Annotated in this window: 101 protein-coding genes and 1 tRNA gene (1 of these 102 cut by a window edge); 35 read left to right on the top strand and 67 right to left on the bottom strand. The window is 72.5% G+C overall.

Annotation, left to right across the window (positions count from 1 at the left end):
* The first annotated feature begins 230 nt into the window (after positions 1–230).
* On the top strand, positions 231–878 hold the full coding sequence (locus FB455_RS25895; RefSeq protein ID WP_013286518.1) for a GNAT family N-acetyltransferase: 648 nt from the start codon (positions 231–233) through the stop codon (positions 876–878).
* A 69-nt stretch (positions 879–947) separates the two neighbouring features.
* Here FB455_RS25895 and FB455_RS25900 read toward each other — a convergent pair whose 3' ends face one another.
* Positions 948–6,722 carry a WD40 domain-containing protein gene (locus FB455_RS25900; protein ID WP_145755126.1) on the bottom strand — a complete coding sequence of 1,925 codons (5,775 nt, stop codon included), beginning with the start codon at positions 6,720–6,722 and terminating at the stop codon, positions 948–950.
* Positions 6,723–6,828: 106 nt separating this feature from the next.
* Between FB455_RS25900 and FB455_RS25905 the strand changes: the two genes are divergently transcribed.
* Both FB455_RS25905 and FB455_RS25910 read left to right on the top strand, forming a co-directional pair.
* Positions 6,829–8,061 (top strand): SLC13 family permease, encoded by a 1,233-nt coding sequence (locus FB455_RS25905; RefSeq protein WP_071094865.1) that lies wholly within the window; start codon positions 6,829–6,831, stop codon positions 8,059–8,061.
* Between the two features lie 76 nt (positions 8,062–8,137).
* On the top strand, positions 8,138–9,037 hold the full coding sequence (locus tag FB455_RS25910) for a GNAT family N-acetyltransferase (RefSeq protein WP_030272493.1): 900 nt from the start codon (positions 8,138–8,140) through the stop codon (positions 9,035–9,037).
* 17 nt (positions 9,038–9,054) lie between these two features.
* Here FB455_RS25910 and sigJ read toward each other — a convergent pair whose 3' ends face one another.
* Positions 9,055–9,915, bottom strand: a complete 861-nt coding sequence (gene sigJ / locus FB455_RS25915; RefSeq protein WP_030272495.1) for an RNA polymerase sigma factor SigJ — start codon at positions 9,913–9,915, stop codon at positions 9,055–9,057.
* Positions 9,916–10,053: 138 nt separating this feature from the next.
* Here sigJ and FB455_RS25920 point away from each other — a divergent pair, with 138 nt between their 5' ends.
* Complete coding sequence (locus FB455_RS25920) at positions 10,054–10,830, top strand: SDR family oxidoreductase (protein ID WP_145755127.1); 777 nt, start codon at positions 10,054–10,056, stop codon at positions 10,828–10,830.
* A 16-nt stretch (positions 10,831–10,846) separates the two neighbouring features.
* On the opposite strand, the gene FB455_RS25925 is transcribed toward FB455_RS25920, so the two are convergent.
* The 9 genes from FB455_RS25925 to FB455_RS25965 all read right to left on the bottom strand — a co-directional run bounded on the left by FB455_RS25925 (position 10,847) and on the right by FB455_RS25965 (position 17,721).
* Complete coding sequence (locus FB455_RS25925) at positions 10,847–11,230, bottom strand: hypothetical protein (RefSeq protein WP_013286524.1); 384 nt, start codon at positions 11,228–11,230, stop codon at positions 10,847–10,849.
* Entirely contained in the window at positions 11,230–11,673 is a 444-nt protein-coding gene (locus FB455_RS25930; RefSeq protein WP_013286525.1) for a hypothetical protein, read from the bottom strand. Before FB455_RS25930 ends, FB455_RS25925 begins: the two co-directional genes overlap by 1 nt.
* On the bottom strand, positions 11,657–12,700 hold the full coding sequence (locus FB455_RS25935; protein ID WP_030272498.1) for a hypothetical protein: 1,044 nt from the start codon (positions 12,698–12,700) through the stop codon (positions 11,657–11,659). Before FB455_RS25935 ends, FB455_RS25930 begins: the two co-directional genes overlap by 17 nt.
* A 127-nt stretch (positions 12,701–12,827) precedes the next feature.
* The gene (locus FB455_RS25940; RefSeq protein ID WP_013286527.1) at positions 12,828–13,229 is read right to left on the bottom strand and encodes a VOC family protein; all 402 of its coding nucleotides are present in this window, start codon (positions 13,227–13,229) and stop codon (positions 12,828–12,830) included.
* Between the two features lie 24 nt (positions 13,230–13,253).
* A complete protein-coding gene (locus FB455_RS25945; protein WP_013286528.1) occupies positions 13,254–14,156 on the bottom strand; it encodes an inositol monophosphatase family protein in 903 nt (300 codons plus the stop codon).
* Positions 14,157–14,171: 15 nt separating this feature from the next.
* Complete coding sequence (locus FB455_RS25950) at positions 14,172–14,825, bottom strand: sulfurtransferase TusA family protein (RefSeq protein WP_013286529.1); 654 nt, start codon at positions 14,823–14,825, stop codon at positions 14,172–14,174.
* Positions 14,822–15,823, bottom strand: coding sequence for a hypothetical protein (locus tag FB455_RS25955; protein WP_013286530.1), 1,002 nt, complete (start codon positions 15,821–15,823; stop codon positions 14,822–14,824). Before FB455_RS25955 ends, FB455_RS25950 begins: the two co-directional genes overlap by 4 nt.
* A 55-nt stretch (positions 15,824–15,878) precedes the next feature.
* Complete coding sequence (locus FB455_RS25960; protein WP_114920498.1) at positions 15,879–16,655, bottom strand: methyltransferase domain-containing protein; 777 nt, start codon at positions 16,653–16,655, stop codon at positions 15,879–15,881.
* Positions 16,656–16,767: 112 nt separating this feature from the next.
* Complete coding sequence (locus tag FB455_RS25965) at positions 16,768–17,721, bottom strand: TolB family protein (RefSeq protein WP_230649811.1); 954 nt, start codon at positions 17,719–17,721, stop codon at positions 16,768–16,770.
* Positions 17,722–17,869: 148 nt separating this feature from the next.
* On the opposite strand from FB455_RS25965, the gene FB455_RS25970 reads away from it, so the two are divergent.
* From FB455_RS25970 to FB455_RS34390, 5 genes are all read left to right on the top strand, one after another.
* Positions 17,870–18,463 carry an HD domain-containing protein gene (locus FB455_RS25970; RefSeq protein WP_013286533.1) on the top strand — a complete coding sequence of 198 codons (594 nt, stop codon included), beginning with the start codon at positions 17,870–17,872 and terminating at the stop codon, positions 18,461–18,463.
* 82 nt (positions 18,464–18,545) lie between these two features.
* Positions 18,546–19,187 carry a dihydrofolate reductase family protein gene (locus FB455_RS25975; RefSeq protein WP_071094850.1) on the top strand — a complete coding sequence of 214 codons (642 nt, stop codon included), beginning with the start codon at positions 18,546–18,548 and terminating at the stop codon, positions 19,185–19,187.
* Between the two features lie 31 nt (positions 19,188–19,218).
* Positions 19,219–19,698, top strand: coding sequence for a DUF2975 domain-containing protein (locus FB455_RS25980; RefSeq protein WP_013476640.1), 480 nt, complete (start codon positions 19,219–19,221; stop codon positions 19,696–19,698).
* A complete protein-coding gene (locus tag FB455_RS25985; protein ID WP_013286536.1) occupies positions 19,698–19,916 on the top strand; it encodes a helix-turn-helix domain-containing protein in 219 nt (72 codons plus the stop codon). The genes FB455_RS25980 and FB455_RS25985 overlap by 1 nt, the downstream gene beginning before the upstream one ends.
* Positions 19,913–20,077: a hypothetical protein gene (locus FB455_RS34390; protein ID WP_162881534.1), complete on the top strand. Its 165-nt coding sequence runs from the start codon at positions 19,913–19,915 to the stop codon at positions 20,075–20,077. Before FB455_RS25985 ends, FB455_RS34390 begins: the two co-directional genes overlap by 4 nt.
* Before the next feature lie 32 nt (positions 20,078–20,109).
* On the opposite strand, the gene FB455_RS25990 is transcribed toward FB455_RS34390, so the two are convergent.
* The 4 genes from FB455_RS25990 to FB455_RS26005 all read right to left on the bottom strand — a co-directional run bounded on the left by FB455_RS25990 (position 20,110) and on the right by FB455_RS26005 (position 22,930).
* On the bottom strand, positions 20,110–21,309 hold the full coding sequence (locus tag FB455_RS25990; protein WP_013286538.1) for an RtcB family protein: 1,200 nt from the start codon (positions 21,307–21,309) through the stop codon (positions 20,110–20,112).
* Positions 21,310–21,339: 30 nt separating this feature from the next.
* Positions 21,340–21,412: transfer RNA gene (locus FB455_RS25995), tRNA-Glu, on the bottom strand.
* 374 nt (positions 21,413–21,786) lie between these two features.
* Positions 21,787–22,461, bottom strand: coding sequence for an HAD family hydrolase (locus tag FB455_RS26000; RefSeq protein ID WP_145755128.1), 675 nt, complete (start codon positions 22,459–22,461; stop codon positions 21,787–21,789).
* Positions 22,462–22,537: 76 nt separating this feature from the next.
* Complete coding sequence (locus tag FB455_RS26005) at positions 22,538–22,930, bottom strand: hypothetical protein (RefSeq protein ID WP_145755129.1); 393 nt, start codon at positions 22,928–22,930, stop codon at positions 22,538–22,540.
* A gap of 147 nt (positions 22,931–23,077) precedes the next feature.
* On the opposite strand from FB455_RS26005, the gene FB455_RS26010 reads away from it, so the two are divergent.
* Complete coding sequence (locus tag FB455_RS26010) at positions 23,078–23,851, top strand: alpha/beta hydrolase (RefSeq protein ID WP_145755130.1); 774 nt, start codon at positions 23,078–23,080, stop codon at positions 23,849–23,851.
* 24 nt (positions 23,852–23,875) lie between these two features.
* Here the strand turns inward: FB455_RS26010 and FB455_RS26015 are convergent, their stop codons facing one another.
* Together FB455_RS26015 and FB455_RS26020 are read right to left on the bottom strand one after the other, a co-directional pair.
* Positions 23,876–24,382 carry a DinB family protein gene (locus FB455_RS26015; RefSeq protein ID WP_013286542.1) on the bottom strand — a complete coding sequence of 169 codons (507 nt, stop codon included), beginning with the start codon at positions 24,380–24,382 and terminating at the stop codon, positions 23,876–23,878.
* A gap of 44 nt (positions 24,383–24,426) precedes the next feature.
* On the bottom strand, positions 24,427–25,086 hold the full coding sequence (locus FB455_RS26020; protein WP_486481576.1) for a M15 family metallopeptidase: 660 nt from the start codon (positions 25,084–25,086) through the stop codon (positions 24,427–24,429).
* Positions 25,087–25,097: 11 nt separating this feature from the next.
* On the opposite strand from FB455_RS26020, the gene FB455_RS26025 reads away from it, so the two are divergent.
* On the top strand, positions 25,098–26,741 hold the full coding sequence (locus FB455_RS26025) for a recombinase family protein (protein WP_145755131.1): 1,644 nt from the start codon (positions 25,098–25,100) through the stop codon (positions 26,739–26,741).
* 487 nt (positions 26,742–27,228) lie between these two features.
* Here the strand turns inward: FB455_RS26025 and FB455_RS26030 are convergent, their stop codons facing one another.
* Entirely contained in the window at positions 27,229–28,101 is an 873-nt protein-coding gene (locus tag FB455_RS26030) for a hypothetical protein (RefSeq protein WP_145755132.1), read from the bottom strand.
* Between the two features lie 1,754 nt (positions 28,102–29,855).
* On the opposite strand from FB455_RS26030, the gene FB455_RS26035 reads away from it, so the two are divergent.
* The 4 genes from FB455_RS26035 (at position 29,856) to FB455_RS26050 (ending at position 32,997) form a co-directional block, all read left to right on the top strand.
* The gene (locus tag FB455_RS26035) at positions 29,856–30,071 is read left to right on the top strand and encodes a hypothetical protein (protein WP_145755133.1); all 216 of its coding nucleotides are present in this window, start codon (positions 29,856–29,858) and stop codon (positions 30,069–30,071) included.
* A 699-nt stretch (positions 30,072–30,770) separates the two neighbouring features.
* Positions 30,771–31,340: a hypothetical protein gene (locus FB455_RS26040; RefSeq protein WP_145755134.1), complete on the top strand. Its 570-nt coding sequence runs from the start codon at positions 30,771–30,773 to the stop codon at positions 31,338–31,340.
* On the top strand, positions 31,337–31,570 hold the full coding sequence (locus tag FB455_RS26045) for a hypothetical protein (RefSeq protein ID WP_145755135.1): 234 nt from the start codon (positions 31,337–31,339) through the stop codon (positions 31,568–31,570). Before FB455_RS26040 ends, FB455_RS26045 begins: the two co-directional genes overlap by 4 nt.
* A 437-nt stretch (positions 31,571–32,007) precedes the next feature.
* Positions 32,008–32,997 carry a phage major capsid protein gene (locus tag FB455_RS26050; RefSeq protein WP_145755136.1) on the top strand — a complete coding sequence of 330 codons (990 nt, stop codon included), beginning with the start codon at positions 32,008–32,010 and terminating at the stop codon, positions 32,995–32,997.
* A 175-nt stretch (positions 32,998–33,172) separates the two neighbouring features.
* Here FB455_RS26050 and FB455_RS26055 read toward each other — a convergent pair whose 3' ends face one another.
* Positions 33,173–33,403 carry a hypothetical protein gene (locus FB455_RS26055; RefSeq protein WP_145755137.1) on the bottom strand — a complete coding sequence of 77 codons (231 nt, stop codon included), beginning with the start codon at positions 33,401–33,403 and terminating at the stop codon, positions 33,173–33,175.
* 367 nt (positions 33,404–33,770) lie between these two features.
* Between FB455_RS26055 and FB455_RS26065 the strand changes: the two genes are divergently transcribed.
* Entirely contained in the window at positions 33,771–33,998 is a 228-nt protein-coding gene (locus FB455_RS26065; protein WP_145755138.1) for a GntR family transcriptional regulator, read from the top strand.
* Positions 33,999–34,307: 309 nt separating this feature from the next.
* Here FB455_RS26065 and FB455_RS26070 read toward each other — a convergent pair whose 3' ends face one another.
* The 3 genes from FB455_RS26070 to FB455_RS26080 form a co-directional block, all read right to left on the bottom strand.
* Positions 34,308–34,943 carry an endonuclease VII domain-containing protein gene (locus tag FB455_RS26070; protein WP_145755139.1) on the bottom strand — a complete coding sequence of 212 codons (636 nt, stop codon included), beginning with the start codon at positions 34,941–34,943 and terminating at the stop codon, positions 34,308–34,310.
* 579 nt (positions 34,944–35,522) lie between these two features.
* Entirely contained in the window at positions 35,523–35,729 is a 207-nt protein-coding gene (locus tag FB455_RS26075; protein ID WP_486481574.1) for a hypothetical protein, read from the bottom strand.
* Positions 35,730–35,777: 48 nt separating this feature from the next.
* Entirely contained in the window at positions 35,778–36,743 is a 966-nt protein-coding gene (locus tag FB455_RS26080; RefSeq protein WP_013286544.1) for an acetylxylan esterase, read from the bottom strand.
* A gap of 199 nt (positions 36,744–36,942) precedes the next feature.
* Here FB455_RS26080 and FB455_RS26085 point away from each other — a divergent pair, with 199 nt between their 5' ends.
* Positions 36,943–37,968: a LacI family DNA-binding transcriptional regulator gene (locus tag FB455_RS26085; RefSeq protein WP_013286545.1), complete on the top strand. Its 1,026-nt coding sequence runs from the start codon at positions 36,943–36,945 to the stop codon at positions 37,966–37,968.
* Positions 37,969–37,983: 15 nt separating this feature from the next.
* Here the strand turns inward: FB455_RS26085 and FB455_RS26090 are convergent, their stop codons facing one another.
* From FB455_RS26090 to FB455_RS26125, 8 genes are all read right to left on the bottom strand, one after another.
* Positions 37,984–39,264, bottom strand: a complete 1,281-nt coding sequence (locus tag FB455_RS26090; RefSeq protein ID WP_013286546.1) for a D-alanyl-D-alanine carboxypeptidase family protein — start codon at positions 39,262–39,264, stop codon at positions 37,984–37,986.
* 100 nt (positions 39,265–39,364) lie between these two features.
* Positions 39,365–40,087 (bottom strand): polysaccharide deacetylase family protein, encoded by a 723-nt coding sequence (locus tag FB455_RS26095; RefSeq protein WP_013286547.1) that lies wholly within the window; start codon positions 40,085–40,087, stop codon positions 39,365–39,367.
* The gene (locus FB455_RS26100) at positions 40,084–41,247 is read right to left on the bottom strand and encodes an MGDG synthase family glycosyltransferase (RefSeq protein ID WP_013286548.1); all 1,164 of its coding nucleotides are present in this window, start codon (positions 41,245–41,247) and stop codon (positions 40,084–40,086) included. Before FB455_RS26100 ends, FB455_RS26095 begins: the two co-directional genes overlap by 4 nt.
* Before the next feature lie 62 nt (positions 41,248–41,309).
* The gene (locus FB455_RS26105) at positions 41,310–42,596 is read right to left on the bottom strand and encodes a D-alanyl-D-alanine carboxypeptidase family protein (protein WP_030272512.1); all 1,287 of its coding nucleotides are present in this window, start codon (positions 42,594–42,596) and stop codon (positions 41,310–41,312) included.
* 101 nt (positions 42,597–42,697) lie between these two features.
* Positions 42,698–43,114 (bottom strand): protein-tyrosine phosphatase family protein, encoded by a 417-nt coding sequence (locus tag FB455_RS26110; RefSeq protein ID WP_030272514.1) that lies wholly within the window; start codon positions 43,112–43,114, stop codon positions 42,698–42,700.
* Positions 43,115–43,212: 98 nt separating this feature from the next.
* Positions 43,213–43,833: a hypothetical protein gene (locus FB455_RS26115; RefSeq protein ID WP_013286551.1), complete on the bottom strand. Its 621-nt coding sequence runs from the start codon at positions 43,831–43,833 to the stop codon at positions 43,213–43,215.
* Positions 43,834–43,846: 13 nt separating this feature from the next.
* Positions 43,847–45,631 (bottom strand): DUF4012 domain-containing protein, encoded by a 1,785-nt coding sequence (locus tag FB455_RS26120; RefSeq protein ID WP_013286552.1) that lies wholly within the window; start codon positions 45,629–45,631, stop codon positions 43,847–43,849.
* A gap of 102 nt (positions 45,632–45,733) precedes the next feature.
* The gene (locus tag FB455_RS26125) at positions 45,734–46,975 is read right to left on the bottom strand and encodes a glycosyltransferase family 4 protein (RefSeq protein WP_013286553.1); all 1,242 of its coding nucleotides are present in this window, start codon (positions 46,973–46,975) and stop codon (positions 45,734–45,736) included.
* A 144-nt stretch (positions 46,976–47,119) separates the two neighbouring features.
* Here FB455_RS26125 and FB455_RS26130 point away from each other — a divergent pair, with 144 nt between their 5' ends.
* A complete protein-coding gene (locus FB455_RS26130; protein ID WP_013286554.1) occupies positions 47,120–47,674 on the top strand; it encodes an arsenate reductase/protein-tyrosine-phosphatase family protein in 555 nt (184 codons plus the stop codon).
* On the opposite strand, the gene FB455_RS26135 is transcribed toward FB455_RS26130, so the two are convergent.
* A complete protein-coding gene (locus FB455_RS26135) occupies positions 47,655–49,103 on the bottom strand; it encodes a tyrosine-protein kinase domain-containing protein (protein ID WP_013286555.1) in 1,449 nt (482 codons plus the stop codon). The two genes, FB455_RS26130 and FB455_RS26135, sit on opposite strands and share 20 nt — an antisense overlap.
* Positions 49,104–49,288: 185 nt before the next feature.
* Between FB455_RS26135 and FB455_RS26140 the strand changes: the two genes are divergently transcribed.
* Both FB455_RS26140 and nhaA read left to right on the top strand, forming a co-directional pair.
* Complete coding sequence (locus FB455_RS26140) at positions 49,289–51,136, top strand: nucleoside-diphosphate sugar epimerase/dehydratase (RefSeq protein ID WP_013286556.1); 1,848 nt, start codon at positions 49,289–49,291, stop codon at positions 51,134–51,136.
* 161 nt (positions 51,137–51,297) lie between these two features.
* On the top strand, positions 51,298–52,599 hold the full coding sequence (nhaA, locus tag FB455_RS26145; protein WP_030272521.1) for a Na+/H+ antiporter NhaA: 1,302 nt from the start codon (positions 51,298–51,300) through the stop codon (positions 52,597–52,599).
* A 60-nt stretch (positions 52,600–52,659) separates the two neighbouring features.
* Here the strand turns inward: nhaA and FB455_RS26150 are convergent, their stop codons facing one another.
* The 8 genes from FB455_RS26150 to FB455_RS26185 all read right to left on the bottom strand — a co-directional run bounded on the left by FB455_RS26150 (position 52,660) and on the right by FB455_RS26185 (position 59,710).
* Positions 52,660–52,863 (bottom strand): hypothetical protein, encoded by a 204-nt coding sequence (locus FB455_RS26150; RefSeq protein WP_013286558.1) that lies wholly within the window; start codon positions 52,861–52,863, stop codon positions 52,660–52,662.
* A 132-nt stretch (positions 52,864–52,995) separates the two neighbouring features.
* Complete coding sequence (locus FB455_RS26155; protein ID WP_013286559.1) at positions 52,996–53,583, bottom strand: TMEM165/GDT1 family protein; 588 nt, start codon at positions 53,581–53,583, stop codon at positions 52,996–52,998.
* Positions 53,584–53,810: 227 nt separating this feature from the next.
* Complete coding sequence (egtD, locus tag FB455_RS26160) at positions 53,811–54,776, bottom strand: L-histidine N(alpha)-methyltransferase (RefSeq protein WP_013286560.1); 966 nt, start codon at positions 54,774–54,776, stop codon at positions 53,811–53,813.
* Positions 54,773–55,555 carry an ergothioneine biosynthesis protein EgtC gene (egtC, locus tag FB455_RS26165; RefSeq protein WP_145755140.1) on the bottom strand — a complete coding sequence of 261 codons (783 nt, stop codon included), beginning with the start codon at positions 55,553–55,555 and terminating at the stop codon, positions 54,773–54,775. Before egtC ends, egtD begins: the two co-directional genes overlap by 4 nt.
* A 9-nt stretch (positions 55,556–55,564) precedes the next feature.
* On the bottom strand, positions 55,565–56,872 hold the full coding sequence (egtB, locus tag FB455_RS26170) for an ergothioneine biosynthesis protein EgtB (RefSeq protein ID WP_013286562.1): 1,308 nt from the start codon (positions 56,870–56,872) through the stop codon (positions 55,565–55,567).
* Positions 56,869–58,104, bottom strand: a complete 1,236-nt coding sequence (gene egtA / locus FB455_RS26175; protein ID WP_013286563.1) for an ergothioneine biosynthesis glutamate--cysteine ligase EgtA — start codon at positions 58,102–58,104, stop codon at positions 56,869–56,871. The genes egtB and egtA overlap by 4 nt, the downstream gene beginning before the upstream one ends.
* Positions 58,105–58,260: 156 nt before the next feature.
* Positions 58,261–59,055: a hypothetical protein gene (locus tag FB455_RS26180; RefSeq protein WP_145755141.1), complete on the bottom strand. Its 795-nt coding sequence runs from the start codon at positions 59,053–59,055 to the stop codon at positions 58,261–58,263.
* Between the two features lie 19 nt (positions 59,056–59,074).
* Positions 59,075–59,710 carry an RNA polymerase sigma factor gene (locus tag FB455_RS26185; RefSeq protein ID WP_013286565.1) on the bottom strand — a complete coding sequence of 212 codons (636 nt, stop codon included), beginning with the start codon at positions 59,708–59,710 and terminating at the stop codon, positions 59,075–59,077.
* A gap of 501 nt (positions 59,711–60,211) precedes the next feature.
* On the opposite strand from FB455_RS26185, the gene FB455_RS26190 reads away from it, so the two are divergent.
* Positions 60,212–61,600, top strand: coding sequence for a serine/threonine-protein kinase (locus FB455_RS26190; RefSeq protein ID WP_013286566.1), 1,389 nt, complete (start codon positions 60,212–60,214; stop codon positions 61,598–61,600).
* A gap of 243 nt (positions 61,601–61,843) precedes the next feature.
* On the opposite strand, the gene FB455_RS26195 is transcribed toward FB455_RS26190, so the two are convergent.
* Positions 61,844–62,539 carry a DUF305 domain-containing protein gene (locus FB455_RS26195; protein ID WP_013286567.1) on the bottom strand — a complete coding sequence of 232 codons (696 nt, stop codon included), beginning with the start codon at positions 62,537–62,539 and terminating at the stop codon, positions 61,844–61,846.
* 138 nt (positions 62,540–62,677) lie between these two features.
* On the opposite strand from FB455_RS26195, the gene FB455_RS26200 reads away from it, so the two are divergent.
* Together FB455_RS26200 and FB455_RS26205 are read left to right on the top strand one after the other, a co-directional pair.
* Positions 62,678–64,129: an LVIVD repeat-containing protein gene (locus FB455_RS26200; RefSeq protein ID WP_013286568.1), complete on the top strand. Its 1,452-nt coding sequence runs from the start codon at positions 62,678–62,680 to the stop codon at positions 64,127–64,129.
* 79 nt (positions 64,130–64,208) lie between these two features.
* Positions 64,209–64,829, top strand: coding sequence for an HD domain-containing protein (locus FB455_RS26205; RefSeq protein WP_013286569.1), 621 nt, complete (start codon positions 64,209–64,211; stop codon positions 64,827–64,829).
* Between the two features lie 24 nt (positions 64,830–64,853).
* Here the strand turns inward: FB455_RS26205 and FB455_RS26210 are convergent, their stop codons facing one another.
* Positions 64,854–65,849, bottom strand: a complete 996-nt coding sequence (locus tag FB455_RS26210; protein WP_145755142.1) for a carcinine hydrolase/isopenicillin-N N-acyltransferase family protein — start codon at positions 65,847–65,849, stop codon at positions 64,854–64,856.
* Positions 65,850–65,897: 48 nt separating this feature from the next.
* Positions 65,898–66,371 (bottom strand): DUF1203 domain-containing protein, encoded by a 474-nt coding sequence (locus FB455_RS26215; RefSeq protein WP_013286571.1) that lies wholly within the window; start codon positions 66,369–66,371, stop codon positions 65,898–65,900.
* Between the two features lie 122 nt (positions 66,372–66,493).
* Between FB455_RS26215 and FB455_RS26220 the strand changes: the two genes are divergently transcribed.
* A complete protein-coding gene (locus FB455_RS26220; RefSeq protein ID WP_145755144.1) occupies positions 66,494–67,369 on the top strand; it encodes a transglutaminase domain-containing protein in 876 nt (291 codons plus the stop codon).
* Positions 67,370–67,375: 6 nt separating this feature from the next.
* Here the strand turns inward: FB455_RS26220 and FB455_RS26225 are convergent, their stop codons facing one another.
* From FB455_RS26225 to FB455_RS26245, 5 genes are all read right to left on the bottom strand, one after another.
* On the bottom strand, positions 67,376–68,986 hold the full coding sequence (locus FB455_RS26225) for an asparagine synthetase B family protein (protein ID WP_030272527.1): 1,611 nt from the start codon (positions 68,984–68,986) through the stop codon (positions 67,376–67,378).
* A 4-nt stretch (positions 68,987–68,990) separates the two neighbouring features.
* Positions 68,991–69,950: a hypothetical protein gene (locus FB455_RS26230; RefSeq protein WP_145755145.1), complete on the bottom strand. Its 960-nt coding sequence runs from the start codon at positions 69,948–69,950 to the stop codon at positions 68,991–68,993.
* 102 nt (positions 69,951–70,052) lie between these two features.
* Entirely contained in the window at positions 70,053–70,847 is a 795-nt protein-coding gene (locus FB455_RS26235) for an isocitrate lyase/PEP mutase family protein (protein WP_145755146.1), read from the bottom strand.
* Complete coding sequence (locus FB455_RS26240; protein ID WP_486481575.1) at positions 70,844–71,848, bottom strand: cytochrome P450; 1,005 nt, start codon at positions 71,846–71,848, stop codon at positions 70,844–70,846. The genes FB455_RS26235 and FB455_RS26240 overlap by 4 nt, the downstream gene beginning before the upstream one ends.
* Before the next feature lie 105 nt (positions 71,849–71,953).
* Positions 71,954–72,697, bottom strand: coding sequence for an ArsR/SmtB family transcription factor (locus FB455_RS26245; RefSeq protein ID WP_013476607.1), 744 nt, complete (start codon positions 72,695–72,697; stop codon positions 71,954–71,956).
* Between the two features lie 125 nt (positions 72,698–72,822).
* On the opposite strand from FB455_RS26245, the gene FB455_RS26250 reads away from it, so the two are divergent.
* Entirely contained in the window at positions 72,823–75,018 is a 2,196-nt protein-coding gene (locus FB455_RS26250) for a glycoside hydrolase family 43 protein (RefSeq protein ID WP_030272533.1), read from the top strand.
* A 37-nt stretch (positions 75,019–75,055) separates the two neighbouring features.
* Here FB455_RS26250 and FB455_RS26255 read toward each other — a convergent pair whose 3' ends face one another.
* Genes FB455_RS26255 through FB455_RS26265 form a run of 3 tightly spaced genes read right to left on the bottom strand, consistent with a single transcriptional unit; the run spans position 75,056 to position 77,381 of the window.
* A complete protein-coding gene (locus tag FB455_RS26255; RefSeq protein ID WP_030272535.1) occupies positions 75,056–75,589 on the bottom strand; it encodes a 2'-5' RNA ligase family protein in 534 nt (177 codons plus the stop codon).
* A gap of 44 nt (positions 75,590–75,633) precedes the next feature.
* On the bottom strand, positions 75,634–76,239 hold the full coding sequence (locus FB455_RS26260) for a response regulator transcription factor (protein WP_013286580.1): 606 nt from the start codon (positions 76,237–76,239) through the stop codon (positions 75,634–75,636).
* Positions 76,236–77,381, bottom strand: a complete 1,146-nt coding sequence (locus tag FB455_RS26265; protein WP_030272538.1) for a sensor histidine kinase — start codon at positions 77,379–77,381, stop codon at positions 76,236–76,238. The genes FB455_RS26260 and FB455_RS26265 overlap by 4 nt, the downstream gene beginning before the upstream one ends.
* A 132-nt stretch (positions 77,382–77,513) precedes the next feature.
* On the opposite strand from FB455_RS26265, the gene FB455_RS26270 reads away from it, so the two are divergent.
* Both FB455_RS26270 and FB455_RS26275 read left to right on the top strand, forming a co-directional pair.
* Complete coding sequence (locus FB455_RS26270; protein ID WP_030272540.1) at positions 77,514–78,341, top strand: hypothetical protein; 828 nt, start codon at positions 77,514–77,516, stop codon at positions 78,339–78,341.
* Between the two features lie 118 nt (positions 78,342–78,459).
* The gene (locus tag FB455_RS26275; protein ID WP_013476604.1) at positions 78,460–80,217 is read left to right on the top strand and encodes a DEAD/DEAH box helicase; all 1,758 of its coding nucleotides are present in this window, start codon (positions 78,460–78,462) and stop codon (positions 80,215–80,217) included.
* A gap of 102 nt (positions 80,218–80,319) precedes the next feature.
* Here the strand turns inward: FB455_RS26275 and lon are convergent, their stop codons facing one another.
* The gene (lon, locus tag FB455_RS26280) at positions 80,320–82,656 is read right to left on the bottom strand and encodes an endopeptidase La (protein WP_030272542.1); all 2,337 of its coding nucleotides are present in this window, start codon (positions 82,654–82,656) and stop codon (positions 80,320–80,322) included.
* 234 nt (positions 82,657–82,890) lie between these two features.
* Between lon and FB455_RS26285 the strand changes: the two genes are divergently transcribed.
* Positions 82,891–83,238 carry a histone-like nucleoid-structuring protein Lsr2 gene (locus tag FB455_RS26285; RefSeq protein ID WP_013286585.1) on the top strand — a complete coding sequence of 116 codons (348 nt, stop codon included), beginning with the start codon at positions 82,891–82,893 and terminating at the stop codon, positions 83,236–83,238.
* A gap of 206 nt (positions 83,239–83,444) precedes the next feature.
* Here the strand turns inward: FB455_RS26285 and FB455_RS26290 are convergent, their stop codons facing one another.
* On the bottom strand, positions 83,445–84,707 hold the full coding sequence (locus tag FB455_RS26290) for a hypothetical protein (protein ID WP_036311104.1): 1,263 nt from the start codon (positions 84,705–84,707) through the stop codon (positions 83,445–83,447).
* Positions 84,708–85,021: 314 nt separating this feature from the next.
* A complete protein-coding gene (locus tag FB455_RS26295) occupies positions 85,022–85,888 on the bottom strand; it encodes a PDDEXK family nuclease (protein WP_013476601.1) in 867 nt (288 codons plus the stop codon).
* Between the two features lie 106 nt (positions 85,889–85,994).
* Here FB455_RS26295 and FB455_RS26300 point away from each other — a divergent pair, with 106 nt between their 5' ends.
* Together FB455_RS26300 and FB455_RS26305 are read left to right on the top strand one after the other, a co-directional pair.
* A complete protein-coding gene (locus FB455_RS26300) occupies positions 85,995–87,086 on the top strand; it encodes a DICT sensory domain-containing protein (RefSeq protein WP_013286588.1) in 1,092 nt (363 codons plus the stop codon).
* Between the two features lie 31 nt (positions 87,087–87,117).
* Entirely contained in the window at positions 87,118–87,840 is a 723-nt protein-coding gene (locus FB455_RS26305) for a helical backbone metal receptor (RefSeq protein ID WP_145755147.1), read from the top strand.
* Positions 87,841–87,864: 24 nt separating this feature from the next.
* Here the strand turns inward: FB455_RS26305 and FB455_RS26310 are convergent, their stop codons facing one another.
* Positions 87,865–88,563 carry a CBS domain-containing protein gene (locus tag FB455_RS26310; RefSeq protein ID WP_013286590.1) on the bottom strand — a complete coding sequence of 233 codons (699 nt, stop codon included), beginning with the start codon at positions 88,561–88,563 and terminating at the stop codon, positions 87,865–87,867.
* Positions 88,564–88,781: 218 nt separating this feature from the next.
* Here FB455_RS26310 and FB455_RS26315 point away from each other — a divergent pair, with 218 nt between their 5' ends.
* Together FB455_RS26315 and FB455_RS26320 are read left to right on the top strand one after the other, a co-directional pair.
* Complete coding sequence (locus tag FB455_RS26315; RefSeq protein WP_030272549.1) at positions 88,782–89,363, top strand: DoxX family membrane protein; 582 nt, start codon at positions 88,782–88,784, stop codon at positions 89,361–89,363.
* A gap of 152 nt (positions 89,364–89,515) precedes the next feature.
* Positions 89,516–89,884 (top strand): FKBP-type peptidyl-prolyl cis-trans isomerase, encoded by a 369-nt coding sequence (locus FB455_RS26320; protein WP_013286592.1) that lies wholly within the window; start codon positions 89,516–89,518, stop codon positions 89,882–89,884.
* 87 nt (positions 89,885–89,971) lie between these two features.
* On the opposite strand, the gene FB455_RS26325 is transcribed toward FB455_RS26320, so the two are convergent.
* Positions 89,972–90,370 carry an STAS domain-containing protein gene (locus FB455_RS26325; RefSeq protein ID WP_145755148.1) on the bottom strand — a complete coding sequence of 133 codons (399 nt, stop codon included), beginning with the start codon at positions 90,368–90,370 and terminating at the stop codon, positions 89,972–89,974.
* A gap of 185 nt (positions 90,371–90,555) precedes the next feature.
* On the opposite strand from FB455_RS26325, the gene FB455_RS26330 reads away from it, so the two are divergent.
* Positions 90,556–91,575 carry an SMP-30/gluconolactonase/LRE family protein gene (locus tag FB455_RS26330; RefSeq protein WP_145755149.1) on the top strand — a complete coding sequence of 340 codons (1,020 nt, stop codon included), beginning with the start codon at positions 90,556–90,558 and terminating at the stop codon, positions 91,573–91,575.
* A 59-nt stretch (positions 91,576–91,634) separates the two neighbouring features.
* On the opposite strand, the gene FB455_RS26335 is transcribed toward FB455_RS26330, so the two are convergent.
* The 4 genes from FB455_RS26335 to pdhA all read right to left on the bottom strand — a co-directional run bounded on the left by FB455_RS26335 (position 91,635) and on the right by pdhA (position 97,204).
* Positions 91,635–92,906 carry a L,D-transpeptidase gene (locus FB455_RS26335; RefSeq protein ID WP_030272561.1) on the bottom strand — a complete coding sequence of 424 codons (1,272 nt, stop codon included), beginning with the start codon at positions 92,904–92,906 and terminating at the stop codon, positions 91,635–91,637.
* Positions 92,907–93,435: 529 nt separating this feature from the next.
* Positions 93,436–94,947, bottom strand: coding sequence for a 2-oxo acid dehydrogenase subunit E2 (locus tag FB455_RS26340; RefSeq protein ID WP_145755169.1), 1,512 nt, complete (start codon positions 94,945–94,947; stop codon positions 93,436–93,438).
* Between the two features lie 53 nt (positions 94,948–95,000).
* Positions 95,001–96,005, bottom strand: coding sequence for an alpha-ketoacid dehydrogenase subunit beta (locus FB455_RS26345; RefSeq protein ID WP_013476595.1), 1,005 nt, complete (start codon positions 96,003–96,005; stop codon positions 95,001–95,003).
* Positions 96,005–97,204, bottom strand: a complete 1,200-nt coding sequence (gene pdhA, locus FB455_RS26350) for a pyruvate dehydrogenase (acetyl-transferring) E1 component subunit alpha (RefSeq protein WP_186466437.1) — start codon at positions 97,202–97,204, stop codon at positions 96,005–96,007. Before pdhA ends, FB455_RS26345 begins: the two co-directional genes overlap by 1 nt.
* Before the next feature lie 72 nt (positions 97,205–97,276).
* On the opposite strand from pdhA, the gene FB455_RS26355 reads away from it, so the two are divergent.
* Positions 97,277–97,783 (top strand): Lrp/AsnC family transcriptional regulator, encoded by a 507-nt coding sequence (locus tag FB455_RS26355; protein WP_013286599.1) that lies wholly within the window; start codon positions 97,277–97,279, stop codon positions 97,781–97,783.
* 5 nt (positions 97,784–97,788) lie between these two features.
* Here FB455_RS26355 and FB455_RS26360 read toward each other — a convergent pair whose 3' ends face one another.
* From FB455_RS26360 to FB455_RS26395, 8 genes are all read right to left on the bottom strand, one after another.
* Positions 97,789–98,769 (bottom strand): non-homologous end-joining DNA ligase LigD, encoded by a 981-nt coding sequence (locus FB455_RS26360; protein ID WP_145755151.1) that lies wholly within the window; start codon positions 98,767–98,769, stop codon positions 97,789–97,791.
* A gap of 34 nt (positions 98,770–98,803) precedes the next feature.
* Positions 98,804–100,933: a hypothetical protein gene (locus FB455_RS26365; protein ID WP_145755152.1), complete on the bottom strand. Its 2,130-nt coding sequence runs from the start codon at positions 100,931–100,933 to the stop codon at positions 98,804–98,806.
* A gap of 9 nt (positions 100,934–100,942) precedes the next feature.
* Positions 100,943–102,055, bottom strand: a complete 1,113-nt coding sequence (locus FB455_RS26370) for a VWA domain-containing protein (RefSeq protein ID WP_145755153.1) — start codon at positions 102,053–102,055, stop codon at positions 100,943–100,945.
* Positions 102,052–104,406, bottom strand: coding sequence for a DUF5682 family protein (locus tag FB455_RS26375; RefSeq protein ID WP_145755154.1), 2,355 nt, complete (start codon positions 104,404–104,406; stop codon positions 102,052–102,054). The genes FB455_RS26370 and FB455_RS26375 overlap by 4 nt, the downstream gene beginning before the upstream one ends.
* Positions 104,403–105,506, bottom strand: coding sequence for an ATP-binding protein (locus tag FB455_RS26380; RefSeq protein ID WP_145755155.1), 1,104 nt, complete (start codon positions 105,504–105,506; stop codon positions 104,403–104,405). The genes FB455_RS26375 and FB455_RS26380 overlap by 4 nt, the downstream gene beginning before the upstream one ends.
* On the bottom strand, positions 105,503–109,186 hold the full coding sequence (locus FB455_RS26385) for a DUF4132 domain-containing protein (RefSeq protein ID WP_145755156.1): 3,684 nt from the start codon (positions 109,184–109,186) through the stop codon (positions 105,503–105,505). The genes FB455_RS26380 and FB455_RS26385 overlap by 4 nt, the downstream gene beginning before the upstream one ends.
* A 75-nt stretch (positions 109,187–109,261) precedes the next feature.
* Positions 109,262–111,559: an ABC transporter permease gene (locus FB455_RS26390; RefSeq protein WP_145755157.1), complete on the bottom strand. Its 2,298-nt coding sequence runs from the start codon at positions 111,557–111,559 to the stop codon at positions 109,262–109,264.
* Positions 111,556–112,230 carry an ABC transporter ATP-binding protein gene (locus FB455_RS26395; protein WP_145755158.1) on the bottom strand — a complete coding sequence of 225 codons (675 nt, stop codon included), beginning with the start codon at positions 112,228–112,230 and terminating at the stop codon, positions 111,556–111,558. The genes FB455_RS26390 and FB455_RS26395 overlap by 4 nt, the downstream gene beginning before the upstream one ends.
* 187 nt (positions 112,231–112,417) lie before the next feature.
* Between FB455_RS26395 and FB455_RS26400 the strand changes: the two genes are divergently transcribed.
* Positions 112,418–112,639 carry the 5' portion of a sensor histidine kinase gene (locus FB455_RS26400; protein ID WP_145755159.1) on the top strand. It continues 1,041 nt past the right edge of the window, so only the first 222 of its 1,263 coding nucleotides appear in the window; its start codon is at positions 112,418–112,420; its stop codon lies beyond the right edge, outside the window.

The following is a 112,639-nucleotide window of genomic DNA, read 5'->3' on the forward strand; positions in this document are numbered from 1 at the left end:
AAATCACCCGCTGCCTCAAGCGCTACATCGCCCGACAGCTCTACCGCACCATCACCACCCACCACCAAACCCCTTGACAACCCCACTCACAGATCAGCGAGGGCTGCCGGCCCGGGGCTGCCCGCCCTGAGGGTCGCGGACGGCGTTGCGTTTCTCTGGGCGGTCTGGGATACCGTGAGGTCCGTTTCGCTCCCGCGAGACCAGGTCATCGCTCTACTGGAAGCGCGATCATGGATGAGTCGACCGGCGCGCTGACGTCGATGAGCGGGTTCACGCCGGAACCGATCCCCACCGCCCGGCTGGTCCTGCTGCCGCTGGGCGTCGAGCATGCCGAGGAGATGGCAGCCGTCCTCGCCGACCCGGCGCTGCACACCTTCATCGGCGGCGAACCCGCCACCCCGGCGGCGTTGCGGGCCCGCTACGAACGGCTTGTCGCCGGCTCGCCCGACCCGGCCGAGTCGTGGTGCAACTGGGTCATCCGGCTCCGGGACGGCGGCCGGCTGACCGGCTTCGTCCAGGCCACAGTCACCGAGGCACACGGGACGGTGACGGACGCCGCCACGGCGGGCGCGCGGGCGGTAGGACACCGGCACCTCGACGAGGCGACACCGGCCACCGCGGGACCGGTCGCGGAGATCGCCTGGGTGGTGGGAACACGGTGGCAGGGGCGCGGGATCGCCACCGAGGCCGCCCGTGGCATGGTCGGCTGGATGGGGCGGCGCGGTGTGCGTACCCTCGTGGCCCACATCCATCCCGACCACCGCGCGTCGGCCGCGGTGGCCACGGCCTGCGGCCTGGCCCCGACCGACGTGTGGCAAGACGGCGAGGTCCGCTGGACCGGACCTGCCGCCCTGTCTCCCCCGCCTGCCCGGAGTTGACCAAGGAGTTCGTGTCGGAGACGACGTCCGAGCCGGACACGAACTCCTTGATCACCGGGGCCGGGGGGGTCAGAAGGGGGCGTCTACTGAGAGGCGGCGGACCTGGGTCAGGTAGGGGTCCAGCTCGCCCACCTCGAAGCGGCACGTGCCGATGACGTGCCAGAACTGGCCGCCCGGGTCGCCGTCCAGCTTGTACCGGCCGTCCGGGCTGACCGCCGCCCACCCGTCCGGCAGGCCGATGAGCGTGGTCCGCAACTGGGCGTGCTCGGGGTCGGCCACGTCCCACAGCCGTACCGTGCCGTCGTCACCGGCGCTGGCGAGCAGGCTGCTGTCCGGGCTGAAGTGCACCGACCAGACGCGCCGGGTGTGCGCCGCAAGGGTGCCGTGCAGCCGGCCGGTGACCGGATCCCACAGCCGGATCACCAGGTCGTCGCCGGCGGTGGCGAGCAGGTTGCCGTCCGGGCTGAACGCGCAGGACCAGAGCCGGCCGTCGTGCTCGGTGAGCACCAGGCGCCGCTCGCCGGTGACCGCGTCCCAGACCACCGCCGTGCCGTCGTTACCGGCGCTGGCGAGCAGCGTGCCCTCGCTGTTGAAGCCGACCGAGTAGACCCGGTCGGTGTGGTGTTCGAGCGTGAGCCGGCAGGTGGCGGTGGCGGCGTCCCAGAGCCGTACCGCCTGGTCGTCGCAGCCGGTGGCGATGGTCTCGCCGTCGGGGCTGAACGCGACGGTGCGCACGCGCCCCCGGTGCGGGGTGAGCGTGGCGAAGTGCCGGCCGGTACGGCGGTACCACAGGCGTACCGTGTCGTCGTCGTTGGCGGTGGCGAGTGCGTCGCCGTCGGGGCTGAACGCGACCGCCCAGACGTGGTCGGTGTCCACGTTGAGTTCGCGCTCGTCGGCACCCGTGTCGGTGTTCCACAGGTGCACGCCGCCGTCGCCGCTGGGCGTGGCCACCAGCGGTTCATCCGGGCAGAACACCACGGACAGCAGCCGGTCGGCCGGGCTGGCGAGCTGCCGCACCAGGCGGCCGGTGCGCGGCTCCCAGAGCCGGATCACGCCGTCGTTGCCGCAGGCGGCGAGCACCTCGCCGTCGTCGCGGAAGGACAGCGCGGTGACCTTGCGGCCGTGCCCGCGCAGCGTGTGCTGGAGCTGCCCGCTGCGGACGTCCCACAGCCGGGTGGTGCCGTCGTTGCTGCTGGTCGCCACCTGGTTCTGGTCCGGCCGCCAGACCACCGGCCACACCGAGCCGCGGTGCCGGGTCAGCTCGTGCCGCACCTGCCCGTCGTCAGTGTCCCAGAGCTGGATCGCGCCGTCGCTGGCGGCGGTGGCGAGCAGGCTGCCGTCGCCGTTGAACCGGACGCTGTAGATCGCGCCGCGCTGCCGGCCGAGCACCCGCACCGGCCGGCCCGTCTCGGTCTCCCACAGCCGCAGCGCGCCGTGCGTGTCGCCGGTGGCCATCAGCGTGCCGTCGGGGTGGATGTCGAGGGCGTACACGTCGGCCTCGTGGCCGCGCGGCGCGCGCAGCAGCTCGCCGTCGGTGGCCCGGCGGATCCAGATGCGGCCATGCTGCCCGACGGCGGCCAGCAGCCGGCCGTCCGGTGAGTGCACGACACGGTAGACCACCTCGGGCTCCTGCACCTCGAACGCCAGCTTGCCGGTGGGGATGTCCCAGCCGCGGACCGTGCCGGCGCTGTCGGCCACCACCACGCGCCGCCCGTCCGGGCTGAACGAGGTGCCCCAGATCGGCGCGGAGTGGCCGGGCCACTCGTGACGCAGCCGGGCGCCACGGGTGTCGTAGAGCCGCACCACGCCGGCCGCGTCGCCGACCACCAGGCGGCCGCGGCGGCCGTCGGTGAGCATCGGCCACACCCAGCCGGTGAAGACGTCCTCGATGACGTGCCGCACGTCGCCGTGGTCGGCGTCCCACAGCCGTACGGTGAGGTCGGCCGAGCCGGTGACGAGCTGGTGGGACGCGGCGTCGTAGCGGACCGCGTACACCCGGGACCGGTGTCCCTGGAGCGTGCGCACCGGCAGCCCGGTGGCGGTGTCGCAGAGCAGCACACCGCCGTCGTCGCTGCCGACGGCGAGCACCGCGCCGTCCGGGCTGTACGCCACCGGCACCGGCAGCCGGCCCACCTCGAAGCCGTAGCCGACGCCCACGGCGGGCGGGGCCAGGCCCGGCGCGACCGGACGGCCCGGCGCGACGACGGCGCCGCGCAGTTCCGGGGCGCGCAGCAGCGCCGGGTCGGCGCTGACATCGATCAGCGCGGTGCGGTGCCAGCTGCTGCCGGCCACGCGCGCACCCCGCAGGTCGGTACGGAACAGGCGGGCCCCGGCCATCTCCGCGTCGCGCAGGTCGGCCCCGGCGAGGCGGGCCTGGTCCAGGCGGGCGCCGCGCAGCCGGGCGTGTTCCAGCCGCGCCTCGGTCAGGTTCGTGGCGACCAGCCGCGCGTCGGTCAGGTCGGCCCCGGTCAGGTCGGCCCCGGCGAGCTCGCGGTGCGACAGGTCCTCGCCGCGCAGCACCGCGCCGCGCAGATCGGCCCGGTCGGGCAGGCGCAGCCGGGCGGACAGCCGCAGCGCGTTGGCGCGCAGCGTCTCGCCCGCCGACTCGTCACCGAGCACCCGGGCGGTCCACGCGGTGCAGCGGGCCGGGTCGGCGAGGTCGCCGAGGAACTCCACCGCGAGCGCGGACAGCGACCGGACCGCCAGCGCGCCCGGCTCCTCGCCCCTGTTGATCTGCTCGGCCACCCCCTCGGCCACGAGCCACTCCATCACCGAGGTGTGGATGAACCCGAACAACCCGTCGTCGGTACGGACCAGCAGGCTGCCCGCGCCGACCGCGTGCGCAGCCTGCGGGCCGGACAGCCGCGAGTCGGCCCGCCCGGCGAGCTGACCGGTGGACTCGGCCAGCTCGGCCAGGCGCAGGTATGCCTCGCCGCTCTCCCAGAGCTGGAACGCCAGCCGGCTGACCGCCTGCCACAGCTCGGGCCGGCGCAGGCTGACCGGTGCGCCCGGGATGCCCTGGGTGCGGCGCTCCTCGAAGTCCAGCCAGGACTCCAGGATCTCCCGGTACAGCGCGGCGGCGCTGAACGTGCCGCCCGCCCCGGCCACGGCGGCGAGCCGCCCCTCGTCCAGGTTGGCGATGAAGCCGAGCATGCGCGGGTTGCGGGAGAGCCCGAGCAGGTCCTTCACGCCGGCGAGCAGGTCCATCCGCTCGCGGGCGGCCCGCTCGTCGCCGCCGTACCGGTTGCGCAGGAACGCCTCGATCTGCCCGGGGGTGAAGTCCTCCACCGCGAGCACGCGCCGGTGCGGCAGCAGGCCGACCCGCTCGCCGAGCGCGGTCAGCACCTGCGAGTTGGTCTTGAAGTGCTGGGTACGGCTGCTCACCACGATCTTCGCGTTGCCCTCGGCGGCCTGGAGCAGCGTCTCCAGGTGGTCGGCCGCCCGGTCGTACGTCACCCGGGCGACCAGCTCGTCGAACCCGTCGAACAGCAGCACGATGCGACCCTGGCGCAGCATGTAGCGGAACGCCTTGAGGTCGATCACCTGCTCGCCGTGGTTGGCCAGATGCGCGGCGACCAGGCCGTCCACGGAGTGCGCCTTGTCCAGCGCCCGCAGCTCCACCAGGATCGGGATCAGGTCGGGCGCGGCCGTGGGCAGCCGCCGGGCCACCTCCCGCAACGCGAACGTCTTGCCCCGGCCGAAGTCGCCGAGCACCAGCACGAACCGGCCGTCCGGCGCGGAGACGGTCTCCAGCAGCTCGTCCACCACGTCGTCGCGGACGCGCTGGTCGGCGCCGACGAGGTGGCGGTAGCGCTGCGGCACGTACTGCCCGGGCGGGTAGAGCCGGTCCGCCTGAAGCCGGGCGGTCTGCGCGGCGACGTACTCGCGCAGGTCGAGCAGGCCCTGGAACTCGGTCAGGTGCAGCACGCGTACGCCCCGCCGCTGTGCCTCCTCGGCGAGCCCGCGCGGCACGCGGTCGCCGTCGTAGACCAGCTCGGAGGCGATGTCCGGGTCGGTGGCGTGCACCCGCCGGGCGAAGACGTCCACGTCGGCGGCGGTGGGGGTGCCCACGTGCGCGCCGACGCGTTGCTGACGGACCACCCCGTCGGAGCGGTAGCTGATGTAGAGGTGCGGCGGGTCGGTGCCGACGCGGCGCACCACCACCCGGTCGTAGCGGGCCTCGCAGACCTCGGCGAGCCGGTCCAGCAGCCGCTGCACCGGTGCGACCGGCGCGGCGGCCACCGCGGCGCCCTGGGTGGCCCCCTCGACGGCGACCGGACGGCGCGGGTCGGGTACCTGGGCCGGGCCGGACGCGCCGAAGGTGGCCTCGGCGTGCGGCCAGGACACGGCGGTCACCGCGCCGCCGGCCAGCCGGTCGTCGCGGCCGAGCACCCAGCGGGTCATCCCGTCCGCGCCCAGCCGCAGCACCTGCGCCCGGCCGTCGCGGGGCGCGGCGGCCAGCGGCACCACCGGGTCCACCCGGGCCGACGGCGCGGCGTCGGAGAGCAGCAGGTCGAGCATCGGGCCGACCAGCCGGTTGACCGAGCCCCGGTCGCGCAGCGACACCGGGTCCGGCGGCACCTCGTCGGCGTACGGGCTGCGCGCCCCCGGCGCGTGCGCCATCGCGCCCAGCCGCAGCCAGCCGGACTGCTGGTAGTGGCGCAGCCGCTGGGCGAACCAGCTGGACTGCGCCTCGCCGAGGAAGCCGTACCGGTCCTCCTCGCGGTGGGTGATGGCGATGGTGGAGTTCAGCCCGGCCACCACCACCCGCAGGTCGGGCACCGGGAACAGCGTCCAGGGCTGCTCGCTGTCGAAGATCCGGTCGTCGAGGCCCTGGTAGAGGTCGTCGAACAGGCGCGCGTAGTGCCGCCACTTCGGCCAGTACGGCGGCTGCGGGTCGACGTCGTCGGCCTCACAGGTGGCGAAGTACGCGCGGCAGGCGGCCATCGTCACGTCGCGCGGGCCGGGCACCACGACGAGCCGGTGCGGCTCCAGCCCGAGCAGCACCCGCAGGCCGGTGAGGAAGCTCAGCGCGTCGGAGAACTCGCGCGGGCTGCCCGACTCGGTGAGGTTGCCGGCGACGACGAGCAGGTCCGGCCGGGGCACGCCGTCGTTCATCAGCAGCGTGAGGTCGCCCATCAGGTGTTCCTGCACCTCGCCCGGGGTGACCGGCGCGCCGGGGGTGATCACGCCCCGGCCGAAGCGCGGCCCGGCGACCTGGAGCACGGTGACGGTGTCCCGGGCGGTCGGTGGCGCCGCCGCGGCGGGCGGGAACGGCGGCGGGTTGATCGGGGTACGCCGGGCGCGGCGGGGCGCGGGCGCTCCGGCGGCCGGTGCGGCGAGCACCCCGTGCGGGTCGGCCGGGTGGTGCGGGAACGCCGGCTGCCGCATCGGCTTGGCCCGGCCGTCGAGCGCCTCCCGGATGCGGTCGAGCACCCGGTTGCGGGCCTGCGCCGGGTCGTCCACGCCGACCAGGTCCACATAGGTGATGGTGGCGAGCAGGCCGTCGATCGGGCAGTCCTCGACGCGTACCGTGACGAGCTTGTTGCCGGTGCCGTCCGGGTCGGCGCGCAGCGCGGCCTGCCACTCCAGCTTGCCGTACGTGGAGTGCAGGTAGCGTTCGGACAGCACCGCCACCACCACCTCGGCCTCGCGGACGCCACGGTCCATGAAGTCGATGAAGTTGGTGCCTGCCACGAAGTCCCACGCCTGCAGCAGCGTGCGGTAGCCGGCCGCCTCGAACTCCCACGCCAGCCACGTGGCCCAGCGTTCGTCGGCGGGCGAGTAGCTGATGAAGAAATCGATGGGGCGGTCGGACCGGGTGGGGTGCGCGCCTACAACCACATGGTCATTATGGCCACCGACGGTCAACAGATCGACACCCTCGGCAGCTCGGATCGTCCCGCGTCGGCTCCTGCGCCCGCGCCGGCATGTGCGAGGATCATCCCTCGTGGAGACCCCCGGCGATCCGCCGAACGCCGTGCCTGACCGTTCCCGCTGGGGCCGCCTGCACGTGCTGGACTGGATCGCGATCGGGCTGGCCGTGCTCGGCGCGGTGTTCGTGCTCACCGGGCTGCTCCCCCGCGCCGACGCCGAGGCGACGATGCGGCGGATCATCCCCATCCTGATCTTCCTCGGCACGGTGGTGGTGCTGGCCGAGCTGACCGCCGTGGCCGGGGTGTTCGACGCGCTCGCGACCCGGGTGGCGGTGACCGCGCGGGGCAGTTTCCGGGCCCTGTTCTGGCTGTGCGTCGGCTTCGCCTCGGTGACCACGATCGCGCTCAACCTGGACACCACGGCGGTGCTGCTCACGCCGGTGATGATCGCGCTGGCCCGGGCGCTGAACGTGCCGCCGACGCCGCTGGCCATGACCACCGTGTGGCTGGCGAACACGGCGAGCCTGCTGCTGCCGGTGTCCAACCTGACGAACATCCTGGCCAGCGACCGGGTCGACCTGGACCCGGTGCCGTGGGCGGCCCGGATGTGGTGGCCGCAACTGGTCGCCGTCGCGGTGACCGCGCTGCTGCTGTGGTGGTGGTACTGGCGGCCGGCGCGCGCCGGGGCCGACCCGTTCGTCCCGCCGCCGCCGTACGTGCCGCCGGACCGGGTGCTCTACCGCACCGCGCTGGCGGCCTGCCTGCTGTTCGTCGCCGGGATCCTGGCCGGGGTGGAGATCGGCATCGCCTCCGGGGCGGCCGCCGCGATCCTGGTCGCCGGCTTCGCGGTCCGGGCCCGGCACCGGCTGCGTCCGGCGCTGGTGCCGTGGCGGCTGCTGGTGTTCGTGACCGGGCTGTTCCTCGTGGTGCAGACCATCGGCCGGCACGGCCTGGACACGGTGATGGGCACGCTCATCGGCACCGACCCGGGCGCGGAGGGGGCGCTGCGGGCGGGCGCGGTCGGCGCGCTGTTCAGCAACGCGGTGAACAACCTGCCCGCGTACCTGGCCGGCGAGGCGGTGATCGCGGCCGACCGGCACACCCAGTTGCTGGCGCTGCTGATCGGCACGAACGTGGGTCCGCTGGCCACGCCGTGGGCGTCGCTGGCGACACTGATCTGGTACGAGCGCTGCCGGGCCGCCGGGGTCGCCGTGCCGCTGGGCCGGTTCGTGGCCACCAGTGCCGCGCTCGCCGTGCTCGCCACGGCCGCCACCGTGACGGCGCTTCTTGTCGGTCCCGGCGCCTAGCATCGCGGCATCGCCCACCTTCGCCGGGGCGAAAAACCGGTACGGCCCGATCCCGGGCGGTGGCTACCGTGCCCGCATGACCGCCGCACCCACGCTGCACTTCTGCACCGACCCGGGCGAGTTCCTCGCCGCCGCCGGGGCGTACCTGGCCGCCGACCCGGTGGTCGGCACGGTCGTCGCCACCGTCGCGCAGCGGATGGCGGCCCGCCGCGCCGAGGGCGTCGCGCTGCCCGAGGACGACTGGTGGCTGGTGGTGCGGGACGCCTCCGGGGCGGTGGTGGGCGCCGCGATGCGTACCGCGCCGTTCCCGCCGCGACCGCCGTTCCTGCTGCCGATGCCGCAAGAGGCCGCGGTGGCGCTGGCCCGGGCGTGGCAGAGGCGCGGCGAGCGGATCCGCGCGGTGAACGGCGCGCTGCCCGCCGCGCGCGCCTGCGCCGACGAGGTGGCCCGCCTGAACGGCGGCCGGGTCGCTGTGGCCCAGCACACCCGGCTGCACGTGCTCGACCAACTGGCACCACCGGCTCCGGTGCCCGGCGCGCTGCGGGCCGCCGGGCCGGACGAGGTCGACTTGGTCGCCACCTGGTTCGGCGCGTTCACGGCCGACGCCGACGAGCAGGCGGGCCGCCCGCCCGGCACCAGCGCACACGAGACGCCCGACCGCGCCGAGTTGCTGCGCCGCATCCGGGACGGGCGGGTCTGGTTCTGGACCGACGAGTCGGGGGCTCCGGTGCACCTGACCGCCGCGAATCCGCCGTCGTTCGGCGTGGCCCGCGTCGGACCGGTCTACACGCCACCCGGGCAGCGCGGACGCGGCTGGGCCGGCAACGCGGTCGCCGAGGTGTGCCGGCTGCTCACCGCCGAGGGCGCGCGGGTGTGCCTGTTCACCGACCAGGCCAACCCGGTGTCGAACCGGCTCTACGCCCGGCTCGGATTCCGGCCGGTGGTCGACATGGCCAATCTGGTTCTGGTCGACTGACGGTCCGCGACTCCGGGTCAGCCGGCGAGGCCGAGCGCGGCCAGCCGGCGCGGGTCGGCGATCACGTCCACGGCGGCGATCCGTCCGCCGGTGACGGTGAACGCCATCACCGACAGCCGGCGGTCGCCGGCGGTCACCAGCACCCCGGCGGCGCCGTTGACGAGCACCGGCCGGGCGTGCGGGAACAGCCGGCCGAACGTGGTGGCCTGCGCCGCCACGGTCGTCGCGCCGGTGAGCACGACCGTGTGGCGGGCGCGGGCGGTCCCGGCGTCGGAGCGCAGCACCACGTCCGGGTGCAGCACCGCGATCAGCGCGTCGAGGTCACCGTCGCGGGCGGCGGCGAGGAAGGCGTCGACCACCGCCCGCTGCCGGGTCAGGTCGGGATCGGGCGTGGGCGCCTGTCCGCGTACCCGGCGGCGGGCCCGGCTGGCGAGCTGCCGGGCCGCCGCCGGTGAGCGGTCGACGAGCGGGCCGATCTCGTCGAACGGCACGCCGAACATGTCGTGCAGCACGAACGCGAGCCGCTCGGCCGGGGTCAGCGTGTCCAGCACCACGAGCAGCGCCAGCCCCACCGAGTCGGCGAGCACCGCGGCGTGCGCCGGATCGTCGGCGCCGGTGTCCACCACCGGGTCGGGCAGGCGTACGTCCAGCGGGTCCTCCCGGCGGGCGGCGCGGGACCGCAGCGTGTTGAGGCTGACCCGGGCGACCACAGTGGTGAGCCAGGCGTCGAGGTTCTCCACGGTGTCCGCGTCGGTGCGGGACAGCCGCAGCCAGGTCTCCTGCACCGCGTCCTCGGCGTCGGTGAGCGACCCGAGCAGCCGGTACGCCACCGCGCGCAGCCGTGGCCGCTCCCGCTCGAACCGCTCCGCCAGGTCCATCACCTGAGCCTCCCCTCCCGCACATCGACTCGACCCGCGCCGGGTCACCGATGTGACCACAGGTGACAGCCGTCACACCTGTCACGTCGGCAGGCCGGCGCGGGTCGAGGTGGCAGCACCGACAACGGGAGGACGACGATGAACGCACCCATTCTGGTCACCGGCGGCACCGGCACGATCGGCCGGCACGTCGTGCCGCTGCTGCGCGCCGCCGGGCACCCGGTGCGCGTGCTCAGCCGGCGCGGCGGGCGGCCCGGTGACGGTGTCACCCACGTGGCCGCCGACCTGCTCAGCGGCGCGGACCTCGGCCCCGCCCTGAGCGGGGTGTCCACTGTGCTGCACCTGGCCGGCGGCGCGAAGGGCGACGACCGTGCCACCGCCCACCTGGCCCGCGCCGCGCACCGGGCCGCTGTGGCCCACCTGGTGCACATCTCGGTGACCGGCGCCGACCGGGTGCCGCTGGCCTGGATCCGGTCCAAGCTCGACGCCGAGCGCGCGGTGACGGACTCCGGCGTGCCCTGGACCGTGCTGCGCGCCGCGCAGGTGCACGACCTGGTGTTCACCATGCTGACGGCGATGACGAGACTGCCGGTGGTGCCGGTGCCGGGCGGCCTGCGGTTGCAGCCGGTCGACGCGGCCGAGGTGGCGGCCCGGCTGGCCGAACTCACGCTCGGCGCACCGGCCGGGCTGGTGCCGGACCTGGCCGGGCCGGACACGTACGGCATCGGCGAGATGCTGACCGACTACCTGACCGCCGCCGGGAAGCGCCGGGCACGCCTGCCGGTATACATCCCCGGGCGGGCCGGCCGGGCGTACCGGGAAGGCGCGAACCTCGCCCGGCCGGGCGCCGCGAGAGGTGTGCGGACCTGGACCGATTTCCTGGCTGACCGAGTGCCGTCGCGGCCGGTCGCCTGAGCCGCCGGAGCGCCGCTCAGCGAAGGGTCAACCAGGCCGCCCCGGTGGCGGCGAGGATCACCGCGCCGAGCCCGGCCAGGCTCCAGCCGCCACGGTCGATGCGCCGGCGCACGGCCTGCCGGTCCGGGCGGAAGTCGTCGAACGGGCTCGACCGGAACCAGAAGCGGGCGTACAGCACCATCACCGCTCCGAACACCAGAGCGAAGCCTCCGGTCAGCGCCGCGCTGCCGAGCACCCACCCGTCGGTGAGCACGCCACGGATTCCCACCCGCCCGGCGACGACGGTTCGGACGACCTGCACGATCCCGTTGACCACGCCGAGCGCGACACCGACACGTCCGGCGACGAGCCAGATGCCGGCCTCGCGCCGACCGCCTGCCGCGTTCTCCGTCCGCGCCATCACAGGCCCCGTGGCTCGATGGGGAAGCGGCCGAGACGCAGGCGGCTTCGATCCTGCCTCACCTCGCTCCACCGCTCGTCGTGGCTCAGCAGCGGCAGCAGCTCGCGCAGCATGTTCACGGTGGCGACCATCAGCTTCTCGTCGCGGTAGATCTGGCTCAGCAGCGGCTTGACGACGCTTCGGCGGAAGGTCCCGGCGAACCACGCGACGACCACCGTGGCACCTGCCGCGACGCCCGCCCCGGTCCACCAGTCGGACGCCGACACGGCCGCGACCAGGCCCACGAGGACCAGTACGGCCAGGACGACCGCCCGCAGTGCCTCGTACCAGCGCAGCCGCTCCCGCGCCGCGTCCACCCGGGTCAGCAGGTGCTCCGCGCCACCGAGGAGCCGCTCGAACTCCGGGCCGGACAGGTCACCGCCCCGCTCAGGATCCCAGCCCACAGAACTCTCCCACGGTCGTCCGGAGGCTCCGCTGCACCGCGGCGAACTTCATGTCGTCGAACATCGCCTGTTTCTCACCGACTCCAGGGATGAAGCGGTAGTCCTGCCGGCGGCCGGCGACCGGCAGCACAGCCAGCCGGGGGCGATTGCGGTGGCCGAAGGCACGGATGAGAGTGACCAACTGTCGCTGAAAGTCCGATGTGGGCTCACCGTCGGCGCCCGGCAGGTAGTACTCCTCGACCTGGCCCAGTTGGTCGGTCCAGTAGAGGTCGGCCTTGGTGACCGCCAGGACGAACCAGAGGTCCTTGGCGGCCGGATTGTCGACCCAGCAGGGCAGCAGGTTCTGGCAGAACCGGGAGAAGTGCTCGAGTTCGACGTTCCGGTTCTGCGCCCAGAGCTGCTCGGACGGCGACGGGATCGCCGCCTCGACCTCGCGGGCGATCTGCTCGGCCCGGTCCCGCCGCTCCTCCTCGGTGGGCGTCGCGTCGAGGGATGCCTGCCACTGCTCCCAGAGCCGGGCCTCGACCTGCCGACGGAGTTCGTCCTCACGCCGTTGCCGCCGCTCCTCGAGGACGTTGACCTCGCGGGGATCCCACGGCTCGTCGTACCCGGCGGCGGCGACGTAGATGACGCCCGTCGGGTGGTTCGGCGGCTTGAGCATGGCGTCCCACTTGTCCACCTCGCCGGAGGAGTAGTCGCCGCCCGCGGTCTGGCCGGGGCTCACCACCAGCGTCACATGGGCCTGGCGCCGGCCGGACGCGAGCGCGAGGCGGTGCGGCACATGGTCCTCGTCCCGCCGCCGGATGTAGCCGTTGTCGCCGAGCAACGCCTGGTACAGCGCGCTTTTCCCGACCCCGCGCTGGCCCGCCACCAACACCGGGATGATGTCACTCGTGGGTCGTCGCGTGGTCTCGGCGATCGACACCCGCCCGCCACCCGAGTGGCCGGCGCCGGAGTTGTCGACAGCGGACACGACCCGCGACCAACGGTCCCGCACGTCCGTCCAGTACTCGTCCGGCTCACCCATGGCGCGGCCCGATCGGCCGGCCGGTTTCCGTCTGATGTGGACTGCTCAGCGAGAACACGCGAGGAGCCTAGCCACGGCGGCGTGGCATCGAATCGTATGAACAGGCGGCAACATCCGGCACGTACGGTCAGGCGCCCGTGACGGGGTGGAACTGCTCGCACATGACCTCGTAGCCGTCCGGGTCGAGCCCGTAGAAGATCCGCGCCCATCCCACGTCCTCCGGCTCCAGCGTCACCGGCAGCCCTTCGTCGCGCCACAGCGCGTACGTGGCGTCCAGGTCGGCGGTGGGCACGGTGAGGACGACACCGAGCCCCGGCGGCCCGGCCTTGACCTCGCGTTCCCGCTCCGCGTTGTGGTGCCCGTGGCGGTGCAGGTCGGACAGGATCAGCCAGGTGTGGCCGAACGTGAGGTAACGCAGGTTCGTCTGGTCGGTCTGCGGGATCTCCTTGAAGCCGAGTCGCAGGTAGAGCCGGTGGGAGCGGTCCAGGTCGCGGACCCGGAGCCCGATCTTGAGCTGTCTGGCGGCCATCCCGCCGAGGCTAGCCGACCCGGCTCACCAGCCGACCGAGCCGAGACCGACCGGGGTGAGGCGGCGGACCTGCGGCTCGATCCACTGTGCCGCGGTGACCAGTTTGACCAGCCGGTCGATGGTCTCCGGCGGCCCGGCCACGAAGCTGCGCCGGTCGGCGGGGCAGCCGTACCGGTCGTCGAAAGTGCCGCCGTCGAGCGCCCGGACCGCCATGCCGGCCTCGACGGCGAGCAGCATCCCGGCCGGCAGGTCGACCGCCTCGGGACGGTAGCCGACGATGCCGTCGATGTCGCCCCGGGCCAGCATCACCCAGGACAGCAACGGCGCCCACAGTTGCAGCACCCGGCGCGCGCTGGTGTCCAGCACCACCTTCAACGCCCGGGCGGTGCTGTCGTCGCGGCGTACCTCGTGCCCCTGGGTCCAGGCCAGCACCGGCGCGGACGGCACCGGGCGCTGCGCGGCCCGCAGCGGCCGCGCGGCCGGGCCGGACGCGTGCACGAACGCGCCCCGGCCGCGCACCGCCGACCAGGTACGGCCCGCGACCGGGTCGTGCACCACGCCGAGCACCGGCGAGCCGTTGTCGCACAGGGCGATCCCGACCACGTACGCGGGCAGCCCGATCGCCACGTTGTTGGTGCCGTCCAGCGGGTCGACGAGCCACGCCCACGCGGTGTCCGGGGCGTACTCGCCGCCCTCCTCGGCGATCACGCCGTGCTCCGGCCAGCGGGCCCGGATCCGGTCGACGATCAGCCGCTCGGCGGCCAGGTCGAGGTCGGTCACCAGGTCACCGGTGTCGTTCTTGGCCCGGGCGTGCACCTCCCCCCGGGTGCCCCGGCGCAGCAGGCGGCCCGCCGCCTGCGCTGCCTCCACCGCGAACCGGTGCGCGTCGCGCAGGTCGGGCCCGCCTCTGCTCGGCTCCACGTCCATGGCTCCTCCAGCCAGTCAGCCCCGTGCCACCAGTCGCGCGATCTCCCGCGCCATCCGCGCGGTCTCCGCCGCGTCGCAGCGGTCCCGGCGTACCCGGTGGCTGCGCCCGTCCACCGCGCCGAGGCTCAGGTCGCACGCGCCGGGAGTGGTCCGGCCGAGCGCCACTGTCACCGCCGGCTCACCGGCGTCGACCTCCGAGGTGTGGAAGCCGCCGGCGCGCAGCGCGTACGAGTCGCCTGCCGAGTGCGTCTCCACCGTCGCGGTCATCGCGGTGACCAGCCGGTCGGTGGCGGCCATCTCGTCCACCTCGCCGAGGCTGTGCACCTCGTAGATCCGCCAGGCCGGGTCGGCCGGCGCGTCGTCGACCTCGATCAGCTCGTTGCGGACGGTCCCGTGCAGCACGTGGCTGAGCAGGTCCCAGCTGTGCGAGTGCATGGTGGAGGTGGTCGGGCGCACCGGCGGCGGGTCGGCCGGCCAGGCGTGCACGCAGATGCCGTCCGGGCCGTCGCGTTCCACGGGCAGGCAGGTGAAGCCGAGCGGGTGCCGGACCGCGCGCAGCGGCCGCCGCCCGTCGGCGACGTCGCCGAGCACGTCCAGCACCCAGCCGCGCAGCATCTCCGGCCGGGTGCCCCGGTCGATCTCCCGTTCGAGGTCGGCGTAACTGGTCATGAGTAGGGGTTCCTCGCCTGGACGGCCTTGCCGATGATGCCGGCGACCTCACGGTCGCCGAAGGACCGGGGCAGCGTCAGGCCGAGGGCGGTGAACAACCGCCGTACCTGCTCGACCGACGGCTCGTCGTCGAGCTTGACCTGGGCCGCCGCCTCGATCGGCACGCGCCGGCTCTGCCGGCGGCTGTAGTCCAGCTCGATGTTGAAACGGTTGTAGTAGACCTCGCCGCGGTCGATGCGCAGCGCGGGCGTCTGCGGGTTCTCCTGCGTGATGACGACGCAGGAGGAGGAGAGGTCGTAGCGGAACGTGGTCATCTGCGCGGAGAGCCGGACGTCGATGGTGAGCAGGCCGGAGCGTTGCAGGTGCCAGCAGGCGGCCAGCACGGTCGCGTACGACTCCTTGCGGGTGCGGTCGACGGTCCACGGCTCGCCGGGCGCGTCCGGGTCGAGGCTGCGCCGGAACCGCGCGTACCGCTCGCAGACCTCCTCGTCGGTCGGGTCGATGATCTCGATCGCGACGGTGAGCGTGGCGTTGCGCCGCCGGGCGTGTTCCAGGCAGTCCGGCAGCGTGACCGCGCGCAGGTAGGTGCCGGTGCCGCCCTTGAAGCTCCACTGGTCGGTGTGCCGCCGCGCCTCGGCGAGCGCCTGCCCGACCTCGCTGCCGTGCAGCACGCGCACCATGGAGACGCTGTCGATGGCCTCGCGGGCCCGGTTCAGCGCGCCCTCCGGCCCGGTGATCTCCTGCATCTGCGGCACCAGGTCGGTCAGCCGGTCCCGGGTGTCCGAGATGACCTGGCGGACCTCCCGCTCGGTGGTGCGCCGGCGCAGCCGGTCCCGCAGCATCGCCTGCGCGAGCAGGCCCAGGACCAGCAGGATCGCGCTGTTGACGACCTCCTGGTCGACCGCGTTGGTGAGGCCGAGCACGGACACCGTGAGGGCCAGGACGAGGCCGATGAACGCGTCGAGATTGGTCACGACCCAGGCGAGCAGGCGCGTCATGACATCCCCCGGTCGACGACGGAACCTCCATGATAGCCCGCTGTCAATGTCGCCATCACGCCCTGTTCTGCGGTGGTGGCGGTGCGCCGTGCCGGCGGGCGGCGCAGATCAGCGAACCGCCGAGCCCCGGTGCGGCGCGGGCCAGCCGCCGCGAGGCCACCCACCGGCCGCCCGGCAGCCGCCAGCCGACCTCGTTGGACCGCAGCGCCACCGGCGTGAACCCGGCCCGGCGCAGCGTCCGGCGCAGCAGCGAGGCGGTGAACGGGCGGATGTGCAGCCACAGGTACGGGTGCAGCGGATCGACCTGACGTGGCGCCCGCCCGGCGAGGAACGCCAGCCGGTCCTGCACCGGCGCCAGGTTCGGCGTGGTGAGCACCAGCAGGCCGTCGGGCGCCAGCACCCGGTGGCACTCCCGCAGCAGCGCCAGCGGGTCGTACACGTGCTCGATCAGCTCGCCGGCGAGCAGCCCGGCGAAGCTGCCCGCCCGGAACGGCAGCCCGCGGGTGGCGTCCAGGCAGACCGGCAGCGCCCGCCCGCGGGCCGCGGCGCGGGCCGTGCGCAGCGCCGTCTCGGCCGTGTCGGCGAGCACCACCGGGCCGGGCAGCGCGGCCGGGTCGAGCATGCCGCGCGGTCCGCAGCCCAGTTCCAGCACCGGCCCGCGTCGGGTCACCCCCTCGGCCATCAGCCGGGCCGCGACCGCGCGGCGCACCCGGTGGTACGGGTCGTCGACGTACCCGTCGACCTCGGCGCCGTCGTGGTAGCGGCGGTGGTTGGCGTGCCTGCCGTGCGCCTGCGCGCGGTGCGACGACGTCCCGGTCGGCGGCTCGGCCATCACCCCTCCACAGCGGACGCCGGCCCCTTCGGCGGCGTCCGCACCAAGCCTCGCACCGGTTACGCCCGGCGGCGCGCACATCCGGCCCACCGGATGTGCGCGCGGCGCTACGTCAGATCGCCCGCGCCCAGTCCAGCCGGGTGCTGTCGTCGTACTCGTCGCCGGGGATCCACCACTGCTCGCCGAAGCCACTGGTGGACACGATGATGTTGCCGCCGTCCGGGTACTCGTTCTCCGGCGGGATCGACAGCGCGGCGCAGTAGCGGCCGTCCGGGGAGAACACCGGCGACAGGTAGAACCGGGGCTCGTCGGTGAGCTTCTTCAGCCCGGTGCCGCCGATGCGCACCGACGCCAGCGACTGGTTGTAGACCTCCCGGTCCAGGTGCCAGCGGTTGGTGCAGAAGACGACGCGCCCGGAGTCGGGCATGAAGACCGGCGAGATGAACATCTCGCCCGCCACCGGCGTGTAGATCGGCCGCACCGTGCCGGTCGCGAGTTCCAGCACCCGCAGTTGCCAGCCCTGCGAACGGCTGCGCCACCGTACGACGATCATCGAGCCGTCCCGGGACCAGTCCGGGTCCCTCATGGAGTGCCCCTCGACCAGCACGCGGGTGGCGCCGGTGACCACGTCCACAGCGATCAGCCGGTCGTTGCCCTGCCCGGTGACCAGCGCGATCTCGGTGCCGTCCGGCGACCACGTCGGCGCGCCGTAGCGGACACCGAACGGGTCGGCGAGCAGTGTGCGCTTCTGGCCGGTGACCCGGTCGTACACGGCCACGTACGGCTCCAGCGTGCCGTCGCCCGAGCGGGCCGTGTTTACCCAGGCCACGTACCGGCCGTCCGGCGAGGCCTTCGCGTGGTCCCCGTTCGGCAGCAACTCCCGCGGCGTGGTGCGGCCCGGGTCGACCTGGAGCACACCCCAGCCGACGCTGACCAGCCACGACCCGTTCACCACGTCGGCGGCGGACGCGGGCGCGGCGGACGCGGCGTGGGGCCCGACGGCCAGCCCGGTCGCGGCGGCGACTCCGGTCAGCGCGGCGGTACGCAGCAGGGCACGACGATTCATTGCGGTCATTCGACAACCCCCGTGTGAGACGTGGCCCCCACACTCGCGAGTGGATCGACGCACCGGAATCGGACGAGTGGCCGCTTCACGCTCGGCTGCTCGTCCATCACCAGAGGTGAGCCCGTGGCGGCCCGGTACGCTCGCCCCGATGACCTCCGACGCGCTGCGCCGCGCCCTCACCGAACCGGGCGACCCGCCGCTGCTCCCGCTTCCCGGCGTGGCGGTCGAGCTGCTGGACGCCCTCGCCGCCCCGCCGCGCCTCGGCGCGCACCTGCGGCTGGTGCACGACGTCGCCTGGCACCTGACCGCCGCGTTCGCCGACCGGTTCGGCGCGGTGCCGTTCGACAGGCAGGCGGTGCTGTTCGGCGCCGCAGTGCACGACCTCGGCAAGGTCGAGCACCCCGGCGAGCTGACCGGCCCCGGGTCGGCGCACGAGGAGGCGGGCTACCAGCTGCTGTTGCGCTTCGGCGTACCGGAGGAGCGGGCCCGTTTCGCCGTCACCCACGCCGCCTGGCACTCCCCCGGCGTGCAGCTGGAGGACCTGCTGGTCAGCCTCGCCGACAAGGTGTGGAAGGGCCGCCGGGTCACCGACCTGGAGCAGCTCGTGGTCGACCGGCTCGCCGCCATCACCGGCCAGGAGCGCTGGCAGACGTTCCTGGACCTCGACGACGTCCTCGCCGAGCTGGCCGCCGGCGCGGACCGGCGGCTGGCGTTCCAGGCGGAACATCCGGTGTACGGCTGACGCCGGACCGACGGCGCCGATGAGTCCGGCATCGGCCGCCGGTCTGCCCTGGGTCGGTGTTCTCCGATCTCCGGGAGGAAGCATGAGCACCAAGGAAACGCGGGGCCGGGTGCGGGCGTTCGTCACCGTGTCCCTGGACGGGTACGTCACCGGTCCGGACGACCACGCGGGCCAGGGGCTGGGCGTCGGCGGCGAGCGGCTGCACCACTGGGTGATGGGCGGGCCGTGGACGTACGACACGCCGCGCGAACCCGGCACCGGCATGACCGGCGAGGACCGCGCGTACTTCGACGAGCTGCTGGCGGGCGTCGGCGCCGCGCTGTGCGGCCGGGGGATGTACGACAGCGCCGGCGCCTGGGGCGGCAGCAACCCGTTCGAGGCTCCACTGGTCGTGCTCACCCACCGCACCGCCGACCAGCCCGACCCGGACGCCGGTTTCCTCATGGTCGACGGGTTCGACGCGGCGCTGGCGGCGGCCCGGCGTACGGCCGGTGACGGCGCGGTGGTCATCGGCGGGGGCGCCGACGTGATCCGGCAGGCGCTCGCGGCCGGCGTGGTCGACGAGCTGGGCCTGTCCACCGCGCCGGTGATCCTCGGTCGCGGGAAGCGGCTCTTCGAGGGCTTCGACCGGGACGTCGACCTGGAGATCCGCGCCGTGCACCACTCGCGCCACGCGGTGCACGTCAGGTACGCCGTTGGCCGTCGCGCGAGTGATACCGATTGACTTTCGATAGGTTCCGCGCGATAGTCGATGCATGTTGACGGCGCAACGCGCGGTGACACCACTCCGCGCCTTCCTGGTCCTGCTGTTCGCGATCCTGGTGCTGTTCCAGACCATGTCGCTGCCCGGGCAGTTCGCGCACATGGCGCGCGAGAACCCGGACATGGCGTACCTGCGGTGGCCCGCCACCGCGGTGACGATCTTCTGGGTGTTGTGCGTGCAGGTGGTGATCGTCTGCACCTGGCACCTGCTCACCCTGGTCAAGAACGACCGCATCTTCACCGAGGCGTCCCTGGGCTGGGTCGACGGGATCGTCTGGGCGGTCGCCGCCGCCTGGGTGGTGCTCGTCGGTGTGTTCCTCTACGTCGGCTTCAACGCCGACGACCCGGGGTTGCCGCTGCTGCTGTTCCTGCTGGTCACCGGCGTCAGCGTGCTGGGGCTGCTGATGGTCGTCCTGCGCGCGCTGCTGCGCCAGGCCACCACGCTGCGCACCGACATGGAAGCGGTGATCTGATGCCGATCGTCGTGCGCATCGACGTCGAACTGGCCAAGCGCAAGATGAGCGTCGGCGAGTTCGCCGAGCGCGTCGGGCTCACCCCGGCCAACGTCGCCGTACTCAAGAACGGCCGCGCCAAGGCCGTCCGTTTCAGCACCCTGGAGGCCATGTGCCGGGTGCTCGACTGCCAGCCCGGCGACCTGCTCGAATGGGTCGCCGACGAGGAGGACCGATGAGACACCTGGCCGTCGTCGTCGCCCTGCTCGCCGTCGTGCTCGGCGTCACCGGCTTCGTGTACGGCGAGGCCGACGACTCCCCCGGCCTCCAGTTCCTGTCCGCACTGCTCGTCATCGGCGCGGTCGCCATCGGCGTACGCGTCGCCCGGCGTACCCGGTAGGGCCGGCGCCCCCTCGACGCCGGCCCTGCCGGTCAACCCTTCACGCAGACGACCTGCTTGAGGTGGGCGACCACCTCGACCAGGTCCTCCTGCTGGGCCATCACCTCGGTGATGTCCTTGTACGCGCCGGGGATCTCGTCGACCACACCGGCGTCCTTGCGGCACTCCACCCCGGCGGTCTGCGCGGCCAGGTCCGCGGTGCTGTACGTCCGCTTCGCCTGCCCCCGCGACATCCGCCGCCCGGCGCCGTGCGACGCCGAGCAGTACGCGTCGAGGTTCCCCTTCCCGCGCACGATGTACGAGCCGGTGCCCATCGAGCCCGGGATGATGCCCAGGTCACCCCGGCCGGCCCGGATCGCGCCCTTGCGGGTCACCAGCACGTCCACCCCGTCGTAGCTCTCCTCCGCCACGTAGTTGTGGTGGCAGGAGATCGGCTCGTCGTAGCCGGCGTGCGGGAACGCCTCCCGGACCACCTGGCAGAGCAGGGCGAGCATGACCGCCCGGTTACGCCGGGCGTACTCCTGCGCCCACCACAGGTCCCGCCGGTACGCCTCCATCTCGGGCGTGCCGGCGAGGAACACCGCGAGGTCCCGGTCCGGCAGGTCGGTGTTGTGCGGCAGGCCGCGCGCCACCGCCATGTGCCGCTCGGCCAGCTCCTTGCCGATGTTGCGGGAACCGGAGTGCAGCATCAGCCAGACCCGGCCGTCGTCCGCGCCACCCTGCTCCAGGCAGACCTCGATGAAGTGGTTGCCGCCGCCGAGCGTCCCGAGCTGCCGCTGCGCCCGCGTCTGGAGCTGCGCCACCTTCCGGTCCAGCGTCCCGAACCGCCGCCAGAACTCGTCCCAGCCCGCCTGCTCCAGCCCCCGGACCCGGCGCGGATCGACGGCGTCGTCACGCATCGCGAAGCCGACCGGGATCGCCGCCTCGATCGCCGACCGCAGCGGCGCGAGGTCGTCGGGCAGGTCGGCGGCGGTCAGCGAGGTCCGCACCGCCGACATGCCGCAGCCGATGTCCACGCCGACCGCGGCCGGCGACACGGCCTGCCGCATCGCGATCACCGAGCCGACAGTGGCGCCCTTGCCGAAGTGCACGTCCGGCATCACCGCGACGCCCTGCACCCACGGCAGCGCGCCGATGTTGCGCAGCTGCCGGGCCGCCTGCGCCTCGATCGCGTACGGGTCGGTCCAGACCCGGACCGGTGCCCGGGTACCGGCCAGCGGGGTGAAACCCATCGTCGTCTCCTTGCTCATGTCCGTCTGACGTAGGCCGTACGGGACTCGAACCCGTAGCCTCCCGGGTGAGAACCGGGTGAGCTGCCAATTGCTCCAACGGCCCTCCGGCGGCGTGACGCCGTCGGCGGATTCACCCCGGACACGGAGAACCGCCCGGCTCCGGTCTGGGGCGGGCGGTTCGCGCGGATCGTCGCGCCGGCGCTAGACGCGCCACCACCCTGGTTGCCACTGCCGTCGCCGGCCCGTGCCCGATTCGGGCAGCAGGACACCGGCGCGCGGCGCTTGCCGCTCGGCGCGGGTGCGGTTCTGCTGCGACACGGTGGACTCCCCTGGTGGACCAGAACGTTGCCGCTCACGGTACGGCCGCCGCGCACCGGCGGCAACGTGAATTTGCGAGTGAAGCCCTCGCATGAAGGAGGTCTCTGCCGAGAGATCAACTTCACGAGGGGCTTCACGTGAGTGCCAGCGGCAGACCCGTCAGGACGGGACCTGGGCAAGCCTGAGCACGTATTCGAATCCGCGTTTCTGCGCGGGCGAATCCACCATTGGCAGGATCAGCGCTGGTATGCCGGCGGAAACCGATCCGCCGTCGCCAGCGGGATGATCACCGACCATCAGGGTCTGGCCCGGTGCCGTATGGAGGGCTGCGAGGGCGGCGCCCCAGATCCGAGGGTCCGGTTTGACGAAGCCGACCTCGTAGGACAGTACGAACGCATCGACATAGCCGTCGAGTCCGTGCCGCACAAAGCACTTGCGGATGTCCCAGCCGACGTTGCTGACGACGCCGATGCGAACACCGCTGTCACGCAATGCGGACAGCGTGGCGACGGTGTCGGCGTACGGCTCGATTGCTTCGGCGTGTGTTTCGTGCATGACCGATGCCAGCGCCTGGTCAACCCCAGGAATCTGTTCCAGCACGGTGAGGATCGCCCGATCCCAGACTCGCGGATCCAGATCTCGGGCGCTGTGGGCCGGATCCGTGGCCGTCCCCCGCAACAGTGCCGCGAAGTCGCCAGCAATACGGTGCGCCTCGCCAGCAGCCAATGCCCGGTCGATCGATGCCGCCGCGTTGCCCACCCAACGCTCCGAGTCTCTGGCGAACAGAGTCCAGGCGAAGTCGAACAGTACTGTCGTCACGCGCCTGGCGGTCATCGCATCACCCTAGATCGACACGACGCGTCCGGGAGCGGCGGTCGACCTGGATCGGGCAGGGCTGGGGTGCCCGGTCTCAGCCGGCCTGCGCCACCGGGTGGCGCCGCATCTCCTCCATGAACGGGTAGCGCGCGGTCAGCTCGGCGAGCGTGATGCCGGCCCGCCACGCGGCCGCCACCTGCGCGACCTGGAGCAGGTCGGTGGCGTCGCCCCGGGCCTGGACGTCGCCGTCCACCCGCAGGTCGATCATGAAGTAGCGGGCCTGAGAGCCGAGGCTGACGCAGACCACGCCCCGGGCGGAGGTCATCTCGGCGCAGGTGAACCGGCTGCGCCCCTGCTCGGGCGCGGTCACCTCGCCCACGTCGAGCTGGTGCGCGGCGGCGGTCGCCACGAGCGCGGGGGCGAGACCGCCGGGCTCGACCAGGTCCGGGTAGAGGCGCACACCCAGTGCGGCCGACACGTCGCTCATGACTGACTCCCACTTCCTCGTGACAGAGACCAGCAGCGCGCAGGTTACGAGTGTGTTTCCGGCACGCACGGCCATCTTTTCCCGTGTGACGGTCCCGGGGCAATAGGAACGCCCTCATCGAACCCCTCCGAGGTACGCTGCCGCCTCATGGCGCTGATCCGGTGTGACTTCTTCTCCGAGGCGTTGGGCATGGGCACGTCGATGACGGTGCTGCTGCCCGATCGCGGCGCGGCCGGGATCGGCGTGCCGGGCGCCGCCGCCGACGGCGACCCGCCGGTGCTCTACCTGCTGCACGGCCTGACCGACGACGACACGGTGTGGACCCGGCGCACCTCGATCGAGCGGTACGTGGCGCCGCTCGGGCTGGCCGTGGTGATGCCGCAGGTGCAGCGGAGCTTCTACTGCGACGAGGCGCACGGCAACCGGTACTGGACGTTCCTCAGCGAGGAGCTGCCCGAGGTGTGCCGGTCGTTCTTCCGGCTGTCCACGCGGCGGGAGGACACGTTCGTCGCGGGCCTGTCGATGGGCGGCTACGGGGCGATGAAGTGGGCGCTGCGCCACCCGGAGCGGTTCGCGGCGGCGGCCAGCCTGTCCGGCGCGCTGGACGTGACGCGCCGCCGCCACCATGCGACCCGTCCGGTCGACCCGGCGGTGTGGCGCACCGTCTGGGGTGACGGCCCGGTGCCCGCCGACGACGACACGGTGGGGCTGCTGGAGCGCTCCGGCGACGACCGGCCGGCGCTCTACGTCGCCTGCGGCACCGAGGACTTCCTGTACGAGGACAGCATGCGGTTCCTCGACGTGGCCCGGAAGCGCGACCTGCCGGTCACCGTCGACTTCGGCCCGGGTGACCACGACTGGGCGTACTGGGACGCGCGGATCTCCGACGTGCTGGCCTGGCTGCCGCTGCGCACGCGCTGACCGGTGCGCGGGCGCTGAGCGGGCTCAGACGCCCACGGTGCCGTCGACCGCCTCGCGGATCAGGTCGGCGTGCCCGTTGTGGCGGGCGTACTCGTGCAGCATGTGCAGCATGACCAGGCGCAGCGAGACGTCCTCGCCCCAGCGTGCCTGGTGGCCGGTGACGTCGAGCGACTCGGCCTCCCGCTCGATGCGCCGGGCGTGCTCGATCTCCCGCTGCCACGCCTCGAACGCCTCCGCCGCATCGGCGTCGCGGGCGTCGTACGCCTGCTGGAAGTCGCCGCTGTCCGACCACACCAGCGGTACGTCCTCGGCGGCGATGACCCGGCGGAACCAGGTGCGCTCCACCTCCGCCATGTGGCGGACCAGGCCGAGCAGGGACAGCGTGGACGGCGGCGACGCCTGCCGGCGCAACTGCTCGTCGGTCAGCCCCTCGCACTTGAGGGCCAGCGTGGCCCGGTGGAAGTCGAGGAAGGCGCGCAACGACTCCCGTTCGTCCGCGAGCAGCGGCGGGCCGATCCGTTCGGTCTCCATGAGCGTCGAGCCTAGCCGCAATCGATCATGGTGGAACGACCGCGTCACCGCAGTGACGAACCGGCCACCGGGAAGTCGAACCAGGTGTCCGGGTACGGCTCGTCCACGTACCGGTAGTGCCACCACTCCAGCGGATAGTTCTCGAAGCCCTGCTCGGACATCAGCCGGCGCAGCAGGTCCCTGTTGTTCCGGGCGGTGTCGCTGATCCGCGCGTCGGCGGTGTGGGCGCGCGGGTCGAAGCAGTCGAACCCGGTGCCCATGTCGATCGAGTCGTCGGCGAAGCGGCGCCCGGCCGGGTCGGTGCAGGGCACGAGCGGCTGGCCGGGCGTGTACGCGGCCTGCGGGGGCCCGGAGACCGGAACCAGGGTCAGGTCGACCGTGCTGCCCCGGCTGTGCGCGGTGGGCGCGCCGATGTAGCCGTCGGCGAACAGCCGGTCCTTGGCTACGCCGGGATAGAACTCCCCCTTCATCCGCTGCTCGCCGGGGAGTTTCGCCCAGGCGACGAAGTCGTCAGCGGCGCGCTGCGGGCGGTAGCAGTCGTACACCTTGAGGCTGTGCCCGCCGGCGAGCGCGGCGGTCTGCACCCGGTGCAGCGCCTGCGCCGCCGGGCGGGTGAGCAGGCAGCGCGGCTCGGCGTACCCGTCGACGGGACGGCCGACGAAGTTGTGCGGGCCCGCGTACCGACGGGACTCACAGAGGCGTATCCTCCCTGCTCATGAGGGTTTTGGAAGCGCTGAGACTGAGCCGACAGCGGGAAGAGTCCACCTCGTTCCCGAGGCAGAGAGAAGACATCAAAAAAATCCTTCCCGATTACTCCGGTCAGATTGTTTATACGGCAGAAGACATGGACGTCTCAGCCGGTACGGTCGATCCCTTCTCTCGTCCGGGGTTGGGACCGTATCTGAATGATCCGGAGAAGATTAGTTCTTATGACGCTATCGCATGGGCGAAACTAGACCGCGCTATCCGAAACATGATGGACCTTAACCGACTGGCTACGTTTGCAGTCGAGAATAAGAAGGTTCTCATCTTTGCTTCCGGTCCGGGCGGTTCCCTTGCGCTTGACTTCCGCAAGCGTGATCCCATTACAAACCTCATCCTGCAATTCCTCGCGTTTGCTGCGGAACTAGAATGGATTGCCATTTCAGAGCGCAATAAAAGCGCATCTGATTATCTCCGGAGTGTTGGTCGCTATAAGGGTGGCCCTATTCCGTTCGGCTACATGAAGGTACGGAATCCTGACGGAGAAGGGTTCATCCTGGCTCATGATCCCGTTAGTTCAGAAGTCATAAAAGAGGCTGTCAGAAGAGTTATCGATGGTGAGACTTCCGAGGCAATCTGTCGGGACTTCACGTCCCGAGGAATCCTGACACCTAAGCAGCATTCCTCCATGCGTGCGGGTAAGCCTGTTCAGAAAATCGGCAGCAACGGTAAGCCGATCACCTGGGGAGCGTCAGCCCTCACGAATGACATTCTGCGGAGCAGGAATCTTCTCGGCGAGACTGAATACTTTGCCAAGGATGAAGATGGCAAGCAGATCAAAGACGAGAACGGTAAGCGGGTTAGAAGAGTCGTACGTGACAGCAAGGGTTTGCCGGTACTCAGGGGCGAACCGCTGATTACCTATGAAGATTTCGACCGCCTACAGGCTGCCCTAGACCGTAGGGGTTTGGCTACGGCACCTAGAAGGCATGACGCTAATCCTCTGCTAGGTGTTGCCAAGTGCATCAAATGCGGAGCGAACTTCTATCGCAGGGAATGGAAAGACGATACGGGTAAAGTCTCTGCCTATTACTACTGCGCAACCAAAACCGGCAAAGACAAGTGCACTCCCGGTATCAACTCTGAGCTTCTAGAGCAGAGAATCTTGCAGGGAGTCGTTTCTACCTTCGGTCACCTAGAGGTGATGGAAAAGCGTTATGTCCCTGGGGAGGATTACAGCCAAGAGCTAGCACAGGTTGACAGGGCTATTGCTGGTGTTCGTCGGGAAAGGGATCTCGGGTTTTACGAAGGTGACGACCAGGGCTATGAGGATCGGCTAGGCAATCTGATTAGCAGGAGAAAGGAACTTCTTACCAAGCCGTCTAAGCCTGCCGGGTGGAACTATGTTCCTACCGGAAAGAGCTACAAAGAACTTTTCACTAATGCTTCTCTCCAAGAAAGAAGGGCACTTCTTATCAAGGCAGAAGTAATCGCATATGCCGGTAAGCCGAAAGATGAGGCAGAAAAATATCAGATGCTTTCTAGCGTCAAGCTTATGCGTCCTGCTTCTCAGGGGATTACCGACATTGCAGGGCCGCTAGCCCTTCACATGTTCTTTGATGAGGAAATTGAAGAGAGGATCAGAGGCAGGAAATAACTACCCGAATAATCGGAGAATGCCCCGGCAATGTCCGGGGCTTTTCCTTGTCCTCATCCTCTGATTCTTCCTAGCCTTCTAATTCCGGGATGAATTACCCGTCAACTCTTAGGAGGAATTATGAAAGAATTAGATACGACGAGTCGGCTAGTAGAGCCATTCGATAACCGCTATCGGAAGTGCTCCGATTGTGGGCTAACCCTTCACGTCTATCAGTACCCCTATGCGGACAGCAGCAGAACCGAACGGGATTACTCCTGCTGTCTCTCATGCCGCTATGAGCGTGCACTAGGGAGCATGCCCCGTACGCCAGGACCAGGCGATAGACGCAAGATCAACACGTAGGGTACTGGCCGGCAAAACTCTGTGTAGTGGATCTTGGAACAGGAATCAGCGCATGGGAGAAGGCATGCACAGGGCATGCCCTTAAACGGCCCTGTAAGCCTCTCTGACAGCCCCACAACCCTTCCGGGTAGTCCTGTATCCCCTAGACACTCTCCGACTCTCCTAGGCTGTCTCTGGCTACCTCAATCACACAGAGGGGGTCAAGCCCTGGTGCCAGAGAACCAACCAACCTCGGGGCTAGGTCGGCAGCGCCAGGAGCAGGGTCACCAATCTTCCGAACATGAACGGGAGATTCAAACTGCATCATCGTTGCCGGATATCCGTAGCAGTGCTCGTGAAGTTCCGAATAAAGCTTCTGCTCATAGCCAGAGGCATTGGCTACGTAGCCCGGAATCACATGATCCCTGTGCATCATCAGATGCGAGTATTCGGCATCAGAAAACCTAGGGTTCTTCAGAATTGCCGCTAGGGTCTTCTGCCCTTCCGAAAGATACTGCCTTCCCCGCTTGATGTCGTCTAGCGGGATTCCATCACGGTAGACCTGTAGCAAAACGTTTAGCTCTGATGCCTTTTTCTGCATCCGGTTATCGGCTAACGCTCGCAGGATCATCGGGCTTACGTTCGGCCATGCTTCGAGCTGTTCTCTGACATACGACAGATGACTATCGGTTCTCTCTCTGAGAGCATCAACCTCTTTCTTAACGGCTGACTTAATCCGGCGGTTTAAGAAGTCAAGCGCTCGATAGTGATAGGTGAAGTCTGGATACCGGCTGACGTAACTTTCCCTGTCGCCGGACTTCTCGGCTTCCTTCTCGTGATGTGCAATCAGATCATCGGCATTCCAATAGAGAGGGTTCCTCTCCACATGGGTTAAGAGGTCTTCTCTAACAATCCAAGTAATCGAGTCCCTGTCTTCATCAGATAACTCATACTTCCGAATCTCTAACTCTGCCTGTCGGCTAATGAAATCCCCGATGGGTTCACCGGAAACGATCGTGTCATAAGTAAACTGCATTACTCTCTCCAATGATCTCGTCTAATAGGTGTAGCGGCATACACAGGTAGCAAAGCGGGGAATCCTCATGGAACAGGAAAGCTCCGAAGCTTTCCCTGCATCCTTCACACGTCCTGTATTCCTGGCCGACTCCGCATGGAGTCGTATCCCTGGTTTCTTCTTCACTCATCTTTTCTCTCCTAGATTTTCTGCATAGAAAAAGCCGGAAACCCTCTGAGGATTCCGGCTGATGTTGGGTTGTATGACGGGAGGCTTTTCCCGCCTCCCACGTATGAAGTAATAACTTGCCTAGAGCCCTAGGCCATGACTGTGACTAGCGTCACATCCTTACGGCATCTCCTGTTCGGTCCCTTCACCTAATAGAAGGCGGGTTACCTTCTGGGAAGCTAGGACATCCCTACAGACCAGACCCCATGTGTCCTACTTCTGAGTTTGTACGGTCCCTTGTAATAGTGGAGCTTCGTTCTACTCCGCTCCACCTAGAAAGACGCCTCTTTCCAAAAATTAGAGGCGTCTAGTTCAATCCTCCTTAAAAACAGTCGGATTGAATAGAGAATTAAGATCATAAGTTAATTCTTAGATGGTTTTACTAGAAGATGGTTTTACTAGAAGTGTCTTCTCAGGAAGACACGCTAAGAATTACTGATTCTTTCTTACGAAAGTTCTTAGGGATAATGCTCCCTGCGGTCGCAGGATTCTAGTTCTGAAATTCAAGTGCCGATAAAGGCAGGGCTTGCCCTGCCCTGGTATTCCGTCTGTCGTTTCACTCTGCCGGAATCCCTTCCCTTTCTTCTGCCGATACCTGCACAGCTTTGGCTGTGCCTAAGAGTGTGTTTCGGCCTTAACGATCGTTCATATTCTTAGTGCCGTATAGGCATATGTCCTGAGTTCCGAAAACTACGGTCCCTTGTATATGCGGACCGACAAACAGCTAACAAGGAAACCCACCATGATTGTTTACGCTATCGAACTAATCCCAGGACACGCCGAGATCGGCGTTACAGACAACCTCGCAAGTGTGGTTGATCGTGTCCGTAACGAAGTCTCTTCTACTCGTCCTAGACGCATCTATACCGATGACTTACCGGAAGCTCAGGCTTCCGAGGCTTTACGCCGATTAGAAGCCGTAGCACAGGAGCATGGTTATCGCGCTACTTCCGGCCCGTCCGCCGGGCCTAATCGCTGGTGCGTTGACATGATTGCCCTTCACACCTTCTACCGTCGGCTAGTTCCATGCCAGATGTTCGGAGCTAACCCGTGGGACAGCTACGGCAACAGGCTTCCCGGGGTACCCCAAAAGGAATGGGTTCCCTCCGTCCTCTGATCTGTTGGAGGCTAGTAATACAGATGTGAACGAGGTTAATCGTTCCACTCCTAGGGTATTTTCTCGTAACACAACGGGGGTTGGTTTTCTTTTCCTTTCACCAACCCCCCTTTAAGTTTCCGCCGATAAGCCCGGCGGTTTGTGGGGCTATGTAGATAGTTCCTCTCATGGGGATTGGGTCGGAGCGGCAGCCCGGCCCTTTCTCATCCCCTCCCTTTCCCCGCGAACCACTGTGGTTCGTCCCTACGGGACAACAGCTCTGCTGTTGCGGTCCACCTAATCCCTAATCCCTAAAAGGGGGTTTGAAATGCACGACAGAATCGGTCCGTACCAGACTCCCGAGAGGGGAACCGATAATTACCTCAGACGTCTATATGTTCTAAAGGGCAATGGCGGAAGGGTTGCTATCGGTACGTGTGGGGTTGATGAGATGACTGACATTCTCAAGTCAACCTATAGAGACAACGGGTTACACGAGAGTGATTACTTCCTCTCGACTCCCGTAACCAACTCCCCTTCATACCTTGAAGAACTGCGCAGTTACTGCGCAGAGCATGGCGAGGAAATCTCGCCGAACGTTTATGAAGCTGACTTTTTACAGGTCACGCTGTTTGCTAACTCTCTTATTCCTGGGGGTTGGCTATGAGCGCTCCAAAGGTTCCTCTCCCCGGGCCTGTTCCTAGTCCTGAGCAGATCCAGCAAAACCGCCTCCTGTAGTTCAGGGCAACGCCAGTAAAGATGTGTTGCGTTCCAACGCATCCGGTGACTACGTAGAGGGGAATGCTCGAATCTGCCCCGCCTAGCGGCAAACCCTCCCCCTGGTGCTGACGCACAACCAGACCACACACCAACCACCACGCCTAGCACGTACGGCTAGCGTGCCTCAGAGCGTTTCTAACGGCCGTAGCGCTCTGCTCCCTGGTCCTGGTCTACCTCGCAGCCCTGAGGCTGTCTGAGGCTATCCGCAGAAGATCACAGATAAACACAAAGACTAATTATGTAGAGCTAATGAGTTACGCATATAGTGGCGAATTCATTAGACAATAAACAAGACACGTCTGATGATCTCTCGTTTATATGTCTCATTGCATGAGCGTTCAGCACAAAGAATGTTCATCCTTTATTGCGTGGCTGAGTATGTGCGTGTGTATTTCTTCGGAGTTATTCCTATGCCTGCATGTGTATGGGTATAGGGGGGCAACCCCCTAGCGCTTTCTTCCCGAGCGGTGGAGGGGCTGGAATTCCTTTTGCGTACGGCCTAGAGATAACGGGCCGTGCGGTGCAATTCATGTCCTAAAAGCCTCTTTTCAGGCTAACCAATCCGGCAATATCAGGAGGTGAAGTAATGGTGTCTCGGATCGCAGATCCTTTAGGGCAAAGCCCGCTAGACGCCCATAAGATCACGTCTAATGTGATTGCCGATTATTCAGGACTGGATTTTGATGCTGTCTTCTTTCAGCTAAAGCCGATTCTAGAAGAGTCTCAGGACGTAATGGATTCGATCGGCAATCCGGTAGGCATGGCTAGAAAGATTTGCCATATGATCTGCGATGAGCAGAGAGCAGAGCTGTTGCACTCCCAGGATCAGTATTTCTATCGGAAGTCTGAGGTTGCAGGGTTACTTGATTCCGTCTTCTCGGGACCGCTGGATGAGTCCGATATCCCGTATGACTACGAATCACTTCTAAGAGGCTCTGACGCTATGGATATGGCAGCCGATATCAAGGCTGCCTTTAGACAGCTACCTCTGCGCTATCGCGCGGCAATCTATAAGCAGTATGCGCTAGGCGAGAAGCCTGCTAATGCATCTTACGAGCGGAGGATTGTTGACAAGGCTGTTACTGCTCTGGTCAACACCATGAACGGAACGCCATACGTTCCGACACGTAAGCCCTACAGAAAGAAGAACTCATGAGGACTATCTACTTTCGTTGTGCCGATACGGCTAAGCCGTTAGCGGCGTTGCAGGTAGACGACAAGACTTTTAATGATGAGACTATCGATATCTTTACCGGACCAATGGCTAACGCAAAGGTTCATGGACGCCTAGAAGGCGTAACTCGCGTGCAAGTGGCAGAAGCGAGCGATGACTTTTGCAAGTTTGATGATCTGGACTGGATCGACCTACCAAGTTCTTACCTGTAAGCAATTCCACTCTCTAATCGCTAATTACTGTGCGTTCCAGCCGGCCGCACTCTAAGTAATGGCGATAAATCAAGCTTCCCTCTAATGCAGAGGGGTCGGCAACACAGTTGCCTCTAGGTCTTATGACCGTTAGGGAGTCCTGGCGACTCCCATTTACCGCAATCTTCAATTGCCTTTCAGGCGAACGAACGTTCGCGGTTTTACGCCCATAGGCAGACGGGTCTTTTGGATCAGTCAACCCATCCTGTTTAAGGCAAACCAAAGTTCTTCGGCTAATAGCTACCCCGGAGGTAGTCAGATGCATATGCCGCAATAGCTCTGCTATTGCCCTAAGGGCTAACGGAGTTAGCGGCTAACGAAGATATCCCAGGTGGATTGGTGCGCTATGCGCATACGAAAGGCAACGCCTTTCTAGCGATCTTCGATCGTATCGCCGCATGGCGTTTTTTCATTCAACCAATTCACACAGAAAGTTTACTATTATGCCAAGTTACAATGATATTCTTAGCCGTTCAGATAACGGCGCAATTGAAGTACCGGAGCAGGTTGCCGCACAGGTAATTTCTGCCGCTAATGGTGAGTCTGTTGTTCTACAGCTTGCCCGTAAGGTTCGTATGCCGAGCCGGAGCTACCGTCAGCCAGTTCTTAGCGTTCTACCAGATGCATATTGGGTCAACGGGGATACTGGAATGAAGCAGACTACTAAGGCGCAGTGGTCAGACGCCGTAATCACGGCAGAACCTCTCGCCGCTCTTGTGGTTGTACCTGATGACTTCATTCAGGATTCAACCGTTCCGATTTGGTCGGAGCTACAGCCGCTTATGTCTCAGGCTATGGGTCGCGCTATCGACCAGGCAGCACTATGGGGCGTAAACAAGCCTGCATCTTGGAGCCAGTCTGTTTACCAGCAGGCAGCGGCAGCGGGCAACTATGTTGAGCTAGGACAGGGTGGCACTGGCAAGACTGATATTGAGTATGACATCGCTCAGATGGGTCTACAGCTAGCTAACGACGGTTTCCAGCTACGCCAGGTCGCAACTGAGCCTGGGTTCCGTTGGAAGCTTGCTTCTCAGCGAACTTCTGCCGGTGAGCCTGTCTACACGAATCTTGCTGGTTCTACTGGTCTTGAGTTCGTAGAGAGCACTAACGGCGCATGGAATCCAGAGGTAAAGGCGATTGGTGGGGATTGGAGCAACGCGATTGTTGGTATCCGTACCGACATGACCTTCACTCTTCACACCGATGCGGTTATTACCGATGATGACGGTAAGGTTGTCTTCAATGCGATGCAGCAAGACTCGACTGTTGGTCGTTTCGTAATGCGTGTTGGTTTTGTCGTAGCCAACCCTGCTACGCACAACAGCACTGTTGCTTCCGCTCGCTCTCCGTTCTCTCTTCTAGTAGACAACGATTCAGTTGGTAGCTAAGCCGTAGGCTTCTAAGAACCTTCGGTTCGCTAAACCTCTCTCCTGAGGTTTCGTTAGCAAAACACCCATATAAAAAAGACCCTCTCTCTAAAGTTCCAAGGAAAAAGCTTCGTGCCTAATCCAAGGTTCTCTAGGGAGAGGGTTCTTTTTTTTGTGCTTTTATCCAGCTATCGGGTTACCCCCATATCTCCACCGGCTTACCGATATCAGCAGAAAGTCTCTCTAGCCAGATGTCTAGATGATCCTCGGTGGTTTTGATGATCTGGCTTCCGTCAATCCGAACCAGAAGAACGAATTCAGGCGTCAGAAGCACGTACCCGATTGCTACGCCGTGAGCGTGAAGAACGAGGGTTGTCGGCCCTGTGCCGACTAGAACGGTGTCTAGCTTCTCTAGATCCATCTTCATCAGGGCTGCTCCCCTCCCCCGTTCCGGCGGAACGCATGGCTAGCTCTCCACTCCGCAGCAGGCGTGAGTAGAGGGGTTGTGCGGATGATCTGTGTCGGCTCATCGAAGATCCGTCGTCCAGCCGTTGCACCGCCTCTGTGCGGGTAGTAGGTAGCCGGGCCTGCCTCGGGCACCTCTTGGTGCTGTTGACGGCGCAGAAGCCCTCTCAGCCGGTTTAGAAGCCCTCTCAGCTTCACTAGCCCTCACCCCTCCGTGTGGTCCCTGCCCTGACAGACGCCACCCTAGTAGCAGTGTTGACAGAGTGAGCAGTGTTGACACAAGAGACATTGCGGACAGTGCCGGATATAGGGAGTGATCTAATTTCCGTATGGAGGGATACGTACCGGCTTACCGCCGGATCATTAATTCAATCCGCTCAAGTGTTGAGTCCGGTCAGTTGAAAACCGGTGACAAGCTTCCTTCACTGCCTGAAATCGCGGATCAGTTCGACTGTTCTGTAGGGACAGCTCGCCGTGCACTAGAGCGTTTGATGGTTTCCGGTGAGGTAGAAGGTAGGCAGGGTGTCGGCTACTTCATTACAGGCAAGAAGCCATAACGACAGAGGCACGAAAAAAGCCGGGGGTAGGTAATCCCTACACCCCGGTCTGTTCTCTCGTTACAGAGGCTCTGAAAGCCCTCTAAATAGCTCCTAGGCAGACGCCTACTCTTCTTCATCCTCTGGCACACAGAGAATCGTGATTGTGTCTGTCGCCTTATCCAGCAGTACAGGGAAACCATCGATCTCCGATCGGATGAAGTCTGATGATGGACGATTACCGTTCCTCATCATCCATACGCTTTCCTTCTCTGCCTGCAACTTCGGCCATCTCTTCATAGTCTTACCTTCTTTCTATGCCGCAAACCCTTAGGGTTTTAATCCTTTCAGGCTGCTAGGGCATGGGTTTCTGTTGGTTGAATACTTCTCTAGGTATGCGATTGCAGACCTGAGGATTTCCAGGGAGTCCTGCAAAGCTCCAATTCCCGTATTGCATGCATGGCAGAGAATTCCTCTCACCGCTCCTGTTTCGTGACAGTGGTCTACGTGCCAGTTGACCCCCGTAGGTGTATTGGTGTTGCAGATTGCACAGGTACCCCCTTGTGCGGCAAGCATGGCTTCAAACTCAGCCTTACTAATGCCGTACTTTCGCTGATAGTTCTGATCGGTCTTACAGCTAAGACATACGTTGCCGGTACCGGATGCTCTACTACTGTTGAGACTCATGCAGGACACGGGAACGATGTGGTCAGAGTAGAAGCACCAGTCATAACCAGCCGGAATGTCTGCTGGTCGAACCTTCCGAACCCTCTTAACTCGTTCTCCGCTAGCTAGCTTCTCATCTGATTGCCTGACAGCATCCCTGTGGCACGGTTTACATCTGGAACCTAATCCGTCCCCGGTATCTCGGTTTCTTGCAAAGTTCTCTACCTTCTCTAAGTGCTCCCTATAACCACACCACTTGTAACCCTCTGGCACAACCAGATCCTTTGGCTTTCTTGCCATACCTTTCCTCTCCTGTATTTGGGCACAAGAAAAGGGCCACCCATTCGGGCAGCCCTTCTCGGCTTGATTGCTGTTCGATTAGAAGACTTCTGCCGACTCTCTCGGCTCAATCCATGACATGACAGGCTCACCGGCAATGTCAGTCACGGTTAGCTCTACCAGGCTTGTTCCGTCCGGAGTCTCTTCTACAATCTCTTCTGAGGTGAGCTGAGCGAACGGGAAAGAGCAGCCGCAAGGGAAGCTGATTTCCTCATAGCTCCTAACAAGCCTGCCGTTTATCTCGGCGTATTGGGTTGTGATTTGGTAGCCGGTAACGGCCTGGTCATGCTGGTTGCAGAAGATCACGTCATGCCCTTCCGGGCCGTGCCTCCCCAGGCACCAGGCAGCAACCGTACTGAGGTAGCTCTCAGACAGCGCTCATGCGCTATAACCGTTGTCCTGTAAGGGTTTCAGGGCTACAGGGCTTGTGGAGCAGCCCTGCTAATGGTGTGTGGCACACAGTATGAGCAGTTCCTGATCTTCATAAGTCATGGGGATCTATCTTCCCTGCTCAGGATGCTTGTCGTCAGACTGTCAGTTTCACTTGCACGCGCCCGCGTACCGGATGTCGGTCCGGACGGTGGGGTCGACGGTGGTGAGGTCCACGACGTCCGCCGGGGCCCGGGGGCCGGTCGGGGTGGGTGAGGGCGGCGCGGACGGCGACGGGGACGGCGCGGGCCGCTGGCAGGCGGCGAGCAGCGCGGCCGCGACGGCCAGGACCGCCGTCGCGCGCATGCCGGTGCCCATCCGCCGTGTCTACCAGCCCGGGCGGGCCGGCATCGGCGGAACCGGTGGTCAGCCGCCCAGCACGGTACGCAGGAAGTCGACGGCGGCGGCGTCGTCGTCGATGCCGCCCGCCTCGTGGCCGTTGAACCGCCACACCGTCAGATCCTTGTCGCCCCGGTAGTCGTGGTAGGCGGCGTAGACGGTGGACGGCGGCGTGATCTCGTCCATCAGCGCGACGGAGAACCGGGCCGGCACTGTGGCGCGGCGGGCGAACGCGACGGCGTCGACGTAGCCGAGCGTGCGCAGCGCCTGCTCCTCGCGGTCGCGGTGCACGGCGAGGTAGTCGCGGATCTCCCGGTACGGCGTGGCGTCGGTGATCGTGATCGCGCGTGGGATGTCGCAGAGGAACGGCACGTGCGCGACAGCCGCGCGGACCCGCGGGGCCAGCGCGGCGGCGGCGAGCGCGGCGGCGCCGCCCTGACTGTGACCGAGTACGGCGAGCCGGTCCGGGTCGACAGCGGGCAGCTCGCACGCGGCGTCCACGGCGCGGACCGCGTCGGTGAGGAAGCGCCGGTAGTAGTACTTGTTCGGGTCCTCGATGCCCCGGGTGGCCATGCCCGGCGCCTGCGGTCCGGCGGCGGCGACGTCGGGTGTGTCGCCCCGGCTCCACCCCGAGCCCTGGCCGCGCGTGTCCATCTGGAGGTGCGCGAAGCCGGCCGCGGACCAGAGCAGGTTCTCCAGCGCGTGGCCGCGCCCGCCGCCGTACCCGACGTACTGCACGATCGTGGGCAGCGGCTCCGTCGCGCCGCGCGGCACCCGCAGCCAGGCGCGGATCGGCTGTCCGGCGAAGCCGGGGAAGGTGACGTCGAAGACGTCGACAGCGGTCAGCGGCGTGGGCAGCGGCGTCGCCGTCACGGGGTCGCCGCAGGAGCGCGCCTGTGCCAGAGTGTCAGCCCAGAAGGCGTCGAAGTCCGGAGGCTCGTGCAGGTCGCTGCGGTAGGTGCGGAGTTCGGCCTCGGTCAGGTCGGTGAACACGCCTCGGTTTTCCTCGTCGTTCGTCGGGGGTGGACGGCGAGCCGTCGGAAGATGACGGGCGCATTTCCGGAACGTTTCCGCAACTCGTGCGAACGCTAGGGCCGGTCCGGCCTGTCGTCAAGCCCTCGGCGTACGGCAAGATGTGCGTGGGGCGGGACGGTCTACCGGTCGGTTCCGGCAGCCGGCGAAGGGAACACGGGTGAGCGCGGACGACGAGCGCAGGGTGACCATCACCGCGATCGCACGGGAGGCCGGCGTCTCGGTCCCGACCGTGTCGCGCGTGCTCAACGGGCGGTCCGACGTCGCGCCGGACACCCGGGAACGGGTCGAGGAGCTGCTGCGCCACCACGGCTACCGCCGCCGCGGCAGCCGTACCGTGCGCCGGGCGGACCTGGTCGACCTGGTCTTCAACGACCTGGACAGCCCGTGGGCGGTGGAGATCATCCGCGGCGTGGAGGACGTCAGCCACGCCGCCGGGGTGGGCACCGTCGTCTCGGCGATCCACCGCGAGTCCAGCTCCACCCGGCAGTGGCTGCACAACCTGCGCGCCCGCGCGTCCGACGGCGTGATCGTGGTGACCTCGCACCTGAGCCCGGCCGTGCAGGCCCAGTTGCGGCGCCTCAACGTGCCGGTGGTGGTGGTCGACCCGGCGGCCGGCGTGGCCGCCACGGACGTGCCGGCGATCGGCGCCACCAACTGGACCGGCGGCCTGGCCGCCACCGAGCACCTGCTCAAGCTCGGCCACCGCCGGATCGGTTTCGTGGCCGGCCCGCCGCACCTGCTGTGCAGCCGGGCCCGGCTGGACGGCTACCGGGCCGCGCTGGCCGCCGCCGGAGTCGCCGCCGACGACCGGCTGGTGCAGCCCGGCGACTTCTACCACGCCTCCGGGTTCACCGCCGGTGGCGCGCTGCTCGACCTGGACGACCCGCCGACGGCCATCTTCGCCGCCAGCGACCAGATGGCCTTCGGCGTGTACGAGGCGGTGCGCCGCCGCGGGCTGCGGGTCTGCGACGACGTGAGCGTGGTGGGCTTCGACGACCTGCCCGAGGCGCGGTGGGCCTCACCGCCGCTGACCACGGTGCGCCAGCCGCTGGTGGAGATGGGCCGGCTCGCCGCGCGTACGGTGCTGCGGCTGGCCCAGGGCGAGGAGATCGACTCGCCCCGGGTCGAGCTGGCCACCGAACTCGTGGTGCGGGACAGCACAGCGGGGCCCGCCTACCGCTGATCCGGGCCGCTCCTTTCAGTCCTGTTCCGGAATTTCCGGCTCCCGTAGAGCCGACCCGGCCGACAAGGCGACGGCGGCGGCGTTACGGCGACGCCGGGCCAGCAGCAGCGCTCCCCCGGCCGTCAGCACCGCGCCCACCGCCACAGTCACGCCCGTACCGGGACGCGGCCCGGGTGCCGCCCCGCCGCCCCGCAGACCGGCCTGCCCGGCCAGCGCCGAGGCCGCCCCGCCCGCCGGTGGCGCCGGCCGGTCCAGCTCCCCCGGCTCGACCAGCCGTCCCACCGCGGCGTCGCGGGGCTGCGCGAACCCCCAGTCCAGCAGCGCCGCGCCCTGCTGCCAGCCCCGCTGCGTGGTCACCTCGGCGCCGAGCAGCGTGACCACGAGACGCCGCCCGCCGCGCTCGGCCGCGCCGACGTACGTGTGCCGGGCCAGGTCGGTGAAGCCGGTCTTGCCGCCGAGCGCGCCCGGATAGTGGTCCAGCAGCATGTTGTCGTTGGAGATCGCGAACCCCTTCGCCCGCTGCGCCGGCTGGGCCGGGATCTGCGCGATCCGGGTGGCGGCGTACCTGCGGAACGCCGGGTCGGCGAAGCACGCCCGCGCGATCAGCGCCAGGTCGTACGCGCTGGTGAACTGCCCCGGTCCGTCCAGCCCGGACGGGGTGACCGCGTGCGTCTGCCGGGCGCCCAGGCGGTGCGCCTCCTCGTTCATCGCCCGCACCCCGCCGGCCAGCCCGTCCGGGCCGCCGCCGAGGCGGGCGAGCGCGTTGGCCGCCTCGTTGCCGGAACGCAGCAGCAGGCCGAGCCAGATCGTCTCGATCTGGTAGCGCCCGCCCTCCACCAGCCCGACCGCCGAGCTGCCCGGTTCGACAGCCAGGTCCCCGGCGGTCACCGTCACCTCCCGGTGCGGGTCCAGCCGGGGCAGCATGGTGGCGGCCAGCAGCAGCTTCTGCACGCTCGCCGGTACGCCGTACTCGTGCGGGCCGCAGCCGCCGAGCACCGCGCCGCTGTCCAGGTCGGCGACCACCCAGGAGGTGGCTGTCACCGCAGGCGGCGCGCTCGACGCGGGCGGGACGACCAGGCCGGCGGTGTCGAGCGCGGCGCCGCCGACGGCCCGCGCGGCCGGGTCGGGCGCCGGCGGCGGCTGCGGCGGCCGGGTCGACGGGGCCGGCACGTTCGGGCAGGGCGGCGCGGCGGGCAGCCGGCGTACGGGCGAGCGGACGGCGGCCACGGCCGGTGTCGCCGGCACCGGCAGCAGCAGGGCGGCGGCCAGCGCCACGAAGGGTCCCCAGGTCCTCATGACCCGGACGCTAGCCACGCCGACCCGAACGGGTCACCGGCTCCGGGATTCGCGTTCCGGCGCCGCGGGCGCGCGGTAGGCTCCGCCGCCCGCTCGCGGATCAGCGCGCGCGGAGCCCGTGGCCGGCGAGCGGGCCGACGTGCCATCCGCGCCGGCGACACTCGGCCAGCACGCGCGGAAGCGCGGCGAGACCGGCCCGCCAGGCGCCCGGTGCGGCGGTACGGGAGGAGTCGTGCAGCAGGATCGTGCCGCCCCCGTCCAGCCCGGCCAGGACGGTGCGTGCGACGGTGCCGGCGGTGGCCGTGGCGGTCCAGTCCCGGCCCCAGCAGCTCCACAGCACCGGCCGCAGGCGCAGCCGCCGGGCGGCCACGAGCGCGGCGGTGGTGAGCACGCCGTACGGCGGTCGCAGGAACCGGGGCGGACGACCGGTCACGTCGGTGACCAGGTCGTACGCGCGGGTCAGATCGCGAACCGTGCGAGCCGGGCCGCGCAGCAGCAGGTTGTCGTGCGTCCAGCCGTGCACGGCCATCTCGTGGCCGTCGCCGACCACCCGGCGACCCAGCGCCGGGTGGCGCCGCAGCATCGCGCCGAGCACGAAGAACGTGGCGCGGACCCGGTGCGCCGCCAGCACGTCCAGGACGTGGCCGGTGGACTCCGGGTCCGGGCCGTCGTCGAAGGTCAGCGCGACCCGGTCGGGCGCCCCGAGCCCGTGCAGGCCGGGCAGCAGCAGCCGCCGTACGGCGGGCAGGGCCGTCACCACCGGCGCCGCCTGCACCGCCGGCAGCGCGAGCGCGGCGGCCCGGGCGAGGGTGGCGGCTCTCATCGCAGCCCGCCGGTGGACTGGAGCAGCGCGGCGAGGACGGCGACCGCGTCGCCGACCGGGTCCAGCAGGGGGCGACGTGTACCGGCCGGGCCCGCGGGCGGTGCCCGGCGTGCCGCCTCGGCGACCAGGCCGGCCGGGTCCTGGGACACGTCGTCGCGGGACGGGGCCACCGGTCCGGTCCCGATCACCGCCGCGAGCACCGGCCCGAGTTGCTGCGGTGTGGCAGCCCACCGGCTCAGGCCGGCGCGGGCCAGGATCGCGGCGTTCGCGCGTCCGTGCCCGGCGATGGGCCGGTACGTGACCACCGGCAGCCCGGCCGCCAGCGCCTCCTGGCAGGTCAGCCCACCGGCGTTCTCCACCATGACGTCGACGGCGCGCATCAGCGCCGGCATGTCGTCGACCCAGCCCAGCACGTGCCGGCCGGCGCCGCGCAGCCGGTGGCGCAGCGCCGCGTTGTGCCCGCACACCACGACCGGCCGGACGCCCGCGGCGGCGACCTCGGCCACCGTGGCCGCCACCTCGCCGGTGCCCCAGGAGCCCGCGACGACGAGCGCGAGCACACCCTCGGCCGGGAGACCGAACCGCTGCCGGGCCCGCCGCCGGTCCTCCGGGCCGGTGCGGGTGAAGGCGCGGGACACCAGCGGCTGCACCGCGGTGACGTCGGCGGCGGAGGCCTGGTGCGTCTCGGCGTGGCGGACCGCGCAGTACACGTCGACGCCCGGCGCGAGCCAGGTCGGGTGCACCACGAAATCGGTCACATAGGTGATCACCGGAACACGGAGCCGCCCGCGGCGCCGCAGCGGGCCGAGGAGCTGGTTGGCGAACGGATACGTGGTGACCACGGCCCGCGTGTCGGGCGGGATGCAGCGGCGCAGGTGACGTCGGAACGGCCGCAGCAGTGCGCGGATCGCGCGTACGGCGGTCTGCGAGCTGCCGGTCAGCCGGAACAGCGCGTGGTAGCCCCAGGGAAGCCGGTGCAGCACGCCCCGGTACGTCTCGCGTACCGCCCGGTGGACCGGGTGGGGCAGCAGGTGCAGGAGGTTCAGCCGGTCCACCGCGAAGCCCCGCGCACGCAGCCGGTGCGCCAGCTCGTCGGCAGCCCGGTCGTGTCCGGCGCCGATGTCCGCCGAGACCACCACGATCCGGCCCGGGTGCTCCATGCCGGGCGCATACCCACGGAACCGGTGTCCACGCGACCCCGCCCGGGGCGCCGGTGACCGGGTCAGGCGCGGCGGCGTCCGCGGCGGCGGGATCGGCCGCGGCGGGCGGCGAGCACCGCCGCCACCCCGCCGACGGTGAGGGCCAGCAGACCGGCGACCGGCACGATCACCCGCCAGTCCCCGTCGCCGATGCGGTGCAGCGCCGTCCCGGCCGGTCCCCGCCACGGCGGGGAGGCGGTACGTCTCGGTTCGGCGGCCGCCGCCTGCCGGGGCTCCGCCGCCTCGGCGTCCCGCTCACCCGGCTCGACCAGCCGGCCGACCGAGGCGTCCCGGGGCAGCCGGAAGGCCCAGTCGAGCAGCTGGGCGCCCTGCTGCCAGCCGCGTACCGGGCGGGCCTCGGCGCCGAGCAGCGTCACCACGAGGCGGCGTCCGTCCCGCTGCGCGGCGCCGACGTAGCTGTGCCGGGCCAGCTCGGTGAAGCCGGTCTTGCCGCCGAGCGCGCCGGGATAGCGGTAGATGAGCTGGTTCTCGTTCTGGATCTGGAACCCGCCCTTCTTCAGCGCGGGCTGGGCCGGGATCTGCGTGCGCTCGGTGAGCGCGTACCGGCGGAACGCGGCGTCGGCGAAGCAGGCCCGCGCGATGAGCGCCAGGTCGTACGCGCTGGTGAACTGGCCGGGACCGTCCAGGCCGGACGGCGTGACCGCGTGCGTCTGCCCGGCGCCGAGCCGGCGGGCCTGCTCGTTCATCTCGGCTACGCCTGCCTGCGCGCTGCCGGCGCCGAGGCGGGCCAGCATGTTCGCGGCGTCGTTGCCGGACTGGAGCAGCAGGCCCAGCCACAGCGTCTCCACGCTGTAGCGGCCGCCGACGAGCAGGCCGACGGCCGAGCTGCCCGGCTCGATGTCCAGGTCGGCGCGGGTGGCGACGGCGACGTGCTTCGGGTCCAGCCGGCTCAGCATGGTGGCTGCCAGCAGCAGTTTCTGGGTGCTGGCCGGGGTGCCGGGGACGTGTGCGCCGCACGCGCCGAGGACCTCGCCGGTGTCCAGGTCCGCCACGAGCCAGGTGGTGGCGGTGACCGCCGGGGGCGCGGGGCTGCCCGGTGGCACGACCAGCCCGGCGCCGGCCAGCGCCTCGCCGCCCACCGCCGCCTGTTCGGGCGTCGTGGCCGGCGGTGCCGGGCGGGGCGGCCGGCTGACCTTCGGGGCGGGCAGGCGCGGGCAGGGCACGGGAGCGGCGCCAGGGGCGGCTACCGGGGCGGCGGGTGTGGTGGCCGGGGCGGCGGCGGCCGGGGCGGCCGTCCCGGCGGCGAGCAGGGTGACGGCGGTGGCGGCGGCCAGGGCCCGGGCTCTCATGAGAAGGCACCCTACCGAGCCCGATGATCAGGTCGGGACGGCTCACCGGTGTCGTGACGCCGCGCCGACCGGACGCTCCCGGTGGGTGACCGGCCGGGATGTCAGCGCACGCCGCGCAGCCACCACCGCTGCCACGGCGTCTCCACCGCGCGCCGGTGGTAGTGGGAGCGGACCCAGGCCACTGCCCGCGCGGGCGGCAGCCCGTCCAGCACGGCGAGCGCGGCGAGTGCGGTGCCGGTGCGCCCGACGCCGCCGTGACAGGCCACCTCGACCCGCTCCCCCGCGTATGCGCGCCGCCACGCCTCCCGCAGCGCGTCGAGGGCGTCGGCGCGGTCGGCCGGGATCCAGAAGTCGGGCCAGCGGACCCGCCGGACCGGCCATTCCGGCTCGGGACCGGGCGCCAGCAGCAGGGCGAAGTCGGCGGGCGAACCGGACTCGGCGACCCGGCGTCCGCGCACGGTGGCGCCCCCGGGCAGCGTGAGCAGGCCGGCCTGGTCGGTCCACGGTGTCGCGTCCATGGCTCATTGTGTCGTGTCGGCCGGACACGTGAGTGCCCGCCGGACCGGGTCCGGCGGGCACTCACGATCGAGCCGGGTCGTCCCCGGCGCGCCTCGGATCAGCCGAGGCGACGGCGGCGCCAGGCCATGGAGGCCAGGAGCAGCACCGCACCGGCGGCGGCGAGGCCACCACCGAGCTTCAGCGGCGTGCCGATGCTGTCACCGGTGACCGGCAGTCCACCCTTGTGCGGCGGCCGGGTCGGCCGCGGCGGCAGGACGGTGCCGGTGGCGCTGGCGATCCGTCCGGACGTCAGACCGGTGGCGGTGAACGTGTACCGGCCCGGCCGGGTCGGCCGGTAGGTGACGGTGAAGTTGCCGCTGGCGTCGGCCGTCACGGTGAACGTGGTCGGCGCCGGCTGCGGCTGGGCACGGTTGGGCGTGTAGGCGACAGGCGCCATCGCCACCGTGCTGCCGTCGCTGCGCCGCGCGGTCCCCTCGGCCGGGGCGGCCGCGGGCAGGCCCGAGATCGCCACGTCGATCCGCACCGACTCGTTCGGCGCGAAGTTCGAACCCCGCAGGGTGAACGTCTCGCCGAGCCGGATGGTGGTCGGTGAGACGGTCAGCGACGCGACCTCGGGCGGGTAGACCGGGGGCTGCGGCTGCGCCGCCCCGGCCGCGGTCGGCACGGCCGCTACGGCCAGGCCCACCGTGAGCGCCATGATGATGCGGGATAGCCGCATGATGGTTTCCCTCCTACTGTTCACAGCTTGGTGCGTTGACTACTTGGGTGGTCCATGGGGTGACGGTGGGCGTGTGCACCAGCTCGGCCGTCCCGGCGCCGGTCTTGCCGGTGAGCACCGTGACGTCGAGCGTCCGGGTCTGCCCCGGGCGCGTCTCCACGTTCGCCACCGCAACCTGGCGGCGGCCGTGGGTGCCACTGCCCATCGCGGTGTCCCGCCCGTCCAGCCGGCCGGTGAGCACGGCGCCGCCGGTGGGCGTGTGGACGGAGACGAAGGTGCGTGCGGTGTACTTGTCGCCGGCCAGAGCAAGCCCGGTGACCGACTTGCTCAGGCCCGACTTCGGGGCGGTGGAGTGCACCGTGACCCGCAGCCGCAGCTCACGGCGCCCGTCCGGGTGGCATTCGCCGACCGTCACGGTGGCCGAGAACCTGAGGTAGTAGCCGAGCTTCGCGCCGCTGCCGTCGTTGAGGAACACGCCGACGGTCGGCACGGAGTCCTTCTCCGGGAGCTGACCGGCCAGTCGGCTGCCGGCCAGTGCGCGTTGCTCCTCAGATCGGACACTCCAGAACAATATCCGACGTTCATTGATTGAACGGGTAAAAACGGTCAAAAGTGCGCGCGGGTCGACCGTCTTGGTGAACAGGGTGTCGAAGACGCCCGAGGCGGCCTTGGTGAAGTACTCGTCCTGGTCCTTCGTGTCCAGGTCCCGGTACGAGTCACTGAGGAGCGTCCGTACGGCGGTGGCGGCGCCCAGCGACGGCCCGTCCGGCACGTTCACCGGACCCACGACGCCGAGCAGGTACGACAGGACCACCGGGTCGACCGCCAGGACCCCGTCCACAGTGGTGCCGGTCCGGCGGCGCACCATGTCCCGGTAGAGCGCGGCGGCGGCCGGGAAGTCCGGGTTGAGGTTCACGTCCGCCGGATAGATGCCCGGCAGCTCGCCCCAGAGCCGCTTCGCCTCCGCGTCGACCTTGAGTGGCGGGTCGAAGAAGCGCAGGTCCGACGAGCTGCCCTGCTTCACGAGGCGGATCCGCCCACCCTCGGCGCGCAGGACGGCGTACGCGCCGAACATGCCACCGGTGGCGCGCAGCTCGGCCGGGTTCTGCGAGACCAGCAGATAACTGCGCGGTCCGTCCGCGCCGAGCAGCGGCGGCAGCAGCCGGGCGCCGCGGTCAGCCGCCGAGGTCAGCTCGCCGAGCTGGTCCAGCTCGGCGCGCAGCGCGGTGACCGCGTCGCGTACCTGCGTCACGAGGTCACCGGTGGGCACCTGCCGCAGCCGGTCGGCGGTCCGGCGTACCGCCTGGTCGGCGGCGGAGACCTCGGCCGAGACGGCGCGCAGGCGGGCCAGATCCAGCTTGCCCTGCTTCGGTACCAGCGAGGCGAGGTCGACGCGCAGCAGCGTGGGGAACGCCAGCCGGGCCAGATCGTCCACCGCCACCGAGATCTGCCGCACCGCGGCGAGGTTGTCCCCCGCGTACGGCGTCTGCTGGCCGACCCACCACACCGGATCCCCGGTCTCGCCGCGCGCGGCGGCGGCCTGCTCCTGCAATGCGGCGAGCGTGCGCTGGGCCCGGGCCACGTCGCCGTCGAGCACCTGGGCGCTGAGTTCCCGGGCCAGCCCGGCGGCGTTCACCAGGTGAGCGCGGGCCTGCCAGCCCCGGAACGCGACCCAGCCACCGGCGCTGAGCAGCACCGACACGACGACCAGCCCGGTCAGCAGGATCCGGCGGACCCGGGTGCGCCGGCGCCGACGCGAGCGGCGCCGCCGGACGGGCGTGGCACCAGGTCCGCTCACGGATTCCCCCTATGCGTCGGTCGAATCAGACACAATTCGCGATCGAGTGCTTTTTAGCATGAAAAAGTGCCTGTTCGAGGTGTTATTCGACACTCTGACGATTTAACTGCTGTGTGCGAACTTTGTTCGGTTCGACGGTCGCTCGGCCGCCTCGTGCAGCAGCGCCTCGATCCGGTCCACACCGGCGCGCATCGACATGTCCCGCAGGTACGCGTCACGTCCCCGCCTGCCCATGTCGAGCCGGGCGGCCGGCGGGATGGCGGCGGCCAGCCAGAAGCGGTCGGCCAGCGCCGCCCAGTCCTCCGGCGGGCAGGACAGGCCGGCGCGGGCCCGCTCCACCACCTCCGCCGTCTCCCCCGCCGCGGAGGCGACCACCGGCGCGGCGCAGGAGAGCGCGGCCTGGAGCTTGCCGGGCACCCGGCCACGCAGCTCCGGCAGGTCGCGCTGGGCCACGAGCTGGTAGTCGGCGGCGGCGTAGAGCTGCGGCATGTCCACCGCGGACCGTCGCTCCAGGAACCGGACGTTGTCCGCGCCGAGGTCGGCGGCGAGCCCTCGCACCCGCCGCTCCTGCGGACCCGAACCCACGAGCACCAGATCCATCCGGTCGCCGAGCGCCGCCGCCGCGCGGACCGCCGTCTCCAGATCCTGGCGCGCGCCGATCGTCCCGGCGTGCATCACCACGCAGCGGTCGTCCCGGCGGACCAGCCGCCGCACGGCCGGACCGGCCTGGGTGGGCCGGAAGATCCGCTCGTCGGTCCAGTTCGGCGCGGCGCGCACCCGGCCCGGGTCGGCCCCGCCGGCGCGGACCAGATCCGCCATGAACGGCGAACCGACACCCACCACCGCCGACTCCCGGTAGAGGCGGCGGGTGGCTGCCTCCAGCCGCGCCGGCCACCCGCTGTCCTGCGCCGAGCGCCCGTCCCGCTCCGTCCACACGTCCTGCACGTGCAGCACGGTCGGCGTACGGCCGAGCAGCCGCAGCAGCCCGGTGGCCGCGAAGGTGACCGCCGGATGGCCGTAGACGTAGAGCACGTCGACGTCGCGCAGCAGGCCCCGGCCGGCGAGCGCGGCGCTGCCGGCGAAGGAGAGCCAGGTCGCGGCGCGGGCACGGGCGGAACCGTCGCCCGCGGCGTACCGGGGCACCCGGCGCACGGTCAGCCGCTCGCTGTGCGTCTGGTGCCGCCAGCGCTGCCGCCAGCCGGGATAGACGTGGCCGCCCGGGTAGTCCGGGAAGCCGGTGAGCACCCGTACCTCGTGGCCCCGGGCCACCAGCTCCTCGGCCAGGCTGCCCGGGACGAACGCCGGCTCCGGCGGGAAGTGGTAGGTGAGGATGCCGACCCTCATGACCGCGCTCCCGGCGCGGCTTTCCGGACGGCCGGGCACCGCAGCGCGTACCATTCCCGCATCCCCTCTGCGTCCGGCCGCGACCGCCGGAAGAACGCCGTCGCGGCACCCTCCGTCGCGACCGTGCCGACGAGAGGGGTGCAGATGGTCGACGAGGTGCTCTTCGTCTGCCACGCGAACATGTGCCGGTCACCGATGGCGGAGTTCATCGCCCGCCGGATGCTGGCCGGCCTGCCGCTGGCGGTGGCCAGCGCGGGGACCGACGCGATCGACGGTGCTGCCATGCACCCGTACGCGGTCGAGGTGACCGCGGCCACCGGCGCGGACCCGGCGGCCTTCCGCACCCGCCGGCTGCGCGCCGAGCACCTGACCGGGGCGGCGCTGGTGCTGACCGCGACCCGCCGGCAACGCTCGGCCTGCACCTCGCTGGCGCCGGCCGCGCTGACCCGGACGTTCACGCTGCGGCAGTTCGCCCGGCTGGCGGCCGAGGCCCGCCCCGCCGAGGCGGAGGCGGGCACGCCGTTGCGGGCAGCGGTGTCGGCCGCGGTCCGCGCCCGGGGGCGGCTGCAACCCGCCGCCCCCGACGCGGAGGACCTGCGCGACCCGATCGGCGGTTCGCCCGCCGACTTCCGGCGCTGTGCCGAGGAGATCGAGCGGTCGATCCGGCCCGTGCTCGCACTCATCGCGACAGCCGGGTGAGTTCCTGCGTCCGGTCGCCCACGGCCTTCGCGCCCCGCCGGGTGCCGGCCCGGTCGGCCGGTACGGAGGGCGCCGCTGGCGGCACGACCACCTTGTACGCCTCGTACTGGTAGGCGTCCGACTTGGCCACCTTGGCCATGTTCAGCACGCAGCCGAGCAGGCGCACCGAGACCGAGCTGAGCGCGTGCGCCGCCGCCGCGACCTGGCTGCGGGAGGTACGCCCCTGCTGGGTGACCAGGAGCGCGCCGTCGGCCTGCACGGCCACCACCACGCCGTCGGTGACCGCCAGCAGCGGCGCGGTGTCGATGACCACGATGTCCGCCGAGTCCCGCAGCGCGACCAGCAGGTCCGCCATGGACTTGGAGCCGAGCAGCTCGCTCGGGTTGGGCGGGGTGGCGCCGCTGGGCAGCACCAGCAGGGACTTCTCCCCCCAGCGCTGCACCACGTCACCGACCTGGACGTCGCCGACCAGCACGTCGGTGAGGCCGACGCCGCCGTCGAGCCCGAGGTAGTCGGCGACCTTGGGGCGGCGCAGGTCGGCGTCGATCAGCAGCACCCGCCAGCCCGCCTCGGCCAGCGCGATGGCGGTGTTGCAGGCCATCGTGGTCTTGCCCTCGCCCTGCAACGCGCTGGTGACCGCGATAACCCGGGCCGGCTCGTGCACGTCCACGAAGCGCAGGTTGGTACGCAGCTTGCGGACCGCCTCGGCCCGGGCGGAGGTGGCCGCGTCGCCGACGATCAGCGGCGCCGACCGCGCGCCGGTCTCGTACGGGATCTCGCCGAGCAGCGGACTGCCGGTCACCCGTTGCAGCCCGGCGCCGTCGCGCATCCGGACGTCGGCCACCCCGCGCAGCACTGCGAGGCCGACGCCGAGCAGCAGGCCGAGCAGACCGCCCAGGACCAGGTTGCGGGTGGGCTGCGGCGAGACCGGGTTGGAGGTGACGCGGGGACCGCTGACCACCTCGATCTTGATCGGCGGGGCCTTGCCGTCCGGCGGCGTCTCGACCTTGCGGACCAGATCGGTGAACTTCGTCGCGAGCGTCTCGGTGGTCTTCAACGCCCGGGTCTGGTCGGTGTCGGTGATCGTCGCCTGGAGCAGGACCGTGCCGGCCGTGGCGGTGGTGTGGATCCGGCTGCGCACCTGGTCGGCGGTGAGGCCGAGCGGCGCGTCGGCGACCACGCTCTGCGCCAGCCGGTCGCTGGTGAGCAGGTCACCGTAGGACTTCACCCGCTGCTGGAGGAAGAGGCTGCCCTGGTAGGCGTCGGTGACCCCCTGGCTGGGCGTGGTGACGAAGAACGTCACCGAGGCCTCGTACCGAGGCGCCGTCCGGACCGTCACCAGCGCGGCGGTGCCCAGACCGAGCATCACCGTCACCAGCACGATCCACCAGTGGCGTCGGACCAGGCGCAGGTAGCCGAGAACGTCCATCACGCTCCCCCTCGCGACACGCCGGTCTGCCGATGAAACTGCACGAAAGCCCCCTAAAAACACCAGTCGCCGTGCCAGGATCGAATCGCCTATTCACGACGTTACGTGACTGGACGACAGTAAACGACCGAACAGGCACAGACGGTCTAATCCTTTCAATACGGATAGGACGTAGAGGGCAGCCCATGGATCGTGACGCGATCACAGCCGTTCGACCCGCCGGCCGGATCACCCACCGCGCCGCCACCCTTTCCCTGTTAACGCTGGACACGGCCGCGTGGTGCGGAGGTTTTCTCGGCGCCGCCTGGACGCGGTACGAATTCGACCTCACCGCCGCCGCCAGCGCCCGTACGCTCGGCATGGCGCTGGCCTGCGCCGCGCTGTACGCCGTGCTCACGCTGCTGCGGTCCCGGCTCTACGGCCGGTATCCGATCGGCAGCGCCGGCGACGCGCAGGGCCTGGCCACCACCGTCGCGCTCGTCGCGGCCGTCGGTTTCGTCGCCCTGCTGCCGTGGACGCAGCACCCGGTGCCGGCCAGCACGCCGCTGATCGGCGGCTCGGTCGCACTCGTGGTGATGGCGACCGCCCGGGGAGTCTGGCGGGCCCACGCCGACCGCCGGCCGCCCGCCGCACGACACGCCGAGCGCTGCCTGATCTACGGGGTGGACGCGGCGAGCGAGCGGCTCGTCCGGGTGCTGCTGCACGACCCGGACAGCAGCTACCGGCCGGTGGGCCTGCTCGACGACGCGCCCGACAGCCGCGGACTGCGGCTGGAGCGGCTGCGCGTGCTCGGCGGCCGGGAACAGATCGCCGCCGCCGTCCGTGCCACCCGGGCGAGCACAGTCATCTTCTCGATGAGCGGCTCGGATCCGCAGCTGCTGCGCGACGTCCGGACCCGCACGCTGGAGGCCGGCGCGGCGTTCAAGGTCCTGCCGCCGGTACGCGAGGTCCTCGACCGCCCGGTGGCCGCCACCGACGTACGCGACCTCCAGCTCACCGACCTGCTGGGCCGCGCGCACCGGGTGGCCGAGCTGAGCGTGGAGCGCGGCGGGCTGGCCGGGCGCCGGGTGCTCGTCACCGGCGCCGGCGGCTCGATCGGCTCGGAACTGTGCCGGCAGATCGCCCGCTGCGAGCCGGACGAGCTGATGATGCTCGACCGGGACGAGTCCGCGCTGCACGCCTTGCAGATGTCCCTGCACGGGCGCGCGCTGCTGGACGGGCCGGAGCTGATCCTCGCCGACATCCGCGACGCCGAGGGCATCGCCCGGGTGATCGCCGACCGGCAGCCCGACGTGGTGTTCCACGCCGCGGCGCTCAAGCACCTCACGCTGCTCCAGCGCCATCCCGGCGAGGCGATCAAGACCAACATCCTGGGTACGCTGAACGTGCTGGAGGCGTGCCGGGACGTCGCCGAGTTCGTGAACATCTCCACCGACAAGGCGGCCAACCCGGCGAGCGTCCTCGGCTACTCCAAGCGGATCACCGAACGGCTCACCGCCTACCACGCGCAGCGGCTCAACGGTCGATACCTGAGCGTCCGGTTCGGCAACGTGCTCAGCAGCCGCGGCTCGGTGCTCACCGCGTTCCAGGCGCAGATCCGGGCCGGGGTGCCGATCACCGTCACCCACCCCGATGTGACCCGCTACTTCATGACCGTGCAGGAGGCGGTGCACCTGGTGCTCCAGGCCGCGACGATCGGCCGGGGCGGCGAGGCGCTGGTGCTCGACATGGGCGAGCCGGTCCGGATCGCCGACGTGGCGCGCCGGCTGGCCGCCGAGGCGGACCGCCCGACGGAGATCGTCTTCACCGGCCTGCGACCGGGCGAGAAGCTGCACGAGCACCTGTTCGGCGCCGACGAGGTGGACAGCCGGCCGCTGCACCCACTCATCTCCCACGTCCCCGTGCCCGAACTGGACCCGGACGAGGTGCGCGGGCTCGACCCGTACGCCGACCCGGACGAGCTGATCAAGCGGATGGCCGCGTTCTGCGACCCGGTCGGGGCGTCCCTGCCGGCCCTGCCCGGACAGCGCTGACCCGCCGGCCGACGGGACGCCCCACCCAGGTGGTGAGACGGGCGTCCCATCGGCCGACTCGGCTCGCCGCCGGTGGCGGCGCCCGTTAGGGTTGGTCCAGGTGTGCCGGGAAGCCTGGTCGGCGATGGTTCCGCCGACCCCAGCTTCCGAACGGACGCCGCATGCCCCAGCACACCCCGCACCGCTCCCGCCTGCTGTCCCGCCGCTCCTGGCCGGAGGCCCGCTTCCTGGCCGACGTGCTGCGCACCGAGACCGTCGGCGGCGGCCTGCTGCTGCTCGGCGCGGTGCTCGCCCTGATCTGGGCCAACTCGCCGTGGCGCGCCGCGTACGCCGGACTGAGCCACTGGGTGCCCTGGCCCGGCGGCGCCGGCCTGCACCTCGACCTCGACCTGCGCACCTGGGCCGCCGACGGGCTGCTGGCGATCTTCTTCTTCGTGGTCGGCCTGGAACTCAAGCGCGAGTTCGTCGCCGGTGACCTGCGCGACCCCCGCCGGGCCGCGTTGCCGGTGGTCGCCGCGCTCGGCGGCATGATCGCGCCCGCGCTGGTCTACCTCGCGGTGACGCTCAGCGCCGGCGGTACCGGCCTGCGCGGATGGGCCATCCCCACCGCCACCGACATCGCCTTCGCGCTCGCCGTGCTCGCCGTCATCAGCTCCCACCTGCCGCAGGGGCTGCGCGCCTTCCTGCTGACCCTCGCCGTGGTCGACGACCTCTTCGCGATCACCATCATCGCGGTCTTCTACACCGACGGGTTCCACCCGCTGCCGCTGCTCGCCGCGCTGCTGCCGATCGCCGCGTTCGGGCTGCTCGTGCAGCGGCGGCGGACCTGGTGGTGGGCGCTGATCCCGCTCGCGGTGACCGCCTGGGCGCTGGTGCACGCCTCCGGTGTGCACGCCACGGTGGCGGGCGTGCTGCTCGGCTTCACCGTGCCGGTGCTGCGCGGACGCGACGGCGCACCCGGTCTCGCCGAGCGGCTGGAGCACCGCTGGCGGCCGGTCTCCGCGGGCCTGGCCGTACCGGTCTTCGCCTTCTTCGCCGCCGGGGTGACGCTGGTCGGGGTGGACCTGGGCGGCGTGCTCACCAGCCCCGTGGTGCTCGCGGTGGCCGCCGGGCTGGTGCTCGGCAAGGTGATCGGCGTGTTCGGCTCGACGTACCTGCTCGCCCGGTTCACCAGGGCCGAACTGGACGAGGAGATCACCTGGGCCGACCTGGCCGGGCTGGCGCTGCTGGCCGGAATCGGGTTCACCGTGTCGCTGCTCATCGGCGAGCTGGCGTTCGGCGCCGGCAGCCCGGAGGAGGACGGCGTCAAGGTGGCGGTACTGCTCGGCTCGCTCACCTCCGCGCTGCTGGCCTCGGTGGTGCTGGTCCGCCGCAACCGGGTCTACCGGCGGATCAGCGAACGGGAGAGCCGGGACGCCGACGGCGACGGCGTCCCGGACGTCTACCAGGAGGGCCCGGCCTGAACCGGCGCGGCGGGCGTGACCAGCCGGTCACGCCCGCCGCACGGGTCGGCGCGGTACGCCTCAGCGCCGGCGCTCGGCCGGGCGCGGCTCGCGCTTGCGCTCCGGTTCCTCGAGCGCCTCGGCGGCCGGGGCGGTGAGGTCGTCACCGGGCACGGCCACCTGCTCGGCGCGGTCCTGCTCGTCCTCGCGCCCGCCCGGCGGCGGCTCCGGCGCGGTGGCGCCCCCGGCGAAGCCGTACTCGTTGGGCTCGTCGTGCCTGCTCATGGGCGGAACCTCCCGGTCGTGCCGATTCGTCCTCCGCCGGGCGGTCACCGCCACGGCGCTCACCCGGGCTACTTACCCACCGAGGCGCTCTCCGATCATCGGGCGCCGCCGCACCACTCACGTCGGTTCCGCTCAGGTCAGCTCGGAGACCGCCTCGAAGATCAGCCAGAGGCCGCAGATGGCGAACAGCACCGCCGCGCCGTAGCGGATGGTCCGCTCCGGCAGGTGCCGGCCGAGCATCCGGCCCACCAGGATCGCCAGCGCGTCCGCTGCGACCATGCCGAGCGTCGACCCGAGCCAGGTGCCGAACCAGCCGTACTTGGTGGCCAGCGTGATGGTGGCGAGCATGGTCTTGTCGCCCAGCTCGGCCAGGAAGAACGCCACACCGACGGCGATGACGGCGGACCGGCCGCCGCGCTCGGCCTTGCGCTTCTCCTCCTCGGTCAGCCTGTCGCCGCGCAGCGTCCAGGCGCCGAAGCCGAGGAACGCCAGACCGGCGATGAGCGAGATCCAGTCGGTGGGCAGTGCGGCGTTCAGGCCGTACCCGATGGCCACCGAGGCCAGGTGGACGACGGCGGTGGCGATCGTGATGCCGATGAGCACCGGCACCGGCTTGAACCGCGTGGCGAACGTCAGTGCCATGAGCTGGGACTTGTCGCCCAGCTCGGCGACGAAGATGACGCCGAAGCTGACCACCAGCGCGACGAGGAAACCCTCCATGTGAACCTTCCCGATCAAGCCGGGAGGAGGAACGGGGGCGCCCTCGACCCGGCTGCGACAGCCTGAGTCGAAGGTCTCGCCCGCCCCGGAGACCGGGGCCGCGTGGCCGGATGCGGAACGCACCAGTGTGTCGACCACGACATTGGGGGCTACTCCCCTTCGCGCCGCCAGCCTAGCCGATCACCGGCCGCCCCGGTCACCGGGTGTGGGCGGGGCCACGGCGGCCCTCAGTCGGCCCGGGCCAGGCTCACCCCGAACAGCCCGTCCGGGTCGGTCCAGAACGCCCGCCGGTCGAACCCGGCGGCGGTCAGCTCGGCTGCGATCCCCTCCGGCCGGAACTTGGCCGACACCTCGGTCCGCAGCTCCTCGCCGGCGGCGAACACCACGTCGGTGTCCAGGACCCGCACCCGGGCCGGGTGCTCGGCGCGCAACCGCATCTCGATCCACTCCCGGTCGGGATCCCAGACCGCCACGTGCCGGAACGCGTCGACGTCGAAGTCCGCGCCCAGCTCACGGTTGATCACCCGGAGCACGTTGCGGTTGAACTCGGCGGTCACGCCCGCCGCGTCGTCGTACGCGGGCACGATCACGCCCGGGTCCTTGACCAGGTCGGTGCCGACCAGCAGCCAGTCGCCGGTCTCCAGCGCCGCGCGCATCGCGGTGAGGAACTCGGCCCGCTCCACCGGCAGCAGGTTGCCGATCGTGCCGCCGAGGAACGCCACCAGACGACGGCCGCCGGTGGGCAGCCGGTCCAGGTGACGGGTGAAGTCACCGACGATCCCCCGCACCCGCAGCCCCGGGTACGCGGCGGCGATCTGCTCGGTGGACGACCGCAACGCGCTCACCGAGACGTCCAGCGGCACGAACGTGCCCAGGTCGCCGTGGCGGGTGAACGCGTCGAGCAGCAGCCGGGTCTTCTCCGACGAACCCGAACCCAGCTCGATCAGCGTCTTCGCCCCGGTCATGGTGGCGACGTCGTCGGCGTGCGCGGCCAGCACCGCCCGCTCGGCACGGGTCGGGTAGTACTCCGGCAGGCGGGTGATCTCCTCGAACAGCTCGCTGCCCCGGGCGTCGTAGAACCACTTCGGCGGCAGCCACTTCGGCGTCGCGGCCAGCCCGACCCGCACGTCCTCCCGCAACCCACGGTCGAGGTCCTGCTGCTCCAGGTGGATCTCCAGCGGCTCCGCGCTCATCGAGTGTCCTCTCTTGCGGTGGGTACGGATCGTCGGACGGCGGTCGTCTCCCGCAGGTCGAGCCCGCCCGTGGTCGCCACCACGAGCCGGCCGTCCGGCACGGCCCGCCAGGCCGGGTCGTCGTCGAACGGTTCGGACGCCAGCAGCACCGAGTCCGGGCCGCGGCGCACCGACAGCGCGTGCCCGGCCGTGCTCGCCACCACAGTCGTACCGTCGGTGAGCAGCAGGTTCAGCCGCGAGCCGGGAGCGGCGGCGGCGACCGCCGCGACGGTGTCCGCCACCGCCTCGTCCGGTGGCGCGCCGGCCCGCAGCCGGTGCCGGACCAGCGCCCACAGCAGCGCCGAGTCGGTCGGCACGTCGAGTGTGATCAGGTCGCGCACGGGCAGGCCGGCGGCGAGCGGGATCAGGCTGTCCGGCCAGCCCTTCACCACGCCGTTGTGGCTGAACAGCCACCGCCCCTCGGCGAAGGGCGCCGCGGCGGTCTCGTGCAGCGGCATGCCGACGGTGGCGGATCGGACCGCGGCCAGCACCGCCCGCACCCGCGTCACGGCGGCCAGCTCCGGCAGCGTGGTGTCGCTCCACATCGGCTGGGCCCGCCGGTAGCGGACCGGGTCGCCGTCGTCGGGGTACCAGGCGACGCCGAAACCGTCGGCGTTTATCGTGCCGCCGCCACGCATGTCACGCGGCGCCCACGACTGGCGCAGCAGCCCGTACGGCGGGTCGGACAGCAGGCTGCTCAGGAGCACGGGTGGACCGAGGTACGCGAGGTGACGGCACATCGGGCCGGCTCACTCCTCGGGTCCGGCGTCACGGGCGCAGCGGAAACCGCTGAAGATCTGCCGCCGGATCGGGTAGTCCCAGTTGCGGAACGTGCCCCGGCAGGCGGACCGGTCGGTGCCGAACGAGCCGCCGCGCAGCACCCGGTGGTCGTCGCCGAAGAAGACCTCCGAGTACTCCCGGTACGGGAACGCGGTGAAGCCCGGGTGGCCCCGGAACGGCGAGGAGGTCCACTCCCACACGTCGCCGACGAGCTGGTGCACCCCCAGCGGCGAGGCGCCCGCCGGGTACGCGCCCACCGGCGCCGGCCACAGGTGCCGCTGGCCCAGGTTGGCGTGCTCGGTGGTCGGGTCCTCGTCGCCCCACGGGTAGCGGCGGGACCGGCCGGTCGCCGGATCCCAGCGGGCCGCCTTCTCCCACTCCGCCTCCGTCGGCAGCCGCTTGCCGGCCCACGCCGCGTACGCCTGTGCCTCGTACCAGCAGACGTGCACCACCGGCTCGTCGTCGCGTACCGGCGACCAGCGGCCGAACCGGCGGTACGCCCAGCCGTCCCCGTCGCGCCGCCAGTGCATCGGCGCGCTCAGGTCCGCCTCGATCCGGTGCCGCCAGCCGGCCTCGCTCCACCAGCGCGGCTCGTCGTACCCGCCGTCGGCGATGAACGCCCGGTACTGCCCGTTCGTCACCGGCGCGGCGTCGATGACGTACGCGGGCAGGTCGACGGTGTGCGCCGGGCGCTCGTTGTCCAGCGCCCACGGGTCGGTGGAGGTGCCCATGGTGAACGGCCCGGCCGGCACCCGCACCTCCCCGCCGACCCGGGCCCGGGGCTCCGGCGGGGGCGGCGCGTCCAGCACCGGGGCGCCGGCGCGCAGCTGGTGGGTGGCGAGCATGGTCTCGTCGTGCTGCTGCTCGTGCTGCACGATCATGCCGAACGCGAACCCGTCGGCGACGAGGGGACGCTCGGTGAAGCGGATGCCGTCGAGCAGGTCGAACACCTTGTCCCGTACCGTACGAACGTACGCGCGGGCCTCGGCCGGGGGCAGCAGCGGCAGCGCCGGCCGGTCCTTGCGGGGCTGCTTGAACGCGTCGTAGAGGTCGTCGATGTCGTGGCGCACCGGGTCGCGGCCGCCGACGTCGCGGACCAGCCACAGCTCCTCCTGGTTGCCGACGTGCGCCAGGTCCCAGACCAGCGGCGACATCAGCGTGGAGTGCTGCCGGACCAGGTCGTCGTCGTCCACCGCGTCGGTCAGCAGCGCGGTACGGGCCCGGGTCCGCTCCAGTTCCGCGGCGATCCGGTCGCGTAGTCGCTCGGTGGTGGTCACCGGTGTCCCCTCTCCGCGGCGGCGCGGTGCCGCCGGATCGCTCGCTGGGTCTCGTCGTGGATGCCGGCCGGCAGGTCGAGCCGGGGCAGGGCCGTCAGGGCCAGGTCGAACAGCGCCGCCGCGGCGGTGGCCAGCGGACGCTCGGCCAGCCCGCACCGGGCCGCCGCGCGCCACCGGTCGGCGACCGGGCCGGCCGCCGCCAGCGCGTCCCGGGTGGTGGCCGGGTCGGCGAAGAGCGCCGCCAGCACCGCCAGCGGCACGGTCCACTCCGGGCCGGGCTGGGTGTCCAGGTAGCGCAGCTCCAGGTAGCCGCGCGGGCGTACCGGCGGGAACAGCGTGCTGAGGTGGTATTCCAGGTCGTCGGTGGTCGGTGGGCGGGGCAGCGCCCCGGCCAGCCAGTCGGCGAACGTGACACCGGGCGGCGCGGTCCAGTCCGGGCCGTCGCCGCGTACGCAGAGCAGCGGCGCGGCCAGCGCGTACCCGGTCCAGGCCGCCACCGGGTCCTCGTCGGCACGCTCGGGCGACCAGACCGGACGGGTCCGGGCCGGATCGATGGCCAGCCAGGTGGCCATCCGGGCGGAGGCCCAGCCGGTGCGGCGGCCGGCGTGCCGGTCGGCGGTGGCGAAGGCGGCGAGCAGCGGCGGGCCGACGGCGTGCGCGGCGGCCCACCGCTGCGCCACGTGCTCCGGTTCGCCCGCGTCCAGGCAGACCTGGAGGCCGGCGGTGCTGTACATCATCGCCCGTCCCGCCGGGCCGCGCCGGTCGAAGGCGCACCGCATGGCCTGGTAGCGCGGGGTCTCCACGACAGGCCGGGGAAGGCGCCAGGGGTCGATGCCGCTGCGGCCGAGCACCAGGCCGGCGGCGTCCAGCCGGGCCCGCAGCTCGGCGACGTCGGCCTCGGTGGCCAGGATGAGCGCGGCGACCGACGATCGCGGTGTCGCGGAGATCTCCACCTGCCCGCCGGGCTCCACGGTCACGGCGCCGCCGCGCCGGAGCTCGTCGGCCGGGCTGGTGGGGTCGAGGGTCACGGGGCTGTGCCGCCCCAGCGCCTCGCGTAGTCGCTCGCGGTCGACCGGCCGGGCCGGGTCCGCGGCGTCGTGCACGGTCCATTCCAGTTCGACGCCGACGAGTGCGGGTGGCCCGGTCTTGAAGCAGATCCGGGCGAGGTGGCCCCGGGCCGCCTCCTCGTCCCCCAGGACGACTGCCCGGTCCAGATCCGGCGACATCACCATGGGACGGCTCCTCCTCGGCGATGGGCGACGACGTCGTGGCGACGCGCCCGGCCGGGACGGCACGGGACGCCGCCCCACCATCCTCTGTCTAGCAGACGAGATCCGCTTGCCCGGGGAGATGAAATTTTGTCCGGAATCTGATTGCGCCGCGGCGGCTCAGCCGTCCGCTGCCGGGCCCGGGGGCGCCGGCTCCGGCGCGTCGGCCGGGTCGTCCGCCGGCACGCCCAGCAGGTTCCGGCAGTAGCTCTCCACCTGCTCGGGGCCGCCGGCGGCAGCCACCAGTTCGGCGTAGCCCGGCTTGGTGAGCGCCTTCTCCCGCTGCCGCTCCGACTTGGCCAGGTAGGCACGGCAGTGGCCGGCCGTCTGCGGCCCGCCGGGCGGGGGTGCGGATTTCCCGGCCGCGGCGCTCGGCGTTCCGGACGGCGCCGGCGTCGGCGACGGAGCCGGTGGCGACGCCGCACCGGACGCGTCACCGGCTGGGGTGCTCGGCGCCGGCCGCGACGGCCCGGTGACGGCCGGGCCGGTGCCGGTCGGGCCGGTGCCGCTCGGTCCGGCGCTGCTGGGCCCGGCCGTCGTCGCGGGCGGGGCCACCGGCTCCGGCTCGCGGTCCAGGCGCACCGCGGCGAACGCCACCCCGGCGACAGCGGTGGCGGCGAGCCCGGACAACGCGGCGGCGATGCGCAGGCGCCGCCGCGCGCGCGGTGCGGCCACCGGTGCGGGCACCGATCCGGCCGCCGGCTGCGTTCCCCGCGCCGCGCGGGCCGCCCGGAAGGCGGCGAGCGCCCGCTCCTCCCCGGCTACCTCGCCGGGGGCCGCCGGTCCGGCGGCGGCGGACAGCAGCCGGGTCAGCGGGTCGGCGTCGGCCTCCGGCGACGTGCCGGCGCGCGCGGCGTCGAGCACGCGGTCGGACTCCGCCCGGTCGGCGGGCCCGCCGGACCGGCGAGCGTGCATGCCGTCGTCTCCCCTCACGTCAGCCCTCCGCCGGCTCGGCCTCGGGCGCGTGCGGCACCTGGCGGTCGGTACGGGGACGCGACGCGACGGCGTCCCGGGTGTCGTCCGGCGCGGCCTGCGCCGCCGAGCGCTCCAGCATCGCGGCCAGCCGGCGCAGGCCCCGGTGCGCGGCGGTACGGACCGCGCCGGCCCGCCGGCCCAGCACCCGCCCGGCGGTCTCCGCGTCCAGGCCGATGACGGCCCGCAGCATCACCGCCTCGGCCTCGGCCGGTGGCAGCGTACGGATCAGCGCCAGCGCGCTCTCGGTGGCGATGGCCTCACCGGCCCGGTCGGCGGTGTCGACGTCGGCGGCCAGGTCGTTGAGCGCCTGCACGGGCACCGGCACGGAGGGACGCCGCCGCTGCCGGCGCAGGTGGTCCATGGCCCGGTTGCGGGCGATCGTGACCACCCAGGCGCGGAACTCGCCACCGGTGAACGACGGCAGGTCGCGCGAGATCTGGAGCCACGCCTCCGAGGCCACGTCCTCGGCGTCCGCGCCGACGAGCGCGGTCAGGTAACGCAGCAGCGCGGGCTGCAGGCTGCGGTAGAGGAACCGGAACGCCTCCTCGTCGCCCGCCTGCGCCCCGGCGACCGCCTCGTTCAGTTCGGCCGTCACGCGCGCCGCCCCACCCGGATGACGGCCCGGAGCCGGGCGTCAACGGGTGCCAGTGACCACACCGCCATCCGCACTCGGCCCCCCGGTGAGCTGATCGGGCACCCGCACGAGGGTGCGGTGCGCCGTGGAAACTGCCGCGCGCAGCACGGGCGTCGGCGGGACATACCGTACCGGCGTCCGGGGGCGGCCGGGAGTCGGGCCGACGCCGGGGCGGGCGGGATGCGTCGGCAAGCCTCCGCACGGCGGAGAAACAGAGAGAAATGTCTACCTGCGCCACCGGCGTGTCGGGGTAACACCGACGGCGGGCGTGACGCTCCCCGGATCGGACCCCCGCCGGTACGGCGGGCCGGGAGCGCGGGGGCGCGTCGCTTTCTGGCCGATCGTACCGGGTCGATCACGATCAGCCGATCGGCGTCCCGGGTGCCGGACACCCGGCCGAACGGCCGGCCGGACCGGCCGCCGATATCGCGGGAAATACTTCAGGCCTGCTGTGGGTACGGTATGGGGGTGCTGTCCTCAGACGTCGTACTCAGCGGTCGGTACCGCCTTGATGACCGTGTCGCCACCGGCGGCATGGGCGACGTCTGGCGTGCCACAGACCTTGTCCTCGGTCGCCCGGTCGCGGTGAAGGTCCTGCTTCCCGCCCTGGTGTCCGACCCCGACTTCATCGCCCGGTTCCGTTCCGAGGCCCGGATCATGGCCTCCCTGCGCCACCCCGGCGTGGTGCAGGTCTTCGACTGCGGTGAGGACGACCTGCCCAGCGGCGGCCGGGCCGACTACCTGGTGATGGAGTTCGTCGCCGGTGAGCCGCTGTCGCGGCGGATCGAGACCGCCGGGTGCCTCGAGGTCGCCGAGACCATGTCGATCGTGGCCCAAGTGGCGCAGGCCCTGCACGCGGCGCACGGCCGGGGCATCGTCCACCGGGACGTGAAGCCGAGCAACCTGCTCGTGCAGGACGACGGCACCGTGGTCCTGGTCGACTTCGGGGTGGCCCGCTCGACCAACGTCACGAGCATCACCAGCACGAACGCGGTGCCCGGCACCGCCCTCTACATGGCGCCGGAGCAGGCCGCCGGGCGGCCCGTCTCGGGCGCCACCGACGTGTACGCGCTCGGCGCCGTCGCGTACTGCTGCCTCACCGGCAGCCCGCCGTTCACCGGCGACAACCCGCTCCAGGTGGCCGTACGCCATCTCGACGACGAGCCGCCGGAGCTGCCGGCGGAGATCCCGGCGTCGGTGCGGGAGCTGGTGTCGCGGGCGCTGGCCAAGGATCCGGCCGACCGCTACCCGAGCGCGGCGGCGATGGCCGACGCGGCGCGGGCCGCGCGTACCGACTCGCCGACCGCGACGGTGGCGCTGCGCGGTGCGGCGGGCCAGGCGCGGTCGCGGGACGACCAGCCGGCGGTCCGCCCGGGTGCCGCGGTGGCGACGTCGCGGCGGCGGGGCCGGCGCGGCACGCTCGTCGGTGCGCTGGGCGCGGTGCTGGTGGCGATGGGCGCGCTGGGCGCGCTCGTGGCCGCCGCGAACGACACGGCCGAACCGGCCACGAAGATCGACAAGACGGCGCCCGCGGTGGCGCCGAGCGATCCGGCCGCGGAGCCGGTCGCCGACGAGCCGTCGGCGGACGACGAGTACACCTACCGCCCGGTCGGTCCGGGCGGCCGGCCGTCGGCCACACCCTCGGTGACGCCGAGTTCCTCCCCGACCCCGTCGGCGCAGCCGAGCGTGACGGACGAGCCGGCCCCGTCGGCCGAGCCGAGCAGCACGCCGTCCAGCGCGCCCACGACGACGGCACCCACCACGCCGCCCGCGCCGGACCCGACCACCGCCGACCCGGGCACCGGCACCGGCGGCGGTGACACCGGCGGACAGCCGGCCACGCAGCCCTGACCCACGCACCCACGAGCCGGCCCCGCCCACGGCGGAGCCGGCTCGTCCGTGTCCGGGCGGCGGTGCTCAGTCCGCGCCGAGCGCCCGGTCTGCCCGGCGAGGTACCCGGACAGCGCGAAGAACACGACGAGCCCGCAGACGGCCGCGTCGAACGCGACACCCCGCAGCGGAGGACCGAGGATCAGGCGGTTCACGATCCCCCAGCCTAGGCCCGCCCTTGTGCCCTCCCCCGTTCGCTCCAGGTCAGGGGGTCAGGAGGGCCTGCATACGGGTGATCTCGGCGGACTGCTCGACCGCCACCGAGGTGGCGAACTCCTGCATCGGCTGGTCGACGCCGACCTTCAGCAGGTCGGTGGACATGACGATCGCGCCCCGGTGGTGGTCGGACATCATCTGCACGAACAGCCTGTCGAACGCCGCGCCGCGGGCGTCGGCGAGCCGCCGCATCGCCTCGGCGGACTGCATCCCGCGCATGCTGCCGTGGTCGTGCCCGGGCACGTCGGCGGGCAGGTCGCGGGTGCTGAGCCAGGCGCGCAGCAGGCCGACCTCCGGGCCCTGTGCGGCGCGGATCCGCTCGGCCACGGCACGGATCCGCGCGTCGGCGGCGCGCTCGGGCGCGAGCGATGCCATCTCCAGGGCCTGCTCGTGGTGCGGGATCATCATCCGGACGTACCAGACGTCGAGGCTGTTCCACCGCGGCGTGGTGGCGCCCCGGACCTGCTCGGCGGGGCGGGTCGCGGCGGGCTCCCCCGGGCGTCCCGGGACCACCACCGGCGGCGCCGACGCGGCGGCGCTCGCGCTCGGCGCGGCCGCCGCGGCGGTTCCGGCAGCCTCCGGGGTACGGGCGTCCTCGCGCCCGGTCAGCGCGAGCGCCCCGACCACGACGAGGGTCACCAGTGCTGTGACGCCCACCCACACGCGCGCCTGCCGGCTGGTCATACGACGCCTCCTCCGGTCAAGGTGACAGCGATCCTATCCATAGACGAAAGTTCCCCAGTGTGACCCAGGTCACATTGATGGCCGTCTCCAATAGGTAAGGTGTGGCGAATCATGACCCCCTTTCGAAGGGTGTTGCCGATGATCAACATCCGCACGTCTCGTATCCGGATCGTCAGCCTGGCCGCCGCCGGCCTGCTGCTCGCCGGCGTCGTCACCGCGCCGCCGAGCAGCGCCCAGGAGATCCCCCGCGCCCAGGCCGCGCCGGCCACCGTGGACAACGCCGTCCCCGGTGTCGACGAGATCTCCAGCAGCCCCAACCTGCGCCAGGTGGCGAACCTGCCGAAGCAGGCGCCGTTCGACACCACGGCCGCCCTCGGCACCGACATCGCCTTCCAGGGGCGGTACGCGTTCGTCGGCAACTACGACGGGTTCGTCGTCTACGACGTCTCCCGCCCGAGCCGCCCGGCGATCGTGTCCCAGGTGCTCTGCCCCGGCTCACAGAACGACATCTCGGTCCACGGCAACCTGCTGTTCCTGTCGACCGACTCCTCCCGCAGCGACGACTCCTGCGCCAGCACCAGCCAGCCGGCGTCGGTGAAGGAGTCCTGGGAGGGCATCAAGATCTTCGACATCCGGGACAAGCGCAACCCGCGCTACATCAAGTCGGTGGAGACGGCGTGCGGCTCGCACACCCACACGCTGGTGCCCGGCAAGGACAAGCGGAACGTCTACCTGTACGTCTCCTCGTACAGCCCGCGGGCCGAGTTCCCGGACTGCCAGCCGCCGCACGACTCCATCTCCATCGTCAAGGTGCCGGTGAAGAACCCCACCACGGCCTCCGTGGTCGCCACGCCGAACCTCTTCCCGGACGGCGGCTACCCGGGCATCCCGGGCCAGTCGTCGGCCACCACCGGCTGCCACGACATCACCGCGTACCCGTCGAAGGACCTGGCCGCGGGCGCCTGCATGGGTGACGGCGTCCTGCTGGACATCAAGAACCGCGAGGCGCCCCGGGTGATCGAGCGGGTCACCGACGCGGAGAACTTCGCGTTCTGGCACTCGGCCACGTTCAACAACGCCGGCACCAAGGTCGTCTTCACCGACGAGCTGGGCGGCGGTGGCGCGGCCACCTGCAACGAGGTGGTCGGCCCGAACCGCGGCGCGGACGCCATCTACGACATCACCGGCCGCGGTGACGCCCGCAAGCTGGAGTTCCGCAGCTACTACAAGATCCCCCGCGTCAACGCGGACACGGAGAACTGCGTGGCCCACAACGGCTCGCTGATCCCGGTGCCCGGCCGCGACATCATGGTCCAGGCGTGGTACCAGGGCGGCATCTCGGTGTGGGACTTCACCGACTCGCGCAAGCCCAAGGAGATCGCCTACTGGGAGCGCGGGCCGCTGGACGCCTCGCAGCTGCGTACCGGCGGGTCCTGGTCGGCCTACTGGTACAACGGCCACATCTACTCCAGCGACATCCAGAAGGGACTGGACGTGCTGGAGCTGCGTGACCCGCGCACCTGGCTGGCGCAGTTCCTGCTGGTGCCCGAGCTGAACGTGCAGACGCAGGCCGGTTACCTGAGCTGGTGACCCGCTGACCGTGGCCGGGCCCGGCGTTCCCCTCACGGGGGCGCCGGGCCCGGTGCTGTCCCGGGAGGGAAACGGACACATGCCGGTGACGATCGACGACCGGACGGCGGTGCCGAGCGACGCCCGGATCCGGGCTCTGCACGAACGGCTCGCGCCGTCCCGGGAGGCGTTGCACCTCGTCTGGACGCACTGCCGGATCGTGTGCGACATCGCCGGACAACTGCTCGACAGCAGCGGTGCGGACGCGGACGCCGCCCTCGTGCGGGCCGGCAGCCTGCTCCACGACATCGGGGTCTACCGCCTCTACGACGAGGCCGGGCGGCTCGACGAGCGGAACTACGTACGGCACGGCGTGCTGGGCCACGCGCTGGCACGGGAGGCAGGGCTGCCCGAGGTGATCGCCCGGTTCTGCTCCCGTCACACCGGCGTCGGCATCACCCGGGCGGACGTGCGCCGGCAGGGCCTGCCGATCCCGGCCGCCGACTACACGGCCGTCACCGCCGAGGAACACCTCGTGATGTACGCCGACAAGTTCCACAGCAAGACCACGCCACCGGCGTTCGTCTCCGCCGCCTCCTACGCGGTCGCCGTGCGGCGCTTCGGCCCGGACAAGGTCGACCGGTTCGCGGCACTCGTCGAGCGGTTCGGCGAGCCGGACCTGCCCACGCTCGCCGCCAGGTATCGACAGCCGATCGTCTGAGGGGGCGCGGCGCCGCAGCCGTGGTCAGTCGCTCATCGGCAGCCGGTAGTCGCGGGTGCCGCCGCCCGCTGTGACCACCCGCACCTCGCCACTGCGCAGCCCGTACGTCACCGACCAGCGGGTGTGCGACTGGCGTACCGCGTTCAGCAGCCGCAGCGCACCGGCCGCGTCCACCACCCCGCCGTTACGGTCGAGTTCCTTCGCCAGCACCCCGTACCTGTGGTCCTGGCGCAGTTCCCGGTCCGGCACGCCGACGGTGGGCACGTTCGTCAGCGCCTGCCACGGGCCCTGCCGCCGGTCCACGGTGAGCTTCCCGTCGACGAACTCCACCACAGCGGACGCGCCCGTCGCGTCGGCCAGCAGGTAGTGCAGCGGCGGCCCGCCGTCGAAGTCGAGGTTGTAACGCCGGAACACGGCGACCGCCTCGTCCACAGTGGCGGCCGAGTCGAGCACCAGGCGCAGGATGCGCACCGAGCCGACCTTCGGCAGGCCGGGCACCGGCTCGGCGCGGGCCCCGTCGTCGGCGGCCAGCCCGACCGCGAGACCCCGCTCGTTCATGCCGTCGAACGGCAGCAGCGGCGCGTCCAGCAGCCGCCGGTCCCCGGTCGGGTCGGCGGACACGCCCAGGTAGGAGATGTCGACGAGGGAGATCGAGGCGTACCCGTCCGGCGGGTCGGTGCGCAGCACCAGCGCGGGGTTGGGCTCCCAGTCGAAGTTGCGGGCGAACAGCGGCCGGTCCCGGTCGGCCAGCGCGGCGAACAGCGAGCAGCCGAACGGGCTCGGCGGCGTGGACCCGGCCAGCCCGGCGGTCGGGTCGTAGTCGCCGTCGTACGTCATCTCGTACATCGGCAGGTCGTCGATCTTGCGGAGGCTGGCCAGGGTCCGCTCGACCTGCGCCGGGTCCTGCCGGGACGCGGTCGGTGAGCCGGCCGCGGCCGGCGGGCCGGACCGGCGGCTCTCCCCGCAGGCCGTGGCGAGCAGGAGCAGCGCGAGCCCGCCGGCGATGAGGGTCCTCCGCATGACTGCGACGCTAGAAGAGGCGTCCGCCGATGTCCATCCGGGACTCGGTCAACTCCGCACGATCGCGAACATCCAGCAGCCGTACACCACGTTGCGGCTGTGCAGCTGGTCCACCGCCGGGTCGGCGAACAGCTCCGCGATCACCGCCTCCGGGTCGCCGCCGTCGTGTCGCCGTCCGCCCACGATGCGGCCCCGGCTGTCGTACGCGCGCAGCACCTGCTCCCGTCCGCGCCACTGCGACGGGTACGCCGTCACGTCGTCCGGGCCGGCGCAGCCGGCGGCGTGTGCGAACACCGGCCCCACCTCCCGGTACGGGCCCGGCGGCAGCGGCGGGGCGTACCCGAACAACAGCAGCTCCTCGTCCGGCCGGGCGTCGCGCAGGCAGCAGCGCAGCGGCTCGCCGCCGGTGGCGCGCCGGTGCTCGGGCGGCTGCCCGGTGGCGTCGCGGCCGGTGCGACGCAGCTCGGCGAGCGTCCCGGCGGGCAGTGGGCGGATCAGAAACGCGGTACGGGTGGTCGTCACGGTCCCAGCCTGGCGCGGCCCGGACCGCGGCGCTGGCGGTGATCGGACCTGGCGTTCGGGTACCGCGAAAATGCGCACCGAGCGGGCACCCGCGGGCCGCATCCGGCGCCGACAATGACCGGATGGACGTCGACGACTACCGGACCCACTCCCCGTACAGCGATCCCCGCCACCACGCGGCGCTGCTCGACGCCGTTCCCGCCGACCTGCCCACCGTCGCGGCGACCGCCCGCAACGTGATCGTCCACTACCGCGCCGGTGGCGTGGAGCTGCCGGACGTCCGCCGGGCCGAGGTGAACCTGCGCTGGCTGGACCGCATCCTCGACACCGACCAGTCCCGGTTCCCGCTGCCGCTGACCGCCGAACGCCCGGCCGTCGAGCGGGTCGCCGGCTGCTGCCGGGACCACACGCTGCTCACCGTCGCGGCGCTGCGCCAGCACGGGATCCCGGCCCGCAGCCGGATCGGGTTCGTGAGCTACTTCTCCCCGGACTGGCACCACGACCACGTGCTCGCGGAGTGGTGGGACGGCGAACGCTGGGTCTGGTCCGACCCGGAACTGGACCCGGCCGTCGACCGGCCGTTCGACGGCTACGACATCGACCCGGAGGCGGGGCACTTCGACTCGGCGGCCCGGGTGTGGCTGGCGTACCGGGCGGGCCGGATCGACCCCGGCACCTACGGCGTGGACCCGTCGCTACCGATCCGGGGCGACTGGCTCGTCCACGACTACGTGCTGCTGGAGCTGGCCCACCGGCACAAGGACGAAGTGCTGCTCTGGGACGGGTTCGGTGCGATGACCGAGGATCTGACCGGTGCCGACCTCACGCTCGTCGACGAGGTCGCCGCGCTGCTGGTGGCAGCCGACCGCGGCGACGCCGCCGCCGGGCGGGAGCTGGCCCGGCGGTACGCCTCGGACGCCCGGTTGCGTCCGGGCCCGACTGTGCACTGCGTCGACCCGGTCTCCGGCGTGGCCGCCGACGTGGACCTGCGACGCTGACCGGGCTCACCCGGGCAGGGGCGCCTCGTCGCCTCGGGTGCGGCGCGGGTTGACCAGCCGGCGGACCATCGGGGCGGCGTTCCAGCGGGCCGCGCCGACCAGGTCCCGAGCGTGTTCCAGCACCGTGTAGTCGGGCCGGGCGATGCCCTCGGCGATGGCCCGGTCGAGGTCGTTGCCGCAGCGGGTGAGCACGCTGTCGAAGTCCCGGCGGACCGGTTCCAGAAGGTCGTAGCCGAAGGAGCGGTGCAGCCGGGCGAACAGCGGCTTGTAGAGGCGGGCCCGCTCGTGCAGCCCGGACGAGTACGACATCGGGTTCTTCGGCCGCTGCCGGACGTAGGAGGGCAGCACGTCCGCGAAGGCCCGCCGGACGATCCACTTCTCCTGCCCGTCGCGCAGTTTGACGTCCAGCGGCAGCCGCATGGCCAGCTCGACGACGCTGAGGTCGAGGAACGGCACCCGGGCCTCCACGCCGTGCGCCATGCTGGCCCGGTCCACCCGTTGCAGCTCGGTCCGGCACAGGTTGCGGATCTTGTGGAGGAACAGGCGACGGGACCGCTCCGGGCCGACCCGGTGGTACATCGGGTACCCGCCGAACAGCTCGTCCGAGCCGTCGCCGGTGAGCACCACCCGGACGCCCAGCTCGCGCAGCCGCCGGAAGATCGGCACCGAGACGACCGCGTTGATGATGTCGCCGTACTCAGTCAGCTCGGAGACCCGGATCGCCTCGCGCACGTCGGCGAGCCGGATGTCGCGGGGCCGTAGCTCGATCACCTCGTGCGGTACGCCGAGGTCGGCGGCGAGCCGCCGGGCGTACGCGACGTCCGGGCTCTCCGGCACGCCGATGGTGACCGCCACGCAGTCCGGGTGCAGTTCCCGGGCGTGCAGCAGCGCCAGTGAGCTGTCCAGACCGCCGGAGAGCACCACGCCGACGGTGAGGTCGGTGTCCAGCCGGGCGCGCATGGCGTCGGTGAGCGCGACGCGGACCAGCAGGGCCGCCTCGTCCGGGTCGTCGATCACCGGCAGGCCGTCGCCGAGGGTGAGCAGGTCGACGTGCGGACCGACCCGGACCGGGCGGCCGGGCTCGACCCAGCCGTGGTGCCCGGGCGCCACCTCGCCGATCGGCGCGCCGTGTCCGACCAGCGCCTTGACCTCGGAGGCGAGGTGCAGGCAGCCGGGCAGGCGGGACCAGTAGAGCGGCTTGACGCCGAGCGGGTCGCGGGCCAGGTACGTCCGGCCGGTGTCGCGCTCAACGATCACGAACGCGTACTCGCCGCGCAGCCGGCGGACCGCGTTCTCGCCCCACTGGCGGAACGCGGTGAGCACCACCTCGGTGTCGCCCGCGGTGATGAACCGGTGGCCCAGCCGGGTCAGCTCGGCGCGCAGCTCGTGGTGGTTGAAGATCTCGCCGTTGAAGCAGAGCAGGTGCCGCTCGTCCGGCGACATCCACGGCTGGACGGACCGTTCCCGGTCCACGATCCTCAGCCGCCGTACGCCGGCGAGCAGGCCGTTCTCCTGCCGGGTCTCGGTGACCTCACCGCGCGGCGCGAGCGCGGCGAGCATCCGCCGGAAGGTGGCCGGATCCGCCTCGGGGCCGATGCTCAGCGCGATGCCGCACACCGGGTCACACCCCCATCTCGGACTCGTACGCCCGCCGGTACCGGCGACGGGCGGCCGGGGCGAGACACACGTGCCAGGCCTGTCCCTCGTCGACCACGTTCACCTCGCCGGCGTCCTGGCGGGCCAGCAGCAGCCCGGCGAGCGCCGGGCGGGCGCCGAAGCGGTCGTACCACTCCAGTTCGACGTCGGCGGCCCAGCCGAGGCAGTGCCCGCTGGGCACCATCGCGGCGTACCCGAGGCGGCGCAGCCGGTACTGGTGCTCGGCGCTGCGGGCCAGGCTGGTCACCCAGAGCGGCGGCGTGCCGTCCGGCGCGACGGCCGTGAACTCCCGGGCCAGGTCGTTGAGGAACGCGATCATCTCGCGGCGGGCCCGGCGGAACAGCAGCCCGGCGGTACGCGGGGTGGCGTCCGGGCGCACCCGTCGCCGCACCGCCCGCAGCCCGCGTCCCACCACTGTGGCGGGCTGTTCCTGGTAGCGGAACTCGATCAGGCCGCGGCGGCGCAGCCACTCCAGGTCGACCAGTTCGGTGCTGGTGCGGACCTGGTCGTCGGTGAGGAACGTCGGGCTGTCCCGCCACCAGAGCACATCGACGCGGGAGAGCAGGTAGATGCGGACCAGCGCGGTGAGGTCCTGCGCCGAGCTGCGCGCGTTGGGCTGGTAGCGGGCCATCTCCAGCAGCAGCGTCTCCCGGGCGCCGATCAGGCCCTGCGGCGTGGCGTCGAGGACGGCGGCGATGGCCGGTTCGCGCAGCCGCTGGTCGAGCAGCACCTGGCGGGCGGTGGTGGACGGCGCGTCGGCGAGCGCGCCCACCTCGACCAGGAGTTCCGCCACCGCCGCCCGGTACGCGGACAGGTCCGGCTCGGTGCCGGCGCGCCGGCCACCGGCGGGCACCCGCCGGGCGGGAGCGGTGGACGTGACGGCGGGACCGGGCTGGCGACCGGGGCTGCGGCTGGGCACTCGCATGGTCTCCGTCCCCTCTCGGTCAGGACACGGCGTGATTGGGCCTGCACACACCGTAATGAGCCGAGAGGGCGGCAATCGCCCCATCTCCCCCGATGCGCCCGATCAGGTGGCGGACGGTGGCACCAGCGCCTGCACCTCCTCGTACGTGGGCGGTGCCGGCAGGCCCGCGTCGCGCCCGGCGCCGATCGCGTCGGTCAGGCGCAGCGCCGTTCCGAGGGCCGCCCGGAACAGCAGTGAGCCGGTGCTGACCCGGGCCACGCCGAGCCGTCCGAGGGCGGCCAGGTCCGGGCCGCCCGGCCGGTACAGCACGTTGAGCGGCAACCCCGCCTCGGCGGCGAGCACACCGACCAGTTCGTCGGGCGCGCCCGGCACGAACAGGCAGTCGGCCCCGGCGGCCCGGAACAGCGCCGCCCGCCGCCGCGCCTCGTCCAGCGGCGACGCCACGCCCAGCCACCAGGCGTCGGTGCGGGCGTTGACGAAGATCTGCGGTACGGCGGCGCGGACCGCCGCGATCACGGCGGCGACGTGCTCCGCCGGGGCCAGGCGCCCGTCCCGGCGGCCGTCCTCCACGTTCACGCCGACCACGCCGAGCGCGGCCAGCTCGCCGACGAAGCGCGCCACCTCCGCCGGGTCGTCGTGGAAGCCGTCCTCGACGTCCACAGTCAGCAGCGCCGGCAGGTTCCGCAGCCGGTACGCCAGCTCCAGCGTCTCGGCGCGGGTGGCGCGGACCGCGTCCGGCCGCCCGGCCGCCGCCGCCACGCCCAGGCTCGTCGTGCCGATCGCCTGATGTCCCCGGGCGGCGAGCGCCGCGGCGGAGGCGTGGTCCCAGGCGTTCGGCAGGAGTAGCGGTTCGCCGCGCCGGTGCAGGTCACGGAATGCGCGGTACCGGTCGGTCATCGCAGGATCACCTCGAGTCGGGTCGTCGGAACGTCAGGAGTCGGGCGGGCGGGACGGCAGCGGCGGCGCAGCACGCCGACCACGCCAGCGGCCAGGGCGAGCGCGTGCCGCTGCCCGGGGCAGCCGCGGGGACCGGCGCCGAACGTCAGCGCGGCGTTCGCCCGGCCGGCGCGGAAGCGGTCCGGCTCCGGGAAGGCCGCCGGGTCGCGGTTGGCGGCGTCGAACCGCAGCAGCAGCCGCTCCCCCGCGCGCACCGGTTGGCCGCCCAGGCTCAGCGGGTCGGCGGCGACCCGGCGGGTGACCCGTACCGGCGGGTCGAGGCGCAGCACCTCGGCGAGCAGCGCGTCGGTCCCGAGCCCGTCCGGCGCGGCGAGCCCGTGCCGGACGGCGGCCACGATCAGCCCGGCGGTGGCGTCGGCGGCCTGCACCAGCAGCCCGAGCCGGTTCGCTGTCACCTCGGCCGGAGCGGGCGGCGACATGGCCAGCAGCGCCGCCACCGCCCGGTCCGCCCGCCGCACCGCCGCCGGTTCGGCGCCCGGGTGGTAGGCGGCGGCCACCGCCGTCACCTCCGCGACGGCCGCCGCCGGGTCGGCCAGGCCGAGCCGCTCCGCCAGCACCACGAGGGGTACGCGCCGAGCCAGGTCACCGGTCACGTCCACCCGGTCACCGCCGTTGTCCCCGGTCGCGGCGCGGTCGAGGATCCGCCCGGTGAGCCGTTCCACGGCCACACGCAGTTCCCGCGGGTCGAGGGCGTCGAGCGCCGCCACCCCGACGGCTCGCCGCGCGGCATGCCGGTCCGGCGGACTGAACCGGCTCACCGAGGCGCGCAGCCATGCCAGGCCGCCCTCCGGCGCCTGCTCGGCGGGCGGCACCACGCAGCGGGGATCAGTCAGGACGGAGACGACGTCCGCGTACCGGGTGACCACCCAGCCGCCGTCGTCCGAGGTCGGCGGCCCGCAGGGCGGTGTGCCCGGAGCAGCCGTGATCGTCGGTGAATCCATCGTCCGACCGTAGGGCGCCGACAGTTCGGTCCGAACCGAACGATCCGGCCGGGCACATCCGGCGGCCCGGCGCGGGCGGGACGGGTGCCGCGGGGCACGGGCGGGTCAGGCGCGCGCCGGGCCGGTGTCGCGGGAGGCGGGCGGGGCCAGCAGCGCCGGGTCGACGGCGAGCGTCTCGGCCAGCGCGTCCCGCCCGGTGGCGGTGAGCCGTACCGCCCGGCCGGTGCCGCGCGCGGTCCAGCCGAGGTCGAGGAAGCGCCCGCACAGCGCCGCCCCGACCGCGCCGGCCAGGTGCGGGCGCCGTTCGGTCCAGTCCAGGCAGTCGCGGACCAGGGGTCGCCGGGTGGCGCGCAGCGGTTCGACCGGCACGCCGAGACGGTCCAGCCAGGTCATGCCGGCCCCGGTCAGCGCGAGGCCGCCGGTGCGGTCGAGGACGCCTCGGTCGAGCAGGGCGTCGTGCAGCAGCACGCCGAGCCGCCCGGCCAGGTGGTCGTAGCAGGTGCGGGCGTACGCCAGGGCGGCGCCGGCCGACGCGGCGCGCAACGTGCGGGGCGGGGTCGCCGGTGCGGGCGCCCGCGCGGCCAGGTCCTCGACGAGCTGGGCGACGCCCGGGTCGGCGAGGCGGACGTACCGGTGGCGGCCCTGCCGCTGCTCGACGAGCAGGCCACCGGCGACCAGCCGGGTGAGGTGGTCACTCGCGGTGGACGCGGCGACCCCGGCGGCGCGGGCCAGCTCTCCGGCGGTCCAGGCGCGGCCGTCGAGCAGGGCCAGGCAGAAGCCGGCCCGGGTGGGGTCGGCGAGCAGCGCGGCGAACCCGGCGAGTCCGCGGCCGTCGGCACCGGTGGTCATCGGCCCATGCTGACACGGGCACGGTTCGGGCCGCGCCGAACGGTCAGGGGGTTCTTTACAGCGCTCTCTCCAACGTTGTAGAAACGGTGGCACCGCACCTCCGTCTATCCCCGAGGGCAGGCCCGATGGGACACCTCCGCCGCGGTGGCGCGCTCGCCGCCGTACTCACGCTTCTGCTCGCCGGCGCGGCCCCCGCGTCCGCCGCCGGGCCCGACCGCTACCGCAACCCGGTCTCCGCCGGGTTCGCCGACACCTTCGCCGACCCGGTCGTGGTGCGCGGCGACGACGGACTCTGGTACGCCTTCGGCACCTCCGACCCGCTGCGCGAGGGCGAGGGCCGCACGCATCGCGTGCCGATCGCCCGCTCCGCCGACCTGGTCGACTGGACCTACGCCGGCGACGCGTTCGCCCCGGACCAGCGGCCCGCCTACGCCGCTACCGGAGCCGCGTTCTGGGCGCCGGACGTGCGGCGGGTGGCCGGCCGGTGGGTGATGTACGTGACGGTCACCGACACAGACGTCTCCGACGACACGTTCGACACCGCGGTCGGCGTGGCCACCGCGCCGAGCCCGGCCGGGCCGTGGACGTTCGGCGACACGCCCGTGGTCGCGCCGCGACCGGGCGCCGGCGGCGGTTACCTGTGGACGATCGACCCCAGCCAGCTCACCGGCGCCGACGGCCGCCACTGGCTCTACTACGGCAGCTACTACGGCGGCATCTCGGTCACCGAGCTGTCCACGGACGGGCTGCGCGCGGTCGGCACGCCCACGCCCGTCGCGATCGACAACAAGTTCGAGGGCGCGTACGTGCTGCGCCGCGACGGCTGGTACTACCTGTTCGCGTCCACCGCGAACTGCTGCGCCGGGCCGGCCACCGGCTACTCCGTCCAGGTCGGCCGTTCCCGTGACCCGCGCGGCCCGTTCACCGACCGCGACGGGCAGCGCCTCGACGTCTCCCGGGCCGGCGGCACGCCGGTGCTCACGCAGAACGGCAACCGCTGGATCGGCACCGGGCACAACGCGGTGCTCACCGACCTGTCCGGGCAGGACTGGATCGCCTACCACGCGATCGACCGCGCCGACCCGTACCTGGACGAGCCGTTCGGCGTCAACGAGCGGCCCATGCTGCTCGACCGGCTCGACTGGATCGACGGATGGCCCACTGTGAACGCGGGCGCCGGCCCCTCCGACACCGCCCGGCCCGCGCCCGTCACCACCGGCCCGGTCGACGCCCGCTTCGCCACCGCGGACCTGCGCGGCTGGCGGGCCGGGCACGGCCACTGGCAGGCCGCCGACGGGGTGCTGACCGGCAGCGGCACGCTCACCTCGCGTACCCGGATCGGCGGTGACCTGCGCGCGGAGACCGACCTGCGGCTGACCGGCGCGGCCACCGCCGGGCTGCGGCTGGGTGGCGTGGACGTCCGCGTCGGGCGCGGCCGGCTGAGCGCGGGCGGCGCGACCACCGTGCTGCCCGCCGGCCTCGACCTGGGCGACCGGCACAATCTCGCCATCGAGGTACGCGGGCGGCAGCTCGTCGCCACGCTCAGCCCGTCCCGCCTCGGCGACCCGGTCTCCCAGGTGTCGCTGCGGCTGCCCCGCCCCGGCGCCGGTGAGCTGTCAGTGCGCGCCGATGGCGGCCCGGCCGAGTTCGACAACGTCAGCGCCGTCCGGCTGTACCGTCCGGCGCAGCACACCGTCCCCGACCCCCGGGTCGGACCGGTGCTGCGCGGCTACTCCGACGAGTTCACCGGCGGGCTCGACCCGGCGTGGCGGTGGGTACGCCAGGACCCGGCCGCCACCGTGTCCGGCGGCGCGCTGCGCTGGCCGGTGCAGGACGCCGACCTGTCCGGCACCGGCAACACCGCCGGGGTGCTGCTGCGCGACGCCCCGGCCGGGAACTACGTCGCCGAGACCAAGGTGACGCTCGACCTGGGCGAGGACAGCGTGCGCAACTACCAGCAGGCGGGCCTGGTCGCGTACGTCGACGACGACCGGTTCGCCAGGCTGACCCAGGTGGCCATCTGGAACACCCGTCAGGTCGAGTACGGCTACGAGCTGCCGTTCGCCGGTCAGCCGGTGTACGGCGGCAGCATCGTCGGCACCCCCGGCACCACCACCTGGCTGCGGCTGGCCCACCGGGTCGACCCGGTCAACGGCGAGCACGAGTTCCGGGCCGGGTCCAGCCGCGACGGCAAGCACTGGACGTGGGGCGCGGTGTGGACGTTCCCGGCGGACACGACACCGCGGATCGGGCTGGTGGCGCACGGCGGGGCCACACCAGCGGTGACCGCCGAGTTCGACTACCTGCGCTTCCACCGCTGACGTCCGGGGCCGCCCCCTCCCCGGGGGGCGGCCCCGCTCAGCCGCCGGAACGAGGGCAGGCGGTGGTCAGCTCGCTGACGGTGCGGGTGTCGCCGTCGTAGCTGCGCGCCGCCACGAACGCCCCGGCCGGCGGATGTGCCCCGGCGACCGCCCGGGCCCGGCGCCGGTCCGCCGCGCCGAACCGCAGCGCCAGGCTCAGGTGCGGCACCCACCGGCCGGGCTGGTGCCACGAGTGCCCGCCGGACGCCTCGGCGAGCACGTCCCAGACCGCGCCGTGCAGCGCGACGAGCTGCGGGGTCGGGCGGACCAGCCACACCAGTGGCGCGCTGCCGTCGAGCACCGCCACCCGGCCCAGCCGCACCGGCAGCGGCAGCGCCGCGTCACAGAGGTCGGCCAGGCGCTGCTCGACGCCGGGCGGGAACTCCTCGACCGAGGCGAGCGTCAGGTGCGGCCGGTTCGTCGGGTGCGTGTTGCGGGCCAGGCTGGGCAGCCCGGCGGCGGCGAGCCGGTCCCAGGCGGCGCGAACCGCCGCTTCCAGTTCGGGAGAGCAGAGCAGTTCGACCGTCCGCACGTGATCAGGCTAGTCGGCGTCAGCCGCCCGCGACGCCCCGTACGTCAGAGCCAGCCGGCCTCGCGCGCCCGCCGTACCGCCTCCGCCCGGTCGGCGGCGCCGAGCTTCTGCACGCAGGCGCTGAGATGGTTGCGGACCGTTCCGGCGGCCAGATGGGTCCGCCGGGCGATCACCGCGACCGGGGTGCCCAGCTCGGCCAGCCGCAGCGTCTCCAGCTCGCGCGGCGTCAGCGGGCACTCCGGCAGGGTGAGCGCGTCGGCCGCGAGCGCGGGATCGACGTAACGCGCCCCGGAGTGCACCCGGCGGATCACGTCGGCCAGCGCGCCGCCGGGGGCGCCCTTGGCGAGGAACCCGCGTACCCCGGCGGTGAGCGCCGGCCGGAGCTGGGCGGGCCGGCCGTGTCCGGTGAGGATCACCGGCGCGCAGCCGGGTAGCGCCCGGGTCAGCTCGGCGGCGACCTCGACGCCTCCGGGCGGCGGCATCTCCAGGTCGAGCACGGCGACGTCGGGGCGGTGGGCCAGCGCCGCGTCCAGGGCGCTGCGCCCGTCGCGGGCGTGCGCGACCACCTCGATGTCCGGTTCCAGGTCGAGCAGCGCGGCCAGGGCGAGCCGGATCAGCTCCTCGTCGTCGGCCAGCAGTACCCGGATCACGGCGTCACCGGCACCGTCGCCACCAGGCTGAACACGCCGTCGGCGGCATCGGCCCGGACCCGTCCGCCGGCCGGGGCGAGCCGGTCGGCCAGGCCGCGCAGGCCGCCGCTGAGCCGGTCCGGTCCGGCGTCGTCGCGGACACCGTCGTTGCGTACGGTCAGCGTCACCACGCCGTCCCCCTGGATGATCTCGATCCGGCACCAGCCGGCCCGGCTGTGCCGCAGCACGTTCGTCCCGGCCTCACGCAGCACGGCGGCCAGGTCGGCGGCGACCGCCGCGGGCACCTCACCGGCGGGCGGGACCACTGTCGTGCGTACCCCGCTGGAGCGCAGCACCTCCCCCACCGCCGCGGCCTGCTCGGCCAGGTCGACGGCGCGGTAGCCGTGCACCGCCGCCCGGACCCGGTTCAGCGCCGAGCCGGCCAGCCGCCGGGCCTCGGCCGCCTCCCGGGCGGCCCGGCCGGCGTCGCGCGGCGCCAGCCGCTCCGCCAGCTCGGCCTTGAGCGCGATCACCGTCAGGTCGTGGCCGAGCAGATCGTGGACGTCCCGGGCGAAGCGCAGCCGTTCCTCGGCGGCGGCGAGCCGCGCCTGGGCGGCCTGCCCCTGCCGGGCCTCGACGAGCAGGTCCCAGAACCAGACCTGGACCCAGGTGAGCGCGGCGATCCCGGCGCCCACCACGCCGGTGACCAGCAGCGCCGTGGTCACCGGCCCGCCCGTCGACCAGGTGACGACGGCCGACACCGCGAGGACGCCGGCCGCCGCCACCACCGCGACGACGGGCCGGAACAGCAGCGGCGTCATGCCGACCAGGGACGCGCCCAGCCACGCCCAGGTGGGCCAGGTCCCGGCCGCGACCGGGCCGAGCAGCGGCAGGCTGAGCAGCGCCGCCGCGATCAGCGCGGCGTGCCGGCGACGACGGGCCGGTACGGGCAGCCACGGCGTGACCGCGGCGTGCAGCACCGCGATCTGGGCGACCGCGAATCCGAGCAGCCCGACGGCGCCCAGCGCGACGCGTACCGGGTCGGGCTCGCGGGCCAGGCCGACGACGGGCAGCAGCACCGTCGTCCACACGTTCGTGGCCAGCGACAGCAGGGTGACCCGCCGGGCCCGGCGCAGCCGGTGGTCAGCGGAATCGACTGTCATGCCCGCCGATCCTAGGGCGTGCGGCGCCCCGCCCACCCCCGAGAAACGTCACGGCCGGACCGTGCGATCCGCACGGTTTCCCGATGACTGACGCGCCTTCTCCGGTGCGCCGGGCGGCGGCAGGGTCGGGGCATGACAGAGATGACTGTGGGCGTACCCCGGCGGTGGGCCGGGTGGGCGCGGACCCGGCACCTGGCCGGGATGGTGGTGGCGATGGTGGCCGGGATGGTGCTGCTCGGGCCGCTGTGGCAGGTGGGCGGGAACCTGCTGGGAGGTGCGGCGGTGCTGGCGCGGCCGGACGTGGCCGCGCTGGTGATGGCGACGAACATGGCGGCGGGCATGGCCGCGTGGATGTGGTACCGGGGGGACGGCCGGGCCGCCACCGCGGAGATGTCGGCGGCCATGTACGTGCCGTTCCTGCTGCTGCTCCCGCCCTGGTGGGCCGGGTGGGTCGGGGACGACACGCTGCTGCTCGGCGGTCACCTGCTGATGGTGCCGGCGATGCTGCTGGTGGCGCTGCGGCACCGGCACACGCCCGCCGCGCCGCCGCGCCGGCACCCGGTCGCCGCGGCCGTGGCGCGCGGGTGGCCCGCCGGGCTGGGGCTGCTCATGACGGTGGACATGTGGTTCGCGCCCAGCGTCTTCGCGCCGTGGACGCTGCTGGTCCTGCCGGCCGGCTACCTGCTGATCGGCACCTGGCGGCGGCAGTGGGGCGACCGGCGCGCGCTGGCGGCGCAGCTCGCCGGGGCGGCCGTGTGGGGCGGCCTGGCGGTCGTGGCGATGATCGCGTCCGCCGACGTCGCCGGGGTGCTCGTCGGGGTGGGCTGGCTCGTCCACGCGGCCTGGGACGGCTGGTACCACCGCACCGGCGCGGTGGTACCGCGCGGGTACGCGCTGTGGTGCGCGGTGTTCGACGTCGGAGTGGGCCTCACCACGCTGCTGGCCGTCCTGTCCCGGTGATCCGGCGGGGGCACGGGGCCACGCCGGATCACCCGGAGGGGACGGCACACAGGTGGCGCGGCGAACGTTTGACCCGGTCGCCGCGACCGCCGCGCGGCGGTGATGAAAAGCTTGTCGCATGAACGCCGCACCGACCCCGACCGACCCCGCCCTTCCCGCCGACGCCGAGGACGGCATCGCCTTCGCCGATCTCGGGCTGCGCACCGAGTTGCTGGGCGCGCTGTCCGCGCTCGGTTACGAGGAACCGACGCCGATCCAGCGGGAGGCCATCCCCCCGTTGCTGGCCGGGCAGGATCTGCTGGGCCAGGCGGCGACCGGTACGGGCAAGACCGCCGCGTTCGCGCTGCCGCTGTTGCAGCGGATGCCGGTGGGGCGGGCCGAGGGCGACCCGGTGTCGCTGGTGCTGGTGCCGACGCGGGAGCTGGCCGTGCAGGTCTCCGAGGCGTTCCACCGCTACGGCAAGGACCTGGGCGCCCGGGTGCTGCCGATCTACGGCGGGCAGCCGATCGGCCGGCAGCTGCGTGCGCTCGACCACGGGGTGGACGTGGTGGTGGCGACGCCCGGCCGGGCGCTGGACCACATCGCCCGGGGCACGCTGCGGTTGGGCGCGCTGAGCACGGTGGTGCTGGACGAGGCGGACGAGATGCTCGACATGGGCTTCGCCGAGGACATCGAGGCGATCCTGGAGCACGCCCCGGCCGGCCGGCAGACGGTGCTGTTCTCGGCCACCATGCCGGCCCGGATCGACGGGCTGGCCCGGCAGCACCTGACCGACCCGGTCCGCATCCGGATCGAGCGGGAGCGGCCGGTCGCCGGGGAGGCGCCCCGGGTGCGGCAGAGCGCGTACATCGTGGCCCGGGCGCACAAGCCGGCCGCGCTGGGCCGGGTGCTGGACGTGGAGTCGCCCACCGCGGCGATCGTGTTCTGCCGCAGCCGGGAGGAGGTGGACCGGCTCACCGAGACGATGAACGGCCGGGGCTACCGGGCCGAGGCGCTGCACGGCGGGATGAGCCAGGAGCAGCGGGACCGGGTGATGGGCCGACTGCGCGCCGGTACGGCGGACCTGCTGGTCGCCACCGACGTGGCCGCCCGTGGCCTGGACGTCGAGCAGCTCACCCACGTGGTCAACTACGACGTGCCGTCCGCCCCGGAGTCGTACGTGCACCGGATCGGGCGGGTCGGCCGGGCCGGGCGGGAGGGTGTGGCGATCACGCTCGCCGAGCCGCGTGAGCACCGGATGCTCAAGACCATCGAGCGAGTCACCGGCCAGCGGATCGCCATCGACAAGATCCCCACTGTCGCGGACATGCGTACCCGGCGGCTGGAGCTGACCCAGGGCGCGCTGCGGGAGAGCCTGCTGGAGGACGACCTTGACCCGTACCGGGCGATCGTGGAGTCGCTCACCGACGAGTTCGACCTGGTCGAGGTGGCGCTGGCGGCGGTGAAGCTGGCGCACGAGGCGACGTCGCCGGGCTCGGACGACGAGGAGGAGATCCCGCAGGTTCCGGTCCGGGGTCCGCGCGAGGGCCGCCCGGAGGCCGGCGGGCGGGGTGAGCGCCGGGGTCCGGCGCGCCCGCGTACCGGCGGCACCACCCAGGTCTTCATCGGTCTGGGCCGCCGGGCCGGGGTACGGCCGCAGGACCTGGTGGGCGCGATCACCGGGGAGACCCGGATCAGTGGCCGGGACATCGGCTCGATCGAGATCGCCGACCGGTTCTCGCTGGTCGAGGTGCCGCAGGGGGTCGCCGACGAGATCATCGCGGGGCTGCGCGGCACCACCATCAAGGGACGCAAGGCCACAGTGCGACGGGACCGGGACGGCGACGGGCCCGGTGAGCGCCGCGACCGGGGCTACGAGCGGCGCGACCGCCGCTGAGCCCGGCGCGACCGGCTTCCGTGCCGGCCGGCGTGGAGACCACAGCGGGCGGACACGACGGCGCCCCGGCCACCGTGCGTACGGTGGCCGGGGCGACGGTCGTCAGGCCGCGGCGAGCGCCGGACCGTCCAGCGACTCCGTGCCGATCTCGACCGGGCGCAGCGCCAGTGCGAGCACGTCCGCCACGTCGGACAGGGTGTGCACGGTCAGCGCCTCCCGCACCTCGGCCGGCAGGTCGTCCAGGTCCGGCTCGTTGCGCTTCGGGATGATCACCTCGGTGAGGCCGGCCCGGTGCGCGGCGAGCAGCTTCTGCTTCACGCCGCCGATGGGCAGCACCCGGCCGGAGAGCGTCACCTCGCCGGTCATCCCGAACTCGGGCCGCACCGGCCGCCCGGTCACCAGTGAGGCCAGCGCGGTCACCATGGTGATGCCGGCGCTCGGGCCGTCCTTGGGCACCGCGCCCGCCGGGACGTGCAGGTGGATCCGCCGCCCGGCCAGCGCGTTCGGGTCCAGCCCGTAGCGCCGCCCGTTCGACCGCAGGTACGACCACGCGATGTGCGCGGACTCCTTCATCACGTCGCCGAGCTGGCCGGTGAGCGTCAGCCCCGGCTCACCCTCCATCGTGGTGGCCTCGATGAACAGCACGTCGCCACCGGCGCCGGTGACCGCGAGTCCGGTCGCCACGCCGGGTACTGCGGTCCGTTCGGCCGACTCCGGGGTGAACTTGGGCCGGCCCAGGTAGCGGGCCAGGTTGCCGGCGTCGACGTGCACCGGCGCGGAGTCCGTGGCGAGCGCGACCGCGACCTTGCGCAAGATCTTGGCGAGAGCGCGTTCGAGCTGCCGAACGCCGGCCTCCCGGGTGTACTCACCAGCGATCAGCGCCAGCGCCTCGTCGGCGACTGTCACCTCGTCGGTGGTCAGCCCGGCCCGTTCCCGCTGCTGGGGCAGCAGGTGGTCCCGGGCGATGGCGACCTTCTCGTCCTCGGTGTAGCCGTCCAGCGCGACCAGCTCCATCCGGTCCAGCAGCGGGCCGGGGATCGCCTCGACCACGTTGGCGGTGGCCAGGAACAGCACGTCGGACAGGTCGAGGTCGACCTCCAGGTAGTGGTCGCGGAACGTGTGGTTCTGCGCCGGGTCGAGCACCTCCAGCAGGGCCGCCGCCGGGTCGCCGGAGTAGCCGGCGGCCAGCTTGTCGACCTCGTCGAGCAGCACGACCGGGTTCATCGAGCCGGCCTCGCGCAGCGCCCGCACGATCCGGCCGGGCAGCGCGCCCACGTAGGTGCGCCGGTGACCGCGGATCTCCGCCTCGTCCCGGACACCGCCGAGGGAGACGCGGACGAAGTTGCGGCCCAGCGCCCGGGCGACCGACTCGCCGAGGCTGGTCTTGCCGACACCGGGCGGACCGGCCAGGGCCAGCACCGCGCCGGAACCGCGTCCGCCGACCACGCCGAGGTTGCGCTCCGCGCGCCGGTTGCGCACCGCGAGGTACTCCAGGATGCGGTCCTTCACGTCGGCCAGGCCGGCGTGGTCGGCGTCGAGCACGGCCCGGGCCGCGGCCAGGTCCATGTTGTCCTGGGTACGCGTGTTCCACGGCATCTCCAGGACGGTGTCCAGCCAGGTACGGATCCAGCCCGCCTCGGGTGAGGCGTCGCTGGCCCGCTCCAGCTTGCCGACCTCGCGCAGCGCCGCCTCGCGGACCTTCTCCGGCAGGTCGGCGGACTCCACCCGGGAGCGGTAGTCGGCGGAGCCGTCCGGCTCGTCCTCGCCGAGTTCCTTGCGGATCGCGGCGAGCTGCTGGCGGAGCAGGAACTCGCGCTGGGACTTCTCCAGCCCTTCGCGGACGTCGCTGTTGATCTGCTCGGTGACCTCCTGCTCGGCGAGGTGTTCCTTCACCCAGCCGACGAGCAGTTCCAGCCGGGCGGTGACGTCCGGCGCGGCGAGCAATTCGGTCTTCTGCGTCAGGCTGAGCCAGGGCGCGTAACCGGCCGAGTCGGCCAGCTCGGACAGGTCGGTCATCCGCTCCATCGCGTCGATCACCTGCCAGGCGCCGCGCTGCTGCAGCACCGAGGTCATGAGCGCGCGGTACTCGCGGGCGAGTTCGCGGGCGCGGCCCGCCGGTGCGGGTTCGTCGAGTTCGGTCGCCTCGACCCAGAGCGCGGCGCCGGGACCGGGCACGCCGGAGCCGATGCGGGCGCGGGTGAGACCGCGGACGACCGCCGCCGGTTCGCCGCTGGGCAGCCGGCCCACCTTCTCGATCGTGGCTACCACGCCGACGGAGCCGTACTCGCCGTCGAGGCGGGGTACGGCCAGGAGTTCCTTGTCGCCGGTGGCGCGGGCCGCGTCGACGGCGGCCTGGGTGGTCGGGTCGAGGGTCACCGGGATGACCATCCCGGGCAGCAGGACGGCGTCGGTCAGTGGGAGTACCGGAAGAGTTGCCATCGAACACCTGCCATCACGTTGGTTGAGCGTGTCTGGCTCAAGTAACAAAACGTGCCCCTTGTTCCGGGTTGTGACCCACGCCACTACGAAGCGCCGCGTTCCCGCGCTCCGCACCCAATGGCGGCGCCCTTTACCGCGACCCGCCGAATGGAAACAGTCGGCTATTGTTGCGGAATTACCGCGCGGTAGGTCAAACTCTTAGCCACACCCCGCCCGACACAGGGAGTAATGGCGATGGCAAGGAAAGTAATCACCGTTCTGACCGACGACCTCGACGGCGGAAAGGCCGATCGGACCGTCGAGTTCAGCCTGGACGGCGTGGCGTACACGATCGACGTCTCCGACGAGAACGCGGGCGTCCTGCGCAAGGCGCTGGATCCGTACATCAGCGCTGGCAGGCGAATCGGCCGGGGAGCGACCGAGGTCGCCCGCGGCGCACGCCGCACCGCCCGGCCGAGCACCTCGGGAATGGACCGCGAGCAGAACCGCGCCATCCGGGAATGGGCCGCCAAGAACGGGTTCGAGATTTCCGAGCGCGGGCGCATCCCGGTGTCGGTGGTCGAGGCGTACAAGAACCGCTGACCGCCACCGGTTCACCGTCGGGCATCCCGGGGTCACGCTGAGAAATCGGCGCGGCCCCGATCGGCTTTCTACGGTCAGCGCTTTTCATCCGGCCGGATACCGCCGGCACGAAATTTCTTCCGGGATCACCTTTCACCGTGCCCGTACGCGGGAACGGCAGCGGCCGCCCGGAGGAGTCCCCCGGACGGCCGCTGCCGTTCGCCCGCTCAGTTGACCCGGATGCGCACCACGTCGATGGCGGGAGTCTGGTTGGCCCGCTCCATCATCGGGATGCGGTGCGAGCCGTCACCGGCCCAGACCGCGCACTGCGCCACGCCCGACTGCGCCAGGCCCGGAATCTGGATCAGCACGTCGTCCGGCTGGTTGCCGCCCCGCCCGTCCTCGGTGGCCACGAAGAAGGCCGGCACGTCCTGCGGGTTCGGAGGCTGCCGGGTGCTGCCGAGCATGCGGCAGGCGGTGTGGAAGTGGCCGCGCACCAGGCCCTGGCCGTTGAGCAGCGAGCTCTCCAGGTAGTAGCCGCCCTGGCCGGCGGCGAGGAAGCGGTCCCGCACCAGGTTCTTGGTGGTGACCCGGAGGGTGAACGGCTGGTTGCGCCGCACCTGGTTCGGGAACTGCGTGATCAGCAGCGACGGGTTGTTCGCCGCGGCGCCCACCTCACCGAACGCGGTGCTCACGCACCGGTTGCCGTTCTGAAAGCCGTCGTGCGCCTGGAGCTGGCTGCCGGAGCAGTCCTTGGCGAGCACGTTCAGGCCGTTGCCGCCACCGTTGTTCTGGCCACCGCCGTTGTTGTTCCCGCCGCCGTTGTTCCCGCCGTTCTGACCGCCGTTGTTGTTGCCGCCGTTCTGGCCCCCGTTGTTGTTGCCGCCGTTCTGACCGCCGTTGTTGTTCCCGCCGTTCTGGCCGCCGTTCTGCGGGGTGTCGGTCACCGCGCACTGGGCGAGCTGGTCCAGGCCCTGCGGGCGCTGGGCGACCCGGCCGATGGCGGTGGCGATCCGGTTGAGCGCCGCGGTCCGCTTGTCCGCGAGCGGACGCAGGATCGCGTTGTTGATGAACTCGCCGCCGTTGCGGCCCTCCGCCGCGAGCCGCCGGTTCGCGTCGGCGATCTGCGACTCCAGCAGCGCCAGGGTGCGGTCCACCTCGGCGCGGGCCTGACCGGGCACCTGCGGCAGCCGGCCCCGGACGTCCGGGCAGGCCACGGTCGGGGTGCCGGCGCCCGCGCCGCCCGCGTTGGTCTGCTGGCACTCGGCCGGCGACATCTGCCCGTCGCCCCAGTGGTTGCGGACCCAGCGGCCGTTCTGCCAGGTACGGGTGGTGCTGCCCTGGCCGTCCGGGGCGGTCGCCCCGGGGCTCGCGGGCACGCAGGACGCCGAGGCGGCGCGGGTGGTCGTCCGCCGGTCCTGGGCGGACGAGATCTGGGTGACGGCGACGATGCCGCCGAAGACCGCGAGCGTGCCGACAACCGCCAGCATCCGCTTGCTCCGCGCGTTACCGGATGACCGGCGCGCCCGTGTGGACCTGCGCATCGAATTGCTCTCCTTCACGATCCGGTAGTTGACTGGTGATCCCGGCGGACCGACGAATTCGGGGTGTGAGATCACTGCGACGCTCAGTCGCGCGTCAATGGCCGACGATGCCCTTTCCGCACCGTCTCCGCGCCGTCCGGGCGCGGCGGGGAAGATCTGCGTCCATTCCCGATGAGGTACGGAGCGCCGTCGGCGAAGGTTCAACCGGAGATCGGAAAAAAATCGAAAAGTCGCCGTCCTCGCCGGCGAGGACGGACGGCTCAGTCGGCGCAGAGGTGATCGAAGGCGAACCCGCCGTCGAAGGAGTCCCGCCGGGCGGCCAGCGCGCGTACCCGCCGGAGAAGCTCGTCGCGGTCCAGCAGGGACGGCGCGGCACCGTCGAGGTCACGCAACCGCTCCCCCAGCGCCACAGCCGCCAGGTCCTCGGCGAGCCGCCCCGGGTCGACGCCGCAGGAGAAACCGCGCGAGGTCAGCCGTACCCGCTCCAGCAGGCAACGGCCGGGCCGCACCTCGGCCCAGGCCCAGCCCTCCGCCGGACCGTCGGTCCAGCGCACGTGCAGGCCGCGCACGATCGGGTCGGCGATCCGGCCCGCCACGTACGCCTCGACCGCCTCGACCCGGGCCAGCGCGCCCAGGTCGTTCACCGGTCCGCGCCGGCCGTCCGGCAGCCGGCCGATGATGTCCCGGAAGCCGACCGTGTCACCGCCGTCCGGGTCGGTGCCGTCGGCGTAGGCCCGCGCGTCCAGCACGTACTCGACGAACCGGCGGACCTGCTCCGCGCCGCCCAGCGTCGGCGACTCGACGCGCACCAGCGGCAGGCCGACGGCGACGCAGACCGCGTCGGTCAGCCGTTCGGACCGTCGCGCGGCCGATCCGTCGGGGGCGGGCGCGGTGAACCGCACCGCGAAACGCGGCAGCCCGGTGTCGGCCGCGCAGACCACCAGGTCGAGCGACGCCCGCCCGGCGGTGCTCCACTGGCTGCCGGTGACCCCGGGCGGGCGGCCCTGCACCAGGTCGCCTAGCCGCCGCCCGGTGTGGCCGAGGTGGCCGGCACGGACCAGGGACGGCGCGGCGCCGGGCGGGATCGGCCGCAGCCAGGAGGCGGTCACGCTGCCTGTGCTCGTCATCTCGCCCCGATCCCCCTCGTCCGGTCGACGCCCGAGTGTAGGCCGCGCGGCACGACCGGTCCGGCCGACCGGTGCGCTACCGCGCCCGTCCCTCTAGGCTCTGCCCGTGCCCAGCGGACGGACCCCGGAACAGTTCACCAAACGCAGTCTCGTCACCGTCTCCCACGCCATCGAACGCGCGGCGCTCGCCGAGGCCGAGGACGGCCCTCTCGTCGTGCTCGCGCTGTTCCAGCGGCTGCCGTACTTCGCCCGGGAGCGCGAGGTCTACCGGCGCATCGCCGGCCGCGCCGCCGTGACGGTGGTGGCGATGGTCGGCGGACCGCCGCCCGACCTGCCGGACGGTACCTACGGCGTGGCGCTGGACGAGGCGGAGGCGCTTGCCCGGGAGTGGACGGTGGTGGCGCTGAGCCCGCGTTTCGGCGCCACACTCGTCGCGCACGACCGGGCCGAGGTGGCGCCCGCGCCGACGCTGGAGTCCGGCCGGCTGTTCGAGGGACGCTGGGGCTTCCGCCGCGACGAGGCGCTGCACGAGGCGATCCGGCTGCGCGAACAGCTCGCCGAGCGGCTGCCCGCCGCGGCGCGTACCGCGCTGGACGAGGCGATCGCCCGGGTGCGGGACATCCCGGCCGGGCCCGGCGAACCGCGTGCCGAGGCGGCGCTGCGGCTGCTGGCCCGCCGCGGCGACCGGAACAACCAGCCGGTCGAGCCGGCCGAGACGATGCTGGACGAGCCCGGCCTGGCCCGGTGGTCCGGCGCGGACGGGGTGACCGCCTCCGGCACGCTGCCGGTGGCGCTGGTCGGCCTGCGGGTGGACGCGCCGCCCGGCTCGCCGGAACGCTTCGGCCGCCGCGGCGTCGCCCGCGAGGGACACGCCGTGCTCACCGCGATCACCGCCGTGCTGCGGCCGGTCGACCGCGCGCTGCGCGTCACCGAGAACGAGTTCCAGCTCCTCCTGCCGGGGCTCGACGAACCGGCCGCGCTGGAGGTGGTACGCCGGCTGCACGACGCGATCGGCGCGTTGGCCCGGTCGTACCCGTTCATGGCGTACACAGTGCACGCGGCGGTCGGGGTGACCACCCGGCGGCCGCTGCCCACCGCGGACCTGCGCGCCGCAGTCGACTGGGCGGTACGCAAGGGCCTTCCGGTGGCGGGCCTGCCGCCGGAGACCGCCGACGCCGTGACCGCGGCGGCCCGCTGACCGGCGGTCCGGCTCAAGGGGAGGAGACGCGGTGCGGGTGGTGTCGCTGGTGCCGTCGCTGACCGAGGCGGTCGCGGCCACCCGCCCGGAGGCGCTGGTCGGCGCGACCGACTGGTGCACCCACCCGGCCGGGCTGGACGTCGCCCGGGTCGGCGGGACGAAGTACCCGGACCTGGACCGGGTGCTCGCCCTGGAGCCGGACCTGGTGCTGCTCAACGAGGAGGAGAACCGGCTGGCCGACGCCGAGGCGCTGCGCGCGGCCGGGGTGCCGGTCCGGGTCACCTTCCCGCGTACCGTGCCGGAGGCCCTCGACCAGCTCGGTGAGCTGGTCGACGCGCTCGGCGCGCCGGCCGAGCCGCAGTGGCTGCGCGAGGCCCGCCGTGCCTGGGCCGCACTGCCCGCGCCGGGACGCGTCCGCACCGCCGTGGTGCCGGTGTGGCGACGGCCGTGGGTGGTGCTGGGGCGGGACACGTTCGCCGGGGACGTGCTGGCCCGGCTCGGTGTGCGCAACGGCTGGGCCGACGACGCGGAACGCTATCCCCGGCCGAGCCTGGACGAGCTGCGCGCCCGGGCGCCGGACCTGGTGGTGCTGCCCGACGAGCCGTACCGGTTCACCGCCGACGACGGGCCGGAGGCGTTCCCCGGTGTGCCGGCGGCGCTGGTGTCCGGCCGGCACCTCACCTGGTACGGGCCGTCGCTGGCCGAGGCCCCCGCGCTGCTGGCCGCCCAGCTCGCCACCGAGGGCCCCACCTGACCGGCGGGGCCCGGGTGGCGACGCTCAGGCGACCGGGGTGGCGTGCACCGGGTCCAGCTCCATCAGCGTGGTGTCGTCCACGTCGTACCCGATCGCGTTGTGCACCGCGACCACGCCCGCGACCTGGGCGGCGAGACGGCCGGCCAGCTCGACGGCGCTGCGCCGGTCCAGCCGCCCGTCCATGGTGACCTCGCCGCCGCGGACCTGGACCGTGACCAGGCCGTCGCGCACCGACAGCACCCGCCGCAGCACCTCGTGCACGACCTCCTCGCGGATCTCCGCGTCGGAACGCAGGTGCACGCGCAGCAGGTCACCGCGGGTGACGATGCCGGCGAGCCGGCCCAGGTCGTCCAGCACCGGGAGCCGCTTGACGGCCTCGTGGTCCATCAGCCGGGCGGTCGCCGCGAGCGACGCCCGCTCGTGGGTGGTGACCGCGGGCGCGGTCATCAGGTCCCGGGCGACGAGCGCGCCCGCCTTCTCCCGCGCGGTACGGCGGCGCCGTCCCTCGAAGACCCGCCGCTCGTCCGGGTGACCGGACCGCTCCACCTTGTGCAGCAGGTCCGCCTCGGAGATCACCCCGAGCACCCGGCGGAACGAGTCCACCACCGGCACACCGCTGATCCGCTGCCGCACCAGCACGTCGACGACCTCGCGGTACGGGGTCTCCTCCGTCACCGTGGCGACGTCCCTGGTCATCACGTCGGTAACCTGCCACGTCCTCATCACGACCTCCTCGTGCCGGGTCTCCACCTGCGACGGTAGGCCGCCGGCGTACGGCCTGGTCAGGGGCGGCGGACCGGCTGCGAGGGGCCGACCGGACCGGGTACGGACGGGACCAATGACCCGGTCACGAGGGCACCTCTCGGCCCTGCTCCCGGGCGCCGCGCGGCGGTGGAATGAATGTGCCACCGGGAAGCGCGGTGCGAGGCACAGGAAGGGACGTGGAGACCATGACCGCGACAATCGAGCGGACCCCCGCCGTCAAGCGGACCCCCGCCGCCACCATCGCTCCGGCGGCGCACACCGAGACCACCCGCCAGAAGGCCACCCGGTACGTCTGGGCCGGGCTGCGGCTCGCCCTGGGCTGGGTGTTCCTCTGGGCCTTCCTCGACAAGATGTTCGGCCTCGGCCACGAGACCCCGGCGAAGAACGCCTGGATCAACGGCGGCAGCCCCACCAAGGGCTTCCTCGGACACGCCGTCGAGGGACCGTTCGCGGGCATCTACCAGAACCTGGCCGGCGCGGCCTGGGCGGACTGGCTGTTCATGGTCGGCCTGCTCGGCATCGGTGTCGCCCTGATGCTCGGCATCGGCATCCGGGTCGCCGCCGTCGCGGGCGGTCTGCTCCTGGTCCTGATGTGGACGGCCGTGCTGCCCCCGGCGAACAACCCCTTCATGGACGACCACCTCATCTACGCGGGCCTGCTGGCCGGCCTGGCCCTGGTGGGCGCCGGCAACACCCTCGGCCTCGGCCGGGCCTGGGCGAGGCTCCCCCTGGTCCAGCGTCTCCCCTGGCTGAAGTGACCAGCTCGCCCCGGGGCGGGCGTCGCCGACAGGCGACGCCCGCCTCTTTCGTGTCCCCGCCACGCCGGTGTGCGGGGACCGGCGCGTATCGGCCGGTCACGATCCGGCAGGATCGACTGTGACCACACCGTCAGCACCGAGGAGACCCGCTCATGGACAAGCCCCAGATCGGCCCGATCGAGGGCGCGCCGCCCGCCGATCTGGTCGTCGAGGACATCACCGTCGGCGACGGCCCGGAGGCCCGCGCGGGCCAGCTGGTGAGCGTGCACTACGTGGGCGTGGCCCACTCGAACGGCCGCGAGTTCGACGCCTCGTGGAACCGGGGTGAGACGTTCGAATTCCCGCTCGGCGGCGGCCAGGTCATCGCCGGCTGGGACCAGGGCGTCGTGGGCATGAAGGTGGGCGGCCGGCGCAAGCTCACCATCCCGCCGCACCTGGGCTACGGCGCCCGGGGCGCGGGCGGCGTCATCAAGCCGAACGAGACGCTCGTCTTCGTGGTGGACCTGCTCGGCGTGCGCTGAGCGCAACGCCGTTCACATCGGGCCGTCGGCTTCCGCGCCGGCGGCCCGGCGTGCGCCCGGGCTGCGTGCGCCCGGGCCGCCGGCCGTTCAGGCCGCGCAGGCCATCAGCTCGTGGGCGCGGCCGGACGGATCCTGGGCGCGGCCGGGCAGGTCCTGGGCGCGGTCGGTGCAGCGCACCGGGAGCACCCGGTGCAGGCCGGTCACCCGCAGCACCCGGGCCACCACCGGGTCGGGGTCGGTGAGCACCAGCTCGCCGCCGCGGGCCCGCACCCGCAGGTGGGTGGCGACGAGCGCGCGGACCCCGGCGGCGGAGAGCAGCCGCACACCGGACAGGTCGACCCGCAGCACCGGCCGGGCCGGCGCCGCCCAGAGCGCCGCCCGGAACGCCGTCACGGAGGCGATGTCGATCTCGCCGACCGGGCGCAGCTCGACCACGTGATCGTGCACGTCCGTCACCACGTGGAAGCGCTCACCGCTGTGTACCATGCGGCCAAACCTACCCGGGCCCACCGACATTTCCGGACCTCGCGGCAGGGGTTCCGGGTAGTGTCCGGGAACCGACCCCGAGCCGTCTCAGGGTCATCCCGCAACCGCCACGCCACGTCGCGCGGGAAACGGCGAAACGCCGTCGGGGGCTGCCCTGCGCGACGCCGCCGGGCCACAATGAGCCGATGGTCGTCCCCCGCCCGCGAGCCCCACTGCTGATCCGGCCGGTCCGCGAGCCGGCGACGGTGCCGCCGCCGCTCACCGGCCCCTGGTCGCCCGCTGACACCCGGCTCGACCGGGCCGACCTGCTGCCGTTGCCGACCGGCGGCCACGGCCCGGAGGACGTGGTGGTCGACGGCGACGGCCGGGTGGTCAGCGGCGACGAGGACGGCCGGCTCTGGTGGTGGCCGGCCGACTCCCCGCCCGGCACGCCGCCGACGCTGCTGGCCGAGACCGGCGGACGTCCGCTGGGCATCGAGCGGGATCCGGTCGACGGCGGGCTGCTGGTCTGCGACGCCTACCGAGGGCTGCTGCGGGTCGACCCGGCCGGCCGGGTGCACGAGCTGACCGGGACCGCGCCGCCGGTGCACCTGGCCGACAACGCGGCGGTGGCACGTGACGGCACCGTCTACTTCACCGACTCGTCCGATCGGTTCCCGCTCTCGCACTGGAAGCGCGACCTGCTGGAGCATCGGCCCAACGGGCGGGTCCTCGCGTACGACAGGCGCACCGGGCGCACCGACGTGGTCGCGGACGGGCTCTACTTCCCCAACGGGCTCGCGCTCACCCCGGACGAGTCGGCGCTGATGCTCGCCGAGACCGCCACCCACCGGCTGCTGCGGGTCGACCTGCCCAGCGGGCGGGCCACGGTGCTCACCGACCTGCCCGCGTACCCGGACAACATCTCCGGCGTCGGCGACGGCACCTACTGGGTCGCGTTGCCCAGCCCGCGGCTGCGGGCCATGGAACGGCTGCTGCCGCATCCCCGGGTACGGCAGATCCTGGCCCTGCTGCCCGGCGCGGTGCAGCCGCAGCCGCGCCGCTACGGGCTGGTCGCGCTGGTCGACGGCGACGGCCGGGTGCTGCGCACGCTGCACGGCCCGAGCGGGGCGTACCCGATGGTCACCGGCGTGCGGCAGCACGGCCGCCACCTCTGGCTGGGCAGTCTGACCGCCACCGGGGTGGCCCGCGTCGGCCTGGACTGAGCGCGACGGGGCCGGCCCGCGCGGACGCGGGCCGGCCCCGTGGCCGTTCCTCCCCAGGTTCAGCCGCCGCTGTTGCTCCGCGAGGGGGCCGGGGCCGGTGACGACCCGCCGGCCACCGCGCCCGGGTGCGGCGTGGCGCTCTGCGTGGGCTTCAGCCCCGCCGGTACGGGCAGCGCGCTGCCCTTGGCGAACTCGTCCCAGCCGACGTTCCAGGCGGTGAATCCGTTGCCCTGGTCGAGCTTCACCTCGGTGCCCTTGACCGTCACCAGGTCACCGACCTGCGTGAAGCCCATCAGCCAGTCCGCGGCGGTGGCCGAGACGTTGGTGCAGCCGTGCGAGACGTTCGTGCTGCCCTGGTCGCCCTCCGACCACGGCGCCGAGTGGATGAACTCGCCGCCCCAGGTCAGCCGCTGGGCGTCGTCCACGTCGACCACGTAGCCACCGTTGGGCTCACCGCGGGTGTCGAACGTGGTGTGCTCGTGCTTCTCCATGATCACCATGTTGCCGCTCGACGTCGGCGTGCTCGGCTTGCCGAGGCTGACCGGGATCCTCTTGACCACCTTGCCGTCCTGGTAGACGGTCATCTGCTTGGCCTCGTTGTCGATGTCGAGCGTCACCTGCCGGCCGACCTTGGCGCTCGCGACCCGGTCGGAGTCGCCGATCGCCTCCTTGCCGATGGGCAGACCCTGCAACGCGCTGCGCACGCTGATCTTCGTGCCCGGCTTCCACCGGTCCGGCGCCCGGTACTCGGCCTGCTTGCCGTCGGCCACCCACGACCAGGTGCCCGGCTGCGGCGGGTCGGTCTTCACGAACAGCCGGCGCTGGACGTCCGCGCGCGCCTCCTTCGGGATCGGCGGGTCGAATCCGAGCACGACCGGCATCGCCGTCCCGTACGTCTGATTCGGCCGGAAATACAATTCGCTGGTGACTGCCGGTTTGGTGGATTTGGCCATTGTCGTGAACGTCGTCTTCTGCGTGGCGGTCCTGCCCGAATCGCCGGTCGCGGTCACCTCCGCGGTGTACGTCCGGGAATTGGCGAGCGGCCGGTCCGGCACCCAGCCGGAGCCGTCCTCACGCGGCTGGGCCGGCACCGCGTTGCCCTTGTCGTCGGTCAGCTTGACGGCTGTCACCTTGCCGTTGCTGACCTTCGTCCCCACCTCCGCGCTGATCGGCACGTCCCGGGTGCGGTCGGCCGGCGTCACGGCGACCGACGGCGGCGCGGCCTCGGCCCGCTTCGTCACCGACTTCGGGCCGGCGGTACACGCGCCGACCGCCAGCGGCGCGGCTGCGACGGTCATCGCGAAAAGCGTCAGTCGGCGCCTCGCAAACATATTTCGCCCCCCATTTCCGAACCCTCTCGCCCACATTCTGTAGGCCTGGGATCGCGCCGTGGCACCTTCGGCGGAATTGCTCGGAAACAGCTGTGCGAATTGTGCCGGACAGGCAATTCCCGTCCCCGGTTGCGCCCCACGCGCCCTCCGCCCGGTTCCCCACCCCCTCACCCACCGCCGGGCGCAGAGCGAGATCTTGGTACGAAACGGCCCCCATAGGGGCACTTTCGTACCAAGATCTCGACCGGTCCCACCCGTCGGAACAACGATCTCGCAAGGGCGGCGCTGGACGCCGCAGGCCGGCCGAGCCCGGCTCTCGTCCGCGCCACCCGCACCGCCGCCGCGCCGCCCGCACCACTGCCGCCGCGCCACCCGCACCACTGCCGCGCGATCTTGCAGTTTCGGCCCTGGAGAAGGGTGCGAATCGGGCACACCGCGGGCCGCAAGTGCAAGATCGCGAGCGGGCGGGCGGCGGGGACGGAAGCGGCCCCGGCTCTCCGTGGGGAGGGCCGGGGCCGGGAGGGCGGGGTCAGACGTTGGCGACCAAGAGGGCGGGCTGCTCGACGCAGTCGGCGACGTGGCGCAGGAAGCCGCCGGCCACGCCACCGTCGCAGACGCGGTGGTCGAAGGTGAGGCTGATCTGGGTCACCTTGCGGACGGCGAGCTGCCCGTCCACCACCCACGGCTTGTCCACGATCCGGCCGACGCCGAGCAGCGCCGCCTCCGGGTGGTTGATGATCGGCGTGGAGCCGTCCACGCCGAACACGCCGTAGTTGTTGAGCGTGAACGTCCCACCGGTCAACCGTGCCGGCGGCAGCGTGCCGGCCCGGGCCGCCGCAGTGGTCTCGGCGAGTGCGGCGGCCAGCTCCCGGGTGGTGAGCCGCTGCGCGTCGCGCAGCACCGGCACGACCAGGCCCCGGTCGGTCTGCGCGGCGATGCCCAGGTGTACGCCCGCGGACTGGACGATCCGCTGGCCCTCGGTGTCGACGTGCGCGTTGAGCTGCGGGAACTTCCGCAGGCCGCTGAGGCAGATCCGGGCCAGCAGCGCCAGGATGCTCACCGGCGTGTCAGGGGTGGCCGCGTTGATCGCGGCGCGCGTCTCCAGCAGGCCGGTGGCGTCCACGTCGACCCAGATGGTCACCTCGGGGATCTCCCGCCGGCTGCGGGAGAGCTTGTCGGCGATCACCTTGCGGATGCCGGTGAGCGGGATGACAGTGTCGCCGTCGCCGGCCGGGGCGAGCCCGACGTGCGCGGCCGGGGCGTCCGGCACCGCTGCCAGCCGGGCCGCCGGAGCAGCGGGCGCGGCCACGGCGGCGTCAAGGTCGGCCCGGCGGATCACGCCGCCCGGCCCGGTTCCGCGCAGCGACGCCAGGTCGATGCCGTGCTCCTTGGCCAGCCGCCGCACGATCGGCGAGATGACGAGCGGCGCCGATTGCACGCCGGTCGGTTCCGGCGCAGCCGTGCGGTCCGCCGAGGCGGCCGTGCCGTTCGGAGCCGACAAGCCAGCCGAAACCGAGCCCGCCGGACGCGATGAACCGGCCAGAACCGGGCCGGCCGGAACCGGAGAGCCCGCTGGCGCCTGTGAGCCCGCCGGAGCCGGAGAGCCGGCCGCCGGACCGGACGCCAGGTCCGCCGTGACCGGCGTACCGGGCTCGGGGGCCAGCGCCAGCCGCGGACGGCGCCGCCGCCGACCCGTGCCGCCGTGGCCGGTGCCGTAGCCGATCAGGACGTTGCCGGAACCGGCCCGCTCCTCCTCGCGGTAGGTGGCGTGCGGATCGGGGGCGTCGTCGAGCGGGGCGATGGTGATCAGCGGCTGGCCCACCGGGCGTACCTCACCGGCCGCGCCGTGCAGGGCCACGACCCGGCCGGCGTACGGGCACGGCACGTCGACCACGGCCTTGGCGGTCTCCACCTCGACCACCGTCTGGTCCACTGTGACCACGTCGCCGACTGCGACCCGCCACTCGACGATCTCCGCCTCGCTCAGCCCTTCCCCGAGGTCCGGCAGAAGGAAGTCCCGGTTCCCCACAGCCGTGGTCATGCTGTACCGGCCGGGCATGCCCTCACGGCCCTCGCTCCGCTCGGTGCGTTCGGTCATGCCGCCACCCACCTTGTGTCCGGCTGGTCGTCCCACTGGAGCCGGGCCACGGTGTCCAGCACCCGGTCGACCGAGGGCAGGTGGGTGTGCTCCAGCATCGGCGCCGGGTACGGGATGTCCAGGCCGGACACACGCAGCACCGGGGCGTGCAGGGCGTGGAAGCAACGCTCCTGCACCCGCGCGGCGATCTCCGCGCCGACACCGGCGAAGCCCTGCGCCTCCTGGATCACCACGCACCGGCCGGTACGGCGGACCGAGGCGGTGACGGTGGCGTCGTCGAACGGCACGATGCTGCGGACGTCGACGACCTCCAGGTCCCAGCCCTCCTCGCGGGCGGCCTCGGCGGCGGCGAGCGCGACAGGCACGGCCGGGCCGTACGCGATCAGCGTGGCGTCGGTACCGGGGCGGCGGACCACGGCGGTGCCGATCGGCGCGGTACGGGCCGGCAGATCCGCCTCTGCGCTGGTGAAGTAGAGCTTCTTGGGCTCCAGGAAGACCACCGGGTCGGGGTCGTCGATGGCGGCGCGCAGCAGCGAGTACGCGTCGTCCACCGTCGCGGGCGTGACCACCTTCAGGCCGGGGGTGTGCGCGTAGTACGCCTCGGACGAGTCGCAGTGGTGCTCCACGCCGCCGATGCCGCCGGCGTACGGCACCCGGATGACGATCGGCACGCTCAGCGCGCCGCGGGTGCGGTTGCGCAGCTTCGCCACGTGCGAGGCGATCTGCTCGAACGCCGGGTACGCGAACGCGTCGAACTGCATCTCGACGACCGGCCGCAGCCCGGACATGGCGAGGCCGACGGCGAACCCGACGATGCCGGCCTCGGCGAGCGGGGTGTCGAAGCAGCGCTTGTCGCCGAAGCGGGCCTGAAGCCCGTCGGTGATCCGGAAGACGCCGCCGAGCTGGCCGACGTCCTCACCGAAGACGAGCACGCGGTCGTCGTCGAGCATCGCGTCGGCGAGCGCGGCGTTGAGCGCCTTCGCCATGGTCATGGTGGCCATCAGGCGTCCCCCTCCGCGTCGGCGGCCAGCTCGGCCCGGACCATCTCGCGCTGCTCGGCGAGTTGCGGCGTCGGCTCGGCGTACACGTGGTCGAACAGGCTCAGCGGGTCCACCGTCGGCTGGGCGTCCATCCGGCGGCGCAGCGCGGCGGCGTACTCCTCGGCCTCTGCCGCGATGGCCGCGACGGCGGCGTCGTCGAGGACGCCCCTGGACCGCAGGTACGCCTCGAGCCGGGCGATCGGGTCGCGGTCGCGCCACGCCTCGACCTCGTCGGCGTCGCGGTAGCGGGTCTGGTCGTCGGCGTTGGTGTGCGGTTCCATCCGGTACGTGTGGGCCTCGACCAGGTAGGGGCCCTTGCCGGCGCGGGCGTGCGCGACGGCGCGCTCCAGCACCGCCAGCACTGCCACCGGGTCGTTGCCGTCGACCTGCTCGCTGGGTACGCCGTAGCCGACGCCCTTGTAGGCGAGGCTCGGCGCGGCGGTCTGCCGGGACAGCGGCACGCTGATCGCGTACTTGTTGTTCTGCACCAGGTAGACGACGGGCGCCTTGAACACGGCGGCGAAGTTGATGCCCTCGTGGAAGTCGCCCTCGCTGGTGGCGCCGTCGCCGATGAATGCCAGCGCCACTGTGTCACGCCCCTGGTACGACTCGCCGTAGGCCAGCCCGGCGGCGTGCACGCACTGGGTGGCGAGCGGGGTGCACTGCGGCGCGGTGTGGGTGGCGGCGGGGTCGTACCCGCAGTGCCAGTCGCCGCGCAGCAGCGTGAGCACCTCGACCGGGTCGAGGCCGCGCGCGGTCAGTGCCATCGACTCGCGGTAGGTGGGGAACACCCAGTCGGTGTCGCGCAGCGCGAGGACGCCGCCGATCTGGCACGCCTCCTGGCCGCGGGCGGACGGGTAGACGGCGAGGCGGCCCTGCTTGGTGAGCGCGGTGGCCTGCACGTCGAAGCGGCGGCCGACGACCATCCGCCGGTACATCTCGCGCAGCGTCTCGACCGACGGCTCCGGGTAGTCGTCGCGGGCCGGCAGCGGGGTCCCGTCGGGTTCGAGCAGCCGGACCGGTTCCCGCTGCGGCATGAAGCCGGCCGACGGGTCGGGTGCGGCCGGGGTGGACTTCCGGCGGGTGCGCGGGGATGCCCTGCGGACCGCCTGGGGTGTGGTCGTCACGGCGGGGACCTCCTGGACGTGTGGTGGCCCTATGCTCCCGGTCGTGGATGATTGACTCAACATCCGGGATGAACGCGGGACGAATGGCACAGGAGGGCGGCTGAGGTGAGCCAGGAGACCGGCGCCACACCGGGCGCGGCGGGCGGAACGGGACGTTCGGCCGGGCCGCTCGACGAGGTGGATCGGCGGATCCTGCGCGAGCTGGTCCGCGACGCCCGGACGTCCATCCGTACGCTCGCCGAACGGGTGCACGTCTCCCGCACCAACGCGTACGCCCGGGTGGAGCGGCTGCTGCGCGACGGGGTGCTGACCGGGTTCACGGCGCGGGTCGCGCCGGAGCCGGCCGGGCTGGGCACGTCGGCGTACATCGCGCTCACCATCGAGCAGAACACCTGGCGGGAGGTCTCCGCCGAGCTGGCCCGGGTGCGCTACATCGAGCACGCGGCGTTGCTCAGCGGCGAGCACGACGTCCTCGCGCTGGTCCGGGCGCCGGACAACGCGACGTTGCGGGACGTGGTGCTGGACCGGGTGCAGAGCATCGCCGGGGTGCTGTCCACGCGTACCTGGCTGGTGTTCGAGGAGTTCGACGGCACGCAGAGCCCCTGGGACTGACCGCCTCAGCGTTCCGGCGGCGACTCCAGCCCTTCCGCGTCGGCCCGCTCCAACAGCGTTTCCAGCGAGTACCGCCGCCCGTCCAGCCCGGCGTGCGGGTCGCCAAGCTCGGCGAACCGCGCGGGCATGCTGAGCACGTCGAAGTCCTCCGGGCGGGCGTCGTCCAGCTCGGACCAATCCAGCGGTGCCGAGACCAGCGCCGCGGGCGTCGGCCGGATCGAGTACGCCGACGTCATGGTGTGGTCACGGGCCATCTGGTTGTAGTCGACGAAGACCGGCCGGTCCCGCTGGTCGCGCCACCAGGTGGTGGTGACCAGGTCGGGCAGGCGGCGCTGCATCTCCCGGCCCAGCGCCAGGACCGCCCGTCGGCACTCGCCGAAGCTCCAGCGCGGCTCGATCGAGACGTAGACGTGGATGCCGCGCCCGCCGGTGGTCTTCGGGAAGCCCTCCAGGCCCAGCTCGGTGAGGTACGCGCGCACCTCGTGCGCCACCGGCACCACCTGCGCGAAGTCCACGCCCGGCATCGGGTCGAGGTCGATGCGCAGCTGGTCGGGGTGTTCCACGTCGTCCTTCGACACCGGCCACGGGTGGAACCGCAGCGTGCCCAGGTTGGCCGCCCAGATCACCACCGCCAGCTCGCTCGGGGCGACCTCGTCGGCGGTACGGCCACTGGGGAACGTGATGTGCGCGGTGCGGACCCAGTCGGGCGCACCGGCCGGGAGCCGCTTCTGGTAGAACGCGTCGCCCTTGTTGGTCTGCCGGGTGGCGACCTTCGCGCCCTCGAACACGCCGCGCGGCCAGCGTTCCAGCATGGTCGGCCGGTCCCGCAGCGCGCGCAGGATGCCGTCGCCGACGGACAGGAAGTAGCTGACCACGTCCAGCTTGGTCAGCCCGCGCTCCGGGAAGTAGGGCTTGTCGGGGCTGGAGACGCGGACCAGCCGCTCCCCCACCTGGATCTCCTGCGCCGCCGTGGTCGCCACCGTCACACCGTAGCGATCCGGCCCGGCCGTGGGGACCGGCTCACCGGGACTCCGCCGTCACCGACAGCCGGATCCAGGCGTCCACCCAGGCCCGTACCGCCGGTTCGCCGGGGTCGGCGCCGAGCGTCCCGGCCAGGCCGGACAGGGCCGCGCCGCAGCGGTCCAGGCCGACTCCGCCGAGCGCGGCGGCCGTCGCGCGCAGCCGGTCGGGGAAGCCCACCGGCAGGTGCCGCAGGCCGGTGTGCGCGGCCTGGGCGAGCAGCGCCGACGCCGTACCGAGCGCCGCGGCGACCGGGTCGGGCCGGGCGTCGACCGCGCCGGTCAGCCGGCCGTCGCCCACCCCAGGCGCCAGGTCGGGTACGACCACCGCGTCGGCGACCACCGCCAGCGGCTCGACGACGAGCCCGTCGGCGCCCCGGCGGACCGTCCCGCTGACGTAGCGCGGCGGCCCGTGTGTGCCGTCCAGCGCCGCCGCGAGCGCGTCGAGTGCACCAGGGGCGGCGGCGTGGTGGGTCGCGGTGACGGTCGCCGTGCCGCCGTCGGCCCCGGTCACCGTGGCGTGCAGGCGTTGCTCGCCGGCCGCGTACCCGATGGCGCGCACCTCGCCGAGCGCGAGCACCCGCACCGACTCGGCGGCGGTGCGGGGGCGCAGCAGCCGGGGTGGCCGCCCGGCCAGCTCCGCGGCGAGCGCGTCCGGGTCGCGGGCGAGCAGGCCGGGCGGCAGGCCGGACCACTCCCCCGCGCCGGGGGTGACCGTGGTGCGGGCCAGCCGGCCGGCGGCGATCCGGAGCCGGTGCGCGGCGCTGCGCACCGCCGACTCGGAGACCACGTTGCCGGTGGCGAGCGCGCCGAGCGTGGCGCCGGTGACGCGCCGCCCGGCCAGCTCGTGCCCGGTGGGCGGGCCGTCCTCGGTGACCGGGTAGGCGCGGCGCAGCACCAGCACCGAGACGGCCGCCGGGTGGGCGAGCACCACGTCCACGCCCACCTCGCCTCCACTGCACCGGACCCGGGCACCGAGGCCGGTCAGCCGTACCCGCCGCAGCGGCGTCTCCGCCGGCTCGTGGGTGCCCAGCACACGCTCCACCGGGGTGGCGCCCGCGTTCACCACCGCGCGCCGCCGCGCGGGCAACTCGGCGAGCAGGTCGGCGAACGTCTCCGGCTGGTACCGGGCGCCACGCGCGGCGTACGCCTCCAGTTGCCCGGCCAGGTCCTCGACGGCGAGCAGCGGCCAGCGCAGACCGGCCGCGTCGAGGTCACGCCGGGTCGCCGCCAGCCGGGCGTCCACGCCGGAGCCCAGGTGCGCGGCCCCGGTCAGCAGCACGTCGGCGGCCAGCGCCACCGCCGCGTCCAGCGTCGGATGCTCCGTGACGGTGGCGGTTCCGCCGACGCGTACCTGCGCCTCCGGACGGTCCGGGTGTTCCCGGTCGGCCGCCCGGCACGCCCACACGGCGAGCGCGATCGCCTCACCGCCGTCGTCGGCCGCGTCGCCGCGCGCGTACCCGATCTGGCGGGGCACCAGGAACCGGACCGTGCCGGTGGGCAGCTCCACACGCGGGACCGGGTCGGCGGCGTCCGGCCGGTGGACCACAGCGGCGTAGCCGCGCCGCAGCCGTCGTCGCGCGGCGGTGAGCGCCGGCGCGCCGATCGCGGCGGCCAGTTCCTCGTCGGTGACGTCACCCGGCGACCACCGCCACGGCTCGCTCCCGGCTGCGGCGCCCTCCCGGCCCGGCGCCGCGACCCGGCCCGGCCCGGCCGCATTGCCCGGCACAGCCTCCTGGTCCCGCGACGCGCCGGGGCCCGGAGCCTGCCCGCCTGGATCGGCGTGCCGGCCCGGCGCGGCATCCGTGTCCGGTGCGGCCTCCCCGTCCGGTGCGGCCTCCCCGTCCGGGGCGTCGGCGTGCGTGCGCTGGTAGGTCAGCACGACGGCGAGCAGGTGCCGGCACACGCCGGGCGCCGGGCAGGAGCAGATCCCGGCCGCCAGGCCGCCGCCCACGGGCAGCGTCACAGTCACCCCGTCCGGGTACGCGGCACGCACCGCGCCGTCGGCGTCCTCGGTGAGCGCGGGCCGCTCACCGGCGTCGACCTCCTTCGTGGCGCGCTTCACCAGGCCCCTGTTGCTCAGCGCGGCCAGCACGTCCGGGGTGAGCGCGATCAGGTCGTCACGGATCATCCGGTCCCCCTACCGGCCCACGTGCTCGGCCACGAACGCGGCCAGCTCGCCCGGCGTCATCGCGCCGACCGCCGCGCCCACGTCGGCCAGCCGCTGGGCGGTGGCCCGGTCGTACGCCGGGTCGGCCTCCTCGTCCAGCGCGGCGAGCGCGAGCACGTGCGTGCCCTGCTCCACGAGTTGCTTCACCGACCGGACCAGACGTCCGGCGTCGCCGCCCTCGTAGAAGTCGGACACCAGCGCGACTATCGACCGGCGCGGGTTCTCCACGAGCTGCGCGCCGTACGCGACCGCGCGGGCGATGTCGGTACCGCCACCGAGCTGCACCTTCATCAGCAGCTCCACCGGGTCGTCCACGTCGGAGGTCAGGTCGACCACGTCGGTGTCGAACGCGACCAGGTGGGTCCGCACGCCGGGCAGCCCCCACAGGCAGGCGGCGGTGACCGCGGCGTGGATCACCGAGCCGAGCATCGAGCCGGACTGGTCCACCAGCAGGATCACCTGCCAGCGGTCCAGGTGACGGCGGGTACGGGAGAAGAAGTGCGGCTGCCGGACGTGCAGCCGGCGCTCGTCCGGCCGCCAGTGCGCCAGGTTCGCCCGGATGGTCCGGCGTACGTCGAAGTTGCGGGCCTGCCGGAAACGGCTGGGGCGGCGCGCCCGGGGCCCGGAGAACGACTGCCGCACCTCCCCTGCCAGCCGCTCGACCAGTTGCCGCACCACCGACTCGACCAGCTTGCGGGCCAGCCGCAGCACCTGCGGGTCCATCAGGTGCTTGGTGCGCAGCACCGCGCGCAGCAGCGCCGGGTTCGGCTCGACCCGGGCCAGCACCGCCGGGTCGGTGACGACCTCGTGGATGCCGTACCGCTCGACCGCGTCGCGTTCCAGCCGCTGCACCGTCTCCTTCGGGAACAGCCGGGTGATCCCGTCCAGCCAGTCCACAGTGGTCAGCGCGGACGGGCCGGACCCGCCGCGCCGCACGTCGCGGCGGCCGAGTTCCGCGTCCCTGCCGTAGAGCCAGTCCAGCGCGGCGTCCCGGCCGGCCGCCTCGGCAGACAGGCCGCCCAGGCTGTCCTGCGCGGCGTCGCCGAGTACCAGCCGCCAGCGTTCCCGCATCGGGTCGGTCACGTCCGGTCCCCCTCCCACAGCCCTTCCCGGGTCAGCACCGCGTCGACCCGCTCCTCCACCGCGCGGGCGGCGGCCACCAGCAGCGGGTCGGCGTCCAGCCGCAGCAGGTCACCGGGCGGCGCGTCGCCGCCGTGCAGCGCCTGCACGTGCCGGGCAACCTCCGCCCGCTCCCGGGGCGGGAACCAGCCGAACGCCTGCCTCAGCGCGGGCAGCGCCACCAGGAAGTCGTGCGCGCCCATCGCGGCGAGCAGTTCGTCCACCACTGTGAGCAGCGCCGCGTCGCCGCTGACCACCTCCTCCCGGGCCAGCGCGAACAGCCCGGACAGCCAGTCGCCGAGCGTGTCCGGTGCGGCCACGGCCCGGACCGCGCGGGCCGCATCCGGCACGTCCCCCAGCGACCAGGCCAGACCCAGCGCCGCGCCGCGCAGGTCCGGCGGGGCCGCCGGGTCGGCCGCCACCCGCCCGGCCACTGCCAGCGCGCCGTCCCGGTCGAGCCCCAGCGCCGGGCCGGCGTGGCGAACCGCGTCCCGGACCGCCACGAGCGCGGTGAGCCGGCCCGGGTCGGCCGGCGCGGCCGTGGCGCGCACGCCCTCGACGAGCCAGAGCGCCCGGCGTACGGCGGCGGTGATCAGCGCGCCCAGCGGGGCGGTCCCGGCGCTGCCGAGCAGCCCGTCGTGCCGCCACAGCGCCAGTGCCACTGCGAGCGCCCGGCCCAGCGCCCGCAGGTCGGTGACCGCGCCGGTGGCACGGGCGATCGCGGTGAGCGTCCGGGTGGAGTGCTCGGGCAGCCCGGCCAGCGCGGTGTCGAACAGCGTCGTGGCGAGCGCGTCGACGTCCGCGCCGAGCAGCGTCACCCGCTCCTCGATCCGGGCGGTGACGGCGTCCAGCACGGTCGGCCCGTACCCGCCCGCCTCGATCACCCGGGCGAGCCGGTCCGCCGACGGCGCGGGCGACCAGCGTTCGGTGAGCAGCGCGTCCGCGCCCACCCGGGGGCCGCGTTCGCGGACGTGACCGGGTACGTCGAGCAGCCGCAGCCGGTGCAGCAGGCGGCTGCGGGCCAGGTCGCCGGCGACTGTCAGGTCCAGCTCGGCCGCCTCGTGCGGATCGATCCGGTGGCGTTCCAGCTCGGCGTCGACGTCGTGCACGAGCGGCGGCAGCGGCGTGTCCGGGTGCAGGCGGCCCACCCGGTCGCCGCTGAGCGCGGCCACCATCTCCACCACCACCGGGTGGGCACCTGGTGCCAGCGTGCCCCGGGTCGCCCACGGCAGCGGCTGGTCGAGCGCGTCGGTGACCAGTGCGGACACCAGCCCGTCGAGCACGTCGACCCGGCCCGGGTGGGCGTGGCCGCGCAGCCGGGCCAGGCCGCCGGCCATGCTCCGGGCGGCGATCAGGTCGGCGGTGGAGACGGGCTGCCGCCGGGCACGCAGCCGGGCCGCCACCGCCTCGGTGAGCGCCTCCGCGGCCCGGCGCGGGCCGTCCTCCCAGACCCGCTGGTAGTACGCCGGTGACGGCATCCCGGACTGGTAGCCGACGAACGCGTCCAGACGCCGGAACGAGTACGGCACGAGGTAGCTGCCCGCCACCGCGTCCGGAGCCGGGGCGGGCACCTCCGGCCAGTCGTCCTCATCCGGTCCGGTGCCGTCCGGGCCCGTGCCGTAAGGGCCGGTGCCGTGCCGATCGGCGCCGTCCGGGCCGACGGTCAGCCGGACCAGGGCGGGACGGTGGAAGCCGCCGGTCACCACCAGCACCGGGCGGCCGGCGGCCCGGCGACGGGCGGCGCGTACCCAGCGGGCCATGTACGCCTCCCGGGCGGTGTCGTCAGCCCCGGCCGCCGACTCGCCCCGCAGCACGTCGAAGTACGTGTCCAGCCGCTCGGCCAGCCCGTCGTCCGGGCCGATCTCGAACAGGTGGTCCCAGAGCGCGTCCACGTTGTCCACGGCGAGCGTGGCGCACAGCCGGCGCACCGCCTCGGCGTACCGCTGGTCGGCGTCGGCGTACCGGTTGGCGCGGTCGGACAGCGCTGGATGCCACGCGGGCAGGTCGATGAAGCGCAGCTGCGCGCCCACCTCCCGCCCGGCGGTCAGCGCCACCCACTCCGGCGAGTACGCGCAGAACGGGCTCCAGGAGGCGTGCCGCCGGGTGCCGTCGCGGTGCGCGGTGAACACGGCGATCGGCAGCTCGTGGTCTCCCAGCAGCTCGTCCATCCGCCCGTTCAGGTCCGCCGGCCCCTCCACCAGCACGTACGCCGGGCGCAGCCGCGCCACCGTGGCCGCGACCAGCCGGGCGCAGGCCGGGCTGTGGTGCCGGACGCCGAGGAACGTGACGCCGCCGGGCGCCTCGGTGGCGCTCACCCGGGCAGCAGGTGCCGGGCGTCGTGCACCGCCCGCCACTGCACGCCGGAGCGGCGGGACACCTGCTGCTCCAGGTAGCGGCGCAGCCGGGCCAGGTCCTCCGCGTCGTCCTTCGCGGCGGTGCCGGCCAGGCAGGCGACCAGGTCGGCGGCGTCGCCGGACTCGCCGCGCAGGAACCAGCCGCGCAGCCCGACCGCGTGCGCCACCGACACCGCCTCCGCGGTGCTCATCACCGCCGACAGCCGCTCCATCGCGTCGCCGCGTTCGGTGATGCCGGTCCGCAGCTCCCGGAACGTGGTGACCAGCACCTCCAACAAATCCCGCCGGGGCGGCGCGGTCACGCCGGAGCGGCGCAGCAACTCGCCCGCCTCGGCCTCGACCAGTTCCAGCTCGGTGCCGAGGTCGGGGATCGGGAAGACGGTCTCGAAGTTGAACCGCCGCTTCAGGGCGGCGCTCATCTCGTTGACGCCCCGGTCCCTGGTGTTCGCGGTGGCGATCACGTTGAAGCCCTCGCGGGCGAACACCATGGCGTCGGCGCCCGGCAGCTCCGGAACGGCGAGCACCCGGTCCGACAGCGGGGAGAGCAGGCAGTCCTGCACCTCCAGCGGGCAGCGGGTGATCTCCTCGAAGCGGACCACCCGCCCCTCGGCCATGCCGCGCAGCAGCGGCGCCGGCACCAGCGCGCGCGGCGACGGGCCGTCGGCGACCAGCAGCGCGTAGTTCCACGAGTAGCGGATCTGGTCCTCGGTGGTGGCCGCGCCGCCCTGGATGGTCAGCGTGGAGTCGCCGCTGACAGCGGCGGCGAGCAGCTCCGACAGCAGCGACTTGGCGGTGCCCGGCTCGCCGACGAGCATCAGCCCGCGGCTGGTCGCCAGCGCCACAAGCGCCCGGTCGATGAGCGACGGGTCACCGACGAACTTGCGCCGCACCCCGGCGGCCGGGTCGCCGAGGATGAACCGGCGCGCCGCGCGCAGGCTCAGCCGCCAGCCCGGCGGGCGCGGGTCGCTGTCGTTCGCGGCCAGCACGGCCAGCTCGTCGGCGTACCGCACCTCGGCCGGGGGACGCTGGGCCCGCTCGGCGGCCGGATCGAGCGCGGTCACCGGGTCACCTCCGCCAGGTCGCGCAGCACCTCGGAGAGGGTGACGTCGTCGAGGTCGCCGAGGCGGACCTTGCCGCCGCGCTGGAACCAGTCGCCGCGCGGCACGTCGTTCACCCAGATCGCCTCGATCTTCTGGTCCGGGAACATGTCCACCACCCCGACCGCGATGCCGGGGTCGAGGTCGATCACCACGGCCCGGCCGCCGGGGGCCTCGCGCTCCAGCCAGCTCTGGATGCCGGCGTCCTGCGGCATGCCGCGCCGCCAGCCCCGCCGTTCCAGGCTGAGCAGCCGCCCGGCCGGGACCGTGACACCCGCGTGCCGCCGCAGCAGCGTCTCCGCGCGCTCGGCCGCGTCCAGCCGGTACACCTCGCGGCCGAGCTGCGGGAACGGCTGGAGGATCTCGTAGTCGGCGAACACCTCCGCCCAGGCCGGCACCGCCGCGCCGAGGCTCAGCGGGTGCGCGATGGTGACAGTGGCGTCGTCCGGCAGCGTGTACGTCTCGTCGTCGACATCGGCGAGCGTGCGGTCCTCGGCGACCCGGAACGCGGTGACCACCTGACCGGCGTCATCCACAGTGGCCCAGACCAGCCGGCGGACGACGTGCCAGAGCAGCGGGTGGGACAGGAAGTAGCGGCGGAAGTCGGCGGCCGGCCAGCGCCGCCCGGTCACCATGGCCGCCTCGAAGCGGCGGATCTGGTCGGCGGCGAGCGTGCGCACGTCCTTCTTCAGGCCGGCGAAGCGCTTGTGCGCGGCGGGCGCCAGCGTGGCGTCGTCCCGGGCGCCGGGCTTGGGCAGGTCCTTGCGGCGGGCGCCGGAGCCGTCCACCACGTACGGCTTGAGCTGCTCGTCGAAGCCGACTGTGAACCGGCGCGGCCCGTAGTCGAGGACGAGGCTGCCGTCGGCGTCCAGCCCGAGGTCGGGCACCAGGCGGTCGCCGAGCTGCTCGGGCGTCAGGCCCAGCCCGTCGGCGACCTCGGTCACCTTGCGCGCCGCCTGCTCCCGCAGGCCCCGGAACTTCACCTTCTGCGAGATGCCGTAGAGGTGCATCAGCGCCACGTCGGTGCCGATCTGCGCCAGCACCTCCAGGCCGGTCACCGCCCGGGTGTGCTGGCTCTCGCCCGGCCAGGCCCGCACCAGCGGCGCGAGCCGCCGCGCGGTCGAGTCGTCGCCGAGCAGCCCCAGCGCGGTGAACGCCCAGCCGTCCTTCGAGGGCGCACCGGCGCTCTGCCAGCTCTCGAACAGCGCCCAGGCGAACTCCGCCAGGGAGTCGGTGTCGCACGCCGCGCGGACGACCTCCACCCCCGGGTACGGCTCGCCGGGCGCGGAGATGGCGAGCATCGTGCAGAGGTGACGGACCGCGTCGGCGGGCAGCGCCGCCGAACGGTCCCGCAGCAGCACCTGCGGCAGCACCGCCGGGTCCAGCCACGCCGGCAGGCTCGGCATCCGGGCCGGGAGCTGGGCCAGCGGGTCCGCGTCGAGCATCGCCGTCGCGGCGGCGAGCGCCTCCTCGCCGTGCTCCCGGGCCACACCGAGGAGCACACCACGGTGCTCCGCGGCGACCAGCCGCAACGCCCGCTCGGCGGCCCGGCGACGCGGGCCGGGCTCGCCCAGGGCCGCAGGCAGCAGCGCCCGCACGGCGTACTCCGGGTGCCGCCGCAGCCAGGCGCGGGCGACCGGGCGGCCCGTCTTGAGCCGGTCGAGCCAGTCGGCCATCAGGTCGGCGACCTCACCGTCGGCGTACGGCAGCAGCACCTCGCCGACGCTCTTCGGCGCGGTGCGGGCCAGGTGCAGCGCGGTGGGAAGCGCGTCCAGCTCGTACCGGCCGGCGAGGCGGGACATCCACTCGTCGGCTCCCCAGGACTCGTCGGGCCGCCAGGACGGCAGCAGCGGCCGGGCCAGCTCCTCGGTGGCCCGGACGAAGAAGTGGATCGCCTCGTACGATCCGGCCCGCCCGGCGGCGACCTCGGCGGCCAACACGCTCAGGTCGTCGCCCCGCCACCAGCCGGACCAGCCGGGCACGATCGCGGCCCACCGCTCCCGCTCCCCCGGCAGCCAGGCCGTCGCGGACCCGGTGGGCCGGTTCAACCCGCCCACCACGGGCGGGTCGGCTCGTGGGCGCCGGACCGTCCAGGGCGGCGTCACCAGCACCGGCGGCAGCCGGTCCGGCGCGGCGACCGGCAACGCGGACGCGTCGTCGCGGATCCGCTCGACCCGTTCCCGCCGCGCCGGATCAAGCATCGGCAGCGCCGCCTCGACGGCGGCCGGGTTGGCCAGCACGTGCGCGCGCAACAGGGTGGCGGCCTCCCGCGCGGCCGGGCTGCGCCCCTCGGCGGCCGCGGACACCAGGCGCACGCCGCGCACCGGGAAGCGGCGCAGCATCTCCGTCATGGCGGGCGGGACGTACTTACGGTCCAGCCGGTCGAGCAGCGCCGCCATCGGCTCGTCACCGGGCAGGGCGGCCAGCAGCGACACCAGCCGCTGCCGCGCGTCCGCGCCGACGTGTTCGTCGTCGAACCACCCGGCCAGCACCGGCGCGATCGGCGGCCCGACAGCCGCGGTGGCGGTGACGATCGGCGCCTGGTCGTACATCAGCCGGTAGACCTGCAGGTGCCCGGCGAGGTTGTGGATCGCGTCCACGTCGTCGACTGCGCCGAGCAGCAGTTCCGCGAGCAGCGGACCCCCCTCGCGCGCCACGTCGGCGACGTCCTGGGCCACCCACTCCCGCTCGGTCGGCAGCAGGAACGAGGTGACCGCCCGCGCCGCCAGCGGCCCGGACCGGTACGGGACCAGCGCGGCGCGGGCCGCTGCGTAGTCGGCCTCGCGGGCCGCCGCGAGATGCGCGCGGACCCGGCGTAGCACCCCCTGACGCAGGCGCCAGTGGCCGTAGTTGTGCGCCTTGTTCACCTCGGCGCGGCCCAGCGAAAGCGGAGACGCCGACCCGGTGGCCGCCACGGTGATCTGCTCGGTCGCGGCGACCGCCGCTCCGGCCGGGCCGAGATCGGCGGCCAGCAGGTCGGCGAGGGCCACCCCCTGCTGGTCGCGTGCGTGATAGCCGAGCGCCACGGCCACTGCCGCCACCAGCGCGGCCCCGCCCAGCGGACCGGGCCGGCCGTCGAGGTAGCCGCGCAGCGCCGGACCCAGCTCCGGATCGTCGGTGGCCCGTGCGGTGGCGGCGACCGGTGCGGCCACCGAGTCCAGCACCTTGCGGCCGGCGGCGCGGCCCTTCGCGGCGCTCGGCAGGCCCGGGCCGGGTGTGCCGCCCCAGCGCGGGACCAGCATCCGCCGCCAGGCGGCCGGAACCTCGAACGCGTCCTCGTCCGGCAGCTCGCCGGCTTGCGATGTGGCCGACGGCGCCCCGGCCGGGACGCTACCGGCCGAACCGGCGGCGGCCGGATCGGCACCGGCCGCTTCCGGGTCGCGGCTCGGCGCAGCCGGCTCGACGGCGGGCGTTCCGGTGTGCCCGGCGGAGGGCGCGGCGGTCGTCTCGGCGTACCCCTTGCGCAGTTTCTCCGCGATCAGCCGGTCGGCGTGCGCGGCGGCCTTGGCCGGCGAACCCAGTTCCTTGACCTGGGTGCGGCCCTGCGCGCCGATCGATCCATAGCGGACCGTCACCGTCGCGTCGCTCTGCCCGACCTCCCAGAACTTGGCCGAACCGCCGCCCACGAACTCGAATCTGCGCACACCGTCTCCTTGATCGCCCGCAGTGTGCGGGGACCATAACCGGCCCCACCGACACCCGCGACGCCGCCGGGCGCGCTACTCGCTCCGCAGTGCCGTCGCGGTCCGGGTCCGGGCCGCCCACCCGGCCGGCAGCAGCGCTCCGAGCAGTGCCGTCAGCGGCCCGCCCAGCGCCAGCGCCGCCAGGAGGACCGGCCCGTACACGTCGAGCAGACTCTCCGGCAGGTGCAGTCCGCCGTTGGCGGCCATCGCCGGGACGACGAGCCGTTGCATCGCCACACCCGCGGGTACGCCGAGCAGCCCGCCGACCAGACCGACGGCGGCGACCGAGGCGACCACCATCGCGATCGTCTGGCCCGGTGTCATGCCGAGCGCCTTGTGCACACCGAGATCGTGGACCCGGTCGCGCAGGTCGAGGACGAGCATGTTGAGCACGCCCAGCGCGGCCACCGCGAGGAGCAGCAGGGTCAGCGTGGCGGTCAGCCCCTCCACGACCAGCAGGAGCGGGTCGGTCTCCGCGCCGCTCGGCCGCGCGGTGAGGCCCCGGCCGGCGAGTGCGCCGGTCAGCGCCTGTGCATAGGCGCCGGAGTCGGTGTCCGGGGCGAGCGCGATCCGGTACTCGAACGGGTTCCGGCCGGTGGGCGTGGCGCTACCGGTGAACACCGCCATGGCGGACTCGAACACCTCGCCGACGACGCGCAGGCGTACCGGCGTGCCCTCGATCCGGACCGTGACGGTGTCGCCGATCCGGGCTCCGGTCGCGGTCAGCAGGGGTCCGCCGACGACGGCCTCGCCGGGTGCGGTGAACCAGCGTCCGGACACTATCTCGAAGCCGTCCCACGCCGCGTCGCCGGTGATCGTCGTGACGGAGACCGGGTCGGCGACGCCCGCGACGGCGCCCGGTGCCTGCGTGAGGCCGTACCTGGCGCGGGTGCCCGGCTGGGCGTCGATCGCCGCCAGCACCGCGGCCGGATCGGCGGTGGGAGCGGCGGCGGGCCCGGCGTCCGGGTCGCCGTTCACAGTGACGTCAGCGACGTCCTGGGTGAGCGCGGTCTGGATGCGCAGCAGCGACGCGGCGAGCCCGGTCGCGAACGTCACCGCCGCCGCGCCCGTCGCGACCGCCAGCAGGATCGCGACAGTGCGCGCCGGCCGCGCGAACGGGCGGGCCAGGCCGAGGCCCACCGGCCTGGCCACCGGCAGCCGCGCGGCCAGACGCAACGCCCACCGGCCCCGCGCCGGACCGGACGCCCGTCCGACCGCGATGGCGTCCACGGTACGGAGCCGGCCCGCCCTCAGCGCGGCCGTCCACGCGGTCAGCGTCACCACCGCCAGCACCCCGCCGGTGGCCAGCATCGTCACCCACCAGGCGATGGTGGTGTTCGCCGAGCCGTAGACCTGCTCGGTATCGGCTAGCACCGGCAGCGCGATCAGGTTCCCGGTGACCGTTCCGGCGACGGCACCCACGGCGGCCGGGAGCAGCGTCTGCGCGACGAAGGCGCGGACGATGCCCGCGGGGGTGCAGCCGAGCGCCTTGAGGATGCCGATCCGGCGGGTGGCGGCGCCGACCGTCCCGGCGACCACAGTGCCGACCACCAGCAGCGCCATCACGATGCCGAGCAGCGCGAACGCGACGAGGAACGGCACGAAGACGGCCGCGTCCTCGACGGCCTGCTGCCGCACGTCGAGCCAGGATCGGGCGCCGGTGACCGCGCCGGGGGGCAGCGCCGCGACCACGGCGTCCCGTCCGGCGCCGACCTCCGTCGCGGTGCGGGCGTCCGCGAACCGGTAGAGCATCTGGTACCCGTCCGCCGTGTCCGGCCCGTCGAGTCGGCCGACGGCGGACGGCAGCACCCAGGCACCGGCGGTGTCGCTGATCGACCGGGCCGTACCGACCACCGTGAACTCGCCGCCGCCCGGTGTGGTCAGGCGGGCCCCGGGCGGCAGGCGGACCGCTCCGCCGCTCAGCACGATCTCGTCCGGACCGGTCGGCCACCGCCCGCCGGCCAGCTCGATGCGGTCGACGGGGCCGCCCGGATCGGTGCGCGCGACGACTGTCAGCGGCGGTGTCCGCATCCCGCCGCGCTCCGTGAAGGCGACCACCAGCACCCGGTACGGACCGGCGGCGGCCACCACGCCCGGCGCCGAGGCCGACGCGGCGAGCTGTGGTTCCGTCACCGCACCGGAGTCCGCCCGCACGGTCAGGTGCGCTCCCCGCTGGGCGGCGAACGCGTCGTCGAAGGGCGCCTGCGACGCGACGAGCAGCCCGGCCCCGAGCACCGTGGCGGTCACGGCGGCGGCGGTGACCAGGCCGACGACGACTGTCTGCACCCGGCGGCGCCGTACGCCGGACCGGACGACCCGGCGCAGCCCGCTCACCGTCGCACCTCGATCCGGCCGTCGCGCAGGCGGATCGTACGGCCGGCGGACGCCTCGGCCAGCCGCAGGTCGTGGGTGACGAGCACGATGGTCTGGCCGCTCCGGTGCAGCTCGTCGAGCAGGCGCCGGACGTCCTCCCCGGAGGCGGTGTCCAGCGCGCCGGTCGGCTCGTCGGCCAGCAGGAGCGCGGGCCGGTTGATCAGGGCGCGGGCGACGGCGACGCGCTGCCGCTCACCGCCGGAGAGGCGTCCCGGGTACGCGTGCGCGTGCCGGGCGATGCCGAGCGAGTCCAGCAGGGAGGCGGCGTGTTCGCGCACCGCGCGGGCCGGTGCGCCGGCCAGCTGGGCGGGCAGCAGGACGTTGTCCAGCACTGTGAGGTCGTCGAGCAGGTTGAAGAACTGGAAGACCAGGCCCACGTGTGCGCGCCGGAACCGGGCCGACGCGGCCTCGCCCAGCTTCTCCAGCCGGGTGCCCGCGACGGTCACCGTGCCGGCGTCCGGCCGGTCCAGCGCGGCGAGCAGGTTGAGCAGTGTGGACTTCCCGCTGCCGGACGGGCCGAGCACCGCCACGCACTCGCCGGGCCGGACGGTCAGCGACACGTCGTGCAGCGCGGGCGGCCCCTCGCCGTATCGGCGGGTCACCCCGCGTACGTCGATCACCGGATCGGTCATGTGTCGCCCCTCGGGTCAGGCCTGTGGACTGGACGCCGTGACGTTAGGGGCGGGTCCGAGGCCTGGGCATCGGTCCGGCGACGCACCACCCGTACCGCCGGAGGCGGATCTTCGCCCGGGGTCATCCCTGCGATGTAGTCGCACTGCACACCGTGACCGATGCCCCGGCCGGCGTACGACGGCGAGAATGTGGCTCGTGAGAGGCATCGTGGCGACGGGACCGCTGCCGAGGCCGGGCTGGCGGGCGCTGCTGCTCGACGCGGCGCTGGCGGGTGCACTCGGGCTGGTGTGCTTCCAGGCCGCCACTGACGACGTCAGCGTCCCGCCCCCGCCGTTGCCGCCGCCACTGCCGCTGCCCCCGTTGGCGGTCCCGCCGGAGATGCAGCCCGCGCAGCCCGGGTCCACGCTC

Source organism: Micromonospora sp. CNZ296 (assembly GCF_007827635.1).

What these genes read in the sequence shown, in the direction of transcription:
- FB455_RS25895 (WP_013286518.1), top strand. Translation starts at nt 231, where the DNA reads ATGGATGAGTCGACCGGCGCGCTGACGTCGATGAGCGGGTTCACGCCG.
- FB455_RS25910 (WP_030272493.1), top strand. Translation starts at nt 8,138, where the DNA reads ATGACCGCCGCACCCACGCTGCACTTCTGCACCGACCCGGGCGAGTTC.
- sigJ (WP_030272495.1), bottom strand. Translation starts at nt 9,915, where the DNA reads ATGGACCTGGCGGAGCGGTTCGAGCGGGAGCGGCCACGGCTGCGCGCG.
- FB455_RS25920 (WP_145755127.1), top strand. Translation starts at nt 10,054, where the DNA reads ATGAACGCACCCATTCTGGTCACCGGCGGCACCGGCACGATCGGCCGG.
- FB455_RS25925 (WP_013286524.1), bottom strand. Translation starts at nt 11,230, where the DNA reads ATGGCGCGGACGGAGAACGCGGCAGGCGGTCGGCGCGAGGCCGGCATC.
- FB455_RS25935 (WP_030272498.1), bottom strand. Translation starts at nt 12,700, where the DNA reads ATGGGTGAGCCGGACGAGTACTGGACGGACGTGCGGGACCGTTGGTCG.
- FB455_RS25940 (WP_013286527.1), bottom strand. Translation starts at nt 13,229, where the DNA reads ATGGCCGCCAGACAGCTCAAGATCGGGCTCCGGGTCCGCGACCTGGAC.
- FB455_RS25945 (WP_013286528.1), bottom strand. Translation starts at nt 14,156, where the DNA reads ATGGACGTGGAGCCGAGCAGAGGCGGGCCCGACCTGCGCGACGCGCAC.
- FB455_RS25950 (WP_013286529.1), bottom strand. Translation starts at nt 14,825, where the DNA reads ATGACCAGTTACGCCGACCTCGAACGGGAGATCGACCGGGGCACCCGG.
- FB455_RS25955 (WP_013286530.1), bottom strand. Translation starts at nt 15,823, where the DNA reads ATGACGCGCCTGCTCGCCTGGGTCGTGACCAATCTCGACGCGTTCATC.
- FB455_RS25960 (WP_114920498.1), bottom strand. Translation starts at nt 16,655, where the DNA reads ATGGCCGAGCCGCCGACCGGGACGTCGTCGCACCGCGCGCAGGCGCAC.
- FB455_RS25965 (WP_230649811.1), bottom strand. Translation starts at nt 17,721, where the DNA reads ATGAATCGTCGTGCCCTGCTGCGTACCGCCGCGCTGACCGGAGTCGCC.
- FB455_RS25970 (WP_013286533.1), top strand. Translation starts at nt 17,870, where the DNA reads ATGACCTCCGACGCGCTGCGCCGCGCCCTCACCGAACCGGGCGACCCG.
- FB455_RS25975 (WP_071094850.1), top strand. Translation starts at nt 18,546, where the DNA reads ATGAGCACCAAGGAAACGCGGGGCCGGGTGCGGGCGTTCGTCACCGTG.
- FB455_RS25980 (WP_013476640.1), top strand. Translation starts at nt 19,219, where the DNA reads ATGTTGACGGCGCAACGCGCGGTGACACCACTCCGCGCCTTCCTGGTC.
- FB455_RS25985 (WP_013286536.1), top strand. Translation starts at nt 19,698, where the DNA reads ATGCCGATCGTCGTGCGCATCGACGTCGAACTGGCCAAGCGCAAGATG.
- FB455_RS34390 (WP_162881534.1), top strand. Translation starts at nt 19,913, where the DNA reads ATGAGACACCTGGCCGTCGTCGTCGCCCTGCTCGCCGTCGTGCTCGGC.
- FB455_RS25990 (WP_013286538.1), bottom strand. Translation starts at nt 21,309, where the DNA reads ATGGGTTTCACCCCGCTGGCCGGTACCCGGGCACCGGTCCGGGTCTGG.
- FB455_RS26000 (WP_145755128.1), bottom strand. Translation starts at nt 22,461, where the DNA reads ATGACCGCCAGGCGCGTGACGACAGTACTGTTCGACTTCGCCTGGACT.
- FB455_RS26005 (WP_145755129.1), bottom strand. Translation starts at nt 22,930, where the DNA reads ATGAGCGACGTGTCGGCCGCACTGGGTGTGCGCCTCTACCCGGACCTG.
- FB455_RS26010 (WP_145755130.1), top strand. Translation starts at nt 23,078, where the DNA reads ATGGCGCTGATCCGGTGTGACTTCTTCTCCGAGGCGTTGGGCATGGGC.
- FB455_RS26015 (WP_013286542.1), bottom strand. Translation starts at nt 24,382, where the DNA reads ATGGAGACCGAACGGATCGGCCCGCCGCTGCTCGCGGACGAACGGGAG.
- FB455_RS26025 (WP_145755131.1), top strand. Translation starts at nt 25,098, where the DNA reads ATGAGGGTTTTGGAAGCGCTGAGACTGAGCCGACAGCGGGAAGAGTCC.
- FB455_RS26030 (WP_145755132.1), bottom strand. Translation starts at nt 28,101, where the DNA reads ATGCAGTTTACTTATGACACGATCGTTTCCGGTGAACCCATCGGGGAT.
- FB455_RS26035 (WP_145755133.1), top strand. Translation starts at nt 29,856, where the DNA reads ATGACTGACATTCTCAAGTCAACCTATAGAGACAACGGGTTACACGAG.
- FB455_RS26040 (WP_145755134.1), top strand. Translation starts at nt 30,771, where the DNA reads ATGGTGTCTCGGATCGCAGATCCTTTAGGGCAAAGCCCGCTAGACGCC.
- FB455_RS26045 (WP_145755135.1), top strand. Translation starts at nt 31,337, where the DNA reads ATGAGGACTATCTACTTTCGTTGTGCCGATACGGCTAAGCCGTTAGCG.
- FB455_RS26050 (WP_145755136.1), top strand. Translation starts at nt 32,008, where the DNA reads ATGGCGTTTTTTCATTCAACCAATTCACACAGAAAGTTTACTATTATG.
- FB455_RS26055 (WP_145755137.1), bottom strand. Translation starts at nt 33,403, where the DNA reads ATGAAGATGGATCTAGAGAAGCTAGACACCGTTCTAGTCGGCACAGGG.
- FB455_RS26065 (WP_145755138.1), top strand. Translation starts at nt 33,771, where the DNA reads ATGGAGGGATACGTACCGGCTTACCGCCGGATCATTAATTCAATCCGC.
- FB455_RS26070 (WP_145755139.1), bottom strand. Translation starts at nt 34,943, where the DNA reads ATGGCAAGAAAGCCAAAGGATCTGGTTGTGCCAGAGGGTTACAAGTGG.
- FB455_RS26075 (WP_486481574.1), bottom strand. Translation starts at nt 35,729, where the DNA reads ATGGGCACCGGCATGCGCGCGACGGCGGTCCTGGCCGTCGCGGCCGCG.
- FB455_RS26090 (WP_013286546.1), bottom strand. Translation starts at nt 39,264, where the DNA reads ATGAGGACCTGGGGACCCTTCGTGGCGCTGGCCGCCGCCCTGCTGCTG.
- FB455_RS26095 (WP_013286547.1), bottom strand. Translation starts at nt 40,087, where the DNA reads ATGAGAGCCGCCACCCTCGCCCGGGCCGCCGCGCTCGCGCTGCCGGCG.
- FB455_RS26100 (WP_013286548.1), bottom strand. Translation starts at nt 41,247, where the DNA reads ATGGAGCACCCGGGCCGGATCGTGGTGGTCTCGGCGGACATCGGCGCC.
- FB455_RS26105 (WP_030272512.1), bottom strand. Translation starts at nt 42,596, where the DNA reads ATGAGAGCCCGGGCCCTGGCCGCCGCCACCGCCGTCACCCTGCTCGCC.
- FB455_RS26110 (WP_030272514.1), bottom strand. Translation starts at nt 43,114, where the DNA reads ATGGACGCGACACCGTGGACCGACCAGGCCGGCCTGCTCACGCTGCCC.
- FB455_RS26115 (WP_013286551.1), bottom strand. Translation starts at nt 43,833, where the DNA reads ATGCGGCTATCCCGCATCATCATGGCGCTCACGGTGGGCCTGGCCGTA.
- FB455_RS26125 (WP_013286553.1), bottom strand. Translation starts at nt 46,975, where the DNA reads ATGAGGGTCGGCATCCTCACCTACCACTTCCCGCCGGAGCCGGCGTTC.
- FB455_RS26130 (WP_013286554.1), top strand. Translation starts at nt 47,120, where the DNA reads ATGGTCGACGAGGTGCTCTTCGTCTGCCACGCGAACATGTGCCGGTCA.
- FB455_RS26135 (WP_013286555.1), bottom strand. Translation starts at nt 49,103, where the DNA reads ATGGACGTTCTCGGCTACCTGCGCCTGGTCCGACGCCACTGGTGGATC.
- FB455_RS26140 (WP_013286556.1), top strand. Translation starts at nt 49,289, where the DNA reads ATGGATCGTGACGCGATCACAGCCGTTCGACCCGCCGGCCGGATCACC.
- nhaA (WP_030272521.1), top strand. Translation starts at nt 51,298, where the DNA reads ATGCCCCAGCACACCCCGCACCGCTCCCGCCTGCTGTCCCGCCGCTCC.
- FB455_RS26150 (WP_013286558.1), bottom strand. Translation starts at nt 52,863, where the DNA reads ATGAGCAGGCACGACGAGCCCAACGAGTACGGCTTCGCCGGGGGCGCC.
- FB455_RS26155 (WP_013286559.1), bottom strand. Translation starts at nt 53,583, where the DNA reads ATGGAGGGTTTCCTCGTCGCGCTGGTGGTCAGCTTCGGCGTCATCTTC.
- egtD (WP_013286560.1), bottom strand. Translation starts at nt 54,776, where the DNA reads ATGAGCGCGGAGCCGCTGGAGATCCACCTGGAGCAGCAGGACCTCGAC.
- egtC (WP_145755140.1), bottom strand. Translation starts at nt 55,555, where the DNA reads ATGTGCCGTCACCTCGCGTACCTCGGTCCACCCGTGCTCCTGAGCAGC.
- egtA (WP_013286563.1), bottom strand. Translation starts at nt 58,104, where the DNA reads ATGGTGATGTCGCCGGATCTGGACCGGGCAGTCGTCCTGGGGGACGAG.
- FB455_RS26180 (WP_145755141.1), bottom strand. Translation starts at nt 59,055, where the DNA reads ATGCACGCTCGCCGGTCCGGCGGGCCCGCCGACCGGGCGGAGTCCGAC.
- FB455_RS26190 (WP_013286566.1), top strand. Translation starts at nt 60,212, where the DNA reads ATGGGGGTGCTGTCCTCAGACGTCGTACTCAGCGGTCGGTACCGCCTT.
- FB455_RS26195 (WP_013286567.1), bottom strand. Translation starts at nt 62,539, where the DNA reads ATGACCAGCCGGCAGGCGCGCGTGTGGGTGGGCGTCACAGCACTGGTG.
- FB455_RS26200 (WP_013286568.1), top strand. Translation starts at nt 62,678, where the DNA reads ATGATCAACATCCGCACGTCTCGTATCCGGATCGTCAGCCTGGCCGCC.
- FB455_RS26205 (WP_013286569.1), top strand. Translation starts at nt 64,209, where the DNA reads ATGCCGGTGACGATCGACGACCGGACGGCGGTGCCGAGCGACGCCCGG.
- FB455_RS26210 (WP_145755142.1), bottom strand. Translation starts at nt 65,849, where the DNA reads ATGCGGAGGACCCTCATCGCCGGCGGGCTCGCGCTGCTCCTGCTCGCC.
- FB455_RS26220 (WP_145755144.1), top strand. Translation starts at nt 66,494, where the DNA reads ATGGACGTCGACGACTACCGGACCCACTCCCCGTACAGCGATCCCCGC.
- FB455_RS26230 (WP_145755145.1), bottom strand. Translation starts at nt 69,950, where the DNA reads ATGCGAGTGCCCAGCCGCAGCCCCGGTCGCCAGCCCGGTCCCGCCGTC.
- FB455_RS26235 (WP_145755146.1), bottom strand. Translation starts at nt 70,847, where the DNA reads ATGACCGACCGGTACCGCGCATTCCGTGACCTGCACCGGCGCGGCGAA.
- FB455_RS26240 (WP_486481575.1), bottom strand. Translation starts at nt 71,848, where the DNA reads ATGGATTCACCGACGATCACGGCTGCTCCGGGCACACCGCCCTGCGGG.
- FB455_RS26245 (WP_013476607.1), bottom strand. Translation starts at nt 72,697, where the DNA reads ATGACCACCGGTGCCGACGGCCGCGGACTCGCCGGGTTCGCCGCGCTG.
- FB455_RS26250 (WP_030272533.1), top strand. Translation starts at nt 72,823, where the DNA reads ATGGGACACCTCCGCCGCGGTGGCGCGCTCGCCGCCGTACTCACGCTT.
- FB455_RS26265 (WP_030272538.1), bottom strand. Translation starts at nt 77,381, where the DNA reads ATGACAGTCGATTCCGCTGACCACCGGCTGCGCCGGGCCCGGCGGGTC.
- FB455_RS26270 (WP_030272540.1), top strand. Translation starts at nt 77,514, where the DNA reads ATGACAGAGATGACTGTGGGCGTACCCCGGCGGTGGGCCGGGTGGGCG.
- FB455_RS26275 (WP_013476604.1), top strand. Translation starts at nt 78,460, where the DNA reads ATGAACGCCGCACCGACCCCGACCGACCCCGCCCTTCCCGCCGACGCC.
- lon (WP_030272542.1), bottom strand. Translation starts at nt 82,656, where the DNA reads ATGGCAACTCTTCCGGTACTCCCACTGACCGACGCCGTCCTGCTGCCC.
- FB455_RS26285 (WP_013286585.1), top strand. Translation starts at nt 82,891, where the DNA reads ATGGCAAGGAAAGTAATCACCGTTCTGACCGACGACCTCGACGGCGGA.
- FB455_RS26290 (WP_036311104.1), bottom strand. Translation starts at nt 84,707, where the DNA reads ATGCTGGCGGTTGTCGGCACGCTCGCGGTCTTCGGCGGCATCGTCGCC.
- FB455_RS26295 (WP_013476601.1), bottom strand. Translation starts at nt 85,888, where the DNA reads ATGACGAGCACAGGCAGCGTGACCGCCTCCTGGCTGCGGCCGATCCCG.
- FB455_RS26310 (WP_013286590.1), bottom strand. Translation starts at nt 88,563, where the DNA reads ATGAGGACGTGGCAGGTTACCGACGTGATGACCAGGGACGTCGCCACG.
- FB455_RS26320 (WP_013286592.1), top strand. Translation starts at nt 89,516, where the DNA reads ATGGACAAGCCCCAGATCGGCCCGATCGAGGGCGCGCCGCCCGCCGAT.
- FB455_RS26325 (WP_145755148.1), bottom strand. Translation starts at nt 90,370, where the DNA reads ATGGTACACAGCGGTGAGCGCTTCCACGTGGTGACGGACGTGCACGAT.
- FB455_RS26330 (WP_145755149.1), top strand. Translation starts at nt 90,556, where the DNA reads ATGGTCGTCCCCCGCCCGCGAGCCCCACTGCTGATCCGGCCGGTCCGC.
- FB455_RS26335 (WP_030272561.1), bottom strand. Translation starts at nt 92,906, where the DNA reads ATGTTTGCGAGGCGCCGACTGACGCTTTTCGCGATGACCGTCGCAGCC.
- FB455_RS26340 (WP_145755169.1), bottom strand. Translation starts at nt 94,947, where the DNA reads ATGACCACGGCTGTGGGGAACCGGGACTTCCTTCTGCCGGACCTCGGG.
- FB455_RS26345 (WP_013476595.1), bottom strand. Translation starts at nt 96,005, where the DNA reads ATGGCCACCATGACCATGGCGAAGGCGCTCAACGCCGCGCTCGCCGAC.
- FB455_RS26365 (WP_145755152.1), bottom strand. Translation starts at nt 100,933, where the DNA reads ATGATCCGTGACGACCTGATCGCGCTCACCCCGGACGTGCTGGCCGCG.
- FB455_RS26395 (WP_145755158.1), bottom strand. Translation starts at nt 112,230, where the DNA reads ATGACCGATCCGGTGATCGACGTACGCGGGGTGACCCGCCGATACGGC.